General features: G+C 61.1%; 102 protein-coding genes, 2 tRNA genes and 11 pseudogenes (2 of these 115 only partly in view). 54 read left to right on the plus strand and 61 right to left on the minus strand.

From position 1 onward, the window contains the following. The 13 genes from glmM to C3F36_RS16120 all read left to right on the plus strand — a co-directional run. On the plus strand, window positions 1-64 hold the 3' portion of the coding sequence (gene glmM, locus C3F36_RS16060; RefSeq protein ID WP_042014473.1) for a phosphoglucosamine mutase. Its footprint begins 1,271 nt before the window's first position; 64 of the gene's 1,335 nt are visible here — the last part of the coding sequence; the start codon falls outside the window, past its left edge; the stop codon is at window positions 62-64. Window positions 65-195: 131 nt separating this feature from the next. Then, window positions 196-960, plus strand: a complete 765-nt coding sequence (gene tpiA / locus C3F36_RS16065; RefSeq protein ID WP_104455439.1) for a triose-phosphate isomerase — start codon at window positions 196-198, stop codon at window positions 958-960. Continuing rightward, window positions 961-1,287, plus strand: a complete 327-nt coding sequence (gene secG / locus C3F36_RS16070; protein ID WP_010633113.1) for a preprotein translocase subunit SecG — start codon at window positions 961-963, stop codon at window positions 1,285-1,287. 7 nt (window positions 1,288-1,294) lie between these two features. Beyond that, window positions 1,295-1,379, plus strand: a tRNA-Leu gene (locus C3F36_RS16075). A gap of 91 nt (window positions 1,380-1,470) precedes the next feature. Next, window positions 1,471-1,547, plus strand: a tRNA-Met gene (locus C3F36_RS16080). A 166-nt stretch (window positions 1,548-1,713) separates the two neighbouring features. Then, a complete protein-coding gene (rimP, locus tag C3F36_RS16085) occupies window positions 1,714-2,172 on the plus strand; it encodes a ribosome maturation factor RimP (RefSeq protein WP_010675370.1) in 459 nt (152 codons plus the stop codon). 14 nt (window positions 2,173-2,186) lie between these two features. After that, window positions 2,187-3,689, plus strand: coding sequence for a transcription termination factor NusA (gene nusA / locus C3F36_RS16090; RefSeq protein ID WP_039040286.1), 1,503 nt, complete (start codon window positions 2,187-2,189; stop codon window positions 3,687-3,689). A gap of 20 nt (window positions 3,690-3,709) precedes the next feature. After that, window positions 3,710-6,412: a translation initiation factor IF-2 gene (infB, locus tag C3F36_RS16095; RefSeq protein ID WP_043153231.1), complete on the plus strand. Its 2,703-nt coding sequence runs from the start codon at window positions 3,710-3,712 to the stop codon at window positions 6,410-6,412. A gap of 55 nt (window positions 6,413-6,467) precedes the next feature. Then, window positions 6,468-6,902, plus strand: coding sequence for a 30S ribosome-binding factor RbfA (gene rbfA / locus C3F36_RS16100; RefSeq protein ID WP_010675366.1), 435 nt, complete (start codon window positions 6,468-6,470; stop codon window positions 6,900-6,902). 1 nt (window position 6,903) lies between these two features. Beyond that, window positions 6,904-7,854 (plus strand): tRNA pseudouridine(55) synthase TruB, encoded by a 951-nt coding sequence (truB, locus tag C3F36_RS16105; protein ID WP_010675365.1) that lies wholly within the window; start codon window positions 6,904-6,906, stop codon window positions 7,852-7,854. Window positions 7,855-7,989: 135 nt separating this feature from the next. After that, on the plus strand, window positions 7,990-8,259 hold the full coding sequence (gene rpsO / locus C3F36_RS16110) for a 30S ribosomal protein S15 (protein WP_010675364.1): 270 nt from the start codon (window positions 7,990-7,992) through the stop codon (window positions 8,257-8,259). 180 nt (window positions 8,260-8,439) lie between these two features. Then, complete coding sequence (pnp, locus tag C3F36_RS16115) at window positions 8,440-10,578, plus strand: polyribonucleotide nucleotidyltransferase (RefSeq protein WP_104455440.1); 2,139 nt, start codon at window positions 8,440-8,442, stop codon at window positions 10,576-10,578. A gap of 142 nt (window positions 10,579-10,720) precedes the next feature. Continuing rightward, entirely contained in the window at window positions 10,721-11,932 is a 1,212-nt protein-coding gene (locus tag C3F36_RS16120; protein WP_042880137.1) for an MDR family MFS transporter, read from the plus strand. Window positions 11,933-11,935: 3 nt separating this feature from the next. Here C3F36_RS16120 and C3F36_RS16125 read toward each other — a convergent pair whose 3' ends face one another. Next, window positions 11,936-12,289, minus strand: coding sequence for a DsrE/DsrF/TusD sulfur relay family protein (locus tag C3F36_RS16125; RefSeq protein ID WP_010675361.1), 354 nt, complete (start codon window positions 12,287-12,289; stop codon window positions 11,936-11,938). A 160-nt stretch (window positions 12,290-12,449) separates the two neighbouring features. Here C3F36_RS16125 and C3F36_RS16130 point away from each other — a divergent pair, with 160 nt between their 5' ends. Further along, window positions 12,450-12,842, plus strand: coding sequence for a DUF1090 domain-containing protein (locus C3F36_RS16130; RefSeq protein WP_039041125.1), 393 nt, complete (start codon window positions 12,450-12,452; stop codon window positions 12,840-12,842). 47 nt (window positions 12,843-12,889) lie between these two features. On the opposite strand, the gene C3F36_RS16135 is transcribed toward C3F36_RS16130, so the two are convergent. The 4 genes and pseudogenes from C3F36_RS16135 to C3F36_RS16150 form a co-directional block, all read right to left on the minus strand. Continuing rightward, complete coding sequence (locus C3F36_RS16135) at window positions 12,890-14,227, minus strand: IS4-like element ISAeme15 family transposase (RefSeq protein WP_041205620.1); 1,338 nt, start codon at window positions 14,225-14,227, stop codon at window positions 12,890-12,892. Window positions 14,228-14,494: 267 nt separating this feature from the next. Continuing rightward, window positions 14,495-14,743 (minus strand): YfhL family 4Fe-4S dicluster ferredoxin, encoded by a 249-nt coding sequence (locus tag C3F36_RS16140; protein ID WP_010675358.1) that lies wholly within the window; start codon window positions 14,741-14,743, stop codon window positions 14,495-14,497. A gap of 1 nt (window position 14,744) precedes the next feature. After that, window positions 14,745-16,109: a prephenate-dependent tRNA uridine(34) hydroxylase TrhP gene (gene trhP / locus C3F36_RS16145; RefSeq protein ID WP_010675357.1), complete on the minus strand. Its 1,365-nt coding sequence runs from the start codon at window positions 16,107-16,109 to the stop codon at window positions 14,745-14,747. A gap of 411 nt (window positions 16,110-16,520) precedes the next feature. Continuing rightward, window positions 16,521-17,336, minus strand: a pseudogene (locus tag C3F36_RS16150) (IS5-like element IS5 family transposase); the annotation flags it as partial. Between the two features lie 93 nt (window positions 17,337-17,429). On the opposite strand from C3F36_RS16150, the pseudogene C3F36_RS16155 reads away from it, so the two are divergent. From C3F36_RS16155 to C3F36_RS16190, 8 genes and pseudogenes are all read left to right on the plus strand, one after another. Beyond that, window positions 17,430-17,531, plus strand: a pseudogene (locus C3F36_RS16155) (IS481 family transposase); the annotation flags it as partial. A gap of 231 nt (window positions 17,532-17,762) precedes the next feature. Continuing rightward, a protein-coding gene (locus C3F36_RS16160) for an IS3 family transposase (protein WP_104456072.1) occupies window positions 17,763-18,967 on the plus strand; the annotation gives its coding sequence in 2 pieces (ribosomal slippage) (window positions 17,763-18,081 and window positions 18,081-18,967; 1,206 coding nt in all). Window positions 18,968-19,006: 39 nt separating this feature from the next. Beyond that, window positions 19,007-20,100, plus strand: a pseudogene (locus C3F36_RS16165) (IS3-like element ISAeme20 family transposase); the annotation flags it as partial. A gap of 33 nt (window positions 20,101-20,133) precedes the next feature. Next, a pseudogene (locus C3F36_RS16170) lies at window positions 20,134-20,523 on the plus strand (IS481 family transposase); the annotation flags it as partial. A gap of 205 nt (window positions 20,524-20,728) precedes the next feature. Then, on the plus strand, window positions 20,729-22,294 hold the full coding sequence (gene istA, locus C3F36_RS16175; RefSeq protein ID WP_043851823.1) for an IS21-like element ISAs27 family transposase: 1,566 nt from the start codon (window positions 20,729-20,731) through the stop codon (window positions 22,292-22,294). Between the two features lie 22 nt (window positions 22,295-22,316). Beyond that, window positions 22,317-23,072 (plus strand): IS21-like element ISAs27 family helper ATPase IstB, encoded by a 756-nt coding sequence (gene istB / locus C3F36_RS16180; RefSeq protein ID WP_043851824.1) that lies wholly within the window; start codon window positions 22,317-22,319, stop codon window positions 23,070-23,072. 79 nt (window positions 23,073-23,151) lie between these two features. Continuing rightward, window positions 23,152-23,676, plus strand: a pseudogene (locus C3F36_RS16185) (IS481-like element ISAs19 family transposase); the annotation flags it as partial. A gap of 90 nt (window positions 23,677-23,766) precedes the next feature. Next, window positions 23,767-24,714, plus strand: a complete 948-nt coding sequence (locus C3F36_RS16190; protein ID WP_104454191.1) for an IS30-like element ISAs2 family transposase — start codon at window positions 23,767-23,769, stop codon at window positions 24,712-24,714. Between the two features lie 126 nt (window positions 24,715-24,840). Here the strand turns inward: C3F36_RS16190 and C3F36_RS16195 are convergent. The 3 genes and pseudogenes from C3F36_RS16195 to C3F36_RS16210 all read right to left on the minus strand — a co-directional run. Continuing rightward, window positions 24,841-25,032, minus strand: a pseudogene (locus C3F36_RS16195) (IS5/IS1182 family transposase); the annotation flags it as partial. Between the two features lie 218 nt (window positions 25,033-25,250). Beyond that, entirely contained in the window at window positions 25,251-26,231 is a 981-nt protein-coding gene (locus C3F36_RS16200) for an IS5-like element IS5 family transposase (protein WP_026141915.1), read from the minus strand. A 251-nt stretch (window positions 26,232-26,482) separates the two neighbouring features. Then, entirely contained in the window at window positions 26,483-26,905 is a 423-nt protein-coding gene (locus tag C3F36_RS16210; RefSeq protein ID WP_081999320.1) for a MarR family winged helix-turn-helix transcriptional regulator, read from the minus strand. 353 nt (window positions 26,906-27,258) lie between these two features. On the opposite strand from C3F36_RS16210, the gene C3F36_RS16215 reads away from it, so the two are divergent. The 3 genes from C3F36_RS16215 to C3F36_RS16220 all read left to right on the plus strand — a co-directional run bounded on the left by C3F36_RS16215 (window position 27,259) and on the right by C3F36_RS16220 (window position 29,059). Next, a complete protein-coding gene (locus tag C3F36_RS16215; RefSeq protein ID WP_043851557.1) occupies window positions 27,259-28,209 on the plus strand; it encodes an IS1595-like element ISKpn3 family transposase in 951 nt (316 codons plus the stop codon). Next, entirely contained in the window at window positions 28,202-28,627 is a 426-nt protein-coding gene (locus C3F36_RS23355; protein WP_158656132.1) for a flavin reductase, read from the plus strand. The genes C3F36_RS16215 and C3F36_RS23355 overlap by 8 nt, the downstream gene beginning before the upstream one ends. A 63-nt stretch (window positions 28,628-28,690) precedes the next feature. After that, a complete protein-coding gene (locus C3F36_RS16220) occupies window positions 28,691-29,059 on the plus strand; it encodes a putative zinc-binding protein (RefSeq protein WP_050555278.1) in 369 nt (122 codons plus the stop codon). Between the two features lie 72 nt (window positions 29,060-29,131). On the opposite strand, the pseudogene C3F36_RS16225 reads toward C3F36_RS16220, so the two are convergent. Further along, window positions 29,132-29,487 (minus strand): annotated as a pseudogene (locus C3F36_RS16225) (transposase); the annotation flags it as partial. A 271-nt stretch (window positions 29,488-29,758) separates the two neighbouring features. Between C3F36_RS16225 and istA (C3F36_RS16230) the strand changes: the two are divergent. The 3 genes from istA (C3F36_RS16230) (at window position 29,759) to C3F36_RS16240 (ending at window position 33,151) form a co-directional block, all read left to right on the plus strand. Continuing rightward, window positions 29,759-31,300, plus strand: coding sequence for an IS21-like element ISAs29 family transposase (gene istA / locus C3F36_RS16230; RefSeq protein WP_104454439.1), 1,542 nt, complete (start codon window positions 29,759-29,761; stop codon window positions 31,298-31,300). 14 nt (window positions 31,301-31,314) lie between these two features. Then, window positions 31,315-32,070: an IS21-like element ISAs29 family helper ATPase IstB gene (istB, locus tag C3F36_RS16235; protein WP_104454438.1), complete on the plus strand. Its 756-nt coding sequence runs from the start codon at window positions 31,315-31,317 to the stop codon at window positions 32,068-32,070. 100 nt (window positions 32,071-32,170) lie between these two features. Further along, window positions 32,171-33,151, plus strand: a complete 981-nt coding sequence (locus tag C3F36_RS16240) for an IS5-like element IS5 family transposase (RefSeq protein WP_104455441.1) — start codon at window positions 32,171-32,173, stop codon at window positions 33,149-33,151. Between the two features lie 37 nt (window positions 33,152-33,188). Here C3F36_RS16240 and C3F36_RS16245 read toward each other — a convergent pair whose 3' ends face one another. Together C3F36_RS16245 and C3F36_RS16250 are read right to left on the minus strand one after the other, a co-directional pair. Beyond that, a complete protein-coding gene (locus C3F36_RS16245; RefSeq protein ID WP_158656134.1) occupies window positions 33,189-33,719 on the minus strand; it encodes a hypothetical protein in 531 nt (176 codons plus the stop codon). Between the two features lie 23 nt (window positions 33,720-33,742). Further along, window positions 33,743-35,305 (minus strand): annotated as a pseudogene (locus C3F36_RS16250) (IS3-like element ISAs20 family transposase). Between the two features lie 675 nt (window positions 35,306-35,980). On the opposite strand from C3F36_RS16250, the gene C3F36_RS16255 reads away from it, so the two are divergent. Beyond that, window positions 35,981-36,907, plus strand: a complete 927-nt coding sequence (locus tag C3F36_RS16255; RefSeq protein ID WP_041212511.1) for a L,D-transpeptidase family protein — start codon at window positions 35,981-35,983, stop codon at window positions 36,905-36,907. Between the two features lie 71 nt (window positions 36,908-36,978). Here the strand turns inward: C3F36_RS16255 and C3F36_RS16260 are convergent, their stop codons facing one another. The 4 genes from C3F36_RS16260 to fldB all read right to left on the minus strand — a co-directional run bounded on the left by C3F36_RS16260 (window position 36,979) and on the right by fldB (window position 41,052). Then, on the minus strand, window positions 36,979-37,356 hold the full coding sequence (locus C3F36_RS16260; protein WP_010673739.1) for a VOC family protein: 378 nt from the start codon (window positions 37,354-37,356) through the stop codon (window positions 36,979-36,981). A gap of 142 nt (window positions 37,357-37,498) precedes the next feature. Further along, window positions 37,499-38,839, minus strand: coding sequence for a TldD/PmbA family protein (locus C3F36_RS16265; RefSeq protein WP_104455443.1), 1,341 nt, complete (start codon window positions 38,837-38,839; stop codon window positions 37,499-37,501). After that, complete coding sequence (locus tag C3F36_RS16270) at window positions 38,839-40,239, minus strand: TldD/PmbA family protein (protein ID WP_104455444.1); 1,401 nt, start codon at window positions 40,237-40,239, stop codon at window positions 38,839-38,841. Before C3F36_RS16270 ends, C3F36_RS16265 begins: the two co-directional genes overlap by 1 nt. A 294-nt stretch (window positions 40,240-40,533) precedes the next feature. After that, window positions 40,534-41,052 (minus strand): flavodoxin FldB, encoded by a 519-nt coding sequence (fldB, locus tag C3F36_RS16275; RefSeq protein WP_041212516.1) that lies wholly within the window; start codon window positions 41,050-41,052, stop codon window positions 40,534-40,536. A 183-nt stretch (window positions 41,053-41,235) separates the two neighbouring features. On the opposite strand from fldB, the gene xerD reads away from it, so the two are divergent. Beyond that, window positions 41,236-42,135: a site-specific tyrosine recombinase XerD gene (gene xerD / locus C3F36_RS16280; RefSeq protein ID WP_042014490.1), complete on the plus strand. Its 900-nt coding sequence runs from the start codon at window positions 41,236-41,238 to the stop codon at window positions 42,133-42,135. 74 nt (window positions 42,136-42,209) lie between these two features. Here xerD and mscL read toward each other — a convergent pair whose 3' ends face one another. After that, the gene (gene mscL / locus C3F36_RS16285; protein WP_010673746.1) at window positions 42,210-42,620 is read right to left on the minus strand and encodes a large-conductance mechanosensitive channel protein MscL; all 411 of its coding nucleotides are present in this window, start codon (window positions 42,618-42,620) and stop codon (window positions 42,210-42,212) included. A 259-nt stretch (window positions 42,621-42,879) separates the two neighbouring features. On the opposite strand from mscL, the gene C3F36_RS16290 reads away from it, so the two are divergent. The 6 genes from C3F36_RS16290 (at window position 42,880) to nqrE (ending at window position 48,545) form a co-directional block, all read left to right on the plus strand. After that, window positions 42,880-43,581 (plus strand): disulfide isomerase DsbC N-terminal domain-containing protein, encoded by a 702-nt coding sequence (locus C3F36_RS16290; protein WP_104456073.1) that lies wholly within the window; start codon window positions 42,880-42,882, stop codon window positions 43,579-43,581. Further along, on the plus strand, window positions 43,547-45,277 hold the full coding sequence (recJ, locus tag C3F36_RS16295; protein ID WP_104455445.1) for a single-stranded-DNA-specific exonuclease RecJ: 1,731 nt from the start codon (window positions 43,547-43,549) through the stop codon (window positions 45,275-45,277). The genes C3F36_RS16290 and recJ overlap by 35 nt, the downstream gene beginning before the upstream one ends. Before the next feature lie 151 nt (window positions 45,278-45,428). Further along, window positions 45,429-46,610, plus strand: a complete 1,182-nt coding sequence (locus C3F36_RS16300) for a MerR family transcriptional regulator (protein ID WP_104455446.1) — start codon at window positions 45,429-45,431, stop codon at window positions 46,608-46,610. Between the two features lie 40 nt (window positions 46,611-46,650). Next, window positions 46,651-47,154, plus strand: a complete 504-nt coding sequence (locus tag C3F36_RS16305) for a GNAT family N-acetyltransferase (RefSeq protein WP_104455447.1) — start codon at window positions 46,651-46,653, stop codon at window positions 47,152-47,154. A 174-nt stretch (window positions 47,155-47,328) separates the two neighbouring features. Beyond that, window positions 47,329-47,754 (plus strand): hypothetical protein, encoded by a 426-nt coding sequence (locus tag C3F36_RS16310; RefSeq protein WP_231959394.1) that lies wholly within the window; start codon window positions 47,329-47,331, stop codon window positions 47,752-47,754. A 191-nt stretch (window positions 47,755-47,945) separates the two neighbouring features. Continuing rightward, window positions 47,946-48,545, plus strand: coding sequence for an NADH:ubiquinone reductase (Na(+)-transporting) subunit E (gene nqrE / locus C3F36_RS16315; protein WP_010673752.1), 600 nt, complete (start codon window positions 47,946-47,948; stop codon window positions 48,543-48,545). Window positions 48,546-48,578: 33 nt separating this feature from the next. On the opposite strand, the gene C3F36_RS16320 is transcribed toward nqrE, so the two are convergent. The 15 genes from C3F36_RS16320 to leuS all read right to left on the minus strand — a co-directional run bounded on the left by C3F36_RS16320 (window position 48,579) and on the right by leuS (window position 63,854). Beyond that, window positions 48,579-49,067 (minus strand): GNAT family N-acetyltransferase, encoded by a 489-nt coding sequence (locus C3F36_RS16320; RefSeq protein WP_104455448.1) that lies wholly within the window; start codon window positions 49,065-49,067, stop codon window positions 48,579-48,581. A 145-nt stretch (window positions 49,068-49,212) separates the two neighbouring features. Then, the gene (gene lipA / locus C3F36_RS16325) at window positions 49,213-50,178 is read right to left on the minus strand and encodes a lipoyl synthase (RefSeq protein WP_039041111.1); all 966 of its coding nucleotides are present in this window, start codon (window positions 50,176-50,178) and stop codon (window positions 49,213-49,215) included. An 85-nt stretch (window positions 50,179-50,263) separates the two neighbouring features. Beyond that, a complete protein-coding gene (gene lipB, locus C3F36_RS16330; protein WP_010673755.1) occupies window positions 50,264-50,956 on the minus strand; it encodes a lipoyl(octanoyl) transferase LipB in 693 nt (230 codons plus the stop codon). A gap of 93 nt (window positions 50,957-51,049) precedes the next feature. After that, window positions 51,050-51,313 carry a DUF493 family protein YbeD gene (gene ybeD, locus C3F36_RS16335; RefSeq protein WP_010673756.1) on the minus strand — a complete coding sequence of 88 codons (264 nt, stop codon included), beginning with the start codon at window positions 51,311-51,313 and terminating at the stop codon, window positions 51,050-51,052. A gap of 279 nt (window positions 51,314-51,592) precedes the next feature. Further along, on the minus strand, window positions 51,593-52,822 hold the full coding sequence (locus tag C3F36_RS16340) for a D-alanyl-D-alanine carboxypeptidase family protein (RefSeq protein WP_104455449.1): 1,230 nt from the start codon (window positions 52,820-52,822) through the stop codon (window positions 51,593-51,595). 165 nt (window positions 52,823-52,987) lie between these two features. Continuing rightward, window positions 52,988-53,911, minus strand: coding sequence for a septal ring lytic transglycosylase RlpA family protein (locus C3F36_RS16345; protein WP_104455450.1), 924 nt, complete (start codon window positions 53,909-53,911; stop codon window positions 52,988-52,990). After that, window positions 53,853-54,851 carry a lytic murein transglycosylase B gene (gene mltB / locus C3F36_RS16350; protein ID WP_104455451.1) on the minus strand — a complete coding sequence of 333 codons (999 nt, stop codon included), beginning with the start codon at window positions 54,849-54,851 and terminating at the stop codon, window positions 53,853-53,855. Before mltB ends, C3F36_RS16345 begins: the two co-directional genes overlap by 59 nt. Next, window positions 54,851-55,954 (minus strand): rod shape-determining protein RodA, encoded by a 1,104-nt coding sequence (gene rodA / locus C3F36_RS16355; RefSeq protein WP_010673760.1) that lies wholly within the window; start codon window positions 55,952-55,954, stop codon window positions 54,851-54,853. Before rodA ends, mltB begins: the two co-directional genes overlap by 1 nt. Continuing rightward, window positions 55,951-57,864: a penicillin-binding protein 2 gene (mrdA, locus tag C3F36_RS16360; RefSeq protein WP_010673761.1), complete on the minus strand. Its 1,914-nt coding sequence runs from the start codon at window positions 57,862-57,864 to the stop codon at window positions 55,951-55,953. The genes rodA and mrdA overlap by 4 nt, the downstream gene beginning before the upstream one ends. 64 nt (window positions 57,865-57,928) lie before the next feature. After that, on the minus strand, window positions 57,929-58,396 hold the full coding sequence (gene rlmH, locus C3F36_RS16365; RefSeq protein ID WP_005298242.1) for a 23S rRNA (pseudouridine(1915)-N(3))-methyltransferase RlmH: 468 nt from the start codon (window positions 58,394-58,396) through the stop codon (window positions 57,929-57,931). Between the two features lie 21 nt (window positions 58,397-58,417). Then, on the minus strand, window positions 58,418-58,759 hold the full coding sequence (gene rsfS, locus C3F36_RS16370) for a ribosome silencing factor (RefSeq protein WP_010673762.1): 342 nt from the start codon (window positions 58,757-58,759) through the stop codon (window positions 58,418-58,420). A gap of 212 nt (window positions 58,760-58,971) precedes the next feature. Continuing rightward, entirely contained in the window at window positions 58,972-59,625 is a 654-nt protein-coding gene (nadD, locus tag C3F36_RS16375) for a nicotinate-nucleotide adenylyltransferase (protein WP_104455452.1), read from the minus strand. After that, the gene (holA, locus tag C3F36_RS16380) at window positions 59,619-60,653 is read right to left on the minus strand and encodes a DNA polymerase III subunit delta (RefSeq protein WP_104455453.1); all 1,035 of its coding nucleotides are present in this window, start codon (window positions 60,651-60,653) and stop codon (window positions 59,619-59,621) included. The genes nadD and holA overlap by 7 nt, the downstream gene beginning before the upstream one ends. Before the next feature lie 27 nt (window positions 60,654-60,680). Then, window positions 60,681-61,163, minus strand: coding sequence for an LPS-assembly lipoprotein LptE (locus C3F36_RS16385; protein ID WP_104455454.1), 483 nt, complete (start codon window positions 61,161-61,163; stop codon window positions 60,681-60,683). Between the two features lie 114 nt (window positions 61,164-61,277). After that, window positions 61,278-63,854 carry a leucine--tRNA ligase gene (leuS, locus tag C3F36_RS16390; protein WP_104455455.1) on the minus strand — a complete coding sequence of 859 codons (2,577 nt, stop codon included), beginning with the start codon at window positions 63,852-63,854 and terminating at the stop codon, window positions 61,278-61,280. Between the two features lie 251 nt (window positions 63,855-64,105). Here leuS and C3F36_RS16395 point away from each other — a divergent pair, with 251 nt between their 5' ends. Continuing rightward, a complete protein-coding gene (locus tag C3F36_RS16395) occupies window positions 64,106-64,594 on the plus strand; it encodes a zinc ribbon-containing protein (protein WP_104456074.1) in 489 nt (162 codons plus the stop codon). A gap of 85 nt (window positions 64,595-64,679) precedes the next feature. Here the strand turns inward: C3F36_RS16395 and lnt are convergent, their stop codons facing one another. The 5 genes from lnt to miaB form a co-directional block, all read right to left on the minus strand. Then, window positions 64,680-66,209 (minus strand): apolipoprotein N-acyltransferase, encoded by a 1,530-nt coding sequence (lnt, locus tag C3F36_RS16400; protein WP_182954792.1) that lies wholly within the window; start codon window positions 66,207-66,209, stop codon window positions 64,680-64,682. A gap of 180 nt (window positions 66,210-66,389) precedes the next feature. Next, window positions 66,390-67,271 (minus strand): CNNM family magnesium/cobalt transport protein CorC, encoded by an 882-nt coding sequence (gene corC, locus C3F36_RS16405; protein WP_010673769.1) that lies wholly within the window; start codon window positions 67,269-67,271, stop codon window positions 66,390-66,392. A 95-nt stretch (window positions 67,272-67,366) separates the two neighbouring features. Continuing rightward, on the minus strand, window positions 67,367-67,831 hold the full coding sequence (ybeY, locus tag C3F36_RS16410; RefSeq protein ID WP_039041101.1) for an rRNA maturation RNase YbeY: 465 nt from the start codon (window positions 67,829-67,831) through the stop codon (window positions 67,367-67,369). Next, the gene (locus C3F36_RS16415) at window positions 67,828-68,886 is read right to left on the minus strand and encodes a PhoH family protein (RefSeq protein ID WP_010673771.1); all 1,059 of its coding nucleotides are present in this window, start codon (window positions 68,884-68,886) and stop codon (window positions 67,828-67,830) included. The genes ybeY and C3F36_RS16415 overlap by 4 nt, the downstream gene beginning before the upstream one ends. Window positions 68,887-68,936: 50 nt before the next feature. Next, window positions 68,937-70,370: a tRNA (N6-isopentenyl adenosine(37)-C2)-methylthiotransferase MiaB gene (gene miaB, locus C3F36_RS16420; RefSeq protein ID WP_104455457.1), complete on the minus strand. Its 1,434-nt coding sequence runs from the start codon at window positions 70,368-70,370 to the stop codon at window positions 68,937-68,939. Window positions 70,371-70,594: 224 nt separating this feature from the next. Here miaB and C3F36_RS16425 point away from each other — a divergent pair, with 224 nt between their 5' ends. Together C3F36_RS16425 and C3F36_RS16430 are read left to right on the plus strand one after the other, a co-directional pair. Beyond that, window positions 70,595-71,758: an FAD-dependent monooxygenase gene (locus C3F36_RS16425; protein WP_104455458.1), complete on the plus strand. Its 1,164-nt coding sequence runs from the start codon at window positions 70,595-70,597 to the stop codon at window positions 71,756-71,758. 140 nt (window positions 71,759-71,898) lie between these two features. Next, window positions 71,899-72,475, plus strand: a pseudogene (locus tag C3F36_RS16430) (cysteine hydrolase family protein). 36 nt (window positions 72,476-72,511) lie between these two features. Here the strand turns inward: C3F36_RS16430 and C3F36_RS16435 are convergent. Then, a complete protein-coding gene (locus tag C3F36_RS16435) occupies window positions 72,512-73,393 on the minus strand; it encodes a LysR family transcriptional regulator (RefSeq protein WP_104455459.1) in 882 nt (293 codons plus the stop codon). A gap of 114 nt (window positions 73,394-73,507) precedes the next feature. Here C3F36_RS16435 and C3F36_RS16440 point away from each other — a divergent pair, with 114 nt between their 5' ends. Continuing rightward, on the plus strand, window positions 73,508-73,732 hold the full coding sequence (locus C3F36_RS16440) for a hypothetical protein (RefSeq protein ID WP_010673776.1): 225 nt from the start codon (window positions 73,508-73,510) through the stop codon (window positions 73,730-73,732). Continuing rightward, window positions 73,729-74,400 carry an HAD-IA family hydrolase gene (locus C3F36_RS16445; protein WP_104455460.1) on the plus strand — a complete coding sequence of 224 codons (672 nt, stop codon included), beginning with the start codon at window positions 73,729-73,731 and terminating at the stop codon, window positions 74,398-74,400. The genes C3F36_RS16440 and C3F36_RS16445 overlap by 4 nt, the downstream gene beginning before the upstream one ends. Before the next feature lie 21 nt (window positions 74,401-74,421). Here the strand turns inward: C3F36_RS16445 and C3F36_RS16450 are convergent, their stop codons facing one another. Next, complete coding sequence (locus C3F36_RS16450; protein ID WP_233759663.1) at window positions 74,422-75,882, minus strand: sensor domain-containing diguanylate cyclase; 1,461 nt, start codon at window positions 75,880-75,882, stop codon at window positions 74,422-74,424. Between the two features lie 107 nt (window positions 75,883-75,989). Next, complete coding sequence (locus C3F36_RS16455; RefSeq protein ID WP_104455461.1) at window positions 75,990-76,592, minus strand: nitroreductase family protein; 603 nt, start codon at window positions 76,590-76,592, stop codon at window positions 75,990-75,992. A 290-nt stretch (window positions 76,593-76,882) separates the two neighbouring features. Between C3F36_RS16455 and C3F36_RS16460 the strand changes: the two genes are divergently transcribed. Both C3F36_RS16460 and C3F36_RS16465 read left to right on the plus strand, forming a co-directional pair. After that, a complete protein-coding gene (locus tag C3F36_RS16460) occupies window positions 76,883-78,340 on the plus strand; it encodes a sensor domain-containing diguanylate cyclase (RefSeq protein WP_104455462.1) in 1,458 nt (485 codons plus the stop codon). 241 nt (window positions 78,341-78,581) lie between these two features. Further along, window positions 78,582-79,055 (plus strand): YMGG-like glycine zipper-containing protein, encoded by a 474-nt coding sequence (locus C3F36_RS16465; RefSeq protein WP_039041096.1) that lies wholly within the window; start codon window positions 78,582-78,584, stop codon window positions 79,053-79,055. 86 nt (window positions 79,056-79,141) lie between these two features. Here the strand turns inward: C3F36_RS16465 and C3F36_RS16470 are convergent, their stop codons facing one another. Together C3F36_RS16470 and C3F36_RS16475 are read right to left on the minus strand one after the other, a co-directional pair. Next, window positions 79,142-80,098 carry a D-2-hydroxyacid dehydrogenase gene (locus tag C3F36_RS16470; protein ID WP_039041095.1) on the minus strand — a complete coding sequence of 319 codons (957 nt, stop codon included), beginning with the start codon at window positions 80,096-80,098 and terminating at the stop codon, window positions 79,142-79,144. Window positions 80,099-80,218: 120 nt separating this feature from the next. Beyond that, window positions 80,219-80,989: a DUF3530 family protein gene (locus C3F36_RS16475; RefSeq protein ID WP_104455463.1), complete on the minus strand. Its 771-nt coding sequence runs from the start codon at window positions 80,987-80,989 to the stop codon at window positions 80,219-80,221. Between the two features lie 309 nt (window positions 80,990-81,298). Here C3F36_RS16475 and C3F36_RS16480 point away from each other — a divergent pair, with 309 nt between their 5' ends. From C3F36_RS16480 to C3F36_RS16495, 4 genes are read left to right on the plus strand one after another with little or no spacing between them, the layout of a single operon-like run. Next, a complete protein-coding gene (locus C3F36_RS16480) occupies window positions 81,299-82,339 on the plus strand; it encodes an isopenicillin N synthase family dioxygenase (RefSeq protein WP_104455464.1) in 1,041 nt (346 codons plus the stop codon). A gap of 21 nt (window positions 82,340-82,360) precedes the next feature. After that, on the plus strand, window positions 82,361-83,173 hold the full coding sequence (locus C3F36_RS16485) for a MetQ/NlpA family ABC transporter substrate-binding protein (RefSeq protein WP_010673785.1): 813 nt from the start codon (window positions 82,361-82,363) through the stop codon (window positions 83,171-83,173). Continuing rightward, entirely contained in the window at window positions 83,170-83,964 is a 795-nt protein-coding gene (locus C3F36_RS16490) for a methionine ABC transporter ATP-binding protein (RefSeq protein WP_010673786.1), read from the plus strand. The genes C3F36_RS16485 and C3F36_RS16490 overlap by 4 nt, the downstream gene beginning before the upstream one ends. Continuing rightward, window positions 83,949-84,629, plus strand: coding sequence for a methionine ABC transporter permease (locus tag C3F36_RS16495; RefSeq protein WP_104455465.1), 681 nt, complete (start codon window positions 83,949-83,951; stop codon window positions 84,627-84,629). The genes C3F36_RS16490 and C3F36_RS16495 overlap by 16 nt, the downstream gene beginning before the upstream one ends. A 94-nt stretch (window positions 84,630-84,723) precedes the next feature. Here C3F36_RS16495 and efp read toward each other — a convergent pair whose 3' ends face one another. The 3 genes from efp to C3F36_RS16510 all read right to left on the minus strand — a co-directional run bounded on the left by efp (window position 84,724) and on the right by C3F36_RS16510 (window position 87,668). Further along, on the minus strand, window positions 84,724-85,290 hold the full coding sequence (gene efp / locus C3F36_RS16500) for an elongation factor P (protein ID WP_010673788.1): 567 nt from the start codon (window positions 85,288-85,290) through the stop codon (window positions 84,724-84,726). Between the two features lie 45 nt (window positions 85,291-85,335). Beyond that, window positions 85,336-86,532 (minus strand): elongation factor P maturation arginine rhamnosyltransferase EarP, encoded by a 1,197-nt coding sequence (gene earP, locus C3F36_RS16505; RefSeq protein WP_104455466.1) that lies wholly within the window; start codon window positions 86,530-86,532, stop codon window positions 85,336-85,338. 92 nt (window positions 86,533-86,624) lie between these two features. Then, a complete protein-coding gene (locus C3F36_RS16510) occupies window positions 86,625-87,668 on the minus strand; it encodes a GMP reductase (protein ID WP_010673790.1) in 1,044 nt (347 codons plus the stop codon). 391 nt (window positions 87,669-88,059) lie between these two features. Here C3F36_RS16510 and rloA3 point away from each other — a divergent pair, with 391 nt between their 5' ends. After that, window positions 88,060-88,539, plus strand: a complete 480-nt coding sequence (gene rloA3, locus C3F36_RS16515; protein WP_233759757.1) for a retropepsin-like aspartic peptidase RloA3 — start codon at window positions 88,060-88,062, stop codon at window positions 88,537-88,539. A gap of 67 nt (window positions 88,540-88,606) precedes the next feature. Here rloA3 and C3F36_RS16520 read toward each other — a convergent pair whose 3' ends face one another. The 7 genes from C3F36_RS16520 to C3F36_RS16550 form a co-directional block, all read right to left on the minus strand. Continuing rightward, window positions 88,607-90,046, minus strand: a complete 1,440-nt coding sequence (locus C3F36_RS16520; RefSeq protein WP_104455468.1) for an ATP-binding protein — start codon at window positions 90,044-90,046, stop codon at window positions 88,607-88,609. Further along, window positions 90,043-90,735: a response regulator gene (locus C3F36_RS16525; RefSeq protein ID WP_041215642.1), complete on the minus strand. Its 693-nt coding sequence runs from the start codon at window positions 90,733-90,735 to the stop codon at window positions 90,043-90,045. The genes C3F36_RS16520 and C3F36_RS16525 overlap by 4 nt, the downstream gene beginning before the upstream one ends. Before the next feature lie 81 nt (window positions 90,736-90,816). Next, window positions 90,817-91,464 carry a tetratricopeptide repeat protein gene (locus C3F36_RS16530; RefSeq protein ID WP_104455469.1) on the minus strand — a complete coding sequence of 216 codons (648 nt, stop codon included), beginning with the start codon at window positions 91,462-91,464 and terminating at the stop codon, window positions 90,817-90,819. 1 nt (window position 91,465) lies between these two features. Further along, window positions 91,466-92,314 carry an SDR family oxidoreductase gene (locus C3F36_RS16535; protein WP_104455470.1) on the minus strand — a complete coding sequence of 283 codons (849 nt, stop codon included), beginning with the start codon at window positions 92,312-92,314 and terminating at the stop codon, window positions 91,466-91,468. Then, window positions 92,311-92,967: a TenA family transcriptional regulator gene (locus C3F36_RS16540; RefSeq protein ID WP_039039563.1), complete on the minus strand. Its 657-nt coding sequence runs from the start codon at window positions 92,965-92,967 to the stop codon at window positions 92,311-92,313. Before C3F36_RS16540 ends, C3F36_RS16535 begins: the two co-directional genes overlap by 4 nt. Beyond that, the gene (locus C3F36_RS16545) at window positions 92,964-94,445 is read right to left on the minus strand and encodes an AMP-binding protein (protein WP_104455471.1); all 1,482 of its coding nucleotides are present in this window, start codon (window positions 94,443-94,445) and stop codon (window positions 92,964-92,966) included. Before C3F36_RS16545 ends, C3F36_RS16540 begins: the two co-directional genes overlap by 4 nt. Beyond that, the gene (locus C3F36_RS16550) at window positions 94,442-95,107 is read right to left on the minus strand and encodes a thermostable hemolysin (protein ID WP_041215639.1); all 666 of its coding nucleotides are present in this window, start codon (window positions 95,105-95,107) and stop codon (window positions 94,442-94,444) included. The genes C3F36_RS16545 and C3F36_RS16550 overlap by 4 nt, the downstream gene beginning before the upstream one ends. 187 nt (window positions 95,108-95,294) lie before the next feature. Between C3F36_RS16550 and C3F36_RS16555 the strand changes: the two genes are divergently transcribed. After that, window positions 95,295-95,936 (plus strand): class I SAM-dependent methyltransferase, encoded by a 642-nt coding sequence (locus C3F36_RS16555; RefSeq protein ID WP_104455472.1) that lies wholly within the window; start codon window positions 95,295-95,297, stop codon window positions 95,934-95,936. A gap of 74 nt (window positions 95,937-96,010) precedes the next feature. Continuing rightward, entirely contained in the window at window positions 96,011-97,231 is a 1,221-nt protein-coding gene (locus tag C3F36_RS16560) for a winged helix-turn-helix domain-containing protein (RefSeq protein WP_104455473.1), read from the plus strand. Between the two features lie 86 nt (window positions 97,232-97,317). Here C3F36_RS16560 and C3F36_RS16565 read toward each other — a convergent pair whose 3' ends face one another. Further along, window positions 97,318-97,998, minus strand: coding sequence for a TetR/AcrR family transcriptional regulator (locus C3F36_RS16565; RefSeq protein ID WP_104455474.1), 681 nt, complete (start codon window positions 97,996-97,998; stop codon window positions 97,318-97,320). Between the two features lie 93 nt (window positions 97,999-98,091). Here C3F36_RS16565 and C3F36_RS16570 point away from each other — a divergent pair, with 93 nt between their 5' ends. Continuing rightward, entirely contained in the window at window positions 98,092-98,790 is a 699-nt protein-coding gene (locus C3F36_RS16570; protein ID WP_104455475.1) for a DAPG hydrolase family protein, read from the plus strand. Between the two features lie 109 nt (window positions 98,791-98,899). Here C3F36_RS16570 and frdD read toward each other — a convergent pair whose 3' ends face one another. The 5 genes and pseudogenes from frdD to C3F36_RS16595 all read right to left on the minus strand — a co-directional run. Continuing rightward, entirely contained in the window at window positions 98,900-99,256 is a 357-nt protein-coding gene (gene frdD, locus C3F36_RS16575; RefSeq protein ID WP_010673803.1) for a fumarate reductase subunit FrdD, read from the minus strand. Window positions 99,257-99,368: 112 nt separating this feature from the next. Then, a complete protein-coding gene (locus tag C3F36_RS16580) occupies window positions 99,369-99,767 on the minus strand; it encodes a hypothetical protein (RefSeq protein WP_010673804.1) in 399 nt (132 codons plus the stop codon). A gap of 16 nt (window positions 99,768-99,783) precedes the next feature. Continuing rightward, on the minus strand, window positions 99,784-100,518 hold the full coding sequence (locus C3F36_RS16585; protein WP_042065016.1) for a succinate dehydrogenase/fumarate reductase iron-sulfur subunit: 735 nt from the start codon (window positions 100,516-100,518) through the stop codon (window positions 99,784-99,786). Continuing rightward, the gene (gene frdA, locus C3F36_RS16590; protein ID WP_010673806.1) at window positions 100,511-102,295 is read right to left on the minus strand and encodes a fumarate reductase (quinol) flavoprotein subunit; all 1,785 of its coding nucleotides are present in this window, start codon (window positions 102,293-102,295) and stop codon (window positions 100,511-100,513) included. The genes C3F36_RS16585 and frdA overlap by 8 nt, the downstream gene beginning before the upstream one ends. A gap of 515 nt (window positions 102,296-102,810) precedes the next feature. Then, a pseudogene (locus C3F36_RS16595) lies at window positions 102,811-104,007 on the minus strand (methyl-accepting chemotaxis protein); the annotation flags it as partial. A 76-nt stretch (window positions 104,008-104,083) separates the two neighbouring features. Between C3F36_RS16595 and C3F36_RS16600 the strand changes: the two are divergent. Continuing rightward, window positions 104,084-105,001: an IS5 family transposase gene (locus tag C3F36_RS16600; RefSeq protein WP_104454370.1), complete on the plus strand. Its 918-nt coding sequence runs from the start codon at window positions 104,084-104,086 to the stop codon at window positions 104,999-105,001. A 57-nt stretch (window positions 105,002-105,058) separates the two neighbouring features. Here the strand turns inward: C3F36_RS16600 and C3F36_RS16605 are convergent. The 3 genes and pseudogenes from C3F36_RS16605 to mscM form a co-directional block, all read right to left on the minus strand. After that, window positions 105,059-105,748, minus strand: a pseudogene (locus C3F36_RS16605) (PDC sensor domain-containing protein); the annotation flags it as partial. 156 nt (window positions 105,749-105,904) lie between these two features. Next, window positions 105,905-106,582 (minus strand): glycerophosphodiester phosphodiesterase, encoded by a 678-nt coding sequence (locus tag C3F36_RS16610; protein WP_053288722.1) that lies wholly within the window; start codon window positions 106,580-106,582, stop codon window positions 105,905-105,907. A 29-nt stretch (window positions 106,583-106,611) separates the two neighbouring features. Then, complete coding sequence (gene mscM, locus C3F36_RS16615; protein WP_104455476.1) at window positions 106,612-109,887, minus strand: miniconductance mechanosensitive channel MscM; 3,276 nt, start codon at window positions 109,885-109,887, stop codon at window positions 106,612-106,614. A gap of 153 nt (window positions 109,888-110,040) precedes the next feature. Between mscM and C3F36_RS16620 the strand changes: the two genes are divergently transcribed. Then, window positions 110,041-111,375: an MATE family efflux transporter gene (locus C3F36_RS16620; RefSeq protein WP_104455477.1), complete on the plus strand. Its 1,335-nt coding sequence runs from the start codon at window positions 110,041-110,043 to the stop codon at window positions 111,373-111,375. Between the two features lie 79 nt (window positions 111,376-111,454). Here the strand turns inward: C3F36_RS16620 and C3F36_RS16625 are convergent, their stop codons facing one another. Further along, window positions 111,455-112,282 (minus strand): M23 family metallopeptidase, encoded by an 828-nt coding sequence (locus tag C3F36_RS16625; RefSeq protein WP_104455478.1) that lies wholly within the window; start codon window positions 112,280-112,282, stop codon window positions 111,455-111,457. 137 nt (window positions 112,283-112,419) lie between these two features. Between C3F36_RS16625 and C3F36_RS16630 the strand changes: the two genes are divergently transcribed. Further along, window positions 112,420-112,632 carry the 5' portion of a hypothetical protein gene (locus C3F36_RS16630; RefSeq protein WP_223953848.1) on the plus strand. It continues 108 nt past the right edge of the window, so only the first 213 of its 321 coding nucleotides appear in the window; it begins with the start codon at window positions 112,420-112,422; the stop codon falls past the right edge of the window.

A 112,632-nucleotide genomic window follows, 5' to 3' on the forward strand; every position in this document is an offset into this window, starting at 1 on the left:
ACACGAACAGCAGGTGCGCGATATGGCAGAGCGCATCGCCAAACAGGTCGAATCGGCGTTTTAATGAACAACCAAGGCGGCTTTTTAGTCGCCTTGGTTGTATCTTGTTCAAACGATTCGAAAATTTGAAAATAGCACTTGTCAGCTGAGCATCCTCTGGATATTATCAGCCCCGCTTTCGCAAGGGAGTTGCCGATGGGACATCGCAAGCCGTTTGTAGCAGCCAACTGGAAGTTACACGGTAGTAGGTCGCAGTTAGAGCAGTTTACGAGTCAGTGCACAGAACGCATTGATGAAGACGTAGATGTGGTCTTGTGTCCATCCCATGTGCATCTCGGTTTCACGGCCGAACTGCTCGGTGAGCAGGGAAGAGTGAAGCTGGGGGCTCAGAACGTGAGTCAGCACAGACAGGGCGCTTATACGGGTGAAATCTCGTGTGAGATGCTGGTCGAGGCAGGTTGCCGATATGTACTTGTTGGCCACTCCGAGCGCAGGCGTCTCTTTGGTGAGACCAGTTTTATCGTCGCAGAGAAGTTTGCGGCAGTCAGAGCAGCAGGTCTGGTACCCATACTTTGTCTGGGTGAGTCAGGCGCAGCGAGGCAGGCAAGAAGAACCTTCGAGGTGATTGCCGAGGAACTGGACATCGTCATAGAGAAAAATGGCGCGATGGCTTTCGATAATGCTATCATCGCCTACGAGCCAATCTGGGCTGTAGGTACAGGTAAATGCGCCACACCCGAGCAGGCACAAGAGGTTCATTCCTTTATTCGCAGTCGCTTGGCGGAGGATACTCCGGTAATAGGTGAGAAAGTCAGAATCATCTATGGTGGGAGCGTGACACCGGCCAATGCACAAGATTTGTTTGCACAGCCCGATATTGATGGCGGTCTGATAGGCAGGGCAAGTCTTGATGGCGAGGCGTTTTTAGGAATAGTTGAAGCGGCAAAGGGTGCAAGTTAAATGTACGAGATTCTTTTGGTCGTTTATCTGCTGGTATCGCTGGCTCTGATTGGTCTGGTGATGATTCAGCAAGGTAAAGGGGCTGATATGGGCGCCTCCTTCGGCGCAGGGGCATCGAATACTGTATTCGGATCCGGTGGTTCAGGCAGCTTCCTGACCCGCACAACAGCGATTTTGGCTACTCTGTTTTTCTTGATTAGTCTGGTTCTGGGTTCCATGTCCAGCAACAAGGTCAAGCAGGGTAGTGAATGGGAAAATCTGCAACAGACTCAACAAGTTGAGCAGAGCAAAGCGCCAGTGAAGAAAGATACTGACGTTCCCGAATAAGAGTTTTGCCGTGGTGGTGGAATTGGTAGACACGCTATCTTGAGGGGGTAGTGCTCTAGGGTGTGCGGGTTCGAGTCCCGCCCACGGCACCAATTAAGCAGTGAACCCGGGTAACCGGGATGTTATAGCCGCTGAGTCTTGTCTCACGAGAGTGAAGTGGCTATAATCTCGCACGATTTCGGACGCGGGGTGGAGCAGCATGGTAGCTCGTCGGGCTCATAACCCGAAGGTCGTCGGTTCAAATCCGGCCCCCGCAACCAAATTTCACGCATTTCCTACGCTCAGGAAGGCGGTCGCTGCGAGGCGACAATCAGGGTAAAGCGCCAAGCCCCGATTTGACATCGGGGCTTTTTGTTATGTGCAATTTACTCTGAATCTATTTCTATCTGGGCTATATGCCCTTTTTTCGTTTTTCGGAGGGTGACTTTGGCTACGTTGGAACAACGTTTGACCGATCTGCTCGAGGCTCCGGTCGTTGCCTTGGGTTTTGAACTGTGGGGTATCGAGTTTATCCGTGCGGGTAAGCACTCGACCTTGCGCGTTTTCATCGACTCGGAGCAAGGCGTGACGGTGGAAGACTGTGCCGAGGTGAGCCGCCAGGTCGGCGCCATCATGGATGTCGAAGATCCCATCACCGAGGAGTACTACCTTGAGGTGTCTTCCCCGGGTCTGGATCGTCCACTGTTCAAGGTCGCCCAGTTCGAAAAATACGTTGGCCAGGAGGCGGCGGTAACGCTTCGGATGGCAACAAACAACCGCCGCAAGTTCAAAGGCGTAATCAAAGCCGTGCAGGGGGACATGATCACTCTGACGGTAGATGGTAAGGACGAGGTGTTGGCTTTCACCAATATCCAAAAAGCGAACATAGTGCCGAACTTTGGTTAACGAGGCTATCGGATATGAATAAAGAGATTTTGCTGGTCGTTGACGCTGTGTCCAACGAGAAGGCTGTCCCACGCGAGAAGATTTTCCAGGCTCTGGAGACTGCGCTGGCGACTGCGACCAAGAAAAAATACGAAGGCGAGATTGAAGTGCGTGTCGAGATCGATCGCAAGACCGGTGACTATGACACCTATCGCCGTTGGGTCGTGGTGGCCGATCAGGCTTCCATGGAGAACCCGTACGGGGAAATCACTCTCGAAGCCGCTCAGATCGAGCAGCCGGATATCCAGATCGGCGACTATGTTGAAGACCAGATTGACTCTGTGACCTTCGACCGTATCACCACCCAGACCGCCAAGCAGGTCATCGTGCAGAAAGTGCGCGAGGCCGAGCGTTCCCAGGTCGTTGACCAGTTCAAGGACAAGGAAGGCACCATCATCAGCGGCGTGGTCAAGAAGAGCAACCGCGACAACGTGATCCTGGATCTGGGCAGCAATGCCGAAGCCGTGATCTTCCGTGACGACATGCTGCCCCGTGAGACCTTCCGTCCCGGCGACCGCATCCGTGGCCTGCTCTACGCCGTGCGTCCGGAAGCCCGTGGTTCCCAGCTGTTCGTCAGCCGCTCCAGCCCGGACTTCCTGAAAGAGCTGTTCCGCATCGAAGTGCCGGAAATCGGCGAAGAGATGATTGAAATCATGGGCGCTGCCCGTGATCCGGGTTCCCGCGCCAAGATCGCGGTGAAGACCAACGATCGTCGTATCGACCCGATCGGTGCCTGTATCGGCATGCGTGGTGCCCGCGTTCAGGCCGTCTCCGCCGAGCTGAGCGGTGAGCGTGCCGACATCGTGCTGTACGATGACAACCCGGCCCAATACGTGATCAACGCCATGGCGCCAGCCGATGTGGCTTCCATCATCGTTGATGAAGACAACCACACCATGGACATCGCCGTGGAAGCCGCCAACCTGGCCCAGGCCATCGGCCGCAACGGTCAGAACGTGCGTCTGGCCTCCCAGCTGACCGGTTGGGAACTGAACGTGATGACCGTCGAGGACATGCGTGCCAAGCACCAGGCCGAGAACGACCGCATCCTGACGCTGTTCACCAGCACCCTCGATATCGACGACGATTTCGCCGGCCTGCTGATGGAAGAGGGCTTCTCCACCCTGGAAGAGATCGCCTTCGTCCCGGTCAACGAGCTGCTGGCCATCGACGGTCTGGATGAAGACATGGTCGAAGAGCTGCGCAAGCGTGCCAAGGATGCCCTGACCACCAAGGCCCTGGCCAAAGAAGAATCCTTTGAAGGCGTCGAGCCTTCCGAAGAACTGCTCAATCTCTCCGGCCTCGGTCGTGAAATGGCCTATGCCCTGGCCGCTCGCGGCGTCGGCACCCTGGAAGATTTGGCAGAGCAAGGTATCGATGACCTTGCCGACATCGAAGAGTTGACCGCCGAGAAGGCTGGTGAGCTCATTATGGCTGCTCGCAATATCTGTTGGTTCGGAGAAGAGCAGTCTGAATAAGGTCAAACGGAGGAAAATGAATGGCAGAAGTATCAGTTAAGCAACTTGCCACTGACATCGACACGCCGGTTGATCGTCTTCTCCAGCAGTTTGTCGATGCCGGTATCGTGAAGAGCAAGGCCGACGACATGGTCAGCGAGTCTGAGAAACAGACTCTGCTGGCACATCTGAAGAAACAGCATGGAGGTGACGAGGTCACCGCACCTGCTCGCATGACCTTGCAGCGCAAGACCAAGAGCACTCTGAGTGTTCAGGGGACTGGTGGCAAGAACAAGGAAGTGCAGGTAGAAGTGCGCAAGTCTCGCACCTATGTAAGACGCTCGGCGCTGGAAGATGAACAGCGCCAGGCGGAAGCCGAGGAAACAGCGCGTTTGGAAGCAGAAGAAAAAGCTCGTCGCGAGGCCGAAGAGAAGGCCCGCCTCGACGCTGAAGAGAAGGCTCGCCGTGAGGCTGAGCAGGCTCGTCGTGAAGCTGAGGAAAAGGCGCGGATCGAGGCACAACAGAAGGCTCGACAGGCTCAACAGCCCGCCAAAGCAGCCGGTAGCACAGCTCAGCAAGAGGCAGAAAAGATGGCCAAGCGCGAAGCAGAAGAACTGAAGCGCCAACAGGAACAGACAGCTTTGCAAAAAGCTGAAGAACTCGCCGCGAAGAAAGCCGAAGAGGCTCGCATCATGGCGGAACAGAATGCGGCCCGCTGGGCTGAAGAAGAAGCGGCTCGCGCCAAAGAGAGCAGCGATTACCATCTGACCACCAACAAGCACGCGCAAGCGGCCGAAGATGAGTTGGATCGTAAGGAAGAGACCAGCCGTCGCACGGCTGCCGCTGCCAAGGCGCCGAAGAAAGTCGGCCGTCGCGAAGACGACCGCAATGACCGCAACTCCCGCGATCCCCGTGCCCGCAAAGGCAAGCGTGGCAAGATGGCCATGCCGAACGCCATGAAACACGGCTTCAACAAGCCGGCTGCCGTGGTCAACCGTGACGTCGTCATCGGCGAGACCATCACAGTGGCGGAGCTCGCCAACAAAATGGCCGTCAAGGGCGTTGAAGTCATCAAGGTGATGATGAAGATGGGTGCCATGGCCACCATCAACCAGGTGATCGACCAGGAGACCGCTCAGCTGGTCGCCGAGGAGATGGGTCACAAGGTGGTGCTGCGCCGTGAGAACGAGCTGGAAGAGGCGGTACTTAGCGATCGTGACGAGACCTCCGAAGCCAAGCCGCGTGCGCCGGTCGTGACCATCATGGGTCACGTCGACCACGGCAAGACCTCGCTGCTGGACTACATCCGTAAAGCCAAGGTCGCGGCGGGCGAAGCCGGTGGCATTACCCAGCACATCGGTGCGTACCACGTCCAGACCGACAGCGGGATGATCACCTTCCTGGATACCCCGGGTCACGCGGCGTTTACCTCCATGCGTGCTCGTGGTGCCAAGGCGACCGACATCGTTGTTCTGGTTGTTGCAGCTGACGACGGCGTGATGCCGCAAACCATCGAAGCCATCCAGCACGCCAAGGCAGCCGGTGTGCCGCTGGTTGTTGCGGTGAACAAGATCGACAAGCCTGAAGCGGATCCGGATCGCGTCAAGACCGAGCTGGCCCGTTACAACGTCATGTCCGAAGACTGGGGTGGCGATTGCCAGTTCGTGCACGTCTCCGCCAAGTCTGGCGAAGGCATCGACGACCTGCTGGAAGCCATCCTGATCCAGGCCGAAGTCCTGGAGCTGAAAGCGGTGGTTGACGGCATGGCCAACGGCGTCGTGATCGAATCCTTCCTGGATAAAGGTCGTGGTCCGGTTGCCACCGTGCTGGTACAGGAAGGTACTCTGCGTCAGGGCGACATCGTGCTGTGTGGTCTTGAGTACGGCCGGGTTCGCGCCATGCGTGACGAACTGGGTCGCGAGATCAAGGAAGCCGGTCCCTCTCTGCCAGTGGAAATTCTGGGTCTGTCCGGCGTTCCCTCTGCCGGTGACGAAGCCACGGTCGTGCGTGACGAGAAGAAAGCCCGTGAAGTGGCGCTCTACCGTCAGGGCAAGTTCCGCGAAGTCAAGCTGGCTCGCCAGCAGAAGGCCAAGCTGGAAAACATGTTCGCCAACATGACCGAGGGCGAAGTGTCGGAAGTGAACGTGGTGATCAAGGCCGATGTACAAGGCTCTGTGGAAGCGATCTGCGATGCGCTGGTCAAACTCTCCACCGACGAAGTGAAGGTGAAGATCGTGGGTTCCGGCGTAGGTGGCATCACCGAAACCGACGCGACCCTGGCCGCGGCTTCCAGCGCCATCCTGGTGGGCTTCAACGTCCGTGCCGACGCTTCTGCGCGCAAGGTCATCGAATCCGAGAGCCTGGATCTGCGTTACTACTCCGTCATCTATGACCTGATCGACGAAGTGAAGCAGGCCATGAGCGGCAAGCTGGCTCCTGAGTATCGTCAGGAGATCATCGGTCTGGCTGAAGTGCGTAGCGTCTTCAAGTCGCCGAAGTTCGGCGCCGTTGCTGGCTGTATGGTCACCGAAGGTGTGGTCAAGCGTTCCAACCGCATTCGCGTTCTGCGTGACAACGTGGTTATCTATGAAGGCGAGCTGGAATCCCTGCGCCGCTTCAAGGATGACGTCAACGAAGTTCGCAACGGCTACGAGTGTGGTATCGCGGTCAAGAACTACAACGACGTGCGCGAAGGCGACCAGATCGAGGTGTACGAGACCGTTGAAATCCAACGGACTCTGTAAGCCGAGAGTTAGACAAAATAGGGGGCCGCGGCCCCCTTTTATCGCAGGATAGAATATGGCCAGAGAATTCAGCCGGACCCGTCGGGTCGGACAGCAGATCCAGCGTGAAATCGCGCTGATCCTGCAGCGCGAGGTGAAAGACCCGCGCATCGGCATGGTGACCGTCTCCGACGTGGAGGTCTCCAAGGACCTCAACTATGCCAAGGTTTATGTCACCTTCTTGCAACTGGAGAATGACGCCGAGCGCATCAAGGAAGGGCTCAAGGGCCTGACCGAGGCTGCCGGTTACATCCGCAGCCTGCTGGGCAGCGCCATGCGTCTGCGGGTGGTGCCCGAGCTGCGTTTCTACTACGACCAGACCCTGGTCGAGGGGATGCGCCTCTCCAACCTGGTGACCAACACTGTGCGTGAAGACAAGCGTCGCATGACTGAAGCCGGTCGTGACGAAGAGCAATCCGCACCGGATGACACGACTGAGGATAACGCCTGAGATGTCTCGTAGACGTCGTTTCAAAGGCCGTGACGTACACGGCATCCTGCTGCTGGACAAACCGACCGGCCTGACTTCCAACGATGTGTTGCAGAAGGTCAAGCGGATCTACAACGCCGCCAAGGCTGGCCATACCGGCGCCCTGGACCCCCTGGCCACCGGCATGTTGCCGATCTGCCTCGGGGAGGCCACCAAGTTCTCCCAGTATCTGCTGGAAGCGGACAAGCGCTATGAGGTGACCGCCAAGCTGGGCGAGCGCACCAATACCAGCGACTCCGACGGCGAGGTGGTTTCCACCCGCCCGGTGAACGTGGCGGTGGGCACCCTGATCGAGGCGCTGGACCAGTTCCGCGGCCCCATCATGCAGGTGCCGTCCATGTACTCCGCCCTCAAGCACAACGGCCGCCCGCTCTACGAATATGCCCGTGAAGGGATCGAGATCGAGCGGGAAGCCCGTCCCATCACCATCTTCGAACTCAAGCTGCTCGGCTTCGAGGGGGACGAGGTGAAGCTGGAAGTGCATTGCAGCAAGGGTACCTATATCCGCTCCCTGGTGGACGATCTGGGGGAAGTGCTGGGCTGTGGCGCTCACGTCACCCAGCTGCGTCGCACCCAGGTGGCGAGCTACCCCTACGAGCGGATGCTGACCCTGGAGCAGCTCGAGTGTATCTTCGAGCAGGCCAAGGCCGAAAGCATTCCGCCACGGGAGCAGCTGGATCCCCTGTTGCTGCCGATGGACACCGCTGTGGCCTCTCTGCCCGAGGTGAACATGCTGGTCGCCGTGGCCGCCTATGTGAACCAGGGTCAGGCCGTGCAGGTGGCAGGTAGCCCCCAAAGTGGCCAGGTCCGCATGACGGTTGGCCCGGAGCGCGAATTCATCGGGGTTGGCGAGATCGATGACGAGGGGCGCGTGGCGCCCAAGCGTCTGGTTCGCTACCACGACGAGGAGTGATCCTCAGGTGGTATCGGTCTGTCACGCGTCTTTCCCGTTGCGAAAAGGGGCCGGGACGATTATGATACCGCCCTCATTTCACGGCTGAATTAGAGATTGGCTGTGAACCTTTAAACACTCTACTGGAGTAATACCATGTCTCTAAATGCTGAGATCAAAGCTCAAATCGTTGCCGACAACGCTCGTGGCGCCAACGACACCGGTTCCCCCGAAGTGCAAGTTGCCCTGCTGACTGCCCAGATCAACCATCTGCAAGGTCACTTCAAGGAGCACGCCAAGGATCACCACGGTCGTCGCGGTCTGCTGCGCATGGTTTCCCAGCGTCGTAAGCTGCTGGACTACCTGAAGCGTAAAGACGTTCAGCGCTACGCTGCTCTGATCGCCAAGCTGGGTCTGCGTCGTTAATCGACCATCAGATTTCGCAAAAAAGGGGAACCGCGAGGTTCCCCTTTTTTATTGCCCGTTTCAAACAGGATGCAGGCCGTTGCCTGCCTCACAGAATTGACGTCCGCGCTTACCTTTTGATGCGAATCAAGTATACTTGCACGCGAATTTAAAGCGCCAAATTGTTAAAAGGAAATTCACGTGAATCCTATTGTAAAGTCATTCCAGTACGGTCAACACACCGTCACACTGGAAACCGGTGTGATGGCCCGTCAAGCCACTGCGGCCGTCATGGTCAGCATGGACGATACCTGTGTCTTCGTGACTGTCGTTGGCAAGAAAGAGGCCGATCACGGCCGTGATTTCTTCCCGCTGACCGTCAACTATCAGGAGCGTACCTATGCTGCTGGTCGTATCCCGGGTGGTTTCTTCCGTCGTGAAGGCCGTCCGAGCGAGGGTGAGACCCTCATCTCCCGTCTGATCGACCGTCCCATCCGTCCGCTGTTCCCGGAAGGCTTCCTCAATGAGGTTCAGGTGGTTGCCACCGTCATGTCCGTGAACCCGGCCGTTTCTCCCGACATCGTTGCCATGATCGGTGCCTCCGCGGCCCTGGCCATCTCCGGCATCCCGTTCGGCGGCCCGATCGGTGCAGCCCGCGTGGGTTACATGAACGGTCAGTATGTGCTGAACCCGACCACTACCGAACTGCCCCAGAGCGATCTGGATCTGGTGGTTGCCGGTACTGCCAATGCGGTGCTGATGGTGGAATCCGAAGCGGCCATCCTCTCCGAAGAGGTGATGCTGGGCGCCGTGGTCTACGGTCACGAGCAGATGCAGACCGTGATCAACGCCATCAATGAATTCGCTGCCGACGTCGGTACCAAGCCCTGGGACTGGACCCCGCCTGCCGTCAACGAAGCGCTGAAAGCCAAAGTTGCCGAACTGGCGACCAGCGAACTGGGTGAAGCCTACCGCATCACCGAGAAGGCTGTTCGTTACGAAACCATCGCTGCCATCAAGGGCCGCGTCGTCGAGCAAGTCATCGCATCCGGCGTGGAAGAAGATGCCAAGAAGATCGGCGAAGAGTTCCACAGCCTGGAGAGCCGCATCGTCCGTGGTCGCGTAGTACGTGGTGAGCCGCGTATCGACGGTCGCGATCCGGAAATGATCCGCGCCCTCTCCGTCGGTACCGGCATCCTGCCCCGTGCCCACGGTTCTGCCCTGTTCACCCGTGGTGAAACTCAGGCCATCGTGGTGGCCACTCTGGGTACCGAGCGTGACGCCCAGAACATCGACGAGCTGACCGGCAACCGCGCCGATCGCTTCATGCTGCACTACAACTTCCCGCCCTACTGCGTCGGCGAGACCGGCATGATGGGCAGCCCGAAGCGTCGTGAGATCGGTCACGGCCGTCTGGCCAAGCGCGGCGTTGCTGCCGTGATGCCGAGCGCCGCCGAGTTCCCGTACGTGGTGCGCGTGGTCTCTGAAATCACCGAATCCAACGGTTCCTCCTCCATGGCGTCTGTCTGTGGTTCCTCCCTGGCGCTGATGGATGCCGGTGTGCCGATCAAGGCCTCCGTTGCCGGTATCGCCATGGGTCTGGTGAAGGAAGAAGAAGGTTTCGTCGTGCTGTCCGACATCCTGGGTGACGAAGATCACCTAGGCGATATGGACTTCAAGGTAGCCGGTACCAGCGAAGGTGTGACCGCGCTGCAGATGGACATCAAGATCGAAGGCATCACCAAAGAGATCATGGAGATTGCCCTGAAGCAAGCTCGTGGCGCTCGTCTGCACATCCTGAAAGTGATGGACGAAGCTATCCAGGCTCCCCGTGCTCAGATCTCCGATTTCGCACCGCGCATCCACACCATCAAGATCAATCCTGAGAAGATCAAGGACGTGATCGGCAAGGGTGGTTCCGTGATCCGTGCACTGACCGAAGAGACCGGCACCAACATCGAGCTGGATGATGATGGTACCGTTCGCATCTCCGCCGTGGCCAACGAAGCCGCCATGGAAGCGATCCGCCGTATCGAGGCCATCACCGCCGAGATCGAAGTGAACCGCATCTACGAAGGCAAGGTCGTGCGCCTGGCTGACTTCGGCGCCTTCGTCAACATCCTGCCGGGTAAAGACGGTCTGGTGCATATCTCCCAGATCACCGATGCCCGCGTGCAGAACGTGGCCGACTTCCTGAAAATCGGCGACGTGGTGAAGGTGAAGGTACTGGAAGTGGACCGTCAGGGCCGTGTGCGTCTCTCCATCAAGGAAGCGAACGCACCGACCGAAGCGGCTGCTGCTCCTGCTGCCGTTGCCGTCGAAGAGCCGGCTGCCGAATAAGGCTGCCGTATGTAAAAGAGCCGACCCTTGGGTCGGCTTTTTTGTGCCTGTCGCCCGGCATGGCGCAGATTGTCTCCTTGTTCCTTTTGGCGCCCCTTGATATAAGGGACGACCCCGCTTCGTTGGCAAAAGGAATTGCAGCATGTCATGGGCCTACCTCAGGCAGTTTCCTTCCCTGGTCTGGATCGTCATCCTGGGCACTTTCATGGTGCGTACCACCTTCTTCATGGTCTGGCCCTTTCTCTCCATCCTGCTCTACCGTGACTACGGACTTTCGGCGACCCTGATAGGCGCCATCCTGGGGGCCACGGCGGCGCTTTCCACTCTCGTCAGCTTCTATGGCGGCTGGCTCTCGGACAAATGGGGGCGGCGCAACATCCTGCTGTTCGGCTGCCTGGTTTCCGCCGCCAGCGTGGCCCTGCTCGGCCTCTCCCACCAGGTGGGCTGGCTGGCACTCGGGGTGATCGGCAGCGGACTCTCCTACGGTCTCATCGACTCACCGGGCAAGGCACTGATGGCCGACAATCTGGCCGAGCCCAAAGCCCGTGAGCTGGCGCTGCACCTGCGTTATTTCCTGCTCAACCTGGGGGCGGCCATCGGTCCTCTGCTCGGCGTCACCTATGGCCTGAGCGCGCGTCAGGAGACCTTCCTGTTGCTCAGTGCCAGCTATCTGCTGCTTGGCATCGTCTTTGTCATCGGGTTCAGGCTGGCGGGTTGCCACACCAGCCAGGCGGCCGGGCCCGGCATGCGTGCCGTGCTGCGGGTGCTCTGGCAGGACAGGGGGTTTCTGCTGCTGATCATGGCCAATCTGCTGCTGATGCTGGTCTATGCACAGTTCGAGTCGCCCCTCATCCAGTATCTGACCCGCGCGGGGACGCCGGAGGTGGAGCGGCTCATCGGCTGGCTGGTGACGACCAACGCGCTGACCATAGTGATGCTGCAGTTCCCCCTGCTGCACCTGACTGCCCGCTGGTCCACGCGGCGCAAGCTGCAACTCGGGGTGGCGCTCTTTCTCGGCGCCCAGTTGCAGTTTGCGCTGGGGGATACCGCCATCTGGTGGCACTGGATAGTGGCGGTGATCCTCCTGAGCGTCGGGGAGTGCATCCTCTTCCCCTTGCTCAATGTGCTGATCGATCAGATGGCGCCTGGTCATTTGAAGGGGAGCTATTTCGGGGCGGCCTCCATCTCCGGACTCGGGGTGGCCATGGGGGCCTTGCTGGGAGGCTGGGTGCTGGCCCACTGGGGCGGGAGCTGGCTTTACGCTCTGATGGCGCTGCTCTGCCTGGTGATCCTGATGCTCTATGGTCTGAGTACCCGGACCTCGCGCCCTGCGCTGGTCCGGGCTGGGCCCTGACGGCTAGAAGGTCAGCACCTTGTCGGCGGCCAGAGTCCATTGGGCCAGCAAGGGGAGGGTGCCTATCTCTATGCCCTCGACAAGGGGTAGCGGGGTGATGCCGCGCGCATCGGTGCAACTCTTGCAAAGCCGGATCCGGGTGCCCTGAGCCAGCAGTATCTCCAGCATCTGGCGCAGGTTGTAGCCCTCGGCCGGAGCCTGCCCGGCCAGAGCAGCAGTGACGGCATCTGACATCAGGAAGAGGTTGAGGTCTACCTTTCCCTCCTCTTTGAGGGCGATGCCGAGGCGCAGGGCATTGAACAGGGACTCGCTGCCATAGGGGGCGCCGTTGGCAATGATGAGAATGTGTTGGGTCATGTGACTCTCCTGATTGAAAGGGCCATTGTAGCCTCGGCGAAAGCGGCCCGGCATGATGCAGAGCACACTCTGTCGTAGCCCGGCCCCGTGTGTCTTGACCTCACACAGGGAGTCAGGTCTCATGGACGGCCATCCAGTATGACAGAACAAAGAGGTTGTTATGTGGAAGATCGCCGGAATAGGCTTATTGTTGTTGGCCGGACAAGCCTATGGTAGTGAAAACATCGGCTGCAAGGCCAGACAGCAGGCCGTGACGGATCAGCTTGCGTTCGCCAGGGCGCACAACAACCAGGAGCAGGTAGCCGGTCTTGAGCGGGCACTGCGCAACCTGGAGGCCCATTGTACCGATGCCGGGCTCCTTGAGGAGCAGCAACGCAAGGTGGTCAAGCAGAGGGAAGAAGTGGAAGAACGGCTGGCCGAGTTGCAGAGCGCACGGGTATCGGGCAAGCCGGACAAGATTGCCAAGAAGCAGTCCAAGCTGGAGGAGTCCCAGGCCGAGTTGCTGGAAGCCCAGCGCGAACTCGAGGCGCTGCAAAAACTGGTCAAACCCTGAGGGAAGGGCAGCGCAATAGAAAAAGCCGGGCATGCCCGCAATGCTGTTCACTTAAGCGGAGCCGCATTGCGATTTACCGGAAAACGGGTCTTTGATATCTTCACCGCCCTGGGTCTCGATGGCCTGGGGCGTTTTTCTATGAACATGACGCCTATGCAGCCCCGCAACTCCGCCAACCTCCGTGGCGTATGGGCTGGCGATAACGCGCCCGCCATCACTGCCATCTGGTTCGCGATGAACTGACAGGCAAACTTAAAGCTCACCTCATTGGGCGCTCGCTGATGGGCTACGGCGGCCTGGCTGGCCTCCCGCCTGACCAGATTGTATCCAAGCAGCAATCCCCACAGCTCCTGATAGACCAAGTCCACTTTCTTGCTTCTCAGCGTGATGGCGTTGTGCTGCATCGCGCTTTTGATATCCCGGTATCCCAGCTCGATTTCCCAGCGCTCGTGGTACAGGGTCGCCACCTGAGCTGCGCTGAATCGCGCCACGGGCAGGGAGGTAAAGACCGTTTTCTCCTTGCCTGCCACCTCATAGGTCACTGCGCGAACTTGCCAGTGTGTCGGCAACGCCGGGTTTTTCTTGCTAGCCTGAGGCGAGACCGTCATTTGCAACAGACGGTCACCGTCGCCATAGCGCTCAAGTTCCGTGTATACCAGCCCCTTGCGTTCCGGGATGAGCCAGTGACGGTCGGTGTCTTCGGCCTGAATACGCAGCAACAGGTCGGCACCGAAGAAGCCTTTATCCAGCAGGGTCACTGACTTGTCCGGCAATGAGTGAATGAACTCGCTGGCCAGGGGGATTTCCCCTTTGCGGTACGGGCTGATGGCCGCGTTGGCAATGACATGCGAGCGGACATTCATGAGCGTGACCAACCGCAGCATCGGGTAGGGTGTCTGCCGGTTGGTTGAGGTGTTACCCGAGCCGAAATGTGCTCTGAGTTCAGGCATATCCTGGGTTCGGAACAGGGCCCCATCGATGGCAAAGACCTGTAAACCGTGCCAATGGTCTTCAGGATAACGTTCCCGCCCCCACACATCGGCGCACTGTTTGAACAGCCACTCGAGCGGCTGTTTGCCGAGTCGCTGACGGGCCTGAGACAGGGCACTGTCCGCGAGCAAGGCATCATTGGCCAACCCTTCTGCACAGATGTTGAGGCGCCGAGCGACCTCGGAGATGGGCTCATTGCGGAAAAAGGCCATCCCCACGACGAGCCACAAGACCATATCAGAAGGTAAGCGGCGTCGGCGGATAGTGGCCTTTTCAGACAAGGCGGCAGCGGCAGTAATCCATTCGTCGGGAATATGGTCGGCAAAAATGGCCAGCCGAGCCAGCATGTCGCCAGATGCCTCAACAACATCGTTCAGATCGTTTGCAATAGACATAAAAAAATCCGGAACCAGTGATTGGTTCCGGATTGTCCTACAGCAGAAGGATCGGTCAATGGATCCTTAACTGATCAGCATTGGGGCATGCCCGGCTTTTTCTATTTCTGGATAATGCACCCGCGAGTGTCAGACGCTGACTGCCTGTGCATCCGCACGAATTTCTCCATCAGCTGATCTTCGGTTTCCCACCCGATGGATGGGATCCCGGAGGATGCCGTCCATGGGGCGCAGACGCTGATGCAGGTGCAGGTGCAGGTGCTACAGCTACTGCCTGTGCATCCGCACGAATTTTTCCATCAGCTGATCTTCGGTCTCCACATGGGCGGGATCCCAGATGATGCAGTCGATGGGGCAGACGCTGATGCAGGTGGGCTTCTCATAGTGGCCGACGCATTCGGTGCAGCGATCCGGGTCTATCTCGTAGATCTTGCTCCCCAGGGTGATGGCCTGGTTCGGACACTCCGGATCGCACATGTCACAGTTGATGCACTTGTCGGTGATGAGCAGTGCCATCTCAGGCCGCCGAGTGAGGTTGACGGGTATCCTCGCGCTCGCCGAGGTTGCGCAGCAGGATGCCGTAATTCACGTCGATCTCCTTGGGAACCGGGACGTAGACCACGTGGCCGTTGCCCGGCGCGGTGTCGATGAGCTCGCCCTTGCGGTTCTGCATCTGCTCCAGGTTGAAGCTGAGGTTGCCCTGGGGGGTCATCAGCTCCAGGCTGTTGCCCAGCAGGAACTTGTTCTTCACCTCGACTTCGACCATGTCACCGTTGCGACCGGTGATCTCGCCGACGAACTGCTGGGTGTCGGAGACGGAGTAACCGTAGTCGTAGTTCTGGTATTCGCTGTGGTTGTGACGGCGCAGGAAGCCCTCGGTGTAGCCGCGGTGGGCCAGGTTCTCGAGGGTGCCCATCAGGGTCGGATCGAACGGACGGCCAGCCACCGCATCGTCGATGGCCTTGCGATAGACCTGGGCGGTACGGGCGCAGTAGTAGAAAGACTTGGTACGGCCTTCGATTTTCAGCGAATGAACGCCCATTTTGGTCAGGCGCTCGACGTGCTCGACGGCGCGCAGATCCTTGGAGTTCATGATGTAGGTGCCGTGCTCGTCTTCAAACGCAGTCATGAACTCGCCCGGGCGGTTGGACTCTTCCAGCAGCACCAGGGCATCGGTCGGCTTGCCTGCGCCCAGGGTCGGATCCACCTTTTGCACGGCGATGGGCTCCTGGCGGTGGACGATCTGGCCCACGTCATCTTCCTTGCCCTCGTGCACCTTGTACTCCCAGCGGCAGGAGTTGGTGCAGGTGCCCTGATTGGGGTCACGCTTGTTGATGTAGCCGGAGAGCAGGCAGCGGCCGGAGTAGGCCATGCACAGCGCCCCGTGGACGAAGACTTCCAGTTCCATCTCCGGCACCTGCATGCGGATCTCCTCGATCTCGTCGAGAGACAGCTCGCGGGATAGGATGGCACGGGTCAGTCCCATCTGATGCCAGAACTTCACCGTGGCCCAGTTGACCGCGTTGGCCTGCACCGAGAGGTGGATAGGCATGTCGGGGAAGGCTTCGCGCATCATCATGATGAGACCGGGATCGGACATGATGAGTGCATCCGGCTTCATATCCACTACAGGGCGCATGTCGCGGATGAAGGTCTTGAGCTTGGAGTTGTGGGGCTGAATGTTGGCCACCACATAGAACTGCTTGCCGAGGGCATGGGCCTCGTTGATGCCGAGCTGCAGATTCTCGTGATCGAATTCGTTGTTGCGTACCCGCAGGCTGTAGCGCGGCTGGCCCGCATAGACGGCGTCTGCGCCATAGGCATAGGCGTAGCGCATGTTCTTGAGGGTCCCGGCAGGGGAGAGCAATTCTGGTCTGAACATGTTGGACTCTTTTATCTGATTGCAAATCAGGAAGGCACTACCTAATAGTGCCGAATAATCAATGACTTACATTGATTTTTTTGGTGTGTATAGTCGTGTATAGTTGGGATCTCCCAACACCCAAATATTTTACCACCAAACCCAGCTGCCAGCCACGCACACAGCTTGGCTGAGTTGATTTCGGATGCATCCGTGCTAGCAGAGCGGTAGGTCGCAACATATGACTTGTGTCGAACTCATCCGGAGCTTGCTAGAAGGGAACTAGGGAAGGTGCGAATAAGCGGGGAAATTCTTCTCGGCTGACTCAGTCATTTCATTTCTTCATGTTTTAGCCGATTTTTTCTCCCGCAAATGCCTTGAATCAGCCTATTTAGACCGTTTCTTCGCCATTTAAGGCGTTATTCCCAGTTTTTAGTGAGATCTCTCCCACTGACGTATCATTTGGTCCGCCCGAAACAGGTTGGCCAGCGTGAATAACATCGCCAGTTGGTTATCGTTTTTCAGCAACCCCTTGTATCTGGCTTTCACGAAGCCGAACTGTCGCTTGATGATGCGAAATGGGTGCTCCACCTTGGCCCGGATGCTGGCTTTCATGTATTCGATGTTGATGGCCGTTTTGTTCTTGCGTGGATGCTGTTTCAAGGTTCTTACCTTGCCGGGGCGCTCGGCGATCAGCCAGTCCACATCCACCTCGGCCAGCTCCTCGCGCTGTGGCGCCCCTTGGTAGCCGGCATCGGCTGAGACAAATTGCTCCTCTCCATGCAGCAGATTACCCAGCTGATTGAGGTCATGCTCGTTGGCCGCGGTGGTGACTAGGCTGTGGGTCAGGCCACTCTTGGCATCGACACCAATGTGGGCCTTCATGCCAAAGTGCCACTGATTGCCTTTCTTGGTCTGATGCATCTGCGGATCGCGTTGCTGCTCTTTGTTCTTGGTCGAGCTGGGTGCCTCAATGATGGTGGCATCGACCAAGGTGCCTTGAGTCATCATGACGCCTGCTTCGGCCAGCCAGCGATTGATGGTCTTGAACAATTGGCGGGCCAGTTGATGCTGCTCCAGCAGGTGGCGGAAATTCATGATGGTGGTGCGGTCCGGCAAGGCGCTATCCAGGGATAACCGGGCAAACAGACGCATGGAGGCGATTTCGTACAGAGCATCTTCCATCGCGCCATCGCTCAGGTTGTACCAATGCTGCATGCAGTGAATGCGTAGTGTATGGAGATGGTATTCACCTGACAGTTGCCCACAAAAGGGAGTGGTCATACGGCTTCAAACCGGATAACAAAACGGTACCCCTACCGTGTTATCTGGAGTCACCGTATGACCACCAACGAGAAAGTAGCACGTCGCAAACTCAGCCTGCTAGAGCTCGCCAAAGAGCTCAATAATGTCAGCAAAGCCTGCAAGCTCATCGGCTACAGCTGAGGTATCCTGATTTTCACAGACAGTCCCGATTGTTACGATGAGACAATCGGGGGTATTGAATGAAATCGAGAGAACACTATTCACCAGAGTTTCGGGCAGAGGCGGTTCGACTGGTGTTGGAGCAAGGCCTTGGCCAATAGATTGGCCCCTTGAAGATCCAGACACTTCGCCCCTCTTAACTTAAGAGGTAGTCTTGGAGCTATGTTCAGTACTAGTCACAACGAGAAGATGGTCGAAGTGTTAACAGGGGCCGAGCGCCGTCGACGCCGGACTCCACAAGAAAAGATCGCCATCGTGCAGCAGACCTTTGAGCCCGGGATGACCGTCTCTCATGTTGCTCGCTTGCACGACGTCAACGCAAACCAGCTTTTCAAATGGCGTAAGCAATTCCAAGAAGGGTCTCTCACGGCGATCACCGCCGGTGAGGATGTTGTTCCTGCTTCCGAGTTGGCTGCTGCCATCAAGCAGATCCGAGAGCTTCAGCGTCTGCTCGGGAAGAAGACCATGGAGAACGAGATCCTCAAAGAAGCCGTGGAGGTTGGTCGAGCAAAAAAATGGATTGCGCATGCGCCCTTGTTGCCGGGGGACGACGATTAAGTGCTGTGAGCCAGGCTCTTAATGTATCGCGTGCGCAGCTATCCGTTCGTGTTCATCGAAAACCGGGTTGGCAAGATGGTCGTCATCATCGCCAGCGTGATGATGCAGCCTTACTTGGCCGTATCATGGAGGCGATGGCAGAGCTTCCCTCCTATGGCTATCGCCGGGTCTGGGCGCTGTTACGGCGTCAGTCTGAGGCAACAGAACAACCTGTGGTAAACGCTAAGCGGGTATATCGCGTCATGCGCGAGCATGGCTTGCTGCTGGAAAGAAAACCAGCTGCACCATTGGCCCAGCAGGCACATAAGGGGCGTGTTGCCGTCAAGGAGAGCAATCGACGGTGGTGCTCAGATGGCTTCGAGTTTCGCTGCGATAACGGTGAAAAACTACGTGTCACGTTCGCCATGGATTGCTGCGATAGGGAAGCGTTGGACTGGGCGGCCAGTACTGGGGGTTACGATAGTGACACTGTGCAAGATGTCATGCTGAGGTCTGTCGAACGTCGCTTTGGGGATTCGTTGCCGGCATCACCGGTGGAGTGGCTGACTGATAATGGCTCGGCGTATCGAGCCCATGAGACCCGCGCGTTTGCACGAGAAATCGGGTTGGAGCCCAGAACGACAGCAGTGAGAAGCCCACAGAGTAACGGTATAGCGGAAAGCTTCGTGAAGACGATGAAGCGAGACTATATCGAGATGATGCCAAAACCGGATAGCCGAACAGCGGTAGGCAATTTGGCTATCGCGTTTGAGCATTATAACGAGCACCACCCGCACAGCGCCTTGGGATACCGTTCACCACGGGAATTTCTGCGCAGTCGGGTATCACAACCCTAAGCGGGAAAAAGTGTCTGGACCTATGGGGTCAAATCCAGCCAAGCTGAAGCCGCCAGAAGGTTGGGTATTGCCAAAGGCACACTGAGCAACTGGGTGGTCGCAGCCAAAGGAGGAAAGGATACATCGGCCATTCCCGGAGCGCGTTCTGTCGCCGAGCTGGAGGCTGAAGTGGCCCGGCTACGCAAAGCTCTCGCACAAGCCAACATGGAGCGCGACATCATAAAAAAGGCCGCCGCGTACTTTGCTCAGGAGTCACTGCCAAGTACGCGTGGATAGCCAACCAACAGGACCTCTATCCCATTTCCGTTATCTGTCGTGTGCTGGAGGTCTCTCGTGCGGGCTTCTACCACTGGCGCCACCGTCCACCGTCACAGCGCCAACAAGAAGATGAACGACTCAAGGTCGCCATTCGGGCTGCTCACAGCAAGACGCGCCAGACCTATGGCGCAGCGCGTTTACAAGCTGAGTTGGCCGCCGAAGGATTTTACGCTGGGCGGGACCGGATTGGACGATTGCGCCGTGAAATGGGGTTGTCTTGCAAACAAAAGCGCAAATTCAAGGCGACAACCCATTCTGCTCATTCCCTGCCCGTGGCGGAGAATCTCCTTGGTCAGGTCTTTGCGCCGACGAAGCCCAACGAAGTCTGGACCGGTGATATCACCTATATCGCCACCGACGAAGGCTGGCTTTATCTGGCTGGTCTCAAGGATGTGTTTACCTGTGAGATAGTGGGTTATGCGATGGGAGAGCGAATGACCACCAGGTTGGTCAGTCAGGCGCTGTTTCGGGCTGTGCAGCAGAAGAGGCCACCCGTTGGGCTTATTCATCACACAGACCGGGGCAGTCAGTACTGTGCCAAGGCTTACCGGGCTCTCCAGGTACAATTTGGCATGCAGACCTCCATGTCACGCAAGGGGAACTGCTTCGACAATGCCCCGATAGAAAGCTTCTGGGGGTCTCTTAAAAATGAACTGGTTCACCACCATAGATTCGAGACGAGAGCGGAGGCCAAGGCAGCGATTCAGGAATACATAGAGATTTTTTACAACCGCCAGCGTCGGCATTCACGACTTGGCAATGTCAGCCCGGCGGAGTTTAACAAGAGGTATTGGAGAACTGCTCAGGCTGCTTGATCCGGGACTGTCCGATCTTGTCAGGACACCTCAAGCCGTCAGCAGTTCTACGAAATTCGCCGTAATTACCAGACCTATGGCGCCGAGGGATTGCTCGACAAATTGCCCGGCTGTAAAGGGGCTCATCCCAATCGGGTCGCTCCCGAGATTGAACAGGCCATCCTCGATTACTCCCTCACCAGACCAACTCATGGCCCGCTGCGGGTCGCGCAAGAACTGGCTCTGCAAGGCATCAATGTCAGTGCGGGCGGTGTGCGTGGCGTGTGGCAACGGCACGACTTGCTCTCCAAACACGACCGCTTGCTGCGCCTTGAGAAAACTCACCGGGAGCAGACCATTGAGCTCAATGACGAGCAGATTCGCCTGCTCGAACGCTTCAGCCCCGAGTTTCGCGAACGCCAGATTGAGGTTCACTACACCGGAGTGCATATTCCCACGCATGGCGATCGCTCAATAACATTCATGCCGATCACGTAATAACATCCATGCCGATCACTCAATAACATCCCACGCCGATCACTTTTTACCCTCGATGGGAAACCATGATCGGCATCCATGTTATTGGTGACTTTTTCTCCCCGCTTCGTTAAACCCGCACTTTCCCATCTGCTCCAACAGAGGAACGTGCATGTCTGCGAGGCCTATCACTGTGAGAAAACTCAAAGAAATTCTTCGCCTTAAATATCAGGCTCAACTGGCTCATCGGCAGATCGCCCTCAGCCTGCATATCTCTCCTAGCACCGTATCCTATTACCTCAACCGGGCGGCTCAACTGGGTATCATGACCTGGCCCCTGTCTGAGTCCTGGGATGATGTCTCCCTGGAGCGCGCATTTCTCAAGACCTGCTCTGTCCATAAAACTCAGCACAAACCCACTCCCAACTGGGCCTTGTTGCATCAGGAACTCAAAAAACCAGGTCAAAAAGGCGTGACCCTCGAGCTGCTATGGCAGGAGTACGCCGAGCGCCATCCAGGCTCCCACTACAGCTACAACCACTTCTGTCGGCTCTATAAAGAGTGGGCGGCGCTGCTGCAACCCTCGATGCGGCAGACCCATATTGCGGGCGAAAAACTCTTTGTCGACTACTGCGGCCAGACCATGCCCATTGTCGATCCGCATACCGGCGAGATCCTTTACCGGGCCCAGATCTTTGTCGCCGTGCTGGGGGCCTCCAACTACACCTTTGCCGAGGCCACCCGCTCCCAGCAGCTCGATGACTGGGTGATGAGCCACAAGCGCGCTTTCGAGTTCTTTGGCGGTGTGCCGCAATTGGTGGTACCTGATTGCCTCAAGAGTGCCGTCAGCGTGGCGCGCAATACCGATCCGGATCTCAACCCTACCTACCAGATGCTGGCGGCCCATTTCGGTACGGCGATCATGCCCGCGCGGCCCCGCAAGCCGAAGGATAAGTCCAAGGCGGAGGTGGGCGTGCAGATCGTCACCCGCTGGATCCTGGCGGTGCTGCGTCATGAAACCTTCCATAGCCTGGCCCAGCTCAATCAGCGAATGGGTGAACTGCTGACCCGGCTCAACCAGAAATCCTTCCAGAAGCTGCCTGGCTGCCGTGCCTCACTGTTTGCCGAGCTCGATGCACCGGCGCTCAAGCCGTTGCCGGATTATCCCTATCACTACACCAAAGTAGTGCCGGTGCTGGTTGGTAAGGACTACCACGTCGATCTGGAAAAGCACTATTACTCAGTGCCCTATGCCTTGCAGGGCAAGCGGCTGGAGGCGCATCTGGCCGAGCATACCGTCACGCTGTACCACGCGGGCAAGATCGTGGCCGAACACCAGCGGAGTCATCACAAAGGCCAGCACAGCAGCCTGCGTGAACACATGCCCGCGCATCATCAGGCACTGCTGGAGTGGTCGCCAGAGCGACTGCTTGGCTGGGCGGCGTCCATCGGCCCCTACACCACGCATTGGGTGGATGGCTTTATCCGGCAGGCAGAGCATTCGACGCAAGCGGTGCGCCCTTGCCTGGCCTTGCTGGGGCAGAGCAAAACCTATGGCAAGGAGCGGCTGGAAGCGGCCTGCCTCCGGGGGCACCTGACCGGCGCCAACCGGCTGCACAACATCCGCAGCATGCTCAAGCATGGCCTGGAGGAGCAACAACTCATTGCCAACGAGCGACAGGATCCGCTGCAAGACATCCGTCATGACAATGTCCATGGCGAGCACTACTTCCACTAACCCCACGGATCAGGAGAAGCCGATGCAATTACACCTCGATGAACAACTAAGCCGCCTGCACTTGAGCGGCATGAAACAGGCTCTGAACCAGCAGCAGGCCCAGAGCATGCTGTACCTGGATATGGGTTTTGAAGAGCGGCTGCAACTATTACTGAGCCATGAGCTGGTGCAGCGGGAGCAGAGGAAAACCAACCGCCTGGAGAAGCAAGCCCGGTTCCGGCTAGCCGGACAGGTGGAGCAGCTCGACTATCGGGCGGGTCGAGGCGTGAGCAAAGCGCAGATCCGCCAACTGCTGGAAGGACACTGGCTGAGTCATCAACAAAACCTGCTGCTAACGGGCGCGGCAGGCTGTGGCAAGAGTTACCTGGCGTGTGCCCTGGGCCGTTACTTTATCCGGCAAGGAGTGGGCGTGCGGTATTACCGGCTGAAAACCCTACTTGAAGAGATGCGACTGGCCCAAGCGGATGGCAGCTATCCGAAACTGCTGGAGCGGGTAAGCAACATAGGGGTACTGATCCTGGATGACTGGGGCATGGAGATGCTGGACGCGAGCGAACGCAGCAACCTGCTGGAGATCATCGATACCCGCTACGGCAACGTCTCAACGATAGTGGCGAGCCAATTGCCGGTGGAGAAGTGGTACGGGATGATCGGAGAGGCAACCTTCGCCGAGGCGATCTTGGACCGACTGATCCACAGAGCGGTGCGCGTGACCTTAACGGGAGAATCGATGAGAAAACAGGGCGCCAACTTGACCGATGCCGATCAGGCGGAGTAAAAGGAAGACGCTATAAACGCGGGCAGAAAAAAAGTGATCGGCATGATGTTATTGGCTGATCGACATGATGTTATTAGCCACCGGAGAACTGGTGGCGGTCGACACCTTCTTCGTCGGCGCGCTCAAGGGGGTTGGCAAGGTGTATCTGCAAACCGTGCTGGACTGCTATAGCCGCCACGCCTGGGGACGGCTCTACACCAGCAAGCTGCCGGTGACCTCGGTTCATGTGCTCAATGAAACGGTACTGCCGTTTTTCGAGGCCCACGAGGCACGGGTCTATACCATCCTGTCGGATAACGGGCGCGAGTTCTGTGGACGTCCTGACCACCATCCCTACGAGCTGTTCCTGCAACTGGAGGGGATTGAGCACCGGACAACCAAGGTACGCAGGCCGCAGAGCAACGGCTTTATCGAACGGCTGCATCGCACACTGCTGGATGAACACTTCCGTATCAAGGGGAGGACGACCTGGTATGAGTCGGTAGAACAGATGCAGACAGACCTGGATAGCTACCTGGAACACTACAACACCCAGCGGCCACATCAAGGCAGGATGATGGAGGGACAGACGCCTTACAGCATGTTCAAGCGGGAATTCAGATAATAAGTGCGACACTCATGGATGAATGGCGAGAGGTGGCCAACTGCTGATTGGTGGTACCCTTCTGCTCGCCAAAGTAAAAGCAGTATCACCATGAGCTATCAGCAGTTGACCGAGGGGCAACGATACCAGTTATCGGTGCTTCGCGCACAGGGGATGTCCATCCTTGCCACCGCACGCGCCATTGGCGTTCATCGCTCCACCCTCTACCGGGAGCTGCGTCGTAACGCCGGGCCGCAGGGCTACCAGCCAGACAATGCGCATCAGCACGCCACCCACCGACGGGCCAGTGCGGCCAAATCTCGGCTATCTGCCGATGTCATCCAGTTTGTCGAGCTGACACTCGCCTGGTGGTGGAGCCCGGAGCAGATAAGCGCGGTGGGCAAGCAGATAGGCCTCATGGTGAGTCACGAGTGGATATACCGCCATGTGGCCGCCGACAAAGCCCGGGGTGGCCAGTTGTACCGCCATCTGCGCCAGGGCCACAAGCGCTACCGCAAGGGGGCGAGCAGCCTGCGTTCTCCCATCAAGGAAGCCCGCTCTATTGATGAACGGCCGGCTATCGTCGATAGCCGGGAGCGGCTCGGTGATTGGGAGGCGGACACGGTGCTGGGCAAGCAAGGCACAGGTGCACTGGTCACCCTGGTGGAGCGCAAGAGCCGGCTCTATCTGGTCAAGCGGGTCGCGAGCAAACAGGCTGGGGTGGTGCGGGATGCGATAATCGAGATGTTAACGCCCTACATCGAGCAGGTGCATACCATCACCTTTGACAACGGCGGCGAGTTTGCCGAACACAAGGCGATAGAGGAAGCGCTGGGTGCCGAGACTTACTTTGCGCACCCTTACTCTTCGTGGGAGCGCGGTCTGAACGAGAACAGCAATGGGCTGTTGAGGCAGTTTATCCCAAAGGGAACAGACCTGAGAGAGGTCACGGACGAGGATGTCAGGAGAGCGGAGCAGTGGCTCAACCTACGACCTCGGAAATGTCTCGGATTCAGGCAGCCTGTCAAGGTATTCGAAGAGTACTGTCAGGCGGCATAGGCGAGTGTCGCACTTCGAAGTTGAATTCGCGAAGAAGGGTCTGAAATTGATACCGAAGGAAGTGCGCAGTAAAGTAGCGTAAACAAGACACCGGTTTGAGGCCGGTGTCAGGTGATAACTAGATCTGTACATGCGTAGCATGGTTTCCAGCGGATAAGGTCGCCGGCCATTACCAGCCTTGGGGTAAAACGGCTCGATGACTTCCACCATGTTTTGCCATGGCAGAATCTGCTCCATGCGGGACAAGAAAATCTCTTTTCTGGTCTGACGGCGCTTACAGCTGAATTCACTGTCGGCGAAGGTAAGTTGATGACTCATGATGAACCCTGTTCCATGGCTCCAGATGACAAACATGATCTCATATCAGGGACTTGTTCGCACCTTCCCTAGGGAAGGTGCGAATAAGCGGGGAAATTCTTCTCGGCTGACTCAGTCATTTCATTTCTTCATGTTTGAGCCGATCTTTTCTCCCGTAAATGCCTTGAATCAGCCTATTTAGACCGTTTCTTCGCCATTTAAGGCGCTATTCCCAGTTTTTAGTGAGATCTCTCCCACTGACGTATCATTTGGTCCGCCCGAAACAGGTTGGCCAGCGTGAATAACATCGCCAGTTGGTTATCGTTTTTCAGCAACCCCTTGTATCTGGCTTTCACGAAGCCGAACTGTCGCTTGATGATGCGAAATGGGTGCTCCACCTTGGCCCGGATGCTGGCTTTCATGTATTCGATGTTGATGGCCGTTTTGTTCTTTCGTGGATGCTGTTTCAAGGTTCTTACCTTGCCGGGGCGCTCGGCGATCAGCCAGTCCACATCCACCTCAGCCAGCTCCTCGCGCTGTGGCGCCCCTTGGTAGCCGGCATCGGCTGAGACAAATTGCTCCTCTCCATGCAGCAGATTACCCAGCTGATTGAGGTCATGCTCGTTGGCCGCGGTGGTGACTAGGCTGTGGGTCAGGCCACTCTTGGCATCGACACCAATGTGGGCCTTCATGCCAAAGTGCCACTGATTGCCTTTCTTGGTCTGATGCATCTGCGGATCGCGTTGCTGCTCTTTGTTCTTGGTCGAGCTGGGTGCCTCAATGATGGTGGCATCGACCAAGGTGCCTTGAGTCATCATGACGCCTGCTTCGGCCAGCCAGCGATTGATGGTCTTGAACAATTGGCGGGCCAGTTGATGCTGCTCCAGCAGGTGGCGGAAATTCATGATGGTGGTGCGGTCCGGCAAGGCGCTATCCAGGGATAACCGGGCAAACAGACGCATGGAGGCGATTTCGTACAGAGCATCTTCCATCGCGCCATCGCTCAGGTTGTACCAATGCTGCATGCAGTGAATGCGTAACATGGTTTCCAGCGGATAAGGTCGCCGGCCATTACCAGCCTTGGGGTAAAACGGCTCGATGACTTCCACCATGTTTTGCCATGGCAGGATCTGCTCCATGCGGGACAAGAAAATCTCTTTTCTGGTCTGACGGCGCTTACTGCTGAATTCACTGTCGGCGAAGGTAAGTTGATGACTCATGATGAACCCTGTTCCATGGCTCCAGATGACAAACATGATCTCATATCAGGGACTTGTTCGCACCTTCCCTAGAGTGATACACATCCTTCCTGATAACGAAAGTATTGATTTAATCCTTTTCGCAGACCACGAAAAAATATATTCACAAGTCATATTTTATTGTAAGCAGTTCAATGTGAATTATGACTAGAGTATTCTGGTAATTAAGTATGAGCAATTCACTTGCTCATACTCTTAGTACATAATGTTTTTTACTGGTCAGCATCATAGTTTTCATTCAGTGCTGTAATACGTGCTACTTGGAAAGTATTTTGAAGCGATTGTAATTCTGTTTTATGCTGCTGTGCCAATTGCTGTAAATATTCTCTCCCTTTGTCTGTTAAATACACATCTACTTTGCGCTTGTCATTTTCATTTTTCCGCCGTTCAACAAGGTCCAACTCCTCACATCGCGTAAGTAAAGCTACTGTAGCATGATGACTCATTTGTAGCCTTTCCGCTAGTTCACCCACGCTTGCCCAGTTGCGCCCTGGGTATCCTTGAATGTGCAGGAGGGATAAATATTGTAATGGTGTGAGCCCGAGCTCCTTGGCCGCAGTTTCACTAAAGTGAAGAAAACGCTTTAACTGATAGCGAAACTCAGAAAGTGCCTCAAATTGAGCTTTTGTTAGCATAGCTTACTCGGTTGTTGACTTCTTAGGTGAAATACAATAAGTTCAATTATATCACACTGTGATATATAATTTGTAGTGTTTCTGTTACAAAGGAGATGGCAATGCATAAGCAAGTTCACCCAAAATCACTTTATTGGGGAAACACCGTAATTCTACTGAGTACCATCGATGATACTGATACAACTAACATTACACCAATATCATCGAGTTGGTCTCTTTCGAATAATATTGTCATCGGCCTCAGTCTAAATTCAAAGGCTATCGAAAACATTGAGAATCCTGATTACCCATGATTAGCAGTCAGTTACCACGAACTATACTGATCTTACGTACAGTTATCGAGGTGCGAGATCATGGCCAAAAGCAAAATCCAATTCCAGAAAGGCTACAGCCTGTTTGAGTTTCTCAAGGACTATGGCACTGAGGCTCAGTGCGAAAACGCGCTGTTCACTTGGCGTTTTCCTAACGGCTTTGTCTGCCCTGAATGTGCCAACAAGACCTGTTGTCGCCTGAGAAGGCGGCCACGTGTGTGGCAATGCAATCACTGCCGTCACCAGATGTCATTGACTGGAAACACGATTTTCGCAAACACCAAGCTCCCACTGACCAAGTGGTTTCTGGCAATGCACCTGTTGTCACAAACCAAAACAGGCTTGTCAGCGATGGAGCTAAAGCGCCAGTTGGGCGTCAAATATGACACCGCCTGGATGCTCAAGCACAAGCTGCTGCAAGCCATGAAAGAGTCCGATGACAAGCAGCCCATCAGCGGCATCATTCAGCTCGATGATGTCTACTGGGGTGGCGAGCGCCGTGGTGGCAAACGGGGTCGGGGCGCGGCAGGCAAGACGCCGTTTGTGGCAGCAGTGGCCCTGAACAAGGAAGGACATCCAATCAAGATGCGGATGACGGTGGTCGATGGTTTCAAAACCAAGTCCGTTGCTGATTGGGCAAAACGGCATATTGCCAGTGGTAGCGCGGTGATATCCGATGGATTGGCCTGTTTCAAAGCGGTCAAGGAGGCCAATTGTGAGCACCTGGGAGTTGTCACCGGGGGCAACCTGGACTGGCTGGATCATCCGGCATTCAACTGGGTAAACACGATGATAGGAAATGTGAAAAACTCGCTGCGGGGCAGTTGCCATACGCTCGGAGCGAAGCATTTACCAAGGCATCTTGCGGAATACTGCTTCCGGTTTAATCATCGTTTTGACCTCAATAGCATGTTGGTAGAATTGGGGCATGCAGTCGTGGCAAGCCCTCCGATGCCATATCGGCTCTTGAAGCTGGCTGAGGGTCATGGGTAATCAGGTTGAGAATTGTCCAGAAGTCGTATTGAATGTTGCATCAGACAACCTTTCGGATAGAATTGAATCTATTGCCAAATTGACCGGAAAGGATCCTGTCCCATCTGAAAAGATAGGTTTCAGTTATTGTGGTAATAAATTTGCTCTTGGTGGATTTACAGAGCTGGCGTCCTGTACCGTTAAACCATCTCGTATCCAAGAATGTTTAATTCAGGTCGAGTGTTTAGTTGAACATATAACAAAGCGCAATAATTTTGCTATCGTTGAATTGCGAGCCACTCATGTGCATGCAGATGCATCTTTACTTAAAAAAGATGACGTTATTGACGCGGATTTGTGGAGCCCTCTGATTTATAATTTCAGGAGTTACCACGGAATTACCAGCGCTATTGGTAGAAACTTTAAATTTGATAATTGATTTCGCAGATGCCCTATTTATTAAGGGCATCTTCATGGGACTATGATTTTTAAAGGATGTTTTATGAGTGAATGTTTACGTTCTTTACCATTGGTTTATTCATGCTCTGGTTGTTCAAGTGCAGCGCAGATGGCAAACTATATGGCTATTCAGCTAGATAAACGAGGTGATGCAGAAATGTCCTGCATTGCAGGTGTTGGTGGAAACGTAAAGCATTTAGTCCGTATAGCAAAGTCTGGTAGATCGATCATTGCTATCGATGGATGTCCTTTACAATGTGTCAAAAGTTGTTTGGCTATTCACAATCTCACTCCTACAAATCATGTCTTATTGAATGAGCATGGAGTCAAAAAACTTCAGAAAACAGATTTTGATTCTGATGAAGCGGATAGGCTTGTTTTTGAAATCGCACAGTTATTAACTCTTCTATAAGAGGTTGCTCCTCAAATTTATCGGTATGTATTATTCATACGTGGCTATAGATATGGGGTACCACCTATCCGATTACCCATGATCTTCCCGATATGGCATCAGATGGATCGCGAATTCAACCAGCATGCTCTTGATGCCAAAACGATGCTTAAATCGGAAGCATCATTCCGTCAGATGATTTGGTAGAGGCTTGGTTCCAAGCGTATGGCAACTGCTCCGCAGCGAGTTCTGCACACTCCCTATTATCGTGCTTACCCAGTTGAACGCAAGATGCTCCAGTAAATCCAGGTTGCCTCCAGTGACGACACTCAGGTACTTGTCAATGACATCTGGTGACGGCAGTGATTGCATTGCCACACACGTGGCCGCCTTCTCAGGCGACAACAGGTCTTGTTGGCACATTCAGGGCAGACAAAGCCGTTAGGGAAGGTGCGAACAAGTCCCTGATATGAGATCATGTTTGTCATCTGGAGCCATGTGCATATTCCGGCTGATCATGAACACCGATTCCGGTTCAACGTGAACACCATTTCCGGACCAATGTGAACGCTCATTCCGGTTCAACCTGAACACTTTGCCCCTCCTTTCCGGAAACAGTGTTCAACATCCCGGAATCACTGTTCACATTCACCGGAATCATCCTTAACGCATTGATTTAACAACCTTTGATACGCTCTCCCTTTTGCCAGGGAAGAGCCTATGTCTGCCAAGAGGATTGCAATGCGTAAAATTCGTGAAGTGCTGCGACTGCGGCTGGAGGCTGACCTCTCTGTTCGCCAGATAAGTTGCTGCACCAAGGTCAGCGTTGGCTCCATCCAGAAACTCCTCAAAAGTGCCCAGGCGCTCGGCCTGACCTGGCCCTTGCCCACCGAGCTTGATGATGCCCGACTGGCTGCCCTGTTCTATCCGCAGGCCGATACCACCATCTCGGCCCGCCATGTCGTGCCGGATTGGCCCTCTGTCCATCAGGAGCTCAAGCGCAAGGGGGTCTCCAAACAACTGCTCTGGGAGGAATACACCCAGCGCTATCCCAATAGCTGTTACAGCTACTCCCAGTTCTGCGACCGTTACAAGTCCTGGTGTCAGTTGCAAAAACGCTCCATGCGCCAGATCCACAAGGCGGGGGAAAAGCTCTTTATCGACTACTGCGGGCCCACGGTGCCCATCGTCTCGCCCTCCACGAGTGAGATCCGTCAGGCCCAGATCTTTGTCGCCGTGCTTGGTGCGTCCAACTACACCTTTGCCGAGGCCACCTGGTCACAGTCACTGCCGGACTGGCTGCAAAGCCATGTCCGTGCCTTTGAGTTTTTCGGCGGGACCCCGGCACTCCTGATCCCCGACAATCTCAAGAGCGGTGTCAGCAAGGCTTGCCGTTACGATCCCGAGCTAAACCCCAGCTACCAGCAGTTGGCCGAGCACTATCAGGTGGCAGTGATGCCAGCTCGCCCTTATAAGCCTAAGGATAAAGCCAAGGCTGAAGTGGGAGTGCAGATCGTCGAGCGCTGGATCCTGGCTCGTCTACGCCATCAGACCTTCTTCTCGCTTGCCGAACTCAACCAGTGCATCCGGGCTTTGTTGAATGAGCTCAACGAGCGCCCGTTCAAGCAGCTGCCCGGTAACCGACGCGAGGCGTTTGAGCAGTTGGACCGCCCGGCACTGGGGTCACTACCGGTGCATCCCTATCGCTATGTCGCCATCAAAACGGTCAAGGTCAACATCGACTATCACGTCAGCTATGAGCAGCACCATTACTCGGTGCCGCACCAGTATGTGGGTCAGCAACTGGAGCTCCATGCGGGCGATACCCTGCTTCAGGTCTATCACCAGCAACAGCTGGTCGCGAGCCATCCACGTAAAACCATCCCGGGGATGAGCACGCTCCCTGAGCACATGCCGGAACGTCACAGCAAGCAGCAACGCTGGACGCCAGGGCGTCTTAAGCAGTGGGCTGCTGACATCGGACCGGGCACCTTGTGCTGGGTTAGCGAACGGCTGGAAGAAAAAGCCCATGCCGAGCAGGCATACCGACTCTGCCTGGGTCTACTGAGTCTTAGTCGAGAGTATCCGCCATCACGGGTCGAGGCTTGCTGCCAGTTGGCTAACCGGGAAGGACTGGTGCGGCTCAAGCAGCTCAAGTCGGTGCTGACCAGTGGCCGCGACCAACTGCCCGCAAGCCCGCTGAGCTACCCAGAGTTACCGCAAGAGCACGAGAACATCCGTGGCCCCCAGAGCTTCCACTAAAGAGGATACGCCCCATGACCCAACAAACCCTGACCCGCCTGAGAAACCTGAAACTGACCGGCATGGCGGATGCCGTGCAACAACAACTTGAACAGGCGAGTACCTACGAAGGGCTGCCCTTCATCGAGCGGCTAAGCCTGCTGGTCGAACACGAACAACTGAGCAGGGAGCAGCGTAAGCAAGCTCGGCTGGTCAAGCAGGCAAGGCTCAAACTCCAGGCCACGGTGCAGGAGCTGGACTACCAGTCAGCACGCAACCTAGAGCGGTCACAGGTAGCAAACCTGGCCCAAGGAGAGTGGCTGCGCCGGGGCCAGAACCTGCTCATTACCGGCCCCTGTGGCTGTGGAAAAACCTACCTGGCTTGTGCGCTGGGCTACCAAGCCTGTCAGCAAGGGCATAGCACTCGTTACTACCGGCTGCCGCGTCTGCTACTTGAGCTGAGCCAGGCCAAGGTAGATGGCAGTTACGCCAGGCTGCTGGGTCAACTGGCAAGGATAGAGCTGTTGATCCTGGATGACTGGGGACTAGAAGCGGTGAATGCCGAGCAGCGCAACGCCCTGCTGGAGATCATGGATGATCGGTACGGGAAATACTCGACGGTAGTGGTCAGTCAGCTGCCAACGGAAGAGTGGTACGCGAGCTTGGGGGACAACACTCTGGCAGATGCGATCCTGGACCGGCTGATGCACAACGCTCACCGGCTGTCACTGAAGGGAGAATCGATGAGAAAGAGGAGAAGTGAGTTGACCCAATCTGAACACTCGAGTTAGAAACGGGGTGACGTGAGCGCGTTAAGGATCAGGGTGTTCACGTTGGCCGGAATGGCTGTTCAACTTCGCCGGAATACGCAGCCATGAAAAAGGGTTCATCATGAGTCATCAACTTACCTTCGCCGACAGTGAATTCAGCAGTAAGCGCCGTCAGACCAGAAAAGAGATTTTCTTGTCCCGCATGGCGCAGATTCTGCCATGGCAAAACATGGTGGAAGTCATCGAGCCGTTTTACCCCAAGGCTGGTAATGGCCGGCGACCTTATCCGCTGGAAACCATGTTACGCATTCACTGCATGCAGCATTGGTACAACCTGAGCGATGGCGCGATGGAAGATGCTCTGTACGAAATCGCCTCCATGCGTCTGTTTGCCCGGTTATCCCTGGATAGCGCCTTGCCGGACCGCACCACCATCATGAATTTCCGCCACCTGCTGGAGCAGCATCAACTGGCCCGCCAATTGTTCAAGACCATCAATCGCTGGCTGGCCGAAGCAGGCGTCATGATGACTCAAGGCACCTTGGTCGATGCCACCATCATTGAGGCACCCAGCTCGACCAAGAACAAAGAGCAGCAACGCGATCCGCAGATGCATCAGACCAAGAAAGGCAATCAGTGGCACTTTGGCATGAAGGCCCACATTGGTGTCGATGCCAAGAGTGGCCTGACCCACAGCCTAGTCACCACCGCGGCCAACGAGCATGACCTCAATCAGCTGGGTAATCTGCTGCATGGAGAGGAGCAATTTGTCTCAGCCGATGCCGGCTACCAAGGGGCGCCACAGCGCGAGGAGCTGGCCGAGGTGGATGTGGACTGGCTGATCGCCGAGCGCCCCGGCAAGGTAAGAACCTTGAAACAGCATCCACGCAAGAACAAAACGGCCATCAACATCGAATACATGAAAGCCAGCATCCGGGCCAAGGTGGAGCACCCATTTCGCATCATCAAGCGACAGTTCGGCTTCGTGAAAGCCAGATACAAGGGGTTGCTGAAAAACGATAACCAACTGGCGATGTTATTCACGCTGGCCAACCTGTTTCGGGCGGACCAAATGATACGTCAGTGGGAGAGATCTCACTAAAAACTGGGAATAACGCCTTAAATGGCGAAGAAACGGTCTAAATAGGCTGATTCAAGGCATTTACGGGAGAAAAAATCGGCTCAAACATGAAGAAATGAAATGACTGAGTCAGCCGAGAAGAATTTCCCCGCTTATTCGCACCTTCCCTAACTGATCTATCGTTGATGCTAGCAATCTCTTGCTCACCAAAATATGGAAGGAGGTGATTCTTGATCAGGCTTATGTAGTATGTATCTATAGGCTTAGAGCGCTTCAAGTAGAATTGAACGATTTCATTCGCTATTGTTTTAAACGTAATACCATTTTTAAGCGCAACACCACTCGATAATTTAATTTTTAACATCAGTGCTATTTGATGTGCTTCGGACGTTGCATCTCGTAAGTCGAGTTTCCGTGTGCTCTGACGATAGTCATGAATGCCATCTGCTGGTTGATAGACTCTGCAGTGCCACCTGGAGCTGCCTTTTTGTTTGAATAGTGTTATGCCCCCGCCCAAATCATGACGATTTTTGAACGTGCTCTGACTGTCAGCCTCGATCCTCTCTGCCAGCATTCCGGCGTTTTTCAAGATAGTTGTCGCGCAAAGCTGTTTTAAGCAGCCTCTTTTTGCTCCGGCTCGGGTTTCTCGGGCCGCTCCGGATTTAGCATCACGGCACCGATAGGTGTCCAGTCTCGCGTCTTGCCACTCCACCTCGCTGGGTGTTGTGCTCGGGCGGCCTGGTACACAGCATCCCGTTTCGCCAGCAGGGCTTTATCGTCACCCCGATGCCGCTCGTTGGGTGTGACGAAGCGGATACGGCTATGCCGGTGCTCTTCGTTATACCAGGCCATAAAGTCGCGCACCCACTCCCTGGCCGCTTCCAGACTGGCAAAGCCGTCTGATGGCCACTGCGGACAGTACTTCAGCGTCCTGAACAATGACTCCGAGTACGGATTATCGTTGCTGACCCGAGGCCGTCCCCGCGAGGGCGTGACACCCAGGTCATGCATCTTGGTCAGCAGCGTGACTGACTTCATTGGCGCGCCGTTGTCCGAGTGCAAGACCAGCGGCTGCTTCCAGCACTGCTCGCGGATGATGCTCCGTTGCAGCAACGCCGCCGCCCGCTCACCGCACTCTTGTTCATGCACTTCCCAGCCCACCCCTTTGCGGCTGTAGATGTCCTCTATCAGATAGAGGTAGTAATACTGGCCGCGCACGAGTGACGGCAAGTAGGTGATATCCCAGGACCACACTTGATTGGGCCCAGTCGCGGTATGGCTGGTTGGTACCGGCACATGACGCGGTGGCTGGCTCCGGCCACGCCTGTGCTGCTGGTCAGCCGCCCGCAAGATGCGATAGAAGCTCGACTCACTGGCCAAGTAGCGCCCCTGGTCGGCCAGCCGTGGCACAATTTGACTCGGCGGCAACGAGGCGAACTCCTGGCTATTGCAGACGTCCAGCACGGCCTGCCGCTCCTCTGGGCTCAATGCATGAGCAGGTATGGAACGAACCGCATCCGGTCGCCTATCGGCACTCAGCTCAGGCCCGGCCAACCAGCGCTGGAGCGTGCGCAGACTCAGCCCCAACACCTCGGCCGCAGGATGCTTGCGGACGCCAGCTTCAAGCGCTTCGCGCCACCATGCAACGTATTGCTGCCGCTCTGGCAACGAGGTCAGTTGTCCTCGTCGACGTTGCTCCAGTAGGCATCGAGCTTTTTTTGCAATATCAGCAGAGCTGCCGCCTCGGCCAGGGCCTTGTCTTTGCGCCGCAGCTCTTGCTCCAGTTGCCGGATACGCTTCTTGTCCGCTTTGGCCTGTGCCTTCTCCGCCTGTTGTAAGGTACGAGCGGATTGCTGGCCCAGAATACAGGCTTGGCGCCATTGCTGGACTTGCTCGGGATAGAGACCCTTACGGCGGCAGTACTCACTGAGTTCAATCTCGGAAAGCGCAGCGGTTTCCAGCACGACGGCGAACTTGGCCTCGGCGGGCCCATTCATCGGTCAGTTTGTTGTCCCCGGGCACAGGAGACCCTCCGTCTTTGGCGTGTTTGCGCCAATTATACAGAGTGACCTCGCTGATGTTTTCCTGCCGAGCCAACTCGGCCACCGACATATTGATGGGCGGCAGCAGCTTCTTGAGCAAAGCAGCCTTGCGCTCACTTGAATAACGAGCCATTCGACACTCTTTATCCGCCCCCGGTCTTCACATTTAGATTATTCAGATTAGGCGACAACTATTCTGACACCGGGGGATTCTAGCCAAGTCATGTACAGAAAATTTACTCAACACATCGATCAAATCGCTCATGAGAAGCCCCTAATACTCAACGCAGTCTCATACTAGCATTGTGTATAGTTCCATGGATATCAATTTGAAGATTGTTGTAAGTGACTGAATTTATGGCGGTATGTTATGTTGCGTTCTGATTGCAAATCAGGACGGCGCCACCTGATGGCGTCGTGTGGGTTCATCGGTGGAGCAACCGTCTTCGACGCACGGCCATCCGATGGGGGCACATCGGAGCAGGAGGTGACTCGATACTCCGGATATACGGGGTGCGAGATTGTACTCGTGACCGCCTCGTCATGCAATTTGGGACGGCCTTGGCATGTCTGCGCCATGTTCATTTTACGCTCAGACTGGGGTTGCTAGAGTGCAAGGGGTGAAAGATGCCCCCGAGTTGGCAGTGAAATGGATCTTTTCGGCGAAAAAGACCATCTCCAAGTTGAAATTTTGCCCTGCTCGGGAAAGAATGCGCGCTCGGTTGTTGGTCCCCGGTGACGGGCCCACAAGAGACCGATGATGAGCAGGGCAAAGGCCCACAGGAACAGGAAACCATACAGGAATTTTATGAATCCCCTTCGCATTGCCGCTTCGGCTCTTTTATGTACGCTGGCGCTGGTCAGCCAGCAGGCCGCCGCCGTTGAATACCAGCTGCCTGCAGCCAACAGCCGCCTGATCGGTGAGAACCAGGAATACGTGGTGCCCGCAGACAACCGTCCGCTGGAGCAGATCGCCTCCGACTTCCAGCTGGGTCTGACCAACATCATGGAAGCCAACCCGGGCGTCGACCCCTACCTGCCCAAGGCGGGCAGTACTCTGATCATTCCCCATCAGCTGATCCTGCCCAACGCTCCCCGCGAAGGGATCGTCATCAACGTGGCCGAGATGCGTCTCTATTACTACCCGAAGGGCAAGAACGTGGTGCATGTGCTGCCCATCGGCATCGGCCAGCTCGGGGTCAACACCCCTGAGAACTGGATCACCAAGGTTGAGCGCAAGCGTGCCAACCCGACCTGGACCCCGACCGAGAATATCCGTCGCCGCTACGCCGCCCAGGGCAAGACCCTGCCCGCGGTCTGGCCGGCCGGCCCGGACAACCCCATGGGCCTGCACGCGCTCTACATCGGCAACCTGTACGCCATCCACGGCACCAACGCCACCTTCGGCATCGGTCTGCGGGTGAGCAGCGGCTGCGTGCGCCTGCGCGCCGACGACATCAAGTACCTGTTCGATCACGTGCCGGTCGGCACCCGCGTCCAGTTCGTCAACCAGCCGGTCAAGACCACGGTCGAGCCGGATGGCGGTCGCTACATGGAAGTGCACGAGCCGCTGTCGCGCACCGAGGAAGAGTTCAACTCCACCGCCTCCGTGCCGCTGCCCATGACCCCGGCGACCACCCGCTTCATCGCCCACGCTGACAGCGATTCCAACGTGGTCAAGCAGGTGCTGGAACAGCGTACCGGCATCCCGACCCGCCTCAATCCAGAGGCGTAATGGCCGGCAAGTGCAGTTAAACAACAACGGCGACCATCAGGTCGCCGTTGTTGTTTGTGCGTATCCGGACGTCAGCTTGCTGGTGGGGCATAGAGGGCCAGCCAGTTGCCTTCGGTATCCTCGATGATGACCCTGGACCCATGACCACTGCCGATGCTGTGCAGAGGCTCCAGCACCCGCCCGCCGAGCCGTGGGACCAGCAGCTCCGCCTCCTGCAACCTGTCACCGAGGGAGAGATAGATGAGGGGACCGGCACCGCCGGGCTGGTGATATTTGTCCATGGGGCCGAGACAGGCCGCCGCGTTGCTGCCGTCGTGGCGCAGCATGGCAAAGCGCATGGTCTCTTCCTGGATGGGGGTGACCTGCACATCGAGCAGGGCCGAGTAGAAGTCCATGGCGCGATCCAGATCCCGTGTCGGAATGTCGGCCCAGACCAGGGTGTTGTCCATCGTCGTATTCTCCAGAGTTCCCGGCCAACGCGGTCGGTGGCTCTTTGAGGTTAGAAGTGGCTGTCGGGGGGCGCCATGGATAAAAAAAGCGGCGACTGATGGCGCCGCTTGAAGGGGGAAGAGCCGAGTAAGGCTCCCCCTCTTATTTGCCGGCAATGCTGAGCCCGCCAAAGCGGATCAGCGGGGCATAGAAGTCCTTGCCATCGTCGTGGTGCAGCTGGTTGCCGACCGCTTCCAGTTCCCCGAGCAGACGATAGAAGTTGCCCGCCACCGTGATGCCGCGTACCGGCGCCACGCGCTCGCCATTGCGGCAGAGGAAGCCGGAGGCGCCGAACGAGAAGTCGCCGCTCACCGCATCGGCCCCAGAGTGCAGGCCGTCCAGCTTGACCAGCTCCAGGTACTCACCGCTTTGTACCTCGGCCTCGCCGTGGGGGCCGAGCCCGAACACCAGGTGACGAGGGGCCACGTCCAGGGCACTGCGGGCACTGCGGGCGGCTGCACCGTTGCTCGTCACGCCGAAGTGGCGGGCGGTGGCGCTGTTGTGCAGCAGGGTCTTGAGCTCCCCCTCGCCGATGAGCAGGAGATCCGAAGTGGCGGCCCCTTCGCCGTCAAACGCCTTGATCTTCATGCCCCCCGGCATATAGGCACGGCTCTCCAGGGTGAGCCAGCGAGAAGCCACGCTTTGGCCCAGCTTGTCGCGCCAGGGGTTGATCCCCTGCTGGGCCCACTTGCCAGACAGGGCGGACTGGAAGCAGCCAAACAGGCTGGCAAAGCAGTGGGTGCTGAAGATGACGCTGTAGCGACCGCTTGGCACCGCCTCACCCATCAGCAGGCCATCGGCCACGGCGTGGATCTGGCGGATGAGAGGCTGGCTCTCCAATTTGTCGAAGCGCCGTGCGTACTGTCCCTGGTAGTGCATGGACTGGCGGCCCTCCCGCTCGATGAGAGCGGAGCTGTGGCAGCCGACGCTGAATTCCTGATGTTCACAGATGCTGCCCTGGCTGTTGGCAAGCCAGAGGCGGCTCTCCCCCTCGAAGAAGCCGTTGTAGGGGGCGCCGGTCACGTCCGGCAGGGCCAGCATGTCGGACTCGAGGCACAGGGTCAGGGCGATCTTCTCTTCCACCGCCGTGGTGTCGGCCTGATGTATCTCGGCGCAGTCGGTGATGAGCCTGCTCTGCTGCACTGTGATGCGCTGATCCGGGTCCACCTTGGCGAAGCGGCTCGCATCGAGCGCATCCTGCACCATGGCGTCCAGGGCCGACGCGTCGAGGGACTCGGAATAGGCGATGCCGACCCGGCCTTCCTTGATGAGGCGAATGCCGATCTGCTGGCTGCTGGTGACCTTGTATTCACTGAGCTCGCCCTTGTCGGCCTTGAGGGAGAAGGCCTTCTCCTGATTGGCGATGACGTCTGCCTCGGCACCCAGATCGGCGACCTGGTCCAATAGACGGGCAAGCAGTTGGTTCATGTCGAGTTGGCTCATCAGGCGTTCCCTCCGACCAGAATGTTGTCAACCTTGAGCGGCGGCTGGCCGACCGAGGCGGGAATGGATCCGGAGACCGAGCCGCACATGCCGGCGGAGAGGGCCAGATCGCGCCCCACCATGGAGATCTCCTTCAATACCTGCGGGCCGGTGCCGATCAGGGTGGCCGACTTTAGGGGCCGGGTGATCCTGCCCCCCTCGATGAGGTAGGCCTCCTGCACGTTGAAATTGAACTCGCCGGTACCGGGCTGCACAGAGCCCCCCCCCATCCGCTTGGCATAGATACCGTGCTCCACGGTTGCCAGCATGTCGTCGAGGCTGTAGTTGCCCGGTTCGATAGAGGTGTTGCGCATGCGGGAGGCGGGGGCGAACTTGTAGGATTCCCGGCGCCCGGAACCGGTGCGGGCGTAGCCGGTGCGAAGGGCCCCCATTCTGTCCACCAGGAAGCCGGTCAGCACGCCGTCCTTGATGAGCTGGGTGTGCTGGGTCGCCATCCCCTCGTCATCGACGTTGATGGAGCCCCAGGCGTTGCCCTGCAAGCCCTCGTCCACCGCGCTGACCGCGGGGTTGGCGATGAGTTGGCCCATCTTGTCGTGGAACACGGATGCCTTCTTGGCCACCGAGGTGGTCTCCAGCAGGTGACCACACGCCTCGTGGAAGATGACGCCGCCAAAGCCGCTCTCCATGATGACCGGCAGCTTGCCGCTCGGGCAGGGGGCGGCGCCCAGCTTCACCAGTGCCTGGCGGGTGGCGGTGAGAGCCAGCTCGCGGGGATCGATGCTCTCGGCATGCTCCCATCCCTTCATGGCACCGGGGGCTTCATAGCCTACACTCTGCTCGCCCCCGTCCAGGGCGATGGTCTGGGCCATGATGCGGTTGTAGTGGCGGCGATCGCTCACCTGCACCCCTTCGCTGTTGAAGATCTCCACCTCCTGCTCCCAGCCGAGCACGTTGCCCGAGAACTGGCTCACCTTGTCGCTCTCGGCGCGGGCCGCAGCGTCCATGGCATGCAGGTAGGCGATCTTCTGCTCCAGCAGCTTGTCGGCCGACAGCGGCAGAGCGATCGGGTTGCGGTCGGTCAGGCGGGTGAAGTCAAAGGCAGTGGCGGTGACCACGGGGTCACGCCTGTCCTTGGCCGCCAGCAGGGTAACGATGCGCAAGAGCTCGTTGCGATCGGCCAGGTTGGTGTAGCCGTAGAGCACCTTGTGGCCGTAGCACAGGCGAACGCCGATACCGAAGTCGAGACCACCGCTGATGTTCTCTATCTGGCTGGAGAGCAGGCTGAGCTGGCTGCGGCGCTTGCGCTCCACAAACAGCTCGGCGAAATCGGCACCCAGCGCCAGCGCGTGATCGAGCACGTCGCGGGCGATGGCGGGGGCCAACAGGGAGAATGAAGTCATAGAATATCCTTTTCTGGTCTGTCCGTTTGCTTCCGACACCCGGCGTTGTGTTGTTATGGGGTGTCAACCTCATTGTTGCAGACCAGAAGCAAAAAGTCGCTATAGCGTCAGCCGATGATACCAAACGAGAAAATCGGTGCGATTTATGCGCCCGGCAGCCCGAGCGCAGGCTACCGGCAGGGGAGGTTGGCGCCGCTCATGGCGCTCGTTTTATATGAGGTCGACCCACTGCTCGATACGGGGTCGGTCTGGTCGTCCATTGGCTGGCGTCGTCGAACATCCAGACGGCCAGGGTCAGAGCAGTTCGTGGATCTCGCTCAGGATCTGGTCGACCCACTGCTCGATGCGGGACTCGGTCTGGTCGTACTGGTTGGCGTCATCGAGGGCCAGCCCGACGAAGTGGCGGCCATCGTCGATGAGCGCCTTGGAGGCGTCAAACTCGTACCCCTCGTTGGGCCAGTAGCCCACCAGCTTGACCCCCTTGGGGACCAGCTGATCGTGCAGCAGGCCGAGGGCATCCTGATACCACTCCCCATAGCCAAGCTGATCGCCCATGCCAAACAGGGCGATGATGCGTCCCTCCAGATGCAGGTCGGCGATGTCTTCCCAGCGGGATTCCCAGTCCTCCTGCAGCTCGCCGAAGTCCCAGGTGGAGATGCCCAGGATCAGGATGTCGTACTCCTGCATGCGGGCGAGGGGCACATCCTTGATGTTGTGGAGATCGACCAGCTCGGGGCCGATGAGGGCGCGGATCTTCTCGGCGGCCATCTCGGTGTAGCAGGTGGTGGAGCCATAAAACAAACCTATCTTCATCGCTCTTCTCTTGATCGCAGTCGGCAAGGGGCGTGACCGGCACAGCGGCGCCCGGGGGGAGGGCGCCAGTCTAGCAGATTGCGCCGGGCTCTTCACCGCCTGAGGGGATGTGCAGCCTTGCCTTGCAGCCCGGGTGGGTCGGCACGTTACAATGGCGACCTGTTTCCCTGAGCGCGGCGCACCATGAGCAAAGCAGAATCCCATCCCCTGATCGAGCCGTTTCTCGACGCCCTCTGGCTGGAGCGGGGGCTTTCCGACAACACGGTCAGCTCCTATCGCACCGACCTGGAAAAATTTGCCCTCTGGCTCGATGAGCAAGGCGGTTCCCTGCTGCTGGCGGGGCTGGACGACATCCAGCACTACCTCGCCTGGCGGGTGGACCATCAGTTCGCGGCCAGCAGTACGGCCCGTTTCCTCTCGGCCCTGCGCCGCTTCTACCAGTATCTCAATCGCGAGAAGCTGCGCAGCGACGATCCCACCGTGCTGCTGGAGGGGCCAAAGCTCCCCAAAAAGCTGCCATCGGATCTGAGCGAAGCCGAGGTGGAGGCGCTGCTGCAAGCGCCCCTGGTGGACGATCCGCTGGAGCTGCGGGACAAGGCAATGCTCGAGCTGCTCTACGCCACCGGGCTGCGGGTGTCCGAGCTGGTGGGGCTGACCGCCGAACACGTCAGCCTGCGCCAGGGGCTGGTGCGGGTGGTGGGCAAGGGCAACAAGGAGCGCCTGGTCCCCATGGGGGAAGAGGCGGTGCATTGGCTGGAGCGCTACTACCGGGAGGGGCGCACCCTGCTGCTGGGTGGCACCAGCTCGGACGTGGTGTTCCCCTCCAAGCGGGCCCGGATGATGACCCGCCAGACCTTCTGGCACCGCATCAAGCTCTATGCCCTGAGAGCCGGCATCAGGGGGGAACTCTCCCCCCACACCCTGCGTCACGCCTTCGCCACCCACCTGCTCAATCACGGCGCCGACTTGCGGGTGGTGCAGATGCTGCTGGGCCACGCGGATCTCTCCACCACCCAGATCTATACCCACGTGGCCAACGAGCGGCTCAAGGCACTGCACGGCCAGCACCACCCCAGAGCCTGATCGCCTCATCGGCCTTGCAACAAAAAACCGCCCGAAGGCGGTTTTTTTTTCAGCACACGACAGGGAGGAAACGGTTATTTCCCCTGCTGGGATTTCAGCAAGTCGCGGATCTCGGTCAGCAGCTCCTGATCCTTGGTGGGGCCGGCCGGGGCAGCGGCTTCCTCTTCCTGCTTCTTCTTCAGGGTGTTGATGGCCTTGAGCCCCATGAAGATGGCGAAGGAGATGATCAGGAAGTCGATACAGGTCTGGATGAACTTGCCGTAGGCGATGACCACGGCAGGGGCATCCCCTTCAGCGGCCTTCAGGGTCACGGCGAGATCGCTGAAATCCACGCCCCCCAGGATCAGCCCGATGGGGGGCATGATCACGTCTCCCACGAAGGAGGAGACAATCTTGCCAAAGGCGGCACCTATGATGATACCGACCGCCATGTCGATCACATTGCCCCTGGATGCAAAGGCCTTGAACTCTTGAATCAGACTCATTTTTCCCCCTAGAAATGGACAACGTGCCACCTGAGCGCACGTCGATTTGAATAATAAAACATCAGCAAAACAGAGGGATGACTAAAGATGTCTCCCATCGTCCTGATTAGCTTGCGGGGCTCAAGCCCGATTGGCAACCTGTCATCCCGTGATTTTTTCTTGCGGACGTTATTAATCGATCACTAATTAAGGTCTTTGGGAGAGGGAATTGTCTGGGTTACCTTATGAGACCCTTCAATCATGCCAAGTGAATGAGCTGATGCGATATTTACTGCTGGGAATGATGCTGCTGTGCGCTTTTGCGGCCAGCGCGGGGATGGACCCCCATGTGTTGAAACAGACCATAGAGCAGCGCCTCGGTGTGCAGGTCTACCTGGTGGACGAGACCCCCATGCCGGGCCTCTATCTGCTGGGCACGGCCCAGGGACTGCTCTATAGCGATGCCAGGGGAGACTATGTGCTGCAGGGCTCCATGCTGGATCTGGCCCACGACATGAGAAACCTCACCCGGCTCAGCCAGCAGCAACGCAGGCTGGCGCTCCCCCAGATAGGGGAGGCCCGGCTCTGGCTCAAGGCCACCCCTGAACGCCACCGCCTCACCCTGTTTACCGATCTCGCCTGCGGTCCTTGCCGCATCGCGCTGGAGGAGTTGCCCCGCTTGCAGGCGAGGGGCGTGAGCGTGCAACTGCTGCCTGCGCCTGTCGCCGCCTCGGATCAGGCTAGCTGGTGCGATCCCGGGCTGCTGCGCGAACTCAACTTCAGCGATCGTTTGCCTGAGAGCGGCTGTAATGCGATCCTTGCCCATCATATCGGCCTGAGCCAATGGCTCGGGATCAAGGCGTCACCGAGCTGGGTCCTGCCCAATGGCGATCTGGTGCGTGGTTACCAGAGCCCCGAACAACTGCTCAAGATACTGGATCACATCAATGCCCCTGCTAATCCGTCGTCGTCCGCGAGTTGATGATTCCCATCTGCCCGTCACCCTGCACCCGCTGCTTCGTCAAATCTTCGCCAGCCGCGGGGTCGAAGACCCTGCCCTGCTGGAGCGCAGTGCCAACCAGCTGCTGCCGCCCCAGCGCCTGTTCGGCATGGCGCAGGCGGTGCCGCTGCTGGCCGAGGCGCTGACGGCGCAAAAACGCATTCTCATTGTCGGGGACTTTGACTGCGACGGCGCCACCAGCTCGGCGCTGTGCGTGCTGGCCTTGCGCGCCATGGGTGGTCGTCACATCGATTTTCTGGTGCCCAACCGCTTCGAGTTCGGCTATGGCCTCACCCCGGAGATCGTCGAGCTGGCGGTGGCCCGCGGCGCCGAGTTCCTGATCACGGTGGACAACGGCATCTCCAGCATCGCCGGGGTGGCGGCGGCCAAGGCGGCCGGCATGCAGGTACTGGTTACCGATCACCATTTGCCCGGCCAGGAGCTGCCTGACGCCGACGCGATAGTGAACCCCAACCAGCATGGCTGCGACTTCCCCTCCAAGTCCCTGGCCGGGGTCGGGGTTGCCTTCTATCTGATGGCGGCTCTCAACACCCATCTGCGCCAGAGCGGCTGGTATGAGCGCCAGGGGCTGCGCGCCCCCAACGTGGCGGATTACCTCGATCTGGTGGCCCTCGGCACCGTGGCCGACGTGGTGGCGCTCGATGGCAACAACCGCATCCTGGTTCATCAGGGCTTGCAGCGGATCCGGGCCGGCCGCTGCCGCCCCGGCATCCAGGCGCTGGTGGACGTGTCGGGTCGCGACGGGCGTCGCCTGTGCGCTGCCGATCTCGGCTTTGCGCTGGGGCCGCGCCTCAACGCGGTGGGCCGGCTCGATGACATGTCCCTCGGGGTCGCCTGTCTGCTCTGTGACGACATCAATCTGGCGCGCCAGTTCGCCTCCGAAATGGACAGCCTCAACCAGGAGCGCAAGGAGATCGAGCAGGGGATGCAGCAGGAGGCGCTCGCCACTTTGGAGCAGATCCGTTTTCGTGACGGCGAGGTACCGCCCGGCATAGTGCTGCACCGAAACGAGTGGCATCAGGGGGTGGTGGGGCTGGTGGCCTCCAAGGTGAAGGAGAAGTACTACCGCCCGGTCATCGCCTTTGCCGAGAGCAGCGAGACCGAGCTCAAGGGCTCCGGGCGCTCCATCCCGGGGGTGCACCTGCGCGATGCGCTGGAACTGCTCGATACCCGCCACCCCGGCTTGATGGGCAAGTTTGGCGGCCACGCCATGGCGGCCGGGTTGACCCTGCCCAAGGCCAATATCGAGGCCTTCGGGCGGGCTTTTGAGGCGGTCATCGGCGAGCTGGTGACCCCTGAGCTCTTGACCGGGGTGCTGCTCACCGACGGCGAACTGCTGCCGGACGAGCTCACCCTCGAGCTGGCGGAGCTTATTCGCGCCTCCGGCCCCTGGGGTCAGGCCTTCCCCGAGCCGCTGTTTGACGGCGAGTTCGTGCTGGTGCAGCAGCGGCTGGTGGGGGAGAAGCACCTCAAGATGATGCTGACCACGGATTCCGGCCACGCGGTGGATGCCATCGCCTTTGGCGTCGACTTGCAGCGCTGGCCCGACGCTTCGGTGAAGCGGGTGCGACTGGTCTACCGGCTCGACGTCAACGAGTGGCGTGGCAACCGAAGCGTGCAGCTGTTGGTGGAGCATCTGGAGGCCGCCGGCCTCTGACGTTCGTGAGTTTCTTTTGCTGCCTATGACGGCCACCTCAGGGTGGCCGTTTTTTTATGGTGTTAACCCGGATGTTGTCGTTGACCCGTCTATTGCTTCACAGTTTAAGCTTCCCTTCATCGGGTCACGGACCCCACTGCGAGTCGCTGTCATGAAAATATCCGAACTGGCCCGGCGCTGCGGCCTGGCCCGCTCCACCCTGCTCTATTACGAGAAGCTGGGGGTGATTACGGGCACGAGGGGCGCCAACGGCTATCGCCACTACGACGATGACGATCTGCAGCGGCTGCGGATGGTACAGGCCCTGCAGGCCGGCGGGCTCAGCCTCAAGCAGTGCCTCGCCTGCCTGGCGGGCGAGCTGGAGCAGGCAACGCTGGAAGCCCGGGTCAGGGAGCTGGATGAAGAGCTGGCGCGGATGCAACGCGCCCGGGATCTGCTGGCGGATCTCGCCGGTTTGCGTGCGCACTCCGGCGAAGAGTTCAAGGCCTGGCAGCGGCAACTGCAGCATCAAGCCCCGCAGGCTTACTTTGCCTGGGTGATGAAGCAGGGATTCAGTGAAAAAGAGCGTTATCACCTGCAGTGGCTCAGCAAAGACATGAATGAACATGAACGTTACATCCGGGATTTCAAGCTGCTGCTGGATGGCATGAGCTATTGGGGGCCGGGCGATAGCCTCTTCACCCAGCAGCAATTTGCCGCGCTGCCCAGCCAGCCTCGCCGGATCCTCGACATGGGCTGTGGGCGCGGCGCCGCCACCCTGGCGCTGGCACAGGTGACGGACGCCCCCATCGTAGCCATCGATCTGGACGAGGAGGCGCTGGCCGCCGTGGCGAGATCGGCCAGTGCGGCGGGGCTGAGTCAGGTCACTACTCTGTGCGCCAACATGGCGGCGCTGCCGGCAGACCTGGCCCCCGCCGATCTCATCTGGGCCGAGGGGAGCGCCTACACCATCGGGGTGGCCAATGCGCTCAAAGCCTGGCGGGCACACCTTGCCGGCCCTGCTGCCTGCCTGGTGCTGAGCGACCTGGTGTGGCTGACGGACACGCCGCCAGAGGAGGCGCTGGCGTTCTGGCAGCGGGATTATCCCGCCATGCAGACCCTGGCGGGCCTGCTCAAAACGGTGAAGGAGGCGGGTTATCGCTGCCTGTGGCACACCCCGTTGCCGCAAAGGGCCTGGCACAACTATCTGGATCCCATCGAGCGCAATCTGGCGCGCCACAGTGCCGAGCTGGGGGATAGCCCAGCCTGGCAGGACTTGAGCCGGGAAGTGGCCATCCACCGCCAACACCTGGGCAGCTACGGCTATGTGATCTGCTGCCTGCAGGCAGTCTGATCAGGCCATCCATTGCAAGATAACAAACGGAGAAAACCTTATGAGCATCATCATTCGGCCCGAAACAGGCGCCGATCACGACGCCATTGAAGCGCTGACCGTGGCCGCGTTCCTCAATGCCCCCCATACCGATCACAACGAGCAGCTGATCGTGCGCGCCTTGCGCCAGGCCGGGGCACTCAGCCTGTCGCTGGTGGCGGAGCTGGAGGGGCAAGTGGTCGGCCACCTCTGCTTCTCGCCGGTGACCATCAGTGATGGCAGCCCGCACTGGTATGGTCTTGGTCCCATTTCGGTCTCCCCTGCGCTGCACGGCAAGGGGCTGGGGTCACGGCTGATGGAGGCGGGTCTGGCCGAGCTCAGGGGGATGAGTGCGGCCGGCTGCGTGGTGCTGGGGGAGCCCGGCTTCTACGGCCGTTTCGGTTTCGTGCCCGAGCCGGGGTTGACGCTGCCCGGCGTGCCGCCCGAGTACTTCATGGCCCGCTTGTTCGGCGCTGCCATGCCCAGTGGTGAAGTGCGCTACCACCAGGCCTTCCAGCAGGGGTGAGCCCTCACCTTGAGGAAGATGAAAGTCGCTTTCTCAAGGTGGTGCAACCTTGTCGGTTTTAGGGAATGGGGCGGTGTTTAATATCAACCTTTCTGATATCTCATGGTGGAAAATGCAATAAGTGACGGTATTGTGATATATTCCACCTGTAATTTTTCTTGACGGACAGCCCCCTTGTCATCCTCTCGCCGCCCCTCGTCATGGCCGATGGTGCTTGCCATCGCCTGCCTTCTCTGGCTTGCCGCTGCGGCGGCGGCAGGGGTCGTTGCAACGCCGGGAATGGAGACGCAAGGGCAGGAGCGGCCGATGCTGTTCCATGAGCCAGCGAACCCGGGGCTTGCCGACAACGTCAGCCTGCCGCCCGCCTCCCAGTGGCGGCTCGGTTTCGAACAGGGACGGCGACTGGAAGGGGCCGCTCATGCCGAGCTCTACCAGATGCTGCTGGCCTGGTTCCAGCACGAGATCCTCGGCCTGCTCTGCGGCCTGCTGTTTTTCCTGCCTCTCATCTATCTCAGGCAGCGGCCCGACTACTTCGGCGCTCTGCACACACGGCGGCTTCGCTGCCACCACCTGCAATATCGCTTCTGCCAGGGCGACTAGGTTCACCAGCCGGGCGCCCGCCCGTTTGATCCCCGTCATTGAGTACCGCTGACCGGGCTGCTCGGCAGTCTGGCGGCTGCCGTGGTCATTACCGGGTGCTGCGCCAGCTCTCTCTGTAAACGTCATCTTCGCGACTGGCCGTTGGCCGGGCGCGGACATGCTCTTATTGCAACCAAGTGGTGAACTCATTCATGGACTATTACGTCAATCTCTTCATCCAGTCGATCTTTGTGGAAAACCTGGCGCTGGCCTTCTTTCTTGGCATGTGCACCTTCCTGGCCGTTTCCAAGAACATCAACACCGCCTTCGGTTTGGGCATGACGGTGCTGGTGGTCATGGTGATCGCCATCCCCCTCAACAACCTGATCTACCGCCATATCCTGCGTCCCGAGAGTACCTTCCTCGGGGAGTTTGATCTGGGCTTTCTCGATTTCATCGTCTATATCGGGGTGCTGGCGGCGCTGGTGCAGGTGATGGAGATGGTGCTCGACAAACATTTCCCGGCGCTCCATCACGCGCTCGGCATCTATCTGCCGCTGCTGACGGTGCACTGCGCCATCTTCGGCGGGGTGATGTTCATGGCCCAGCGGGATTACGACTTCATCGAATCCGTGGTCTACGGGGCGGGCTCAGGGCTGGGCTGGCTGCTGGCCATCGTCGCCATTGCGGGGTTGCGCCAGAAGATGAAGTATTCGGATGTGCCCGAGGGGCTGCGGGGGATCGGCATTACCTTCATCGTGGCGGGGCTGATGTCTCTCGGCTTCATGTCTTTTTCCGGCATCTCGCTCTGAGCCATGGGCCGGGTGGTGGCCCAATGAAGGTGCTCAATCCAGACGCTTTGCCATGTTGTAGCCCGTGATGGTGAAGCCCAGCGCCTGATAGAGCGCCAGTGCCCTCGGGTTGTCATGGGCCACCCTCAGCTTGATCTGGTTGATGCCTAGGGGGGTGAGCTGCGCCTCCAGGGCGGCCATGGCAGCCTTGCCGAGGCCGCGACCACGATGGGGCGGTGTCACATAGAAGTCGTAGATGAAGGTGGTGCCGGCGGCGTCGTCGATGGCGTGCCAGAGATAGCCCAGAGGCTCGCCCGGTGCGTTCGAGGCTTCAGGTACCATGGCGAGCAGGTGATGACTCGGGGTGGCGACACCCAGTGGCAGGAGCTGCTGCAACGAGGCGTCGGCCTGACGGTGGGCGTCAGGCAGCGCCATCCCGTGGTTGTTGGCAAGATCCTGGGCGTATTCCTCGATGAAGTAGTCGCGATAGGCGGGAAAGTCTGCGTCACGCAGGGGGATCAGGCGAATGGTGAGAGTCGGCATCCGGCACAGCACTCCAGAGAAGGGGAGTGGCCACGTTACGCCAGAACGGCGCCAATCACAAAGGGACAACCGCTGCCTGCGAGGTGACGGCGATAAAAAAAAGAGCGCCCAGGGGCGCTCTTTTTCTGCCTGCAGGAAAAGAGGCTTATTTAACCTCTTCCCCCTTGGCTTGCAGGTCTGCGTGGTAGGAGGAACGCACGAAGGGACCGCAGGCGGCGTGGCTGAAGCCGAGATCCATGGCCACATCCTTGAGTTCGTCGAACTCTGCGGGCGGCACATAACGCTTCACCGGCAGGTGGTGGCGGCTCGGTTGCAGATACTGGCCCAGGGTCAGCATGTTGACGCCGTGCTCGCGCAGATCCTTGAGTACCTCGACGATCTCCTCGTTGGTCTCGCCAAGGCCCATCATCAGACCGGACTTGGTCGGCACGTGGGGGTGCATCTCCTTGATGCGGCGCAGCAGCTCCAGGGACCACTTGTAGTCGGCACCCGGACGGGCAACCCGGTACATGCGCGGGGCGGTTTCCAGGTTGTGGTTGAAGACGTCAGGCGGGGTCTCGCGGAACACCTCCAGCGCCTGCTCCATCCGGCCACGGAAGTCCGGGGTCAGGATCTCGATGCGGGTCTGGGGGCTGTGCTCGCGGATCTCGCGGATGCAGTCGGCGAAGTGCTGGGCACCGCCGTCCCGCAGATCGTCGCGGTCCACCGAGGTGATCACCACGTACTTGAGGTTCATCTCCTTGATGGTGAGTGCCAGCTTCTTCGGTTCCTCCGGATCCAGCGGCAACGGACGGCCGTGGGCCACGTCGCAGAAGGGGCATCGGCGGGTACAGATGGCGCCCATGATCATGAAGGTCGCGGTGCCGTGGTTGAAGCACTCCGCCAGGTTGGGGCAGGAAGCCTCTTCACACACAGAGTGCAGCTTGTTTTTGCGCAGGGTGCTCTTGATGTGCTCGATCTTCTGGCTCGACGGCGGCAGCTTGATCCGCATCCACTCCGGCTTGCGCAGCACTTCCTCGTTGGGATCCGGCATGAATTTCACCGGGATCAGGGCCATCTTGTCGCCATCGCGCAGCTTGACGCCCGGCTCCATACGAACGGGTTTGCTCATGATTCACTCTCGGTGTTTGTTATTGTCTGGTTGACGGTCACCAGGGGCCTTGCGGCTCCCTCGTGACCACGGGGCATGGGGTTGCTCATGCCGCCTCTTCGGTATTCGTGATCTCTTGGTAGCCAATCAGGCGGGCCAGCTCCGTCACCAGCAGGGACTGTGCCTCGGCGACGCTCTGCGGGCCGCCCAGGGCGCTGGTCTGGGTCATGGCCATGCCCGCATAGCCGCACGGATTGATGCGCAGGAAGGGAGTCATGTCCATGTTGACGTTGAGGGCCAACCCGTGGAACGAGCACCCCTTGCGAATGCGCAAACCCAGGGACGCCAGTTTGGCTTCCATACCCAGATCGCTCTTCACGTAGACGCCCGGGGCATCGGCCTTGGCGTAGGCCTCGATATTGCTTTTGGCGAGCGTGTTGATGATGGCGGTTTCGAGGCAGGTCACCAGCTCCCGTACAGAGAGCTTGCTGCGGCGCACATCCACCAGCACGTAGAGCACCAGCTGGCCCGGGCCGTGATAGGTCACCTGGCCGCCGCGATCACTCTGCACCACCGGGATGTTGCCCGGGGCGAGCAGGTGTTCGGCCTTGCCGGCCTGGCCCTGGGTGTAGACGGGGTCATGCTCCACTACCCAGAACTCGTCCGGGGTGTCGGGGGTGCGATTGTCGGTGAACGCCTTCATGGCGTCCCACACCGGCTGGTAGGGGCGACGGCCCAGCTGTCTGACGAGCAGTTGGCCGGCTGACGGTTGTGGCTCGGCGGGCGTTTCGAGTGACATCTTTCCTCACTGGCGGCGCGGTGTCGGTACGGTCGCCGCTGCGACCGGGCGGCAAATAATCAGTCGCCCCGGTGGCGGGGCGAGAGAGGCAACTTACAGGACGTAACGAACCAGCTCGATCTTGCCAAGGGCGGTATACATGGCCTCGATGTGTTCCTTGCTCTGGGCGGTGACCGTCACCCGTACCGAGTGATAGTTGCCCTTGGAGCTCGGCTGAACGGTCGGGCTGTAGGTGCCGGGGGCGTGCTGCTGCAGCACTTCCACCACCATGTCGGGCAGGGCGGGATCGGCCACGCCAAGCACCTTGAACGGGAACTTGCAGGGGAACTCCAGCAGTTCATCAAACTTGGTATTCATCTACTTCACCTTTCTGGGTCGCCGGGACGCGACGTCATCTTTACGTCTTTGAGGGCCGCCGAAACGGTCCCCTCATCTGCCCCCAGGGGACAGTTCCCAGTCTATATGGGCATGAGCCGCCTCGGGATCAAGACCCGGCGGTGCGGCAAGACGTGGAAATGCTGCTTTTTACCACAAATCGTCAGTCGGCGGAACCTGCAGATTACAGGGTTATTGACTGGACAGACCGCAAAAGACAGCAGCGGCGCCTGTTGGCGCCGCTGCTTGAGGAAGGGTCTGTTACTTGAACCAGCTGGAGACCAGCATCACCAGGTAATCCCACAGGCGGCTTATCAGGCCACCTTCCTGCACCTCTTCCAGGGCAACCAGGGGAACCTGCTTGATCTCCTTGTCCCCTTGCTTGAGGTACACGGTGCCGACGCGCTGGCCCTTGGCCAGGGGCGCCTTCAGCTCGCTCTCCAGCTGGAAGTCCGCCTTGAGGTTGTTGCCCTGGCCACGGGTGACCAGCACGGAGACGTCCTTGTCGACCCCCAGCTTCACTTCCGGCTTGTCGCCCATCCAGATCTTCTGGGTGACCAGTTCGGTGCCCGCCTTGTAGGGGGTCAGGCTCTGGAAGAAGCGGAAGCCGTAGGTGAGCAGCTTCTTGCTCTCGGCAGCGCGGGAGGCCTCGCTGTTGGCCCCCATGACCACGGCGATCAGGCGCATGCCTTCGTTGTTGGTGGCGGAAGAGACCAGGTTGTAGCCGACCTGGCTGACGTGACCTGTCTTGATGCCGTCAACCTGCAGGGATTGGTCCCACAGCAGGCGGTTGCGGTTGTGCTGGGTGATGCCGTTGAACACGAAGGACTTCTGGGAGTAGATCTTGTACTCCTCCGGCTGATCGTGGATCAGGGCCTGACCCAGGCGGGCCATGTCGCGGGCGGTACTGTAGTGGCCCTCTTCATCCAGGCCGTGGGGGTTCTTGAACTGGGAGTCCTTCATGCCGAGCTTGGCGGCCCAGGCGTTCATCAGGCTGGCGAAGGAGTCGGTGCTGCCTGCGAGGTGCTCGGCCATGGCGACGCAGGCGTCGTTGCCGGACTGGATGATGATGCCCTTGTTGAGATCATCGACGGAGACCTGCTTGCCCACCTCGATGAACATCTTGGAGGAGTCGGAGTAGTTCTTGGACCAAGCGTTCTGGCTGATGGTCACCATGTCGGTGCCCTTGATGTTCCCTTTGTGCAGCTCGTCGCCGACGATGTAGGAGGTCATCATCTTGGTCAGGCTGGCGGGGGGCAGACGCTCGTCGGCGTTCTGCTCGGCCAGCACCTGGCCCGAGAAGTAGTCGATCAGGATGTGGGCCTTGGCGGAGATCTCGGGCGCGGCAGGCACCACCATGGGGGCGCTGTTCAAAGTGGGGACCGGCTGGGCACTCGGCAGGGCCGAATCCGGGGTCGGAACAGGCTGGTTGGCCTGAGCGGTGGCGCTTAACAGGGAGGCCAGAATAACGGAGCGGGCAAATTTGGACATCTTGAAATTCCTGGTGCCTGGATGGGATGTACCCAAGTTGAAAAAAAGCGGGCCCCACTATACCAGATGTGCGTGTCGGTCATAGTCCGAGATGCGACCTGGACGGGATTTTATGGGATGGCCCCCGACCTCGCGTCGTATCCCGGCGCGAGGTCGTGGCGGGCATCAGGGCACGATGAAGGCCTGCTCCAACCCACCCTGGCGTATCTGCTCGAGCAGGGGGGCCTGCTTGTCGCTGGCCACGGGCCCGAGCAGGACGCGGAAGACGGCGCCGTGCGCCACCACCTGGTACGGCACGCCATAGCGCTGGGTCATCACCTTGCCCATGGCCTCGGCCCGCGCCTGCGAGCCGCTGGCAAGCACCTGGATCATCTTGCCCTGGGTCGCACCGGCCTTGGGAAGAGAGACGGTGGTGGTCGCCGTGGCGGCAGGAGCAGGCGCGGCCTTGGCCGGTGCCGTGGGGGCCGGCGTCTCGTTGACGAAGGAATTGGCTGCTGGCGCCGCAGTCTCCATGGGCGTCATCGGGGTCATGGGCACCATCTCCACCATCTGATCCGGCTGATCGGTGATGAGTTCGAGGCGCACCCGGGCCTCACCCCCTTCCACCATCTCCAGCTGCGCGGCGGCGGCGTGGGAGAGATCGATGAGGCGATCGCTGCCGAAGGGGCCGCGATCATTGACGCGTACTATGGTCTCCAGACCGTTGTCCAGATTGGTGACCCGCACGTAGCTTGGCAGGGGCAGGTTGCGGTGGGCGGCGCTGAACAGGGTGCTGTCCTGCACGTCGCCGTTGGCAGTCTTGTTGCCGTCCAGATCCCGGGAGAGCCAACTGGCAGTGCCTTCCTCGCTGTAGTGCTTGATGTCGCGCCACACCTCAAACTTCTGCTTGCCGATCCAGTAGTCCCGGTTGCCGCTCTCGCTCATGGGTTCGGGGCGGGGAATGGCGCCGGTCGCCTGGGGGATCTCGATGACCTGGGGCTTCTCCTGGGGGACGGGCTCCGGCGGCAGCGGCTGGGGTTCGGGTTGGCTGCTACAGGCGGCCAGCAACAAGGTCAGGCTGAGGGGAAGAAGTTTGTGGCTGTAATGCATAAGCGTCCTGGATGGCTTGACTGAGTTGATGCACCGCCATCGCATAGAGAGGGCTGCGATTGTAGCGGGTGATCACGTAAAAATTGTGGCGCGCGACCCAGTATTCCGGTCCTTCGGCCTGCTCCATCGCCAGCAGTTTTACCGGCGTCTCGGGTGACGGCGGTGTGGCGACTTCAATGCCCGCAGCGGCCAGCTCTGCCCAGCGGTGTCTTAGCTCGGGCTCGGGTGCAAGCAGGGTACCTACTGGCGCCAATCCGATCAAGGCGGGCTCCACCACCGGCTCGCCCCAGCGCCAGTGGTGCAGGGCGAAGTAGTTGGCCACGCTGCCGATGGCATCTGCCGGGTTGGCGAAGAGATCCCGCTTGCCGTCTCCGTCGAAGTCGACCGCGTAGTGGCGGTAGCTGGAGGGCATGAACTGGCCCATGCCCATGGCGCCGGCATAGGAGCCCTTGAGATTGGTGAGCGGCCACTTCTCTTCCCGGGCAAGCAGCACCAGCTGGGCAAACTCCTTGGCGAAGAAATCCGCCCGTTCTGGGTAGTGGAATCCCAGGGTGTAAAGGCTGTCGAGCACCGGATGGCGGCCCATCTGTCGACCGTAAAAGGTCTCGATGCCGATGATGGCGACGATGAGGGAGGCGGGGACCTGGTAGGTCTGCTCGGCCCGTGCCAGGGTGGCGGCATGGCGCTGCCAGAATCCCACTCCGTCCCGGATGCGCTCCGGGGTGACGAACAGCGGCCTGTAGCGGTGCCAGGGCTTGGCTTCCCAGGGGCGGCGGATGGTGTCCAGCACCTCCTGGCGCAGGCTGGCCTGGGCGGCGGCGGCCTGCAACTCTGCCAGCGGCACCTGCTGCTGCTCGGCCAGCAGGCTGAGCCGGGCCGGCGAGACGGCAGCACTCGCCGTCAGGGTGCACAGAGATAGAGCCAGCCAGCCGAGCCGCATCAGGCGAGCAGCCGCCTGTGGGTCTGGATGGACATCAGAACGCCGAAGCCCGCCATCAGGGTCACCATGGAGGTGCCGCCGTAGCTCACCAGTGGCAGGGGAACCCCTACCACCGGCAGGATGCCGCTTACCATGCCCATGTTGACGAACACATAGACGAAGAAGGTCAGGGTCAGGGCGCCCCCCAGCAGGCGTTCGAAGCTGTTCTGGGCCTGCATGGAGATAAACAGGCAGCGGCTGATGATGTAGAGGTAGATGACCAGCAAGAGGGCCACTCCCACCAGACCGAACTCCTCGCTGAAGACGGCGAAAATGAAGTCGGTGTGGCGCTCTGGCAGGAATTCGAGCTGTGACTGGGTGCCTTGCAGCCACCCCTTGCCGAACACGCCGCCGGAGCCGATCGCAATCTTGGACTGGATGATGTGATAGCCGCGACCGAGCGGGTCCTTCTCCGGGTCCAGCAGCATCAGCACCCGCTGGCGCTGGTAGTCGTGCATCAGGAAGAACCAGAGTACCGGCATGAAGGCGCAGATGAGCAAGACCGCGAGCCCGATGAGCCACCAGCTGATCCCCGCCAGGAAGATGACGAAGAAGCCGGAAGCGGCCACCAGGATGGAGGTGCCGAGATCGGGTTGGGCCGCGATCAGCAGGGTGGGCAGCAGCACCATCACCAAGGCGATCATCACATGGCTGAACTTGGGCGGCAGGGAGTGCCGGCTGAGCCAGGCGGCCACCATGATGGGCATGGAGAGTTTCATCACCTCGGAGGGCTGGAACTTCATGAAGCCGAGATCGAGCCAGCGCTGGGCCCCCTTGCCGATATGGCCGAACACGTCCACCGCGATGAGCAGCAGCACCACCACCGCAAACAGGGGCACCGACCAGCGGGCATAGAGGGAGGGCGGCAGCTGGGCCATGCCGATCATCAGACCGAAGGCCAGGGCGCCGCGCACCAGCTGGCGCACGATGGAGTCGAGATCCTGGCCCGAGGCGGAGTAGAGCACCACCATGGAGAGGGCCATCAGGGTCAGCAGGCCGAGCAGCAGCGGCAGGTCGATGTGCAGCTTGTACCAGATGCTCTGCTGGCGGGCAGAATTACTCATTGGGAAACGACCTCACTCGGTTGGGACGGCTTTTCCGGTGCCGGTGGCAACTGGGGTTCCGGCGGCAGCAGATAGGCATCCAGCATGTGGCGGGCGACCGGTGCCGCCATGGCGCTGCCGCCCCCGGCGTTCTCCAGCACCAGGGCGACCACTGCCTTGGGTGCCTCGAAGGGGGCGAAGGCGACGAACAGGGCGTTGTCGCGGTGCTCCACCTTGGTGGTGGCCGCGTTGTAGACCTGGTTCTCCTTGAGGCCCACCACCTGGGCGGTGCCGGACTTGCCCGCCGCCTTGTAGGGGGTATTGGCGAAGGCGCGGCGCCCCGTCCCTTCGTGGCCGTTGATGACGCGCCACATGCCGTCCTTGGCCACCTGCCAGTAGGTATCGCTCTTGGCGGCGATGGCCACGTTCGGGTTGATGGGGGCGTTGACCACGCCATCGGAGGAGGCGGTGCTCTTGAGCAGGTGCGGCGTCACGTCGTGACCGTTCTGGGTCAGGATGCTGATGGCCTTGGCGAGCTGGATCGGGGTGGCGCTCCAGTAGCCCTGGCCGATGCCGATGGAGATGGTGTCCCCCTGGTACCAGGGTTGACGCCAGCGGGCCATCTTCCAGTCCCGGGAGGGCATGACGCCCCGGGTCTCTTCATAGAGGTCCACGCCGCTGTACTGGCCGAAGCCGAACTTGGTCATGTAGCTGTTGATCTTGTCGATGCCGACCCGGTAGGCGAGATCGTAGAAATAGGTATCCGCCGATACTTCGATGGCACGATAGACGTCGAGCCAGCCGTGGCCCCAGCGGCGCCAGTCCCGGAACTTCTTGGTGGTGCCCGGGATGGAGAAGCTGGGCCCGCCGAAGTAGCGGTAATTGGGAGTGATCGCCCCCTCGTTGAGCCCCATCACCGCCATCATGGGCTTGACAGTGGAGGCGGGGGCATAGATGCCCTGGGTGGTGCGGTTCACCAGCGGCCGGGCGGGATCGTTGAGCAGCGCCGAGTAGTTGGCGCTGGAGATGCCGGTCACGAACAGGTTGGGGTCGTAGCTCGGGCTCGATTCCATGGCCAGGATGGCGCCGGTGTTGGGCTCCATCATCACGATGGCGCCCCGGCGGCCGGCCAGCAGCTCCTGGGCTTTCAACTGCAGGCGGATGTCGATGTTGAGGTAGATGTCCTTGCCGGGCTCGGGGGGCTGGAATTTCAGGGTGCGCACCACCCGGCCGCGGTTGTTCACCTCGACCTCCTGATAACCCGCTACGCCGTGCAGCTGATCCTCGTAGTACTTCTCCACCCCCTGTTTGCCGATGTCCTTGGTGGCGGCATAGTTTGCGAGCTTCTCCTCCTTCTCGAGACGCTCCACGTCACGGGTGTTGATCTTGGCCACGTAGCCCAGGGCATGGGTGAGGGTGTCGCCGAACGGGTAGTAACGCTTGAGGTAGGCCTCGATGCTGGCCCCCGGGTAGTTGTGCTGGTTGACCGAGAAGAGGGCGACCTGGTATTCGGTCAGCTTCTCGAACAGGGGCACGGGCTTGAAGCGGCGCTGACGTTTGACCTCGGCCAGGAACTTCTCCTTGGTCCCCTCCGGCAGGGCCAGCAGGGTGATGAGGTCGTCCGCGGTCTTCTCCAGGTTCTCAGTCTCTTCGGGCACGATCTCCAGGCTGTAGACAGGGCGGTTTTCCGCCAGCAGGACACCGTTGGCGTCGTAGATGAGGCCACGGGGCGGCGCCACCGGCACCACACGGATGCGGTTGTCGTTGGATCGGGTCTGATAGGTTTCGTAAGACTCTACTTGCAGGTAGTAGAGGTTAGCCAGCAGCACCAGCATGAGGGTGACCATGCCGATGTAGGCGACCAGGGTGCGCCGGAAGAACAGACGTCCCTCGGCACTGTGATCGCGCATTTCAATGCGATTCTTCAGCATGCCGTTACCTTGTGGCTGACGTGCGGGTGAGAGAGGAGAAATGCATGCTCAGGGTCGGCATGGGTCACTCTCTGTGATAAGGGTGATTGGTGGTGATGCTCCAGGCGCGATAGAGGCTCTCGGCCACCAGTACCCGCACCAGGGGATGGGGCAGGGTCAGGGGCGAGAGCGACCAGCTCTGCTCCGCAGCAGCCTTGCACTCGGGGGAGAGCCCCTCCGGGCCACCCACCAGCAGCGCCACGTCCCGGCCATCCAGCTTCCAGGCTTCCAGTTGCACGGCGAGCTGCTCCGTGGTCCAGGGCTTGCCCGGAATGTCCAGGGTCACGATACGAGAGCGGCCGGCGGCGGCCAGCATGGCTTCCCCTTCCTTTTGCAGGATGCGGGGAATGTCGGCATTCTTGCCGCGCTTGCCTGCGCCGATCTCGACCAGCTCGAACGGCATGTCTTTGGGGAAGCGGCGACGGTACTCTTCGAAGCCATGCTCTACCCAGGCAGGCATCTTGGTGCCCACGGCAATCAACTGGATCTTCATCTTTGGTTACGCTGTCGCCCTTTATTGCGAATTGACCTGGGCGGCGCCGCTCCAGAGTTTTTCCAGCTGGTAGAAGTCGCGGTATTCATCCTGCATCACGTGGACGATGACCGACCCCATGTCCACCAGCACCCACTCACCGGTGAGTTCCCCTTCCACGCTCAGCAGGTCGAGCCCCGCATGACGGGCCTCGCTGGCGAGGTTGTGGGCGATGGCACTGACGTGACGATTGGAGTTGCCGGAGCAGATGATCATGGTGTCCGTGATGCTGGATTTGCCGCGCACATCGAGGGTGATGATGTCGCGGCCTTTCATGTCATCGATCTTGTCGACGATAAAGGCGAGCAATTCTTGGCCTTGCAATGTCTTCTCCTATCTTCCGGCGCCAGAGGGCGGCGGATTATATCATGGTCACTCCCGTTTCCCAGCCTGGCAAAGGGAGCATCGCCCGGGGAGCCGTCCCGTGGGGGAGGGGCCCCTTGACGATCACTATAGTGTGCAACCCGGCCTGGCAATAGTCAGGGCCGGGCCCGGTGCGCCCGGACGTGTCGGCTGACCCGCCTGCGTGGCGCCGTTTACTGCGTTGCCGATGAGCGGTAGAGCCCGTGGCGCCGGATATAGTCGGCGACCGGGTTGGGCAGCAGGTATTTGGGATCCTGGCCTGCCGCGAGCAGGGCACGCAGGCGTGTGGCCGACAGCTCGACGGGCAGGTTGTCACAAAGCCAGACATGACCGTGGCGCTGGCGATGGAGATCCTGAATGTCCCGGGTCTGGTGGCGGGCCAGCAGCTCGGCCACCTGGACGGGATAATCCGGTTGCCAGCCTGGGCGGCAGCTCACCACCAGATGGGCGTAATCGAGCAGCTCCTGCCAGCGGTGCCAGCCCGGCAGGCCGAGCAGGGAATCCATCCCCATCAAAAAGCAGAGCGGGGTGTCCGGCAGCTCGCTCCTCAACTCGACAAGGGTGTCGATGGTCCAGGAGGGAGTGTCGCGCCTGAGCTCCCGCTCATCCACCACGAATCCTGGGTTGTCCGCCGCAGCCAGCGCGACCATGGCGAGTCGCTGCTCGCTGGAGCAGAGCGGATTGGCCCGGTGGGGCGGGATATGGTTCGGGAGCAGGCGCACCTCGGCCAGACCCAGGGCGTCCCGTGCCTCGATGGCGGGCCTCAGGTGGCCGATGTGAATGGGATCGAAGGTGCCGCCGAGGATCCCGATGGGCGGTGTCAGCATGATTCCGTCTCCAGCAGGGGGAGCGGGGTACCGTCACGAAAGCCGAGGGCGATGGTTTGCAGCATCAGCCAGGCCTGTTCGGTGTCGAAATGGCGCTGGGCATGGTCCAGCTGGGCCATCAGTTGCCAGAGTTGCCGGATCTTGGGGAAGGGAAGCCGGGTCAGCGCCTGCTGGATGAGCTGCTGGCGGCTCTGCCAGATGCGCAGGCGGCTGAAATGCTCCACCAGGGGCTGTCCGGCGCGGGCGGCCAGCGCCAGCTCGGTGAGCTGCTCCAGTTCGCGGCACAGGGTCCAGGCCAGCATGCCGGGTTCGGTGCCCTCGGCGCGCAGGGCCAGCAGGATGCGCTGGGCCCGGTTCACCTTTCCTTCCAGCAGGGTATCGACGAGCTGGAAGGGGGTGAAGTGGGCGTGGCGGATGATGGTCTCCTGCAGATAGGCGACGCTGATGGGCTGGGGCGGGGAGAGCAGGGTCAGCTTCTCGATCTCCTGGCTCGCGGCCAGCAGGTTGCCCTCGTAGGAGTGGCACATGAAGTTGACCGCATCCGGCAGCGCCTTGAGGCCGAAGCGCTGAAAGCGGGCGCTCATCCAGCGCGGGAAGAAGCGGGGTTCGGGGTGGTTGACCGGCACATAGGTGCCGCTCTGGCTCAGCTTGTCGAACCAGGCCGCCTTCATCTGGGTCTGGTTGAGGCGGGGGCCCGAGAGCACCAGCAGCAGGTCGGGGTGGAGCTGCTTGCCAATGTCGCTGATGCGGGCGGCGAGATCCTTGTCGATCTTGGCGGACAACTCCAGCTCGATGATCTGGCGGGCCGAGAACAGGCTCATGGCCTGGCAGGCATCGTAGACCTGGTTCCAGTCCAGTCCCTGTTCCACCACGAAGCTGTGGCGTTCATCGAAGCCCTGTTTGCGTGCCACCTGACGCACGGCGTCGACAGCTTCCAGTTTGAGCAGGGGCTCGTCCCCAAAAATGAGATAGCAGGGCTTGAGCCCTGCCTTGAGATGATCCGCAAACTGCTCGGGATAGACTCTCATCAACACCCTCTCATCAAGATACGCGCATCAGAACTTGACCTGACTGAGCTGGCGAATAACCAGGTTGGCTGCCTGCTCCTGCATCTCCTTGCCCAGCTGCTCCTGCTCGCGGGAGGAGGCGAGTGCCGCATCCGGCTTGTTCAGGAAGCTGCGGTTGAAGGTGATGGGGAAGACCTGGGTCGGTTTGCCCGGCATGACCACGGTGAACTGGGTGCTGTAACTCAGCAGGTATTCGCGGTCCTGGCCGATGGAGTCGACGGAGGCGACCTGGCTGCGGCTACGAACCCCGGCCAGGGTCAGCACCGGGATGCCCTCCTTGTCGGCGAGTTCGACGCCAGCGGCCTTGAGACGGGTGGTGACCAGTCGGTAGAAGTCGCTCTTGTTGTCACCGACCACTTTCATGGTCATCAGCTCGGGGGGAATGGCGGTGCCCCGCATCTGAAAACCGCAGGCCTGCAGCAGCAGTCCTGCCAGCACGATGGCCATCCAGCGCGTGAAGATGGTGTCCATAAAAAATCCTCTTTGCATGAAGGGAAGAGCGGCGGGCGCAGGGCCCGCCGTCATCATCCGTGTGTCGTCAGCCCCTGGCGGCCAGACCGTCGGCCGCCGCCAGGGGAGGCATCATCAGTTGGCCACGATGTTGAGCAGTTTGCCCGGCACGTACACGACCTTGCGCACGGTCAGACCGTCGGTGAACTTCTGTACGGACGCATCGGCCATGGCCAGCTTCTCGACGTCGGCCTGGCTTATCTCGGCCGGCACGGTCAGCTTGCCGCGCATCTTGCCGTTGATCTGCACCACCACCAGCTTCTCGGTCTCGACCATGGCCGCTTCGTCAGCCACCGGCCAGGCCGCGACATCGATGTCCCCTTCCTTGCCCAGCATCTTCCACAGCTCGAAGCCGATGTGCGGGGTGATGGGGTAGAGCATGACCACGACCGCTTCCAGCGCTTCCTGCATCAGGGCGCGATCCTGAGCGTCGCTACCCAGTTTGGCCAGGTTGTTCATCAGCTCCATGATGGCAGCGATGGCGGTGTTGAAAGTCTGACGGCGACCCACGTCGTCGCTCACCTTGGCGATGGTCTTGTGCAGCTCGCGGCGCACGGCTTTCTGGTCGCTGGTGAGGGCGGCGACGTCCAGTGCGGCAACGGCGCCACCGGATACGTGCTCGAAGGTGATGCGCCACAGGCGACGCAGGAAGCGCTGGGCACCCTCTACGCCGGAGTCGGACCACTCCAGGGTCATCTCGGCCGGAGAGGCGAACATCATGAACAGACGGACGGTATCGGCGCCGTAACGCTCCACCATCAGTTGCGGGTCGATGCCGTTGTTCTTGGACTTGGACATCTTGGTCATACCGGAGTGCATCACCTCACGACCTTCGTTGTCGATGGCCTTGGTGATGCGACCCTTGTCGTCACGCTCCACCTTGACGTCGAGGGGGCTGACCCAGACGTTGCCGCCCTTCTCATCCTTGTAGTAGAAGGCGTCAGCCAGCACCATGCCCTGGCAGAGCAGACGCTTGAACGGCTCGTCGCTGTTCACCAGGCCCGCATCGCGCAGCAGCTTGTGGAAGAAGCGGGCATAGAGCAGGTGCATACAGGCGTGTTCGATGCCGCCGATGTATTGATCCACCGGCAGCCAGTGGTTGGCAGCAGCCGGGTCCAGCATGCCCTTGTCGTAGTCCGGGGAGCAGTAGCGGGCGTAGTACCAGGAGGACTCCATGAAGGTGTCGAAGGTATCGGTCTCGCGGAACGCTTCCTGGCCGTTGTAAGTGGTCTTTGCCCACTCGGCATCGGCCTTGATGGGGCTCTGGATGCCATCCATCACCACGTCTTCCGGCAGCAGTACCGGCAGTTGATCTTCCGGGGTCGGCACCACGGTACCATCCGCCAGGGTCAGCATGGGGATGGGAGCGCCCCAGTAGCGCTGACGGGAGACACCCCAGTCGCGCAGACGGTAGTTGACGGTGCGCTTGCCCTTGCCGAGCCCTTCCAGCTTGTTGGCGATGGCATCGAAGGCACCCTGGAAGTCGAGGCCGTCGAACTCGCCGGAGTTGAACAGCACGCCCTTCTCGGTATAAGCCGCTTCGCTCACGTCGACGTCACCATCAACCGGCTTGATGACAGGCTTGATCTCGAGGCCGTACTTGGTGGCGAATTCGTGGTCACGCAGGTCGTGACCCGGTACCGCCATCACGGCGCCGGTGCCGTAGTTCATCAGCACGAAGTTGGCGACCCAGACCGGCACCTTGCGGCCATCCAGCGGGTGAATGGCGTAGAGGCCGGTGGCCATGCCCTTCTTCTCCATGGTGGCCAGTTCAGCCTCGGCTACCTTGGTGTTCTTGCACTCTTCGATGAAGGCGGCCAGCTCCGGATTGTTCTGGGCTGCTTGCAGCGCCAGCGGGTGACCGGCGGCGATGCCCACATAGGTCACACCCATGAAGGTGTCCGGACGGGTGGTGTAGACCTCGAGGTGCTCGGCCTGACCGTCGATATTGAAGCTGATGTTGACCCCTTCGGAGCGGCCAATCCAGTTGCGCTGCATGGTCTTGACCATCTCCGGCCAGCCTTCCAGATTGTCGATGTCGTTCAACAGCTCTTCGGCGTAGTCGGTGATCTTGATGAACCACTGGGGGATCTCTTTCTGCTCCACCGGGGTGTCACAGCGCCAGCAGCAGTTGTCGACAACCTGCTCGTTGGCCAGTACGGTCATGTCGTTCGGGCACCAGTTGACGGAGGAGGTCTTCTTGTAGACCAGGCCCTTCTCGTAGAGCTTGGTGAAGAACCACTGCTCCCAGCGGTAGTAGTCCGGCTTGCAGGTGGCCAGCTCCCGATCCCAGTCATAACCCAGACCCAGCATCTTCAGCTGGTTCTTCATGTATTCGATGTTTTCGTAGGTCCAGGGAGCCGGCGCCGTGTTGTTCTTGATGGCGGCGTTTTCTGCCGGCAGGCCGAAGGCGTCCCAACCTATGGGTTGCAGCACGTTCTTGCCATTGAGCCGTTGATAACGGGAGATCACATCACCTATGGTGTAGTTGCGAACGTGCCCCATGTGTAGACGACCAGACGGATAGGGGAACATGGAGAGGCAGTAGAACTTTTCCTTGTCTACTTTCTCCACCGCCTTGAAGGTTTTCTTGGCATCCCAGTGCTTCTGCACTGCTGGTTCTATGGATTGGGGAACGTATTGCTCTTGCATTGGTGACATCCGGATCTGTGAAATGAATAGATAAAACGGCTGGGAAATCCCGATAGAATACCCATATCCTGCGGCGGCAACAACCGCCAGCATCCGCCCGGTCTCGGGCCAGGTCAGGTACCCGCGAGGATTTGCAGCGCCGCAAGAGCCGCGAGAGTCGCAACGAAGTGAGAATGGCAACCGCCGCCCGTATCCGCCGAGCCCGAGGTCAGGGTCTGGCTCGATCGGGATTCAGCAGAGGAGTGATGGCCATGGACAAACGTCGACAAGGGTATGAAGCCTTTATCGCCCAGCTCAAGAAGCAGTGGGAAGAGACGGAAGCGTTTCAGGGAGAGCGCCTCAACCGGATGATCGCCAAGGTGCAGGCCTATCTGGAGGCGGCCGGGGATCTGACCCAGGACGAGCTGGCGCTGATCGCCGAGTATGTGAAGCGGGATCTGGGCAACTATGACGAAGGGCGCAAGGATGAGCAGGTGGAGGAGTCCGCCTTCATGCTGGCGCTCAAGGACACCGCCTGGTCCTGGCTGGCGGACGTGACCGACCGCACCCAGGTGGAGTGGCAGGAGTTGGCGGACGAGCTGGAACACAAGGGGGGCTACCGGGCGGGGGACTGGGTGGGACTCGGGGTGCTGGTGTGCGATCACTGCGAGTGGCGCCATACCGTGCTGCACCCGGAGCAGCTTGGCACCTGCCCCGAGTGCGGGGCCGATGAATATCATCGCGAGCCGCTGTCTCCTTGAGCCGCCAGACTGTGCCAAGCCATAAGCCAAACCATAAAAAGAGGCGCCCAAGGGCGCCTCTTTTGTTTATCGGCGTTGTGTGGTATTAGCCCTTGCGTGCCCAGGGGTGGGCGCGGGGGCGCAGCCACAGGGCCAGCCCCAGCAGGGCGGCGGCCAGGCCATACATGGGCCAGCTGCCAAAACGCAGATAGGGGGTCACGCCGTGAGCGGGGCGTACCTCGGCACGCAATACTCCAGCCTCGAACTGCGGGATCTGGGCGATGATGCTGCCGTCTATCTCGGTGACGATGGTGATGCCGGTGTTGGTGTCGCGCAGCAGCGGGCGGGCCAGCTCCAGGGCGCGCATGCGGGCGATCTCCATGTGCTGCCAGGGGCCGATGCTGGTGCCGAACCAGGCGTCGTTGGAGACGGTCAGCAGAAAGTCGGTATCCGGCTGCACGTTGCGGCGCACCTCGTCCGGGAAGATGATCTCGTAACAGATGGCGGCTGCAAACTTGAGCCCCTTGGCGATCAGGTTCGGCTGCACCTCGTCACCCCGGCTGAAGGAGGACATGGGCAGGTTGAAGAAGGGGGCGATGGGACGCAGCAGATCTTCAAAGGGTACGAACTCGCCGATGGGCAGCAGGTGGTACTTGTAGTAGCGGTTCTTGTGCTCGTAGTAGTAGGACTCCTTGCCTTCTGCATCCTGCACCCCCATGCCGAGCACGGTATTGAAGAAGCGCTGCTGTTTCAGATCGTAATGGATGATCCCCGCCAGCAGGCCGGTGTCGTTCACCTTCATCGCCTTGTCCAGGCTCTCCAGATAGGTACCCATCTCCTTCTCGATGGCCGGGATGGCGGACTCCGGCCAGACGATGATGTCGGCATCCTGGTTCTCGCGGCTGAGATCCTGATACTTGCGCACGGTCGGCACCAGGGCCTCCGGATCCCACTTGAGGGACTGCTCGATGTTGCCCTGCACCAGCGCGACCTTGACCGGTTCACCCCGGGTCACCCAGTTGAGCTGCATCAGCCCCTGGGCGGCGCCCACCAGGGCGACGGGGAGCAGCAGCCAGGCCGGCTTGCGGTGTTGCCATACCAGCCAGAGGGCGGAGGCGGTGAGCAGCAGAGCGAGGGTGATGCCCTGCACCCCGAGAAGGGGAGCGAAGCCCTTGAGGGGGCCGTCTATCTGGGTGTAGCCGAACCAGAGCCAGGGGTAGCCGGTCATCACCCAGCCCCGCAGCCAGTCGGCCATCAGCCAGAGCGCCGGGAAGGCGAGCAGCCAGCGGCTCCAGTGGCGGCCGGCAAAGAAGCGGGCGAAGAGCCAGCAGGCCAGGGTCGGGTAGAGGGAGAGATAGGCGCAGAGCCCGGCCAGCAGCACGAAGGCGGCCGGCAGCGGAATGCCGCCAAACTCCGTCATGCTGACGTGGATCCACCACTGCCCGGGCAGGAACAGACCCATGGCGTAGCCGAAGCCGCGCCAGGCTGCCTGTTTGGGGGTGGCCTTGTCCAGCAGGGCGTAAAGGCCGAGCAGGGAGGGGATCACCAGGGGCCAGTAGCCGAAAGGGGAGAAGGCCAGCACGGCGATGGCGCCGCTGGCAATGGCAAACAGGCTGGTCAGGAGTTTCGATTTCACGGGGGATCGGGGCTCGAATTGGACTGAATGAAAACACAATGGCCGACATCTTAACCGCAAACCGGGTCAACGGCGAGCCTCGCGGTCGGCGTGGGCCAAGTGGCGGTCGCGCGGCGGGAGGGAGGCAAAAAAAGCGCCCCTGACGAGAGGGGCGCGGGATGTGCGTGGTGCTGGGCGGGATCAGGACTCCGGCTGCGCCGCCGCATGATGCTCGGGGATCTTCACCTGCAACTGTTGCAGGCGACGGCGATCGGCGTGCATCACCTTGAACAGGTAGCCGTCGAGTTCGATCTCTTCACCCTTCTTGGGCAGGTGGCTGAAGGCGTGCATCACCAGACCGCCGACGGTGTCCACCTCTTCATCGCTGAACTGGGTGCCGAAGAAGTCGTTGAAGTCCTCGATCTCGGTCAGCGCGCTCACCGAGAAGACCCGCTTGCTGATGCGGCGGATCTCTTCCGGCTCGTCCTCGATGTCGTCGAACTCGTCGTCAATCTCGCCGACGATGAGCTCCAGAATGTCCTCGATGGTCACGAGACCAGAGACACCGCCAAATTCGTCCACCACGATGGCCATGTGGTAGCGCTCTTCCCGGAACTCCTTGAGCAGGCGATCGACCCGCTTGCTCTCCGGCACGATCACAGTGGGACGCAGGATCTTCTCCAGCTGGAGTGGTTCGCTGGCATGCTGGCCGCCAAAACCGAACGGCAGCAGATCCTTGGCGAGCAAGATGCCCTCCACGTGATCCTTGTCTTCGTTGATCACCGGGAAGCGGGAGTGGCCGGATTCGATGATGACCGGCAGGAACTCGTCCACCGGCTGGGACTTCTCGATGGTCACCATCTGGGAGCGGGGGATCATGATGTCACGCACGCGCAGCTCGGCAATTTCGAGCACGCCCTCGATCATGTCCTTGGTGTCCTGATCGATGAGGTCCCGCTCTTCGGCATCGGCGATGACCTCTACCAGATCGTTGCGGTCTTTTGGCTCGCCCTGGAAGAGTTGGCTGAGTTTGTCGAGCCAGGTTTTCTTCGGCGAGCCGGTACTAGGGTGATCGTCGGTCATTTTCTCTCTTGGTTACTCGTATGAACACACTTGAAATCGTTGTGGCTATATGAGGATGGGCATCGGCTGTTTCAAGACGATGACCATCCGGTTCGTTACTCTTCGTCGTTCAGATAAGGATCGGCGAAGCCCAGTTCCTGCATGATGTCGCGCTCGAGCTGCTCCATCTCTTCGGCTTCCTCGTCCTCGATATGGTCATAACCTAGCAGATGCAGACTGCCATGCACAACCATGTGAGCCCAGTGGGCCATCAGGGGCTTGCCCTGTTCGACGGCTTCGGCCTCGACCACCTGGCGGCAGATCACCAGATCCCCGAGCAGGGGCAGCTCGAGACCCGGCGGCGCCTCGAAGGGGAAGGAGAGCACGTTGGTGGGCTTGTCCTTGCCACGATAGGTGTGGTTGAGCTCGCGGCTCTCCGCCTCGTCCACCAGACGCACCGTCACCTCGGCCTCGGGCTGGAAGCCCAGAATGGTGCCGTCGAGCCAGCCTTGCAGCTGGGCCTCGGTCGGCAGGCCGTCCGGGCTGGCGCAGGCCAGTTGCAGATCCAGGGTCACGCTCATTGGGCACTCTCTTTGCTGGTGTTCTCGTTGCGGGGAGTGGCTGCGCTCTTCTCGGCCGCCTGCTGGGCATCGAATGCCTCGTAGGCCTGCACGATGCGGGCCACCACGGGATGGCGCACCACGTCCTTGGACTCGAAGAAGTTGAAGGAGAGGCCATCGACCCCCTGCAACACCTCCAGGGCGTGGCGCAGACCGGATTTGGTGCTGCGAGGCAAGTCCACCTGGGTGATGTCGCCGGTCACCACCGCCTTGGAGTTGAAGCCGATGCGGGTCAGGAACATCTTCATCTGCTCCGTGGTGGTGTTCTGGGCCTCGTCCAGGATGATAAAGGCGTCATTCAAGGTTCTGCCTCGCATGTAGGCGAGCGGTGCCACCTCGATGACGTTGCGCTCCATCAGCTTCTCCACCCGTTCGAAGCCCAGCATCTCGAACAGGGCGTCGTAGAGGGGGCGCAGGTAGGGGTCCACCTTCTGGGAAAGATCGCCGGGCAGGAAGCCGAGCTTCTCACCGGCTTCCACCGCCGGGCGGGTCAGCAGGATGCGGCGGATCTCCTGGCGCTCCAGGGCATCCACGGCGGCGGCCACGGCGAGATAGGTCTTGCCGGTCCCGGCGGGCCCGATGCCGAAGCTGATGTCGTGGCGCACGATATTGGCGATGTACTGGGCCTGGTTCGGGCTGCGGGGCTTGATGAGACCGCGCTTGGTCTTGACCGTGACCTCCTTGCCATACGGCAGGGAAGGGGCGGGTTCGTCGTCCTGCTCCAGCACGCGGGACTCCTGCACCGCCAGGTGCACCATCTCGGGGGTGATGTCGCTCACCTTGCTCCCCTTGAGGGGCTGGGTTTCCACATAGAGGTGCTTGAGGATGACGGCAGCCGCCTCCACCTGGGCCTGCTTGCCGATCACTTGGAAGTGGTTGTCCCGGTAGCTTATCTCGATGCCGAGACGGCGCTCCAGCTGCTTGAGGTTGTCGTCAAAGGGTCCGCACAGGCTGGCGAGGCGCTGGTTGTCGGCGGGTTCCAGATGCAGATTCAGGGTGGAGATGTGTCGGCTCAAGGTGTCCTCTTATCGGTTGTTCCCCCGCCACGGGGCGGGGGAGAGAGTCATCAATGGGGTCTGAAGGCCGCAACGCCCAGATCATCGGGCACGTTGTCAGGACGACGGGCGAGGATCTCGCTCGGGGCCGTGGCGATGCGCAGGTTCATTTCGTCCTCGCCGCGGATGAAGCGGCCGCGCAGGGAGTAGGGGCGTACGTCGGTGATCTCCACGTCGGCGAAGCCGCCGATGAGGCGGTGCGGCCCCTCGAAGTTGACCACCCGGTTGTTCTCGGTGCGGCCACTGAGCTGCATGGGATCCATCTTGGAGGGCCCCTCCACCAGGATGCGCTGCACCGAGCCCAGCATGGCGCGGCCGATGAGCATGGACTGGTGATTGATGCGGTTTTGCAGTCGGGTCAGGCGGGCCTTCTTCACTTCCATGTCGACGTCATCGGGCAGGTCCGCGGCCGGGGTGCCGGGGCGCGGGCTGTAGATGAAGCTGAAGCTCATGTCGAAGTTGATCTCCTCGATGAGTTTCATGGTGGCCTCGAAGTCTTCGTCCGTCTCGTTCGGGAAGCCGACGATGAAGTCGGAGCTCATGGTGATGTCGGGACGCACGGCGCGCAGGCGGCGGATCTTGGACTTGTACTCCAGCACGGTGTGCGGGCGCTTCATCATGGTCAGGATGCGATCCGAGCCGCTCTGGATAGGCAAGTGCAGGAAGCTGACCACCTCGGGGGTATCACGATAGACCTCGATGATGTCGTCGGTGAACTCGACCGGGTGGCTGGTGGTGTAGCGAATGCGGTCGATGCCGTCGATGGCAGCCACCAGGCGCAGCAGTTCGGCGAAGGTGCAGACCTCCCCGTCGAAGGTCGGCCCCCGGTAGGCGTTGACGTTCTGGCCGAGCAGGTTCACTTCGCGCACCCCTTGCTGGGCGAGCTGGGCGATTTCATAGAGCACGTCATCCAGCGGTCGGCTCACCTCCTCGCCACGGGTGTAGGGCACCACGCAGAAGGAGCAGTACTTGGAGCAGCCTTCCATGATGGAAACGAAGGCGGTCGCCCCCTCGGCACGGGGTTCGGGCAGGTTGTCGAACTTCTCGATCTCGGGGAAGGCGATGTCCACCTGGGCACCGCGCCCCTCCTGCACCTGCTTGATCATGGTCGGCAGGCGGTGCAGGGTCTGGGGTCCGAAGACGATGTCCACATAGGGCGCCCGGCTGCGCAGGTTCTCCCCTTCCTGGGAGGCGACGCAGCCGCCCACCCCGATCACCAGCCCCGGTTTTTTCGCCTTGAGCTTCTTCCAGCGACCGAGCTGGTGGAACACCTTCTCCTGGGCCTTCTCGCGGATGGAGCAGGTATTGAGCAGCAGGACATCGGCTTCTTCGGGTTCGTCGGTCAGCGTGTAGCCGTTGCTGGCATCCAGCAGGTCCGCCATCTTGGACGAGTCGTACTCGTTCATCTGGCAGCCCCAGGTCTTGATATGAAGTTTCTTGCTCATTGCTTCTCGTGACTGGTTTTGAAATCGGCAGGGTCAAAGGACCGGCCATTTTACTCCGCAATCCCGGTGCTGACCAGTCTGGGGCCGCCCGCCGCCATCAGGGCCGGCTTGTCGTCGGCAATTGCGCATCCCTCTCACTGTTTCTACCGCCTCCATGCGTTATCATGCCCCATTCGGTTCGGCCCTTGCCCCTTATCGCGGGGACTCCTTGCAGGAATCAAGTTATGGAACAGTGTGATATCGCCATCGTCGGCGCCGGCATGGTGGGCGCCGCCACCGCCTGCCTGCTGGCGGCAGAGGGGCTCTCGGTACGGGTCATCGAGACCCGGTTGCCCGAGCCCTATGCCCCCGAGCAGTCGCTGGATCTGCGGGTTTCCGCCATCAGTCAGGCCTCGGTGGCGCTGCTGACCCGGGCCGGTGCCTGGCAATATCTGCAGCAGATGCGGCTGTGCCCCTATCGCCGGCTGGAGACCTGGGAGCTGGACGGCTTCGCTACCCGCTTCGACGCGGTGGATCTTGGGCTGCCCCAGCTCGGCTACATCATCGAGAACCGGCTGATCCAGCTCGCGCTCCTGAAAAGGATGGAGGATTTCCCGACCATCCAGACCCATACCCCGGCGGCGGTGACGAGTCTGCGCCAGGGTGCGGATGACGCCGTGCTGACCCTGGATGACGGCACCGAGCTGCAGGCGCGCTGGGTGCTGGCCTGCGATGGTGCCGAATCCCACACCCGGCGATTGGCCGGTATCGGGGTGTCGCGTTTCGAGTACCGCCAGCACTGCATGCTGATCAACATCGACACCGATTTTGCCCAGGAAGACATCACCTGGCAGCAGTTCACCCCGAGCGGCCCGCGCGCCTTCCTGCCGCTGCCGGGCCGCCATGGCTCCCTGGTCTGGTATGACAGCCCGGCCCGCATCCGGGCGCTGGCCGCCATGAGCAACGAGGCCCTGGCCGTCGAGGTGCGCCGCCACTTCCCGAGCCGCCTTGGTGGTTTCACCGTGACGGCCAAGGGGAGCTTCCCCCTGGTGCGCCGCCACGCCAACGACTATCACGCCGGGCGAGTGGTGCTGCTCGGGGATGCGGCCCACACCATCAACCCGCTGGCGGGGCAGGGGGTCAACCTCGGTTTCAAGGACGTGGCCTGCTGGGCCGGGTTGCTCGGCAAGGCGGGGGCACAGTGGCATGAGCTGGCGCTGGCCGGACGTTACGAGGGGCGACGCCGCCCTGACAACCTGCTGATGCAGTCGGGGATGGATCTCTTCTACGGGGTCTTCAGCAACGAGATAGGCCCCCTCAGGCTTGCCCGCAACCTGGCGCTGAATCTGGCGGACAAGGCGGGCCCCCTCAAGGAGATGGCGCTACGCTATGCGCTTGGGCTGGTATGAGGCAGTGCGTGGCACTGCCAGGTGCCAATCGGGTGGCATATCAATCCGTGTGATGGTGCCAGCCGGTTTTTTATATGGCCGCGAGGAGTGATCCTGGCGGCCCAGGGGCAAAACGGCCTCAGGCAAGGGGGGAGCACACCATGAACAAGGCATTGCTGGTGATCGATTTCATCAACGACATCGCCCACCCGGACGGGCGCATTGCCGCCTCGGCGGCCCAGGTGATCGAGCAGGACGCCATTGCGCACGCCAACCAAGCGCTGGCTCATGCCCGCGCTCACGGCTGGCTGGTGGTGCTCATCAAGGTGGGGTTTGACGAGGGCTATCTGCTGCAACCCAAGGGCTCCCCCCATGTTTGGCCGTGCCCGGCAGTTCGGGGCCCTCTCCCTGGCGGACAGCGGCACCGACTTTCACCCGGAGCTCAATGTGCAACCCGGGGATCTGGTGCTGACCAAACCCAGAGTCAGCCCCTTCTACGGCACGGCGCTGGAGTCTGCGCTACGGGCCAATCGCATCGAGCATCTCTATGTGTGCGGCGTGAGCACCAGCTGGGCCATTCAGGGGGCGGTGCGAGATGGCCACGATCGGGACTACACCATCACCATCTTGGAGGATGCCTGCGCGGCGGCGGATGCCGCAGAACACCAGGCTTCCCTGCGCATGCTCGGTCGCATTGCCGAGATCATCAAGGTCGCGGAGCTGGCGGAACGGGACTGAGCCCGGCCATCCTCTCCTGCAGGCTTATCATGCACCTCATGCGGGCTCGGGGTGCGTCTCTCTCACCATGGCGAGGAAGCGATCCCGGATGGGATCGGCAAATTCCGGGTTCCACACCAGGCTGATTTCCCATTCCGACCAGGGGCCGGAAAGGGGGTAGAGGGTAACATCTTTGCCCGCGATGAACCCCACGCTGCGCGGCAGGATGGCGTTGCCGATACCGGCGGCCACCAGGGCCACCAGGGTCTGGATGTCTTCCGCCTCCTGGATGAGACCGGTCAGCCGGTTGGCGCCGAGAAAGCGGGCGATCTGCTGGCTGAGACCCGGGCAGCGATGGCCCACCATCTGCAGCAAGGGATCGCGGATCAGCGCCCGCTCCAGGTCGAAGTCCGGCCCTGCCACCCGGGTGGGGACGGCCAGCACCAGTCTGTCCGTCAGCAGCCTGTGTTCCCTCAGCTGCGGCGCATCAGGCCGTCGCATGAAGCCCAGTTGCAGCCTACCCGCCAGCAAGTGCTCCTGCTGGATGGCGGAGGTGGTGTCCCGCAGGTGAACCAGCACGTCGGGGGCCTGCTGTTTGAAACGGGCCACCAGGGAGGGGGCCAGTGCGAAGCTGGAGAGCCCGAACCCGATGTTGAGGCGTCCGGCGGCACCGCTTGCCAGCGCCAGGGCATGCCGCTCGAATCCCTTGCCGTGATCCACCAGCGCCCTGGCCTGGGGCAGCAACTGGAGGCCGATGGCTGTCAGCTCGGCCCCGTGGCGGCCACGGTTGAACAGGGTGCTGCCGAGGGCCTGCTCCAGCCCCTGGATCTGCTTGGTCAGGGCCGGTTGCGTCACAAAAAGCCGGCTGGCCGCCTCCCGGTAGTTGGCACTCTCGGCCAGCATGACGAAGGCCTGCAATTGTCTCAGGTCGAATCTCATTCCATTTGGTTATCCAATGTGGCGATTTATTGATTATAAATTATCTAATCTCCTTGTTCTAATGGTCTCGAAACGGGCCTGCTTGCCCGCTGTTCAGCCACAAGGAGTCATGTCATGTCGAGCGAACGCTATCTGTTCTTGATCAAGGGGAGCCTGGTGATGGCTCAGCCGCTGGCCGCACCGGAGACCGGGGAGCTGCTGACCAGCCTGTTGCAGCAGGGGTTCGTCGTCGCCCCCTTGCCGGTGTGGGCCAGCAATGCGGAGCAGGCGCTCGCCTGTTACGAGGCCGCTGCCCAGCGGCAGGTCTTCGCCGATGCGCTGGCGGGGAGAGCCCTGTGAGCGCGGTGCGCGTGAGGGCCGCGTCCCTGCTGCTGGACATGGACGGGACCCTGGTCCACTCCACCGGCGACGTGGAAGTCGTGTGGCGGCGCTGGTGTCAGCACCATGGGCTGGATCCCGCTCCCGTGCTCGCCATGTGTCACGGCGTGCGCTCACGGGAGGTGATAGGGGCCCTGGCTCCCCAGCTGGACATGGCGGTGGAGGTGGCCCTGCTCGACGATCTGGAGATGGAATACGCTGCGGCGCCGATGCCCCTGGACGGTGCCCGGCGACGGCTCGAACAGCTGCCGCCGACGCGCTGGGCGCTGGTGACCTCCGCAAGCCGGAGGGTGGCAGAGCACCGGCTGCTGCACGCCGGATTGCCGCTGCCCCGTCTCCTGGTGTGCGCCGGGGATGTGGTACGGGGCAAGCCGGATCCCGAGCCTTATTTGCTGGCTGCCAGCCGGTTGGGACTGGCTCCGGCCGATTGCCTGGTGTTCGAGGATGCGCCAGCGGGCATCGCCAGCGCCCTGCAGGCGGGTTGCCAGGTGGTGCAGATGGGGGGAACAAGGCGGTATGACGACAGGCTCAAGGGCTGGCTGCGGGACTGGCGCGGGATCGAGATCGAGGTGGCATCGGACGGGCTCCATCTTCATCTGCCCGCCCCGCAGCCGGCAGAGGCCGGATGATGACGACAAGAGCCACGCCATTCAGGTGCCGCAAGATTGCCCGGCGCTGGGGGAAGCCTGCTCAGGCGAGTAGCGTTCCACCCGGTTGCGGCCATTGTGCTTGGCCAGATAGAGCGCCTGATCGGCGCGAGAGAGCAGCTCGTCCAGATTGAAGGGGCCCTCTCTCTGGGAGGCGATACCGATGCTGACCGTGATGCAGACGGCGGGCTCGGCTCCCTTTTCTTCCCCTGGCTGCGCGACGATTTTTCGCAGCCGCTCGGCCACCGCCATGGCCTGCTCCTCGCTGAGGCCGGGCAAGATGGCCACGAACTCCTCTCCCCCCAGGCGACAGAAGAGGTCCCCCGGTCGAAGCTGGTCACGCACCCGGGCCGCGAAGCCGCTCAACTGGTTGTCCCCCTCTTCGTGACCGTGACGATCATTGATGCGTTTGAAATGATCGATGTCCAGCATGCAGATCGCCACAGGGTAGCGCTGCACCGTGAGGTGCTGGAGCAGTTCATTGGCGGCCGACCAGAAGCCGGCCCGGTTCAGCGCACCGGTCAGGTGATCGTGGTGGGCCAGGTGTTTCATCTCCCGCAGCAGGCTGTTGCGGGCCGCCATGATGCTGGCGGCGGTCAGGGGGGTGAGAGCGATCAACATGACCCCTATCCGGACGGAGAACATCCAGTACTGGGTCTGGACATCGTGATTGATGACGAGATGGCCGTTTGAAAGGGCGATCAGGATCAGGGTGCTGTAACCCAGGGTCAGCAGGCTGGTGGCGAAGACGGAGTAGGTGACGGCGCACCAGAGCAGTGCCGGTACCGGGAAGGCGATGGATCCCGGCCCCTCGATGAGCAGGGTGAGCAGCAGGGAGGCCACCAGGCTCAGCAACGGCATCAATCCAGCCCAGGAGAACTCGGTACGGTAGAGGAGGGTGCGCCAGGGGGGCACGCTGTCATGGGGAGGCAGTGTCAGGAGCACCGGCAGTATGGTCATGTAGTTCACCAGCTCGCTGGCAAACCAGAAGCCCAGCCCGTAGAGCGGGGGGCCCAGAGACAGGATGGGATTGATGATGGCGCCGACCACGCCGGCGGCGAGGGAGGCGGCCAGGGTGTTTCGCAGCAGGAGCACGAGGGAGGTGGGGCGCCTGAGGAGCTTGTCGGCAGGCGCGAGCCGATGCATCAGCAGATACCCGACGCCGATGCCGGCCAGGTTGCCGCAGGTCAGCAGGATGGTTTTGAACAGGGGCTCACCGGTGAAGAGGGCGGCGAGAAAAAAGCCCAGTATGCCGCCGGCCCAGCCCGCCGGGGTGGCCAGGCGTGGATAGCGCACCATGCAGCCGAGCATGACCGCATTGGCAGGCCAGAAGGCCGCCAGCAGGTTGGGGGGGCGGGTGAAGATGCCGATCAGCGAGAACAGCAGTACCAGGGCGGCGACACACAACAGAGCGGACAAGGGCGTCAATGTGCATGAGGTACGTTGGCGTGCGATGTCCCCCATGGGGACCTCCTGACAAGAGAGCGTTTGTTCAGAGTATGGCTGGCACGTGACAAGGGTGAACGAGGGGGAGAGAAGAAAACGCCCCCTGGTGGAGGGGGCGTGAAGGCTTACTTGAAGACCCGGAAACGCACGTCGTCGTCGATGAAGGTCTTGTCGCCGGCAGGTTGCTCTATGCTGCCAAAAGGCATCTGGGCACGAAGCAGCCAGCTGGCGGGCAGGTCCCACTCCTTGCGCACCGCATCGTCGATGAGCGGGTTGTAGTGTTGCAGGGAGGCGCCGATGCCCTCCTGGGCCAGGGTGGTCCAGACCGCGAACTGGGCGATCCCGGTGGCATGTTCGGACCAGATGGGGAAGTTGTCGGCATAGAGAGCGAATTTCTGCTGAAGATCCTCGATGACGGCGGTGTCTTCGAAGAAGAGCACGGTGCCAGCCCCGGCGCGGAAGCTGCCGTTGATCTTGGCTTCACTCTGGGGATAGTCCTCCGGCGGCACTATCTTCTTGAGCTCCGCCTTGACGATGTCCCACAGCTTGTGGTGCTGCTCGCCGAACAGGATGACGGCGCGGGAACTCTGGGAGTTGAACGAAGAGGGGCTGTGCTTGACGGCATCCTTGATGAGGGCGGTCAGCTGGGCCTCGGAGTGGGTCACCCGGTTGCCCAGGGCATAGATGGTACGACGTGCTTTGATCTGTTCGATAAACGGACTGCTCATAACATCTCCTTGGTTGATGAATCATCACCGCCAGCGTTGCCGACAAAGGTCATCTGGCTCCGATTTCTCGAGTCATCGACTATAACACCTTGCGGGCAATAAACCGTCAACGACGAGTAATGACTGTTTCTACTTTTTATGGATATTCACATGACGGATGTGAATATGGCCGCGAGACACCTTGATATCTTTTTTATCATTAGCAGTGGATGTTAATGACTTCAATCAATATCTTTTGCAGATTTTTAATCTATAAAATTCATAAAATATGACATTTTATAGAGGGTGGCATGACGGCGGCGCTGATCAAGGAACGCTATTACATACTGACTCCGCTGTCGCTTCTCCTGGGAGGGCTGGTGCTGATCGCCACCCTGTTCCAGGACATGGCGCAGGACAACCGCCGCCAGCTTGGCGTGCTGGAGGCGTCCCTGGACAAGCAGGCCATCGCTGCCGGGGCATCGGCCATCAATCCCATCTGGCCCATTGCCCATCAGTTCAAGTACGAGGCCCACTTCCTCTATTTCTACAATGCGCGCACCCATCGGCTCGACGGCTATCCCGACTGGCAGCAACCGGAGGGCTACCGGGCACAGGCGCGGCCCTGGTACCAGACCCTGTCCGGCGAGGGTGATGATCTCGTCTGGTTCGGTCCCTACCCGGAGTTCGATTCGGCCGGAGAGGTACTGACCCTCATCAAGCGGGTCAAGGATGATGAGGGGCAACTGCTTGGGCTGCTGATGGTGGACATGTCGTTCAGCGCCTTGCAGGGGGCGTTGCACCGGGCAGTGGGTGAGGATCCGGTGGCCCTCTACATCACCGAGCGCAAGGGCGGCAAGCTGGTGGTGGGGCACAATTTGTCGCTGTTGCCGCTCCGTCTCGAGCGGGAGACGCAGGCGGTCGGCCTGGACGGGTTCTGGGCAGGTCGCCACCTGCAACACGCTCTGGAGGGGATGGAGTGGGATCTCAACGTCTATCTCCCCCCCTCCCATTTTCATGAAAACCTGCAAGACACCCTGTTGATGGTGGTGCTGCCCGCCCTGGCATTGCTCTGCATCTGGCTGTGCAGCCTGTGGTTTCTGGTGCGGATCTTTCGCCAGGAGCAGGCGCTGGTGCAGGGCTCGCTAAGCGGCCTCATCCGGGATGAGGCGCGAAAGGAGATCCAGCGGCGTCAGCGAACCTGGTTCGTGCACGGCAGCCTGGGGGAGATAGAACAGGTGCGAAACAGCCTGCTGCAAGGGCAGGATGCCCTGCTCCACGACCCTCTCACCGGCATCCTGAACCGGCGAGCCTTCGATCAGCAGCGGGCCGGGCTGGAGAAGGCGGGGAGGCCCTACTGGCTGGTGCTGTTCGATGTGGACAACTTCAAGCGCGTCAACGACAGCTGGGGACACGGTGTGGGGGATGCGGTGCTGTTTCGGGTAGCCACCATCATGGCGAGAACCCTGGGGGATGAGCGGGTCTACCGCATCGGGGGCGATGAATTTGCGGCCTTGCTGCCCTGGGAGCAGGCGGAGGTGGAATGTCGCCTGACCCACCTGCTCGGTCGGGTGAAGGCCCTGAAATGGCGGGAGTTCGCCGACGCCATCACCCTGAGCGCCGGCGGCGCGCGCTATCCGGATGATGCCCTGACGCTGCTCGAGCGGGCCGATGCCTGCCTGTACGAGAGCAAGCACCAGGGGCGGGATTGCTGGCATCTGGCGGCGTCGTTGCCCGTTGACGGGGAGGTTGTGACAGTATCTGTCTGACGGTGATCGCTGCAAAAAAGGGCCTTTGGGCCTAGAAAAGGGTCATGACGGGGATGATTTCTCGTGTGACCTTTTTTTTTGATGTGGTTTCAGGTGGTTAGCCTGCTTTCTTGCATTGTGTCGCGAACCGGAGACAGGAAGGGCTGGCCGTGAGGTGCCCCTTGCGGCAGTGGCGCAGGTCAGGGGGCTTTGTATAGTGTAGGGAAAAATAATCAATCATCAGGTTTGACAGGAGTACCCCATGAAAATGAAACCGTTTGGCATGAGCGCACTGGCGCTGCTGGGGGCGTTGCTGTTGGGCACAGGACAGGTGCAGGCATCCGAGACCCTCAATACCATTCTCGGCGGCGGAGCCGGCGGGGTGGCGGGCACCATGATCGGCAAGGAGCTGGGTGGCGACACCGGCGCCCTGGTGGGGGCCGCCCTGGGGGGCGCGGCCGGTGGTGCGGCCACGGCCAATAGAGGCAACAAGAACGAAGCTGCGCTCGGCGGCGCCGTTGGTGCCCTGGGCGGGGCTGCCATCGGCAAGAGCGTCGGTGGCAGCACGGGCCAGCTGATCGGCGCCGGCATCGGTGGTGCCGGTGGCTCCGCCATCGGAGCCAGGACCGGGGATGGTCATGAGAGCCGCGGCGATCGCTATTACGATGACAGGCGCTATCACAAGCACCACAAGAAACACAAAAAGCACCGCAAGCACAGATGGCATGACGACTGATGCCGCGGCAAGCTGACCGACAAAAAGGGGCCTTTGGCCCCTTTTTTGATCCCGCTGCCGGCCCGTGAGGGGCGGCGAGCGGCCTCTTACACCAGCCGGTGCTGGCGCCTGCCAAGGGAGAAGGCGTTGATGTTGTCGATGAGCTGATCCGCGAGGCGCTGCATCGACTCTTCGCTGGCCCAGGCCACGTGGGGAGTCAGGATGAAATTGGGGTAACGCAGGGCCTGCATCAGAGGGTGATCCGGAGGCGGCGGCTCGACACTCGCCACATCGAAACCGGCGCCGCCCAGACGGCCGTTGCCGAGGGCTTCGAGCAGCGCCTGCTCGTCCACCAGGCCGCCACGGCCCACGTTGATGAGCAGGGCGCCCGGTTTCATCAGGGCCAGCTCCCGCTCCCCGATGAGATGGCGGGTGTAGGGGGTGAGCGGGCAGTGCAGGCTGATCACATCCGAACTTTGCAGCAGGGCATCCAGGGGCAGCCTGTCGTCATCCCCCGGGGAGCCGACCTGGCTCTGGGCATAGTAAACCTCCATCCCGATGGCGCTGGCCCGCTGTCCCAGTGCCTGTCCCAGGGTTCCCTTGCCGATGATCCCGAGGCGCTTGCCATGCAGATCCGTGATGGGGTGGTCGAAGAAGCAGAACTGGCCGCTTTGTTGCCAGCGCCCCTCCAGCAGGGACTGGCGCCAGGCGAACAGGTTGCGCGACAGGGCGAGCATCAGGGCCATGGCGTGCTCGGGGACGGAAGGGCCCGAGTAGTTGCGGATATTGCACACGGCGACATTGGCGGCGCGGCACGCCTCCAGATCCAGGTTGTCGCTGCCGGTGGCGGCCAGGGCGATCAGGCGCAGTTCGGGCAGCTGGGCCAGTTCATCGGCCCCGATGCGCACCTTGTTGATGATGGCGATGCTGGCGCACTTGAGCCGCTCCACCACCTGATCCGGTGCCGTGGTCGGGTAGCTTTGCCAGTGATGGGGAAAATCGGGGCGGCGCAGATTGATGCCGGTGTCCAGGGTGTCGCTGTCGAGAAACACGATTTGCTGCATGAAGCCTCCTGCCATTGGTTCGGACATGATGCCAAACATGGAGGGCGGCTGACCAGCGCGGTGGCATCGGGCCAAGTCCGATGGGGAAGGTAAAGGCGGGTGGCTGTGCCTCGGAGGGACTCAGATCCAGCCCAGGTGCGTCAGCCAGCCCTGGATGCGCCCCGGCGTCTCCTCCAGGTCCATCAGGGCATAGGGGCGGTAGTTGAGCTTGTGGCTGCGGCGGCTCTCGCTTCTGCGGGCTTCGGCCGCCAGCAGGGGCCAGCGTCCTCCCTCCTCCTGATAGAGATCCAGGGTAGGGATGCTGCCCTGGGCTATTTGCTTGGCGAGGGTCTGGTTGCTCAGCTGGTTGGGGAAGAAGCCATCGAGCAGCACCAGGGCATCGGGGGCGGGCAACTGCTCGCTGGCGATGAGGTTGGCGGCCCAGGCGGCGCTGGTACCCTGGGCCAGCAGCAGCTTGAAGCCCCCCTCCTGCAGCTTGGCATCCCCCAGCTTGCTGATGCGGGAGGCAAACTGCTTGCGAAAATCGTCGATGACCTGCTGTTTCTTCTCGGCGGCGGGGTCGAGCTCGGTCTGCTGCGGCGAGGGGAGCAGCAGCAGGGTATCGAAACCGAGGCGCCCCAGCTCCCGGGTCAGTTGCCACAGCTGGCCGCTGCGCTGCCAGTCGGGCAGCAGGATGACCAGACCCACGTAGTTGTTGCTGTCGTGCTTGGCAAACAGTACCTGTTGCTTGTCCACCCTGGTGCTGTCGGGTATTCCCTGCCAGTCGCTGCTCTGCCAGTAGTCGGGGGGAACCAGGGGGGCTGGATCCGGGGCGGCGCCTGACGGTGCCTGCCCGGCGCCGTGGGCGGCAAAAGCAAGCAGGGTCAGCAGCAGATAGGGGCGAAATGTCATGGGGGATCCTCCAGCACTCCCTCATAGCGGCCTCGCCGGGGGTTTCTTTAGGGCAAGGGGGCACATCGACATCGGCGGTGGCGAAGAGGGTCTGACCGGCGGGCCGGACACGGGCCCGGGATTGTTCCAAATGGCAAAGCATTCCCGGTTTTGATTGTTCCATCCCGTGACCCATACATGGTTCAGTAAGGGCAGACAGACAGGGGGCCGGGGCATGTCGCCACTGGCCGCAGGCGGAGAATTCTCCCCCCTGTCTCGTCAGAACGAGAGATTCACCCTCACTTTCCATCGACAGGGAGCGTTATCGCCATGAGCACCTTGGTTCACTTGCCCATCCTCGACCTGAGGCAGCTGGATGCCTCGCCCGACGCCCGGGCCGATTTTCTGGCATCGTTGCGCGATGCCGCGAGAGAGACGGGATTTTTCTACCTGACCGGCCACGGCATCGATCCCGAGCTGCAACAGGAGGTGCAGCAGCTGTCGCGGGCCTTCTTTGCGCTGCCTCTGGCGGCCAAGCAGCAGGTCGCCATGATCCACTCTCCCCATTTTCGTGGCTACAACCGACCGGGGGCGGAGCTGACCCGGGGTCAACCCGACTGGCGAGAGCAGTTTGATATCGGTGCCGATCGCCCAGCCTTGCCGCGCGCGGCGGGCGATCCGCCCTGGTGGCGGTTGCAGGGGCCGAATCAGTGGCCGGAGGCGCTGCCGACACTGCAACCCGTGCTGACGCGCTGGCGTGGGCAGATGACTCGCATGTCCCGTACCCTGCTCGGGGCTTTTGCCGAGGCGCTCGCACTGTCGCCAGATGCCTTCGATGCCCTGCACGGAGAGCGTCCCAACGAACATATCAAGCTGATCCGCTATCCCGGTGAGCGGGGCGCCACCCAGGGGGTCGGTCCCCACAAGGATTCGGGCTTCCTGAGCTTCCTGCTGCAGGATGACCAGCCCGGCCTGCAGGTGGAGGTGGCGCCGGATCACTGGATCGATGCGCTCCCGCTCCCCGGCACCTTCGTGGTCAACATCGGTGAGCTGCTGGAGCTCGCCAGCAACGGCTACCTGCGGGCGACCGTGCACCGGGTGGTGCCGTCGGCGCCGGGGCAGGAGCGTCTCTCCATCGACTTCTTCCTGGGGGCCCAGCTCGACGCCGTGGTGCCCGTCTATCCGCTGCCCGAGGCACTGGCCCGTGAAGCCAGGGGGCCTGCCACCGACCCGCACAATCCGCTGCTGCGGGAGGTGGGCTGGAACTACCTCAAGGGGCGGCTGCGTTCTCACCCTGATGTGGCATTGCGCCACCATGCCGATCTGTTGCCGGCGCCCCGGGCGCTGGCGGTCGGCGAAACCACCCATTGATTGCATGGCAAGGAGCACAAGATGAACAAGCACGGACTGTTTTCCCTGAGCGGCCTGGTATTGGCCCTCGGACTCTCTCTCTCCGCCCAGGCAGCCCAGGCGCTGCGGGTTGCCGCGGATCCACTGCCCCATGCGGATATCCTCGGCGAGGTGAAACGCCAGGACCCTTCGCTGGATCTGCAGGTGATCGAGCTCAGCGGCGGCATCAATGCCAATGCCCTGCTGGTGGCGGGTGATGTGGATGCCAACTATTTCCAGCACGTCCCTTACCTGCGGGATCAGGAGAAGGCGCTCGGCACCGAGCTGGTGGTGGCCGCGACCGTACACGTGGAGCCTCTTGGCATCTATTCGAAGAAGTTCAAGCACCTGAGGGAGGTACCGGAAAAGGCGGTGATCGCCCTGCCCAACAATGTCACCAACCTGAGCCGGGCCCTCTATCTGTTGCAGCACGAGGGGCTCATCACCCTCAAGGCTGGCCATGAAGATCCGGCGCGGGATCTGGCGACGGTGCACGACATCGCCACCAACCCCAAGGCGCTCAAGATCCTGGAGATCGAGGCGCCGCAGCTGCCGCGCTCCCTCGACGACGTGGATCTGGCGGTGATCAATGGCAACTATGCCCTGGAGGCGGGGCTGGAGCCTGCTCGCGATGCCCTGGGGCTGGAGAGCGCCCAGAACAATCCCTACGCCAACATCCTGGTGACCACCCCGGCGCTCAAGGATGATCCGCGGATCCGCCAGTTGGCGCGGGATCTGGAGTCCAGGGCGATCGCCGACTTCATTCGCAAGAGCTACAAGGGGTCGGTGATCCCGGTGGCCGGGCGGCAGTCATGATAGTGCTGGAGGGGCTCGGCAAGCAGTACCCGGGGCACGGGCAACCCGCTCTGGAGGGAGTGTCGCTCGAGATTCCGGATGGGGCCATCTACGGCATTCTCGGGCGCAGCGGCGCGGGCAAGAGCACGCTCATTCGTTGCCTCAATCTGCTGGAGCGGCCAAGCCGGGGCCGCATCCTGTTCGATGGCCGCGACATCACGGCCCTGGAGGGGGCGGCCTTGCGCCGCCACCGTCAGGGGACCGGCATGATTTTCCAGCACTTCAATCTGCTGCACGCCCGCAGCGTGGAGGAGAACGTGGCAGTCCCGCTGGAAATCGCCGGAGTGGCGCGCCGGGAGCGGGCTGCCCGGGTCAGCGAGCTGCTGGAACTGGTGGGGCTTGGCGAGCACCGTCGCGCCTTTCCCTCCCAGTTGTCGGGGGGACAGAAGCAACGAGTGGGCATCGCCCGCGCCCTGGCCGCCAATCCGCGCCACTTGCTCTGTGACGAGGCGACCAGTGCCCTGGATCCGGAGACCACGGAGTCGGTGCTGGCGCTGCTTGCCGACATCAACCGCCGCCTCGGGATCACCATAGTGCTCATCACCCACGAGCTGGAGGTGGTCAGGGCCATCTGCGATCACGCAGCATTGCTTGAACGGGGTCAGCTGGTGGAAAGCGGCGCTCTGGGCACCCTGCTGGCCAACCCCGACTCCCGCGTGCGGCAGGCCCTGTTGCCGGATCCCGAGATCCTGCGGCGTTTCATGGCGCGTCACGGAGTCACAGAGGAGGTGCGTTTATGCAGAGTCGCCTGAGTGCCGATGCCTTGCTCGAACTGATGTATCAGGGGTCGCTCGAAACGCTCTACATGGTGGGAGTGGCGGCCGTGTTCACCCTGTTGCTGGGGCTGCCGACCGGGGTGCTGCTGGTGGTGACCCGTCCCGGGGGCGTGCTGCCCTTGCCCCGTCTCAACATGGTGCTGGGGATCGGTATCAACATCGGGCGGTCGCTCCCCTTCGTGGTGCTCCTGATCGCCCTGATCCCCCTGATCCCCCTGACCCGGCTGGTAGTCGGCACCTCACTGGGCAGCACCGCCGCCATCGTCCCCATTACCCTGGGGGCCTTCCCCTTCTTTGCCCGGGTGGTGGAGAGCGCCCTCGATGAGGTGGACAAGGGGCGCGTCGAAGCCGTGCTCGCCATGGGGGGCAGCGGCTGGCACGTGGTCGTCAAGGCGCTGCTGCCCGAGGCCTTGCCGGCGCTGCTGGCCGGACTCACTCTGACGGTGGTGATGCTCATTGGCTTCTCTTCCATGGCGGGGGTGGTCGGTGGCGGCGGGCTCGGGGATCTGGCGATCCGCTACGGCTACCAGCGCTTTGACGACAAGGTGATGGCAGGGACAGTGGTCATGTTGCTGCTGCTGGTGCAACTGGTACAGGGGGTGGGGGACAGGCTGGTGCGGGCACTGGCCCATCGCCGCTAGGGGCACGGCTTCTCATCAGGTCGGCCGTGAGGTGCCAGCCAATAAAAAAGCGAGCCTTGGCTCGCTTTTTTTGCAATCACATCAAGGGGTCAACTTAGTTGACGCGACGCTTGAATTCACCGGTACGGGTGTCGATTTCGATCTTGTCACCGATCTCCACGAAGGCGGCAACGGCCAGCTCGTAGGAGGTGCCCTTCAGGCGGGCAGGCTTGGTCACTTTACCGGAGGTGTCGCCACGGGCGGCCGGCTCGGTGTACTCGACTTCACGCACGATGGTGGTCGGCAGTTCTACGGAGATGGCTTTCTCGTTGTAGAAAGTCACTTCGCAGAGGTCTTCCATGCCGTCTACCAGGTAGTTCAGGGCATCACCCAGGTTGTCTTTCTCGACGTCGTACTGGTTGTACTCGGTGTCCATGAAGACATACAGCGGGTCGGAGTAGTAGGAGTAGGTGCACTCTTTACGCTCCAGCTGAACGACTTCCAGCTTGTCGTCGGCCTTGAAGACGGTCTCGGTGGCGCTGCCGTTCAGCAGACCCTTCAGCTTCATCTTGACCACGGCGGAGTTACGGCCGGATTTGTTGAATTCAGCCTTCTGGACCACCATCGGCTCGGTGCCGATCATGACTACGTTACCAGCGCGGATTTCCTGTGCGGTTTTCATGTAAAAAATTCCTGTTCGTGAAACGGACGGATAAAAACTGCCAGATTATATACGGCTTTCTAAAAATTTCACCAACCTCGTGACGAGATCCCCGTCCGCCAGCAGCCTCTGTGGCCAGGTGCGCCCATGTTGCTGCCATATGGCCGCGTATTGAGGCCATTGTGCCCAGAGTTCACCCGTATGCTCCCCCCGGTTGAGGGCATGGTTGAAGCGGCGCAGCCACTGACCGGCCGGCGCTGGCAAGGGGGAGAGGTAGTGGTCGAGAAAACTGTCCAGCTTGACCATGTGGGCATCCTCTTCCTGCTGGTAGATATGCCAGAGGAAGGGGCGCCCCGCCCACTGGGCCCGCACGAAGGAGTCCTCCCCGCGCACCAGGTTGAGATCGCAGCTCCACAGCAGGCGATCGTAGCCCCTCTGATCGGTCATCGGCAGCAGCTTGACGGTGAGGTTGCCCGCCTGGAGCAGATCTCCGGCCCGGGCACCGGGAATGGCCTCTGCCAGCCCTGCGCCGATGAGCACGTCGTCGAGGGAGCGCCCCAGCGGCAGCAGCAGGGTGACGGGGGTGACGCTCTGGCGCCAGCCCTCGGCCAGGCTCCTGAGCGCCTCGCTCTCGTAGGTAAAGAGGCTGACCCGCAGCTCGTCTTCTCGTTGGGGTGGCAGGCCGAGGCTGGCCCAGTAGGCGGCCAGTCCCGCAACATCCTGTTGCCAGCGCTCGCGCTCGACGATGAGGCCTCGCTCGCACAAGAGGCCGCCCGTTTTCTGCGTGAAACCCGGGAAGAAGAAGTACTTGTCGAGGCGCTGGCTGCCGACCTGCTGGGGCGAGGCGAGGCCATGGCAATCCTCGACCCAGCTCTCGGCCGAGAGGTATTCGAGGTTGATCCAGCAGGGGGGCGTGGTCTGCTCGGCCATGCGTTCGATAAAGGGGGTGGGCAGCTCGCAGGCAAACGCCTCGATGACCACCCTGGCCGGGGTCATGTCGGCGGGGAGGCGCTCGTGCCAGTGCTGGACATAGATGCCATCGACCCACTGACCGTCCTGTGCGGGGTCGAGCGCCGGGCAGATGCGGGCGAAGCTAACCAGATCGTCCACCCAGAGCCGCACCTGCACCTCACTCTTCTGCGCCGGGAGCGCGCCTTCCTGTTTGAGCTGGCGGGCGAGCCGCCAGGTGACGCCGATGTCACCGAAGTTGTCGACGACGCAGCAGAAGATGTCCCAGTCGAAGGGGGGGAGAGGGCTTGTCATGGCGCAGGGTCCCAGATGCAAAAAAACCGGTGCGCAGGGTAGCACACCGGTTGGCTGGCTTCTAACGGTCGGCTCGGGGCCGAAGGAGGAACTTACTCCTTGCCGTAGACGTTGTTCTCCTGCTCGCGCACCCGGATGAAGGTGGTGCGTTTGGTGAGCTCTTTCAACTGGCTGGCCCCCACATAGGTGCAGGTGGATCGCACCCCGCCCAGGATGTCGCGCACCGTGTTCTCCACCGGGCCGCGGTAGGGCAGCAGCACGGTTTTGCCTTCGGAGGCGCGATACTCTGCGACGCCGCCAGCGTGCTTGTCCATGGCGCTGGCCGAGCTCATGCCGTAGAACTTCATGAAGGGCTCGCCATCGACCTCGACGATTTCACCGCCGCACTCTTCGTGAGCGGCCAGCATGCCCCCCAGCATCACGAAGTCGGCGCCGCCGCCAAATGCCTTGGCCACATCCCCCGGGCAGGTGCAGCCGCCGTCACCGACGATCTGGCCACCCAGGCCGTGTGCCGCATCGGCACACTCGATGATGGCGGAGAGCTGCGGGTAGCCGACCCCGGTCTTGACCCGGGTGGTGCAGACCGAGCCCGGGCCTATGCCCACCTTGACGATGTCGGCGCCGGAGAGGATCAGCTCCTCCACCATCTCGCCGGTCACCACGTTGCCCGCCAGGATGACGTGGTTCGGGCAGGCCTCGCGGATCTTGCGCAAAAACTCGACGAAGTGCTGGGAGTAGCCGTTGGCCACGTCCACGCAGATGAAGCGCAGGGCGCTGGACATCGCGAGGATCTGGCGGGTCTTGGTGAAGTCCTCCTCCGAGGTGCCGGTGGAGACCATTACGTGGCCCAGCAGGGCCGGGTCGGTCTCATTGACGAAGGTTTGCCACTGCGCAAGGCTGTAGTGCTTGTGCACCGCCGTCATCATCTCGAAGCTGGCCAGGGTACGCGCCATGGCGAAGCTGCCGACGGTATCCATGTTGGCGGCGATGACGGGCACGCCCTGCCATCGGGTCTGGGTGTGCTTGAAGGTGAACTGGCGGGTCAGGCTGACTTGGGAACGGCTCTTGAGAGTAGAGCGCTTGGGGCGAAACAGGACATCCTTGAAACCGAGCTTCAAGTCTTCTTCGATACGCATTGCGAATTCCTTATTGAGCCTTGTGTGAGAGGTCACTTTGCAGTGGCAACTTTTCGGCAGGCGCAAAAAAACCGGTGGTTTTCAGGCCCTCCGGTTTACAGCAGTGTAGGCAAAAATCCCGTCAGAACAAGACTGATAATTCACGCACCGCTGTGGTAGCCTTTGGCGTCACAACCTGAGGATGGCCGCCAGCGTCATCCAGCACCCTGTTCTCCCCTCGTTTTCCTGCTGCATTCCCCACTCACGCGCCGTGCCCGGCATGGATTGTCGCCTGTTGGCACCGCGTCCAGAGCCAGCTCCCCTGCGCGCCAGAATCCAGTTGACCCGGCAGTTGGCTGTGATACATCTGGGCGCAAGACTGACAAGGCGAGAGAGCATGATGGGCAAGAGAATGGTGGCGGCGGCCATGATGTGGGCGCTGTGCGGCAGCGCGATGGCGACCCAGACCAGCTATGGCTGGATCGAGAAGGGGGTGCTGATGCCCTACGGGGTGGCGGTCAAGATGAAGCTCGATACCGGTGCCCTCACTTCGTCGCTGGATGCCCGCGACCTGAAGCATTTCAAGAAGGATGGCAAGCCCTGGGTGCGCTTCAACCTGGTGCTGACCGATGCCAATACCGACAAGGTGGTGCGCCGGAGCGTGGAGCGACCTGTGGAGCGCAGCGTGACGGTGCGCGGGGCGGGCGGCATGGAGCAGCGCCCGACGGTGACCATGTCCGTCTGCGTCGGGGACCAGGTCTACAAGGAGTGGTTCACCCTGCGGGATCGCAGCAAGATGATCTACCCGGTGCTGCTGGGGCGCCGTCTGCTGGCGGAGCTGGGACCGGTGGATTCGAGCCGGACCTTCACGGTACAGCCCACCTGCGACTAGGGTGGTGCAGCCATGAAAAACGGGGGCCTGGCCCCCGTTTTTCATGGCGTGCGCAAAGGCTGACCCCTCATGCCTGGCGCGAGGTGGGCAGCAGCACGCTCACTTCGAGCCCCCCTTCGGGCCGGTTGTGGATGTCGAGATCCGCTCCGTGAAGCTGGGCGATGCGCGAGACGATAGCCATGCCAAGGCCCACGCCATCCCCCTGCTGGGGATTGACCCGGAAGAAGCGCTCGCACAACCGGGAGAGGGCGGCGGTGGGGATGCCGGGGCCGTTGTCCCGCACATCCACCCGGATCCGGTTGCCCACCTGGCTCACCACCACGGCGACCTCGCCGCCCACCTGGGTGTAGCGCAGCGCATTGTCGATGAGGTTGCCGAACATCAGCTCCAGCAACATCGCCTGTCCCATTACCTGCACCTGTTCGGCGCCCTCCAGGGACAGCTGCTGATCCTTTTTCAGGGCGATGGGGGCCAGGGTCGCCAGGGTGCCCTGCAACAGGGGGAACAGGGGGAGGGCGGTGAGGGCCGGGCTCTGCTGGTTGTCGATGCGGGCCTGGGTCAGCAACTGGCGGATCAGCCGGTCGCTGCGATCGAGGGCCAAGAGCATCTTGCGCAGGGCCTGCTCCCGGCTCTGATCATCCTCGGCCGTCATGGCGTTCTCGCTGTGGATGCGCAGTACCGCGAGGGGCGTGCGCAGCTCGTGGGCGGCCTCGTTGGTGAACTGTTTCTCCCGATCCAGGGTGTCTGCGAGGGCGTGCATCAGCCGGTTGATCTCCCCCACCAGCGGCGTCAGCTCCTCGGCCTTGATGGCGAGATTGAGGGGGCTCAGGTTGGCGGGATGACGCTCGCCAATGGCTTGCGCCAGCTGGTGCAGCGGTGACAGTCCCCGGGTGATCAGCCACCACAGCAGACCGAGCAGGAAGGGCAGGGTGATGAAGAGGGGCAGCATGGTGAGGGTGGCCATCTTGCTGGCCAGCTCGCTGCGTTCGTCATCCCGCTCCGCCACGATGAGCCAGGTCTGTTCACCTTCGTTGTAGAGGGTAAAGGTGCGCCACTCGTGGTGATCCTTGGTCTCGCTGTTGAAGCCCCGCTCCAGGGTGGTCAACGGTTGGGCCGGGGCATTGGGCGAGCGCAGCAGCACGGCGCCCTGCTCGCTCAGCAACTGGAAGTAGAGGTTGTGCTCGAATTCATGGCCATAGGGGGTGAACTCGTTGTCCTGGCCGAACTGGAAGAAGCCGCCCTTCTCGATGTGGGGCGTCTCGGGGACGGCCTGCACCCACTCCTGGTACACGGTGCCGTTGCGCGGCAGCTCGCCGCTCTGCTTGAGATAGCGGCTGAGCAACTGGTTGGTGATGCGGGCGGACTGGGCGAGACGGGCATCAAACAGCTCTTCCATCTCGTGGTTGGCCTGCAGGTAGCCGATAAGGCCGCTGATGGCGAGGCTGAGGCTGACCAGGGCCAGGATGCCGGAGAGCAGAAAACGGCGGATGGAACGGACACGGCTCATGGGGCGGAGGCTCCTCTTGCGCCCTGGACGTCGAGCTGGGGCACGATGTAACCGACGCCGCGAATGTTGCGGATGAGCTCGGGGAAGAATTTCTTGCGCAGGTGGTGAATGTGCACCTCCACCGCGTTGCTCTCTGCCCCCTCGTCCCAGCCGTAGAGGCTCTGTTGCAGTTGATCCCGGCTCAATACCCGGCCGCTCTGGGTGATGAGCTCCTGCAACAGCTTGTACTCGTGGGGGGTGAGCTTGACCGGCTCGCCCCGATAGGTGACCTGCTGTGACGCGGGGAAGAGCTGCAGCTCCCCGTACTCCAGCACCGCCTGGGCCTGCCCCTTGCTGCGCCGCACCAGGGCGCGCAGCCGGGCGTTGAGCTCCTGCAGGGCGAAGGGTTTGACCATGTAGTCGTCGGAGCCTGCATCCAGCCCCAGCACCCGGTCGTCCAGGGCATCACGGGCGGTCAGGATGAGCACGGGCAGGGTCTGCCCCTCCCGGCGCAACTTGCGCAGCAGGCTGATGCCGTCGATGTCCGGCAGGTTGAGATCCAGGACAAGGGCGGCAAACTCCTCGCTCTTGAGCGCCGAGAGGGCCGGCATCCCCTGCTGGAGCCAGTCCACCGTGTAGCCGCTGCTGCGCAGGGCATCCACCATGCCGTCTCCCAGCATCACATCATCTTCCACCAACAGGATCCGCATTGTTCTCTCCCTCAAACGACACTGCCCACCAGTATGCTAGCTGGTGGGCAGAGTTGAAATAGCACACTGTGCTGCTTGTGTTTACAGCTTGGCGAGACGCTCGCGAATTTCCATTCTGCGGCCCTCGTCCGCCACCTCGCGGCCAGGGCGCGCCGGGGCGGCCAGGGCCTTGTCCAGATAGACCTTCGCCTGTGCCTTGTCACCCTGATCCAGCAGGAAGTCGCCGTAGAAGAAGTTGGGGTCGATGCCGGTGGGATTGATGGCCAGCGCCTGCTTGAGCAGCTTCTCCGCCTTCTCGTCGTCTCCAAAGCCCACCGGCCAGCCCGGCACCTGGTAGTAGAGGGAGCCCAGGCTGGTGTAGGCCGAGCCTTCCAGCGCCTTGGGATCCTGCTTGATGGCGATCTCGAGCTTGGCCTTGGCCTCCTTCACCAGACCAAGGGCGCCGAGGCCGCCCTTGGCCCCAGCCCAGGTGCTCTTGACGATGGCGGACCAGATCAGCAGATCGGTGCGAAATGCCTCCTTGGCGCTCGCCTCATCGGCCTTGGCACTCAGGCTCTCCAGGCAGCTCTCCTTGGCGTTGCCGGTCTGCTGGTACTGACAGTGGGCCCACTCCTGCTGAATGGTGGGCAGGGCATCGGCGGCCTGGGCCAGACCGCTTGTCAGCAGGCCCCCCAGGGCGAGCAACAGGGGGCCGTGACCAAATCGGGGACGGAAAGTGGCGTGCTTCATCTCAATGTTCCTTCTCGTTTGTCGCACAGGCGGGATCGCTCCTGTGATCGGGGGCTGGGGAGGCGGTGCGGCGGGCGTGGCGCTCGATGATCGGGCGCTGTTTGGCCAGGGCCATGTCCACCAAGGCGGGCAGCAGGCTGTTGAGCCGCACAAAGAGCTTTTCCGGCCAGCCGAGCCAGCGGCGGCGTGTCTCGTTGCACAGGGCGATGACGGCCTCCTCGGCCACGTCCTGCGGGCTGTCGGTCCGTGTGCCGAGCTCGGCATTCATGGCATAAGCCGCCTCGGAGTTGAGGTGGGTACGGGTGGCGCGGGGGGCAAAGTGCAGCACCTTGATGCCGGTTCCCTCCAGCTCCCGCCCCAGGGACTCGCTGAAGCCGTGCATGGCGAACTTGCTGGCGCAATAGACGCTGTAGCCGGCAAAACCGATGGCCCCGAGGCTGGAGCCGATGTTCATGATGATGGCGGGCTTGCGCAGCCGGGGCAGCAGGGCTCGGGTGAGCTGGATGGGCGCCTCGACGTTGAGCAGCAACTGGCGTGTCACCTGCTCGCTGCTCTGATCTTCCAGCCAGGCGAACTGGTTGCAGCCTGCACTGTTGATGAGCACGTCCAGCCCCTCGTCCAGGGCCGGATGTTGCAGCAGCTGCGCCCGTTCATGGGGAGAGCCGAGATCGGCCGTCACCGTCTGGTGGCGATCCGGATGAGGCAGCTCCCGGCGTAGGCGCTCCAGGGCGCTGGCCCGACGACCGTGCAGCAGCAGATGGGCACCCTGGGCCGCCAGTTCATGGGCCAGGGCTTCACCAATGCCGCCACTGGCGCCAGTCAGCAGTATGCGTTTGCCTTCAAGCTTCATTGGCAGGATCCCGTGAGCTGATAGAGCATGTCGCCATAGAGGCGGTAGACCACCTTGGCGGCGTGAATGATGGCGGCCTGATCGGCGGCATCTTCCACCCGGTTCATCAGGGATTCGAAGAACTTGAGGTGCTCCTGGTCCAGGGCCCCGTGGGAGCTCAGGTAGCTCATGGCCTGGGGCGGCAGACCCAGACCGCTCTTGAGCTGGTCGGCGACGGTCAGGGCGATGGCGACGCTGGTGCCTTCCAGCACCTGCACCATGCCGAAGAAGCCCATGGGGTTGCCGCGCTGGATCTGATCGTAGAGGAAGGCCACCATCAGCTCGATGGGCAGGCCCGGCTGGCCGTGGCGCACCGCCTCGGCATCACCGCCGCAAGCACGGATGTCGTTCAGGATCCACTCCTGATGGCCGTACTCCTCGTCGATGTACTCCCTGATGGCGCCTCGCACCCATTCGTACTCCTGCCCCAGCTTGCCGCCGGTGGCCATCAGGAGCGGCACCGTGTGGCGCACGTGGTAGTAGGCCTGTGCCAGGAAGGCGAGGTAGGTGTCACGGCTGATGTCGCCGCGGCGGCAGGCCTCGATGATGGGGGCGTTGAACAGGCGTTCGCGCTCGCAGGCGGTGGCTTGTTGCAGGGTCTGGTAGAAGCTCATGAGGTCTCTCCTGTGAGGCATTGGCTGATCTGCCGGGAAAAATGGTGATAAATCTCGTTGCGACGGGGGCGCCCGTTGGCCGTCAGGAGGCCGGGGAGCTGATCCAGGGCGACCGGCAACCAGTGATGGATGCGGGCGTAATCGGGCAACTGCTGGTTGAGCCGGGCAATCTGCTCTGGCAATTGGGACTGGCTGCCCGGCAGCGGCTGGATAAGGGCCACGTTGGCGGGCTGACCGTCACCGAAGATGACGATGCGGGCGATGGCCGGGCAGAGCTGGGCCTGGGCTTCCACCCACTCCGGGGAGAAGTTGCGGCCAAAGGCGGTGATCTGCACGTTCTTCTTGCGCCCCGTGATATGGAGATAGCCATCCTCGTCGAGCCGACCCAGATCCCCTGTGGCGATCTGACTGCCCGTCTCGCCCTCTTCCCCCAGGTAGCCCAGCATGGCGCTGCCGCTGACCATGACTTCGCCGTCTGCGGCGATCGTCACCTGGCAGTGGGGCAGGGGCAGGCCGACGCTGCCGGGACGATCCCCGTGGGGGCCGTTCAGGGCGACCACGGAGCCGCATTCTGAGAGACCGTATCCCTCGTAGACCGGCAGCCCCGCCGCACGGGCGTGAGCGATGAGTTCGGGGGCGACCTTGCCGCCGCCCACGGCGACGAAGCGCAGGGTGCCGAGCTGTGTCGCCAGGGCAGGGGTATTGAGGCACAGGGCCAGCAGCAGGCGCAGCAACTCGGGTACCAGTACCAGGCTGTGGCTGGGCCAGCGCAGCAGTGCCTGGGCCAGGGCCGCAGGATCCAGCTTGCTGGAGCCCGAGAAGCCAAGTTCCCCCAGGGAAGGGATGCGGCTGCAGGCGCCGGTCAGCAGCGGTACATACAAGCCGGTCAGGTTCTCCAGCAAGGTGGTGAGGGGCAGCAGGGTCAGGTGTTTCTCAACCCGGGCAGGGGCCACCCGCAGGGCAAGGGATCCGCAGACCGCCGTCATCTGTTCCAGCGACAGGCAGACGCCCTTGGGTTGCCCCGTGGTGCCCGAGGTATAGGTGATCTTGGCGGTGCCTGCAGGCAGCTCGGGGAGGCGGGCCGGGATGCGGCGCCACAGGGGCACGGCCTGTTCATCGGGCCTGCCTGCCATGAGCACGAGGGGCGAGGCGGACTGCCACCCCTGGTGCTCCGGGCCGACCAGGGCGTCTGCTCCGCTGCTTTCAAGCAGCCACGTCTGCTGCGCCGGACTGAAGAAGTGGGGAACCGGGATGACCACGATGCCGGCCCAGGTGCAGGCGAGATCGATCAGCGCCCAGGGCAGGCCGTTGTCGAGTTGCAGGGCCAGGCGGCGGATGCCGGCCTCTTGCAGCACGCCAGCCAGTTGCTGGATCTGCTGCCACAGGCTCTGGTAATCCAGCTCACCCTGGCTGCCTAGCAGCGCAGGCTGGTGCGGGGTCTGGCTGGCATGGTGGGCGATGGTGTCGAACAGCGTCATTGCGCGCACCTCCTGTCGATGTCGGCATGGTTAAAAAGGCGGGGCATGGGCCCCAGCAGGTTGAGCAGCAGGCTGCTCTGTGCGAGCACCTCGCGCCCCTGGTTGATGTCGCCTGCCATCACCTTGGGCTGGCAGCGGTAGTATTCGCCCCAGGCGCTGGCATCCTCTCCCACCTGATGGGCCTCTGCGAGTGCCAGCTCCACCGGGTTGAGACGCAGGCGGGTAAAGCTGTTGCGCAGCTTGGCGGTGCCGGTGAACACCACGTAGTCCAGGGCGTTGTCACACAGCAGACGGCACAGCGCGGCAAACATCAGGCGGGCGTGACCCGGTTCGCTGCAGGCAAGATTGCCCACTTCGATGATGCGGTGGCGGGCCGGACGTACCCCGAGACGGGTCTCGATGGCGGCCTCGACAGGCTGCTCCAGATATTGCTCCAGATAGAGCGGTTGCTCATGCTCGCCATGGCAGGCCTGGTTGAGGCCGCAGGCACCGACCAGCACGCCATCTGCCCGGTAGAGCCCGAGCAGGCAGGGCAGGAAATGGGGAATGCGGGCGTTGAACTCGAGGGTATAGGCGGCCTGGATATAGGTTTGCAGCGCCATGACCTGCTGCGGGGATTCGGCCAGGATCAAGCGGTAGGGGGCTTGGATCTCGATGGTCATGGTTGGCTCCTTCTCTTGCGATGGGATGAGAGTAAAAGGGCAAACTTAAGAAACCCTTAAGGCGCAAAAAAAGACGAAAAAAACTGGCGGGGGGTGAACGGGGGGCGATGGGGGCACCAGACAAAACAGTTGCCAGCAGCGGGCGTGGCAGGCAATCTGCCCCGCTGTCGCCACCCGAGAAGCTGCCATGTCATCCCCTGTTCACTGTCCCCTATGTCTCTCCCCTCGGCACCATGCCCTGCCGGTGGCGGGCAAGGGCTATTACCGCTGCCTGGCGTGCGAGCTGGTCTGGATGGACGAGGCGGACCACCTGGACGAGGGGGCCGAGAAGGCGGTCTATGACGGGCACGACAACCGGGTGGACGATCCCCGCTACCGGACCTTTCTGATGCGTGCCTTTGGCGAGGTGCTGGCCCGGGTGTCGCCTCCTGCCAGCGGCCTCGATTTTGGCTGCGGCCCCGGGCCTGCCCTCATCGCCATGGGGCGGGAGGCGGGCTTCGAGATGGCGGGCTACGACAAGTTCTATGCCGACGACCCCGAGTGCCTGACAAGGCAATACGACTTCATCACCAGCACCGAGGTGATAGAGCACATCGCCACCCCCCGCGCCGTGCTGGACACGCTCTGGGGCTGCCTCAAGCCCGGCGGGGTGCTGGTGTTGCAGACCCAGCGGGTGCTGGGGGACGATCGCTTCAAGACCTGGCGCTATCGCCACGATCCCACCCATATCGTCTTCTTCGCCGAGGCCTCGTTCCGTGCCCTGGCGGTCCGCTGGCAGGCAGAGGTCGAGTTTCCTCATGCCGATGTGGCGGTGTTCACCAAACCCTGAGCCGAGCGTTTTCATTTGGCCATGAGTTGGGCATGCTGGTTGCCTGATACCCAGGAACGGATGCCCCCATCTCCATGTCGATCCCCCACCTCTCATTGCAAGACGCCCGCCACCTGCAACTGGCGGCCCAGGGGCTGCTGACCCCGCGCCGCGCCAGAGCAACCCCCGCCGACCTGCTCGCCTGCATTCGCCGCATGGCGTTGCTGCAGATAGACACCATCTCCGTGGTGGCCCGCAGCCCCTATCTGGTGCTGTTCAGCCGTCTCGGCCATTACGATCCGCGCTGGCTGGAACAACTGCTGGCCGATGGTGACCTCTTCGAATACTGGGCCCACGAGGCCTGTTTCGTCCCCCGGGAAGATTACCGGCTGCTGCGCCATCGCATGCTGGATCCCGCCGCCATGGGCTGGAAGTTCTCCGCCCAGTGGCTCAAGACCCACGGCGGCGAGATAGCGCAGATAGTCGAGCGCATACGCCAGGATGGCCCGGTGCGGGCGGCAGATTTCGAGCGCAAGGGGGGCAAGGGCAACGGCTGGTGGGACTGGAAGCCGGAGAAGCGCCATCTGGAGGTGCTGTTTACCGCAGGCCAGCTGATGGTGCGCGAACGGCGCAATTTCCAGCGGGTCTACGATCTCGCCGAGCGGGTCATGCCGGAGTGGAATGACGAGCGGGATCTGCCGAGTCCTGATCTCGCCCGGCGGGACATGGTGCGAGCCAGTTGTCGGGCGCTGGGGCTGGTCAAGACCGGCTGGGTGGCGGATTACTATCGCCTTAAACGGGGGAAATACGACGCCCTGCTCCACCAGCTGGCGGACGAGGGGGAGCTGTTGCCGGTACGAGTGGAGGGGTGGCAGCACGGAGCCTTCGTTCACGCCTCCCTGGCCGATGAACTGGTCCGGGCCCAGGCGGGCTCCCTCAAGGCGAGCCACACCGCCGTGCTCTCGCCCTTTGATCCGCTGGTGTGGGATCGCAAGCGGGCCAGCGAGTTGTTTGGTTTTGACTATCGCATCGAGTGCTATACCCCGGCCCCCAAGCGCCAGTATGGTTATTTCGTGCTGCCGTTGCTGCATCGCGGCAAGCTGGTGGGCAGGATGGACGCCAAGGCCCATCGCAAGGAGGGGGTGTTCGAGGTCAAGAGCCTCTATCTGGAAGACGGGGTCAGGATCACCCAGAGCCTGGCCCAGGATCTGGGCAAGGCCATCCAGAAGCTGGCGGAGTGGCACCAGACACCGACCCTGCGCTACGGCGCCATCCCTGCGCCCCTGCTGGCTCTGTGGCAGGAGAGCGCAGGCTGACGGAGCACTCGTGCTTCCGTGCGCGTCTGGTAGTGAAAGCGGGGGCAACCCCGGATCAGATCTTCCCCGCAGCCGGCCTGATCAGGTCAGGCACCGGATGGCTCGCCAAGGACTGGCGAAGGGGCAGATTCACACACCAATCCCGGAAGCACCAGCGCAACGGCCGCGGTGATGCGCTCGCGAATGTCGCTGCCCGGCGCCAGCAAGCCGAGCGCCATCTGGCGCAGCGGCTCCGCCATGGTCATCGCCAGCAGCAGATCGCTGGTCTGGGCGGCGTCCAGCTCGCGCAGCCAGCCCAGTTGCTGCTGGCGCTGTAGCCACGCCGCCAGCGTAGCTCTGCCGCGGGCAATACCGTTCTCCTGATAGGCCGTCAGCAGGGCATCCCGCCCCGCGAACTCATGCTGCAGCAGCCGGAACATGCCCACCGCCGGTGCGCTCAGCACCTGTCCCGCTATGGCCTGCAAGCCCAGCTCCAACATCTCTCCCAGTGCCTCGGGGTGGGTTGCATCCTGCTCGAAGGCCGGTTGAAAGGCATCGGTCCAGCTGCGCACCGCCTGCGCAACCAGTTCGTCGCGATTGGCGGCGAAGCGGTAGAGGGTCTTCTTGGCAACCCCCGCCTCTTTGGCCACCGCATCCACGGTCGCAGCGCCGTAGCCCCCCTTGAGCAACAAGGTCAGCGTCGCTTCGGCGAGGGCGGCGCGAAGGTCGGCTTCCGGGGTGACCGGACGGCCTCGTGAGCGTGTTTCTTCATCGTTCTGGTGCGACATATGGGCTCCTGGAAAGCATTGACAGACCCAGCATACAGGCATAGCGTAATTTAGGAAACGAACTTCGTTTCCTAAATTTATGGGAGTCATATCATGCATCCTTCTGCCTTGTTTGCCCCCTGGGGCGTCAATGACATCAACGAGTTGCTCAGTCCGCAACCCCTTCGCCTGGAAATGGGTCTGACCCGCAGCACCGACGGCCTGCTGACGGTCGCCATCCGCACCGATCTGCACGGCTGCAAGGGGCGCATGCTGGATTGGTGGTTCACCTTCTTCGAGACGACCCAGCACATCAGGTGGTGGCACCCCCACGACCACGTCGAGCACCGGGGCTGGGATCATCACTGGAAAAAAGGGGAGCGCTTCGTGGGAGCCAGCATAGAGGCGGTGGAGTGGCTTGCCGAGCTGCCGCCGGTGGCAGCTCGCCTCAAGTTCCACGGTGCCGAAGAGGTGTTCGCCCCGCAATCGCTACACGAGGCGCGGGAGACGCAGGCTCTCTCTGCCGCCATCTGCGCCCGTATCGGCTTTGGCGACGAGGTAGCGCTGGATGAGCAGGGGGCGCCGCTGGATGGCGAGATGTTGCACCTGGCGCGGGATACCCCCTATGGCTGTGTGCTGCGCAGTCGTTTTTTGCTGGGCAAAGCCTGCGCCAACCCGCTTGACGAGGTGCCGGACGAGGTAGGTTTCAACCTGATGCGCCACTGCTACAGCGAATTCAGCTATCTGGCGCAGTTTCTGCCGTCGCTCTACTACGCGGAAAACGGTCGTGAGCCGGCACCGAGGCTCTGGTGAAGGATGCCGAACGAGTGCGCAGGCCAGCTGCCGGATGGAGATGAGCCGCGGAAGATGGTCATAAAAAAACCGGGCACTGGGCCCGGTTTGTCATGCAGTCAGGATGTGCTTACTGGAGCACCAGCACCATCAGCAGGCCGACGGTGATGGCGGACACCAGGAAGGCGAAGCCATAGAACACATAGTGGTGCAGCTTGGTGGTGTGGATCCCCAGATCATGCAGGCCGTGGTAGATGCGGTGCATGCCGTGCCAGACGGGCAGGGCGATGATCACCAGCAGGATGCAGGCACCCCACCAGGAGCTGGCGAATGCCAGCACGCGCTCGTAGCTCATGGTCTCCACGTCCATGATGCCCATGGGCACCAGCAGACCTGTGATGAGGACAATGACCGGCAGCAGCATGGCAACCACCATGCCACCCGCACCAAACAGACCCCAGTAAATTGGCTCGTCAGAACGTCTCATATTTATTCCTCAAATCATGATTGAGTGATCGTGGCCAACGTTTCTGAGTGAGAGCCCGGTACCAAACAGTCACCAATAACCGGGTTCGTCAGAACGTCTTATGGTTTTCTCCTCAGGCCACGATGATCAGGACAAGCAGGGATACCGCCGCCAGCGCCACATACTGGGCAATGACGATCGGTTTCTCCGGCACCAGGTCTTCACCACGGAAGATGCGCATGGCTTTCGGAGCCAGGGCGAACCAGGTCTTGGCGTGGAACAGGCAGGCTGCCAGGGCGATGACGTGGAACAGGATGGCAATGGGGCTTTGCAGGGATTCCAGCCAGCCGTTGAATGCCTCCTGACCCTGTACCAGGCGCAGCAGACCCCACATCAGCACGACGGCGTAGATGGAGACGAAGATGCTGGTGCCTTCGCGGATCATGTAACCGGTGTAGAAGGCATTCTTCAGCCACCAGTCTTTCTTCATCTCGCGCACGTAAGGCTTACGTTTGCTCTCAGTGTTGTTCATGGTCTCACTCCTGGTCTCAGTCCGGCTTGAACATGGCGATCATGTAGTCCTTGGCGCTCTCGACCTTGCCAAGCTGGATGGCGGCGGCCGGATCCACGCCTTTCGGGCACACTTCGGAGCAGTAGCCCACGAAGGTACAGCCCCAGACGCCCTCGTCCTGGCTGATGATCTTCATCCGCTCCCTGGACGCGCTGTCGCGGTTGTCGGCGTTGTAGCGATAGGCCAGTGCCAGGGCCGCCGGACCGGTGAACTTCTTGTTGATGCCATATTGCGGGCAGGCCGCGTAGCACAGACCGCAGTTGATGCACATGGAGAACTGGTGATACTTCGCCATGTCAGCCGGCGTCTGGGTGTACTCGCCATCACACAGGCTGCGCGGCTCGGACGGGATGATGTAGGGCTTGATGCTCTCCAGCTTCTCGATGAAGTCGGACATGTCGACCACCAGATCGCGCTCGATGGGGAAGTTGTTGAGCGGTTCGATAGTCATCTTGCCCGGCAGGTAATCCCGCAGGAAGGTCTTGCAACCGAGTTTCGGAATGCCGTTGACCATCATGCCGCAGGAGCCGCAGATCGCCATCCGGCAGGACCAGCGGAAGCTCAAGGTGGAGTCCAGATGATCCTTGATGTATTGCAGCGCATCCAGCAGGGACATCTCTTTGAGGTAGGGCACCTGGAAGGTCTGCATCCAGGGCTCGTTATCCTGCTCGGGACGGTAGCGCAGGATTTCAATTTCGATCATCTCAGCCATTCTTCTTAGCCTCGTCTTGTTTCTCACCCTCGGAACCGTACACGCGCTTGGCCGGTTGGGATTTAGTGATCTTCACATCGGAATAGTCGATGGTCGGGGCCCCTTCGCCGTTGTAGAAGGAGAGAGTGTGCTTGAGGAAGTTGACGTCATCGCGCTCCTCGTAACCGTCCAGACGCTGGTGGGAACCGCGGGACTCTTTGCGGTTGATGGCGGAGTGCGCCATGGCTTCCGCCACGTCCAGCATGTAGCCCAGCTCGATGGCGTACAGCAGGTCGGTGTTGAAGACCGAGGACTTGTCGTTGATCTTGATCTTTTTGTAACGGGCTTTCAGCTCGTTGATCTTGTCGATGGTGCCCTGCATCAGCTCTTCGGTACGGTAGATACCGACACCGGCTTCCATGGACATGCCCAGTTCGTTGCGGATATCCGCCGGGTTTTCGGTGCCGTCGATGTCCAGCAGGGAGAGGTGCTGCTTGATGAGCGCCTCGGCCTTGGCGACCAGCGCCTGGGTGTTGCCATGTTGCTGGGTGGCGGCAAACTCGGCTGCCTGCTCACCGGCCACCTTGCCGAAGACCACGATCTCGGACAGGGAGTTGGAACCCAGACGGTTGGCGCCGTGCAGACCGACGGAGGCACATTCGCCAGCGGCATAGAGACCGGCCAGACGAGTGGCACACTTGCCGTCGGTTTCGATGCCACCCATGGTGTAGTGGGCGGTCGGACGTACCGGAATCGGCTCTTTTACCGGATCCACACCCACATAGGCCTTGGCCAGTTCGCAGATGAAGGGCAGACGCTCTTTCAGATACTTCTCGCCAAGGTGGCGCAGGTCGAGGTGAACCACGTCGCCCATGGGGCCCTGGATCACGCGGCCTTTTTGCTGCTCCTGCCAGAAGGCCTGGGAGAGACGGTCGCGCGGACCCAGCTCCATGTGCTTGTTCTTCGGCTGACCGACCGGGGTTTCCGGGCCCAGACCGTAATCTTGCAGGTAGCGATAGCCATCCTTGTTGAGCAGGATGCCACCCTCACCACGACAACCTTCGGTCATCAGGATGCCGGTGCCCGGCAGACCGGTCGGGTGATACTGGACGAACTCCATGTCCCGCAGCGGTACGCCGTGGCGGTAGGCCAGGGCCATGCCGTCACCGGTGACGATGCCGCCGTTGGTGTTGTAGCGATAGACACGACCTGCGCCGCCGGTGGCCAGCACCACGGACTTGGCCTGGATGAAGCGGGTGATGCCGTTCTGGATGTCAAAGGTGACGACACCCTGGACGCGGCCATCTTCCACGATGAGATCCAGACAGAAGTGCTCGTCGAAGCGCTTGATGGTCGGGTACTTGATGGAGGTCTGGAACAGGGTGTGCAGGATGTGGAAGCCGGACTTGTCGGCGGCGAACCAGGTGCGGGGGATCTTCATCCCGCCGAAACGGCGCACGTTGGCCTTGCCGTCCGGTTTGCGGCTCCAGGGGCAACCCCAGTGCTCCAGCTGGATCATCTCGTTGGTGGCGTTGTTGACGAAGTACTCGACTACGTCCTGCTCACACAACCAGTCACCACCGGAGACGGTGTCGTTGAAGTGGTTTTCCAGGGAGTCGTCATCACGGACGACGCCTGCGGCGCCACCTTCGGCGGCCACGGTGTGGCTGCGCATCGGATAGACCTTGGAAATCAGGGCGATCTCCAGCTCCGGGTGGGCTTCTGCAATGGCGATTGCGGCACGCAGGCCACCGCCACCGGCACCGATGATGGCAACATCGGTCTTGATAATATCCACATCTGCCTCCTTAGGGATAGATTTGCTGGGCACGATTTTGCTCTATGAAAAAAATTCAGGCTTGATGCAAGTCAAACTGCTTTGTTTTAGTGCTTGGCAACGGTGATTTTTATTACAACCACCCCATTCCTTGGATGAAAATGCCGTCATTATCGCCATCCATCAGTGATCTGGATCAGCCGTACTCGCTACTCTGGTGATTTTAACTCCAAGATTATACGTAGTTTTCTTTCAAAAAAATGAGAAATGCCTCTCTTTTTGGGTATTACCCATAAAGTTTTTAAGTTTTTTATCAAAACAGTTTAATGATAACTATTATCACGATGACATATCGATATTAGGCATCAAAAAAGTAATGCGAATATAGCCATGACAGACTGGGCCCGTCTCCCACACATGAGCAAAAGGAGATGTCGATCACAGGGTTGAGGGTCTCGAAAGGGGATTATAACCGTTGAAACAAAAAGGGTTTATAAAAAAAGGGGCCTGAACGGCCCCTTTCTTTCCATGGTCGATCAGATGCGGAACATGCCGACCTGATTATTCAATTCACCTGAAATATTTTTAAGCTGGGCCGACAGATTGCGGGAGCTGTCCGCATCCACTGCCAGCTCGTCCGAGACATCCTTGACCGCCTGGATGTTGCGGCTCACCTCGTCGGTGACGGCACGCTGTTCCTCGGCGGCGCTGGAGATCTGGGTCGCCATGTCGGAGATCTGGTTGATGGAGGTGGTGATCTGCTCCAGCGCCTGGGTCGCATCGTTGGCATCTTCCACGCTGTTCTGGGCCAGCAGCTGACCCTCGTGCATGGTACTGACGGCGCCCTGGGTGTTGCGCTGCAGGGTCTCGATCATGCTGCGGATCTCGACGGTGGAGCTGTGGGTGCGCTGGGAAAGCACCCGCACCTCGTCGGCCACCACGGCAAAGCCGCGTCCCTGCTCGCCAGCCCGGGCGGCCTCGATGGCGGCGTTGAGCGCCAGCAGGTTGGTCTGCTCGGCGATACCCTGGATGGTGGAGAGGATGGTGTTGATCTCCTGGGCGTTCTTCTCCAGTTCCTGAATGATGCCGGAGGCCTGCTTGACCTGGGTGGCGAGATCCGTGATGGAGCGCTGGTTGCGGGCAATCACCTGCTTGCCGTGCTCGCAACTGCTGGAGGAGCTGCGGGCCGCTTCCGCGGTCTGCTCGGCATTGCTGGCCACTTCGACGGCGGTGGCGGACATCTCGTGCACTGCGGTCGCAATCTGGGAGATCTCGTTTTGCTGGCGGGCCAGCCCCTGGTTGGATTTCTCCGCCATGTCGTGGGAAGACCTGGCCTGCTGGTTGAGCTGGGTGGAGGAGTTGGAGATGTCCTGCACCATGACGTGGATGCGCTCGATGAAGGTGTTGACGTGCTTGGCGACGGTACCGACCTCGTCTTCACGCTCGATCTTGATGCGACGGGTGAGATCGCCGTTGCCGCGGGAGAGATCGACAATCGCCTCGCCCAGGGTTTTCAGCGGCGCCAGGGAGCCGTTGATGGCGACATAGGAGAAGCCCGCCACGATGAGGATGGTCAGCAATCCCTGAATAAGGTCGGAGGTGACCATGCGGGAGACGGACTGGTAGGCGACCGCTTCATCCACCACGATGCCGAAATACCAGTTGGTGTTGGGGATCTCGGTGAGGTCGAATACGCTCGCCTTGCCGCTGATATCCATCTCGGAGATGGTGTGGCCTTGTTGCTCAAATCGGGGAACTATCTGTCATCTCGGTGATCTGATCCTGTAGCGCAGTCTCCGAGAGCATCAGATGGGCAAGTCCAAGCACAAGATCAGCAACTGGCAGCAGTACAACCAAGCCTTGGTGCAACGCGGTTCGTTGACCATCTGGATGGACGAACAAGCCATTAAGCAGTGGCATTGCCTGGTCCACCATGGCCGCCGAGGGAGAGGTTTCCACTACAGTGACACCGCCATTGAGACGGCCCTGATGCTAAAAGGCTTGTTCAAGTTGCCGCTGCGGGCGCTAGAAGGCTTCATTAACTCGTTGTTCCAACTGATGGCGGTGCCTTTGCAGTCGCCGGACTATAGCTGTATCAGCAAGCGCGCCAAGACCGTCGACATCAAGTACCGCGTCCCCAGCCAAGGCCCGGTGGCTCACTTGGTCATTGATGCCACCGGCCTCAAGGTCTATGGCGAAGGCGAATGGAAAATTCGCAAACACGGCAAGGAGAAGCGACGAGTGTGGCGCAAGCTCCACTTGGCGGTGGATGCCACAACCCATGCGGTCATCGCTGCCGAAGTCAGCCTGGAGACGGTGGCGGATAACGAGGTGTTACCGACGTTGCTCAACCCCTTACGACGCAAGATAAAACAGGTCAGCGCCGATGGTGCGTATGACACCAAGGCCTGTCATGCGCTACTGAAGAAGAAGGGGGCGAAAGCCACCATACCGCCGAGAAAAAATGCGGCACCGTGGGAGGAAGGCCATCCCCGCAACGAGGCGGTGACGGCGCTCAAGGCCGGTGAACTGAAGCAATGGAAGAAAGACTCCGGCTATCACCAGCGCTCGATAGCCGAGACCGCCATGTACCGGTTCAAGCAACTCATCGGGCCAACGCTGAGCCTGCGGAACTACAACGCCCAGGTGGGCGAAATCCTGGCTGGCGTGAAGGTGATGAACAAGCTGATAGGGCTTGGTATGCCTGTTCGCCAGCCAGTGAATTGAGTGGTATCAACGGGTTGGGGAACGGCCATCCAGCGACGGATTTGATCAACAACGCCAGATGGTGTTGTCATGGGCCAGCTCGTTGACTTTGGCTGCCGTCAGTTCCGGGGAGATGGCGGTGGCGGGTTTGAGGGTCAGATCCTTGTCCGGGTGGGCGATGATGGTGCCGTTGCTGTCCACCAGAATGGCATAGGTGCCTTCCGAGTTCATGGCGAGCACGTCTTTCACCAGACCGTCGATGGAGACGTCACCGGCGATGACGCCGTCGGTGTTGCCGCGACTGAAGGGCTCGGCGATGGTGATGATGAGCTGGCCGGTGGTGATGTCGGCATAGGGGTCCGTGATGGCGAGCTTGCCGGCGGCCATGGCGTCCTTGTACCAGGGACGCTGGCGCGGATCATAGCCGGCCGGCAGATCGGTCGGCTTGCTCTGGATCATCCGGCCATCCTTGGTGCCCACGTAGACGAGATCGAAGTTGCCCGCATTCATGGACTGGGCCAGGTGGCTGAGGGGCTCGTCTTCCTTGGCGAAGGCTTCCTTGGTGGCGGTGATGAGATTGATGCGGGCGTCGAGCCAGCGGGAGATCCCCTTGACGTTGGCGACCGAGCTGTCGTCGATGAAGCTCCAGATCAGCCGCTGGGTTTCACTGCGCAACTGGGAGGTGTTGTACCAGACCTGCAGGCCGGTGATGACCAGAATGATGGCCCCGATGGAGAGGACCAGCTTGTTCTTGATGGATAGGTTCATGTTTACATCCTTGTGAGCGTCAGTCAGAGATCCATGGTGTTTGTTATTGTTATGAGCCAACTCTGTATCGGCTGGCTATGGACTTTATGTATCCCGGTGCACCGCATTTTTTCAATTCTTTTCACCTCCTTGTGGCCTGCCAGGGCGTGCCGATACTCAGCTGAATCGATCTGGCCGGTTGGTGAAGATGCCATCGACACCCATGCTGGCGAGGGCGATCCCATCACTCACCTCGTCGACCGTGTAGACCAGGATCTTGAGCCCCCGGCGATGGGCATCCGCCACCAGGGTCTCGTCGACGAAATCCACGTCGCAGTTCAGTGACCAGGCCCCCAGCGTCTCGGCGAAGGCGGCGCCGTCGAGGGGCAGGCTGGCCGTGAGGGCGCCGATCCTGATTTCCGGTCGCAGTCCCTTGAAGCGTAACAGCTCGGGATGATGAAAGGAGGAAACGATCCAGTGCGCCTGGGTAAAGCCAAGCTCGGCCTCGGCCCGCCTGGTCAGGGCGGCCACCGGCTCGGCGGTGTGGGCGCCCTTGAGCTCGATGTGCAGTTCGCAGCGCCCCGCCACCAGTGCCATCACTTGCCACAGGGTCGGGATCCGCTCCCCGTCCCCCGCATCCAGGCTCGCCAGGTACTCCCGGGATTGCCCGGTCAGCACACCCTGGCCGTTGGTGCAGCGCTCGAGCCGCCGGTCGTGGAAGACCCAGAGCTCTCCGTCGGCCCACTGCACGTCCAGCTCGATGGCTTTGGCACCCAGATCCAGCGCCAGGCTCATCGCCTTGAGGGTATTCTCCGGGGCCAGGCCGCTGGCACCGCGATGGGCAATGATCTGCATGATGGCTCCTGTTGTCGTCTTTGGGGGCTTCATCCCCGGCTCATCCGGATGTCGATCTGCTGATGTGGCAGATGCATGCCGACCTGGCCGAGTTTCTCCAGGATCAGGGAATGTACCTCATGTGTAATGGGCATCCGGTGATCCATGTTGTTGACGTAGAGCCGGATCTCGTAGATGAGGGCAGAGTCGGTGAACTCGATGAGGAACACCTCCGGGGCGGGCGTATCCAGCACCAGGGTGGACTCGCGCACGCTCTGCTCCAGCAGTTGCTGTACCTGCTTGGGATTCTGGGTCAGGCCGATGCGAATGCGCAAGCGGACCCGGGTGATGGCATCGGACAGGGACCAGTTGATGAACTGCTCGGTGATGAAGGCCTTGTTGGGGACGATGATCTCCTTCCTGTCCCAGTCCACTATGGTGGTGGCGCGGGTCTTGATCTTGGTGACGGTGCCGGTGAGATCCCTGATGGTGACGGTGTCACCCAGGCGGATCGGTTTTTCGAACAGGATGATGAGGCCGGAGACGAAGTTGGCGAAGATCTCCTGCAACCCGAAGCCCAGCCCCACGGAGAGTGCTGCCACCAGCCACTGGGTCTTGGACCAGTCGATGCCGAGCATGGAGAAGCCGGTGAGGGCGCCAATCAGCAGTACCAGGTACTTGCTCACCGTGGTGAGGGCGAAGCCGGTGCCTGGGGAGAGGCTCAGGTGCTGGAGCAGGGTGAGCTCCATCAACCCTGGCAGGTTGCGGGCGGTGACCACCGTCAGGATGAAGGCGAAGACGGTCAGCATCAGATCCTGCAGGGTGATGGCGGAGAGCTGCTCGATGCCGGCCACCTTGCTGCTCACCTGCCACACCTCGATGCTGCTGAGGAAGCTGAATGCCGAGTTGAGATCCGACCATTGCACCACCACCAGCATGGTGAAGCCCAGCATCAGCAGGGTGCGCACCAGGCCGAGGGACTGGGCGCTGATGGTATCCAGATCCAGCTCGGGCTCCTCCACCACATCGGGGATCTCGGAGCTGAGATCGTCCTCTTCCCGCTCCCGCTGCGCCAGGATCTCGGCCCGCTTCTGCTTGGCGCGATCGAAGGCGAGTCGGCGGCGCTGGATCAGCATCCAGCGGTGGGCCAGATAGTAGACGAGCAGGCAGCCGAGCCCCGCCAGCAGGCTCAGCTCCAGCTGGCGCAGCAGGGTGCGGGAGGTGTAGAAGTAGCCGAACAGGGCGCCCAGCACCGCCAGCAGCGGGGCCAGCATCAGGCTGTTCCAGATGAAGTGGTGCAGCAGATGGGGCTTGGTCATGTCTGCCTGACCCCAGGTGAGGGGCAGTTTTTCCCGGTTGAGGCGGGCAAAGAAGAGCAGCAGCCAGAGGGCCCCGATGATGAAGGCGAGGCGTCCCAGGGAGTCGTAGAAGGCGTGCTCCTGATAGCTGCTCGCCATGCCCTGCACGAAGAAGCTCGGGATCAGCACCAGCAGCAGGGTACGAAACTGTCCCCACACTCGCTGCACCCGCTCCTTCTGCCAGCGGAAGTGGAGGATGAGGATCCCCTTCTCCAGGGTGAGGTGGCGCGCCACCAGCAGGGCCAGCAGCAGGAACCAGATTTCACCCAGGCCCCGGGCCACCGCCACCGCGAAGGGATATTGCCAGGCGCCGTCCAGCAGGCCGTGCACCATGAGCACCATGGCGGGCAGCGGCAGGGCGGCGAGCACGGAGCGCACCAGCAACCGGCTGGTGAGGCTGAACTTGTCCTGGGTTACCTTGCCGATGCGCGGGGCAATGTAGTGGCTGTATTGAAGGAGGTGGCGGGCCAGTTTCAACCAGCACCAGGCCAGCCCCAGCAGCCCGAGGCCAGCCAGGGTCAGGCTCAGGGGGTTGTTCTCGGCGATGGCCCTGGGCAGTTGCAGCCAGTTGGCCGGGTTGAAGGCAAGGCCGAGGGCGGCCGGGACGCCGAGCAGCACCGCCGGGCTCAGGGGGCGCACGTCCGGCATCCAGAACAGATGGCTGGCGCTGAGTTCGCGGATCTCGTCGATCTTGCTGTTCTGGCGGCTGTAGAGCAGCTTGAGGCGGGTCTGCTCCTGAATGAGGGTGTCGGAGGCATCGTTGAGCCGGGTCAGCAGTTGTCGCCTCGCCTTGAGCAGGTTATCCAGCACGGCGCGCTGGGCCCTGTCCAGGGTGATGTCGTCTCCACTGAGCAGGCTGTTGCGCAGTTGCACCGGATCCTTCAGGGCATCCTGCTCGGTCTCGTACTGGTATTTGGCCATGCGCGCCTTGACGATGGCGGACTCCAGCCGCTCCAGCGGGAAGTAGGCGGGCAGATCGGCCAGCTTGCTGCGCAGGTTCTCGCCGTAGGCGTTGCTTATCTGCAACCACTCCAGCTGTTCGCGCACCGAATTGACCAGCTCGTTGAGCCCGGAGAGGGAGGTGTCCACCCCCCGTTGCTCGTCCTGCACCCGTTCAATCTGGTCCTCGAGAGCCCCCAGTTGGAGGGAGAGGGCCTGGTTTTGCTGCTGTTGCTCCTGCAAGAGGGGGAGGTCAGAGGTGAGCTGGCGGCGCAGGCGTTCGCTCTCGGCCAGGGCCTGCTCGGTCTTGTCCCGGCGCAGCTGGTTCTGCTGGGCAAGCAGACTGGTCTGCCACTCATCCTCGTCGGTGATGGCGAGGTTGAGCTCCTGCAGCTTGAGCTTGCCCAGATCGTTGCGCTGCTGGGCGGAGAGCTGCTCCAGCTCCAGCATCTGGATCCGGTCAGAGAGGCTCTGCTCCTTGAGGCGGGTGGCCAGTTGCTGGGCCTCCTGCAACCTGTCCGACTCGTTGCTGAAGCTCAGGCGATCGAGCAGGGAGCGGGTCTGGAGCAACTGCTTGCGCAACTCGTCGACCCGCAGGTGATATTCCTGGCCCGTGCTCTCAAGCTGGTTGAGGCTGTCGGTCACCGCCTGACGCTCCTTGCGCAGGTTGAGCTGGCGGTTGCTGCTCAGGCTGATGGCCTGGCGCAGGGCATCCTCCTTGAGGGAGGAGAGGGGCGGGCGGGACTGGGGCTGATAGTTGTGCAGCCCCTCCTTGAGACGGGCGGACTCCTTGGGGTAGTCGATGAGGATCTGCTGGTAGGCCTTGCCCTGTTCCCGGTAGCGCTGGGCATCCCGGGCATATTGCAGCGCCTGCTGGTAGCTCTCCCGCAGTTGCTGGTTTTCCGGGGTATCCGTCTTGGGAATGCTTTGCAGCAGCTCCTCTACCTGAGTGATGGCATCATCAGCCTGGACAGCGGAGAAGGGGAACAGGCTGAGACAGAGCATCAGACAGAGCAGGCGTTGCAACATGGCGCACGTTTCCGTTCAGGAGAAGTCGCCCTAGCCTAAAGCAGGGGCCGGGGCGGGTAAAGCCCTCAAGATGAATGATCCACGGCACAAATAACGGGTGATCCGGGTCTTGTTTGGCTATTATTCTGGCCGTTCCCCTTCATTGAGCAATTTATGTCCTCCGTCGATCTGGGCACGGCCCCCCTTTCCCGCCTCTTCTTGCGTTACGTCACCCCCACGGTGGCCGCCATGCTGGTCACCGGCATCTATGTCACCATAGACGGCATCTTCGTCGGCCATATCCTGGGCCAGGACGGGCTGGCCGGCATGATGCTGGCGTACCCCATCTGCGCCGTGCTCTACGCGGTGGGGGCCCTGATCGGCATGGGATCCTCGTCGCTGGCCTCCTTCTATCTGGGCAAGGGGGAGCAGGCCAGGGCGCGCCACATCGTCGGCAATGCCCTGGTGATGGTGCTCATCGCCTCCGCGCTGCTCGCCTTCATTGGCATTCGTTACGGCAAGGCCATGCTTGTCTGGATGGGGGCGCAGGGGGTCATCTTCGACGCAGGCTTCGCCTATCTGCAGTGGTACGCCTGGCTCGGGGTGTTCGCGGTGCTCTCCATGGCCTTTACCGCCCTGCTGCGCAACGACGGGCGACCTGGCCTCACCACCTGGATCCTGGTGGGGGGCGGCGTGCTCAACGTGCTGCTCGACTACCTGCTGATGGCGGTGATCCCCTGGGGGCTGGCGGGGGCCGCCATCGCGACCATGCTCTCCCAGGCGGTCACCGGGGGCCTGTGCCTGTGGCACTTCTTCACCCCCCGTAGCCAGTTGCGCATTCGCTGGGATACCCTGGTGCCCGACTGGCGGCTGATGGGGGAGACATTGCGACTCGGGGTGTCGAGTTTTCTGATGTACCTCTACCTCTCGGTGGTGCTGGCGCTGCACAACAAGGCGCTGCTCTCGGTGGGCACTTCGCTGCACGTGGCCGCCTATGGGGTCATCAGCTACAGCGAGGCCTTCTTCTATCTCATCTTCGAGGGGATCGCCATGGGCATCCAGCCTATCGCCAGCTTCAATGCCGGGGCGGGCAACTGGTCGCGAGTGCTGCGGGTACGCAACCTGGCATTGGGAGTGACCATGGCGGTGGCACTGTGCGGGATGATCCCGCTGTATCTGTGGCCGGAGGCAGTGGTTTATCTGTTTGCGGGGGACAATGCTGCCCTGTTGCCGGTAGCCAGCCTCGGTATCTGGCTCTACTTCTGGGGGCTGCCCATGGAAGGCTTGCTGCTGGTGGGGGCCACCTATTTCCAGGCCATCAACCGGGCCCGCATCGCTTCCCTGCTCACCGGCGGCAAGTTGGTGCTGATCGGCGGTTTCCTGTGGGGCTTCTCCTCCCTGTGGGGAGTGGCCGGTGTCTGGCTGGCGCTGCCTACTTGCAGCACTCTGCTGGTCCTGGTGATGTGGCGGGCGATGAACAGGGAGGGGCGCCAGCACAGCGCTGCCTGAGATGTGGTCATGCGTCCATGAAAAAGGCAGCCTCGGCTGCCTTTTTCATTCCCTGCCTGTGGGCGGCAGGTCGCCGGCCTCAGGGCTTGAAGGCGCCGATAAAGATGGCGGGGTCGACGCGGGCGTCGTTGAGGCTGACGTTCCAGTGCATGTGGGGACCGGTGGCGCGGCCGGTGGCGCCGACCCGGCCGACGATGCCGCCGCGGGGCAGGCTCTGGCCCAGTTTCACGTCCACCTTCGACATGTGACAGAACATGCTGATGAGGCCCTGGCCGTGGTCGACGAACACCGTATTGCCGTTGAAGAAGTAGTTGCCGATGAGGATGACCTTGCCAGCGGCTGGTGCCTTGATGGGAGTGCCGGCTCCGACCGCGAAGTCGAGTCCGGAGTGGGGGTTGCGCTCCTCGCCGTTGAAGAAGCGGCGCAGCCCGAAGGGACTGGAGAGCGGGCTCTGGACCGGCTTGTCAAACAGCAGGTTGCTCGGCTGAGCCGGGCTGAAGGTCTGGTAGGCGCGGGTCTGTTCGGCAAGCTCCCGGTTGATGCGGGTCATGTCTTCGGCCAGCGGATTGACCTGGCGGCTGTTCTTGAGCTTGATGTGCTGCTCACGGTAGTGCTTGGTGCCGACTGTGAAACTCAAGGTGCGGCCATCGCTGGTGGTTACCTGATGGGGGCCGGGCGCGCTCTTGAGCGGGATGCCGACGATGGCGATCCACGTCTTCCCTTCTTCCTGTACCACCAGCACAGGCTTGTCCTGATAGCGCACTGCGGGTGCCTTGGCCCCGCTTCCCAGTGGTACCACGGCCACGCCCCCCGGCACCGGGTGGTTGAGCAGGCGGCTGATAAACCCCGGTTCGGCGTGAAGCGCAGGGCTGCCGAGCAGCAGGAGAAGAAAGAAGAGGCGGCGCATGATGGCTCCATCGGATCAGGGGGAAAGCAAGAGGGGGGAGATGATGCCACATTCTGGCGGTGCTGTCCGTCAACCGTGGGCGATAAACTCGTCGGCTGCGGCCCAGAAAGACGCAACGGACACGCCATTGCAGCGAGGTGAATGCTCTGGTTGCGGGTGCCAGCCTTCCCTTCGACCTTGCCAGCCTGAGCAGGGGGCCGCTGCGCTACCGCATCTTGGGGGTGCTCGCGAGCGACAACCGCTTCATTACCACCAGCCTGGCCGGTGTCGGGGTGGGCATGGTCGAGCAGGGGGCCCTGACCCCTATTCCATTCGATACCGCCATCGCGGTACCCTACTCGGCGGCGACC

The sequence above is a fragment of the Aeromonas sp. ASNIH2 genome (genome assembly GCF_002934795.1).
GTDB classification, from domain to species: domain Bacteria; phylum Pseudomonadota; class Gammaproteobacteria; order Enterobacterales; family Aeromonadaceae; genus Aeromonas; species Aeromonas caviae.

Excerpts from the sequence above, each read along its gene's own strand:
- C3F36_RS16140 (WP_010675358.1), bottom strand. The coding sequence starts at position 14,743 with ATGGCACTGCTCATCACCGACAAGTGCATCAACTGTGACATGTGCGAT.
- holA (WP_104455453.1), bottom strand. The coding sequence starts at position 60,653 with ATGAGAGTCTATCCCGAGCAGTTTGCGGATCATCTCAAGGCAGGGCTC.
- C3F36_RS16540 (WP_039039563.1), bottom strand. The coding sequence starts at position 92,967 with ATGAGCTTCTACCAGACCCTGCAACAAGCCACCGCCTGCGAGCGCGAA.
- C3F36_RS16435 (WP_104455459.1), bottom strand. The coding sequence starts at position 73,393 with ATGAGATTCGACCTGAGACAATTGCAGGCCTTCGTCATGCTGGCCGAG.
- C3F36_RS16125 (WP_010675361.1), bottom strand. The coding sequence starts at position 12,289 with ATGACCCAACACATTCTCATCATTGCCAACGGCGCCCCCTATGGCAGC.
- C3F36_RS16455 (WP_104455461.1), bottom strand. The coding sequence starts at position 76,592 with ATGAGCAGTCCGTTTATCGAACAGATCAAAGCACGTCGTACCATCTAT.
- earP (WP_104455466.1), bottom strand. The coding sequence starts at position 86,532 with ATGACAAGCCCTCTCCCCCCCTTCGACTGGGACATCTTCTGCTGCGTC.
- nqrE (WP_010673752.1), top strand. The coding sequence starts at position 47,946 with ATGGACTATTACGTCAATCTCTTCATCCAGTCGATCTTTGTGGAAAAC.
- rpsO (WP_010675364.1), top strand. The coding sequence starts at position 7,990 with ATGTCTCTAAATGCTGAGATCAAAGCTCAAATCGTTGCCGACAACGCT.
- C3F36_RS16490 (WP_010673786.1), top strand. The coding sequence starts at position 83,170 with ATGATAGTGCTGGAGGGGCTCGGCAAGCAGTACCCGGGGCACGGGCAA.
- C3F36_RS16290 (WP_104456073.1), top strand. The coding sequence starts at position 42,880 with ATGCGATATTTACTGCTGGGAATGATGCTGCTGTGCGCTTTTGCGGCC.
- C3F36_RS16470 (WP_039041095.1), bottom strand. The coding sequence starts at position 80,098 with ATGCAGCAAATCGTGTTTCTCGACAGCGACACCCTGGACACCGGCATC.
- C3F36_RS16255 (WP_041212511.1), top strand. The coding sequence starts at position 35,981 with ATGAATCCCCTTCGCATTGCCGCTTCGGCTCTTTTATGTACGCTGGCG.
- C3F36_RS16585 (WP_042065016.1), bottom strand. The coding sequence starts at position 100,518 with ATGGCTGAGATGATCGAAATTGAAATCCTGCGCTACCGTCCCGAGCAG.
- C3F36_RS16340 (WP_104455449.1), bottom strand. The coding sequence starts at position 52,822 with ATGTCCAAATTTGCCCGCTCCGTTATTCTGGCCTCCCTGTTAAGCGCC.
- rbfA (WP_010675366.1), top strand. The coding sequence starts at position 6,468 with ATGGCCAGAGAATTCAGCCGGACCCGTCGGGTCGGACAGCAGATCCAG.
- tpiA (WP_104455439.1), top strand. The coding sequence starts at position 196 with ATGGGACATCGCAAGCCGTTTGTAGCAGCCAACTGGAAGTTACACGGT.
- miaB (WP_104455457.1), bottom strand. The coding sequence starts at position 70,370 with ATGAGCAAGAAACTTCATATCAAGACCTGGGGCTGCCAGATGAACGAG.
- C3F36_RS16345 (WP_104455450.1), bottom strand. The coding sequence starts at position 53,911 with ATGCATTACAGCCACAAACTTCTTCCCCTCAGCCTGACCTTGTTGCTG.
- C3F36_RS16300 (WP_104455446.1), top strand. The coding sequence starts at position 45,429 with ATGAAAATATCCGAACTGGCCCGGCGCTGCGGCCTGGCCCGCTCCACC.
- C3F36_RS16565 (WP_104455474.1), bottom strand. The coding sequence starts at position 97,998 with ATGTCGCACCAGAACGATGAAGAAACACGCTCACGAGGCCGTCCGGTC.
- ybeY (WP_039041101.1), bottom strand. The coding sequence starts at position 67,831 with ATGAGCGTGACCCTGGATCTGCAACTGGCCTGCGCCAGCCCGGACGGC.
- C3F36_RS16465 (WP_039041096.1), top strand. The coding sequence starts at position 78,582 with ATGAAAATGAAACCGTTTGGCATGAGCGCACTGGCGCTGCTGGGGGCG.
- mscL (WP_010673746.1), bottom strand. The coding sequence starts at position 42,620 with ATGAGTCTGATTCAAGAGTTCAAGGCCTTTGCATCCAGGGGCAATGTG.
- C3F36_RS16580 (WP_010673804.1), bottom strand. The coding sequence starts at position 99,767 with ATGAACAACACTGAGAGCAAACGTAAGCCTTACGTGCGCGAGATGAAG.
- rloA3 (WP_233759757.1), top strand. The coding sequence starts at position 88,060 with ATGGTGGCGGCGGCCATGATGTGGGCGCTGTGCGGCAGCGCGATGGCG.
- C3F36_RS16425 (WP_104455458.1), top strand. The coding sequence starts at position 70,595 with ATGGAACAGTGTGATATCGCCATCGTCGGCGCCGGCATGGTGGGCGCC.
- C3F36_RS16525 (WP_041215642.1), bottom strand. The coding sequence starts at position 90,735 with ATGCGGATCCTGTTGGTGGAAGATGATGTGATGCTGGGAGACGGCATG.
- xerD (WP_042014490.1), top strand. The coding sequence starts at position 41,236 with ATGAGCAAAGCAGAATCCCATCCCCTGATCGAGCCGTTTCTCGACGCC.
- C3F36_RS16215 (WP_043851557.1), top strand. The coding sequence starts at position 27,259 with ATGGCCAAAAGCAAAATCCAATTCCAGAAAGGCTACAGCCTGTTTGAG.
- C3F36_RS16480 (WP_104455464.1), top strand. The coding sequence starts at position 81,299 with ATGAGCACCTTGGTTCACTTGCCCATCCTCGACCTGAGGCAGCTGGAT.
- mscM (WP_104455476.1), bottom strand. The coding sequence starts at position 109,887 with ATGTTGCAACGCCTGCTCTGTCTGATGCTCTGTCTCAGCCTGTTCCCC.
- C3F36_RS16240 (WP_104455441.1), top strand. The coding sequence starts at position 32,171 with ATGAGTCATCAACTTACCTTCGCCGACAGTGAATTCAGCAGTAAGCGC.
- C3F36_RS16510 (WP_010673790.1), bottom strand. The coding sequence starts at position 87,668 with ATGCGTATCGAAGAAGACTTGAAGCTCGGTTTCAAGGATGTCCTGTTT.
- C3F36_RS16190 (WP_104454191.1), top strand. The coding sequence starts at position 23,767 with ATGAGCTATCAGCAGTTGACCGAGGGGCAACGATACCAGTTATCGGTG.
- C3F36_RS16120 (WP_042880137.1), top strand. The coding sequence starts at position 10,721 with ATGTCATGGGCCTACCTCAGGCAGTTTCCTTCCCTGGTCTGGATCGTC.
- rlmH (WP_005298242.1), bottom strand. The coding sequence starts at position 58,396 with ATGAAGATCCAGTTGATTGCCGTGGGCACCAAGATGCCTGCCTGGGTA.
- C3F36_RS16450 (WP_233759663.1), bottom strand. The coding sequence starts at position 75,882 with ATGGGGGACATCGCACGCCAACGTACCTCATGCACATTGACGCCCTTG.
- C3F36_RS16495 (WP_104455465.1), top strand. The coding sequence starts at position 83,949 with ATGCAGAGTCGCCTGAGTGCCGATGCCTTGCTCGAACTGATGTATCAG.
- C3F36_RS16600 (WP_104454370.1), top strand. The coding sequence starts at position 104,084 with ATGGGCAAGTCCAAGCACAAGATCAGCAACTGGCAGCAGTACAACCAA.
- trhP (WP_010675357.1), bottom strand. The coding sequence starts at position 16,109 with ATGTTCAGACCAGAATTGCTCTCCCCTGCCGGGACCCTCAAGAACATG.
- C3F36_RS16460 (WP_104455462.1), top strand. The coding sequence starts at position 76,883 with ATGACGGCGGCGCTGATCAAGGAACGCTATTACATACTGACTCCGCTG.
- C3F36_RS16485 (WP_010673785.1), top strand. The coding sequence starts at position 82,361 with ATGAACAAGCACGGACTGTTTTCCCTGAGCGGCCTGGTATTGGCCCTC.
- C3F36_RS23355 (WP_158656132.1), top strand. The coding sequence starts at position 28,202 with ATGGGTAATCAGGTTGAGAATTGTCCAGAAGTCGTATTGAATGTTGCA.
- efp (WP_010673788.1), bottom strand. The coding sequence starts at position 85,290 with ATGAAAACCGCACAGGAAATCCGCGCTGGTAACGTAGTCATGATCGGC.
- recJ (WP_104455445.1), top strand. The coding sequence starts at position 43,547 with ATGCCCCTGCTAATCCGTCGTCGTCCGCGAGTTGATGATTCCCATCTG.
- ybeD (WP_010673756.1), bottom strand. The coding sequence starts at position 51,313 with ATGAATACCAAGTTTGATGAACTGCTGGAGTTCCCCTGCAAGTTCCCG.
- C3F36_RS16620 (WP_104455477.1), top strand. The coding sequence starts at position 110,041 with ATGTCCTCCGTCGATCTGGGCACGGCCCCCCTTTCCCGCCTCTTCTTG.
- nusA (WP_039040286.1), top strand. The coding sequence starts at position 2,187 with ATGAATAAAGAGATTTTGCTGGTCGTTGACGCTGTGTCCAACGAGAAG.
- C3F36_RS16305 (WP_104455447.1), top strand. The coding sequence starts at position 46,651 with ATGAGCATCATCATTCGGCCCGAAACAGGCGCCGATCACGACGCCATT.
- istA (WP_043851823.1), top strand. The coding sequence starts at position 20,729 with ATGTCTGCGAGGCCTATCACTGTGAGAAAACTCAAAGAAATTCTTCGC.
- C3F36_RS16625 (WP_104455478.1), bottom strand. The coding sequence starts at position 112,282 with ATGCGCCGCCTCTTCTTTCTTCTCCTGCTGCTCGGCAGCCCTGCGCTT.
- C3F36_RS16135 (WP_041205620.1), bottom strand. The coding sequence starts at position 14,227 with ATGTCTATTGCAAACGATCTGAACGATGTTGTTGAGGCATCTGGCGAC.
- C3F36_RS16260 (WP_010673739.1), bottom strand. The coding sequence starts at position 37,356 with ATGGACAACACCCTGGTCTGGGCCGACATTCCGACACGGGATCTGGAT.
- C3F36_RS16520 (WP_104455468.1), bottom strand. The coding sequence starts at position 90,046 with ATGAGCCGTGTCCGTTCCATCCGCCGTTTTCTGCTCTCCGGCATCCTG.
- C3F36_RS16130 (WP_039041125.1), top strand. The coding sequence starts at position 12,450 with ATGTGGAAGATCGCCGGAATAGGCTTATTGTTGTTGGCCGGACAAGCC.
- C3F36_RS16200 (WP_026141915.1), bottom strand. The coding sequence starts at position 26,231 with ATGAGTCATCAACTTACCTTCGCCGACAGTGAATTCAGCAGTAAGCGC.
- C3F36_RS16320 (WP_104455448.1), bottom strand. The coding sequence starts at position 49,067 with ATGCCGACTCTCACCATTCGCCTGATCCCCCTGCGTGACGCAGACTTT.
- secG (WP_010633113.1), top strand. The coding sequence starts at position 961 with ATGTACGAGATTCTTTTGGTCGTTTATCTGCTGGTATCGCTGGCTCTG.
- istB (WP_104454438.1), top strand. The coding sequence starts at position 31,315 with ATGACCCAACAAACCCTGACCCGCCTGAGAAACCTGAAACTGACCGGC.
- C3F36_RS16475 (WP_104455463.1), bottom strand. The coding sequence starts at position 80,989 with ATGACATTTCGCCCCTATCTGCTGCTGACCCTGCTTGCTTTTGCCGCC.
- infB (WP_043153231.1), top strand. The coding sequence starts at position 3,710 with ATGGCAGAAGTATCAGTTAAGCAACTTGCCACTGACATCGACACGCCG.
- nadD (WP_104455452.1), bottom strand. The coding sequence starts at position 59,625 with ATGCTGACACCGCCCATCGGGATCCTCGGCGGCACCTTCGATCCCATT.
- istB (WP_043851824.1), top strand. The coding sequence starts at position 22,317 with ATGCAATTACACCTCGATGAACAACTAAGCCGCCTGCACTTGAGCGGC.
- C3F36_RS16545 (WP_104455471.1), bottom strand. The coding sequence starts at position 94,445 with ATGACGCTGTTCGACACCATCGCCCACCATGCCAGCCAGACCCCGCAC.
- mrdA (WP_010673761.1), bottom strand. The coding sequence starts at position 57,864 with ATGCTGAAGAATCGCATTGAAATGCGCGATCACAGTGCCGAGGGACGT.
- C3F36_RS16385 (WP_104455454.1), bottom strand. The coding sequence starts at position 61,163 with ATGGACACCATCTTCACGCGCTGGATGGCCATCGTGCTGGCAGGACTG.
- C3F36_RS16270 (WP_104455444.1), bottom strand. The coding sequence starts at position 40,239 with ATGACTTCATTCTCCCTGTTGGCCCCCGCCATCGCCCGCGACGTGCTC.
- lipA (WP_039041111.1), bottom strand. The coding sequence starts at position 50,178 with ATGAGCAAACCCGTTCGTATGGAGCCGGGCGTCAAGCTGCGCGATGGC.
- corC (WP_010673769.1), bottom strand. The coding sequence starts at position 67,271 with ATGACCGACGATCACCCTAGTACCGGCTCGCCGAAGAAAACCTGGCTC.
- C3F36_RS16440 (WP_010673776.1), top strand. The coding sequence starts at position 73,508 with ATGTCGAGCGAACGCTATCTGTTCTTGATCAAGGGGAGCCTGGTGATG.
- C3F36_RS16610 (WP_053288722.1), bottom strand. The coding sequence starts at position 106,582 with ATGCAGATCATTGCCCATCGCGGTGCCAGCGGCCTGGCCCCGGAGAAT.
- C3F36_RS16220 (WP_050555278.1), top strand. The coding sequence starts at position 28,691 with ATGAGTGAATGTTTACGTTCTTTACCATTGGTTTATTCATGCTCTGGT.
- C3F36_RS16395 (WP_104456074.1), top strand. The coding sequence starts at position 64,106 with ATGGACAAACGTCGACAAGGGTATGAAGCCTTTATCGCCCAGCTCAAG.
- frdD (WP_010673803.1), bottom strand. The coding sequence starts at position 99,256 with ATGAGACGTTCTGACGAGCCAATTTACTGGGGTCTGTTTGGTGCGGGT.
- C3F36_RS16210 (WP_081999320.1), bottom strand. The coding sequence starts at position 26,905 with ATGCTAACAAAAGCTCAATTTGAGGCACTTTCTGAGTTTCGCTATCAG.
- rodA (WP_010673760.1), bottom strand. The coding sequence starts at position 55,954 with ATGAGTAATTCTGCCCGCCAGCAGAGCATCTGGTACAAGCTGCACATC.
- C3F36_RS16265 (WP_104455443.1), bottom strand. The coding sequence starts at position 38,839 with ATGAGCCAACTCGACATGAACCAACTGCTTGCCCGTCTATTGGACCAG.
- C3F36_RS16530 (WP_104455469.1), bottom strand. The coding sequence starts at position 91,464 with ATGAAGCACGCCACTTTCCGTCCCCGATTTGGTCACGGCCCCCTGTTG.
- lipB (WP_010673755.1), bottom strand. The coding sequence starts at position 50,956 with ATGTCACTCGAAACGCCCGCCGAGCCACAACCGTCAGCCGGCCAACTG.
- C3F36_RS16550 (WP_041215639.1), bottom strand. The coding sequence starts at position 95,107 with ATGACCATCGAGATCCAAGCCCCCTACCGCTTGATCCTGGCCGAATCC.
- leuS (WP_104455455.1), bottom strand. The coding sequence starts at position 63,854 with ATGCAAGAGCAATACGTTCCCCAATCCATAGAACCAGCAGTGCAGAAG.
- C3F36_RS16570 (WP_104455475.1), top strand. The coding sequence starts at position 98,092 with ATGCATCCTTCTGCCTTGTTTGCCCCCTGGGGCGTCAATGACATCAAC.
- C3F36_RS16560 (WP_104455473.1), top strand. The coding sequence starts at position 96,011 with ATGTCGATCCCCCACCTCTCATTGCAAGACGCCCGCCACCTGCAACTG.
- C3F36_RS16535 (WP_104455470.1), bottom strand. The coding sequence starts at position 92,314 with ATGAAGCTTGAAGGCAAACGCATACTGCTGACTGGCGCCAGTGGCGGC.
- istA (WP_104454439.1), top strand. The coding sequence starts at position 29,759 with ATGTCTGCCAAGAGGATTGCAATGCGTAAAATTCGTGAAGTGCTGCGA.
- C3F36_RS16555 (WP_104455472.1), top strand. The coding sequence starts at position 95,295 with ATGTCATCCCCTGTTCACTGTCCCCTATGTCTCTCCCCTCGGCACCAT.
- fldB (WP_041212516.1), bottom strand. The coding sequence starts at position 41,052 with ATGAAGATAGGTTTGTTTTATGGCTCCACCACCTGCTACACCGAGATG.
- mltB (WP_104455451.1), bottom strand. The coding sequence starts at position 54,851 with ATGCGGCTCGGCTGGCTGGCTCTATCTCTGTGCACCCTGACGGCGAGT.
- truB (WP_010675365.1), top strand. The coding sequence starts at position 6,904 with ATGTCTCGTAGACGTCGTTTCAAAGGCCGTGACGTACACGGCATCCTG.